The organism is Streptomyces sp. NBC_00490 (assembly GCF_036013645.1).
GTDB classification, from domain to species: Bacteria; Actinomycetota; Actinomycetes; order Streptomycetales; family Streptomycetaceae; genus Streptomyces; species Streptomyces canus_F.
The window spans coordinates 2,900,897-3,014,167 of record NZ_CP107869.1; the positions used below are offsets into that span (position 1 = coordinate 2,900,897).

The window sequence follows — 113,271 nt, forward strand, 5'->3', positions numbered from 1 at the left end:
CGCGAACGAACTGGAGACAGCATGACAGCGCCTGACCCGCGCTTCCGCCGTGCGCTGGCCATCCCGATGGGGATGGCCATGGCGACGGCACTCGCGTTCCTGCCGAACGTCTCGGCATCCGCGGCGGAGGAGTCCCCCGCGGCCGACGCGACCTCGCTCAGCTATGTCGTCAACGTCAGCCCCGGACACGGACCTTCCAAGCATGTGCGGAAGGCGATCTCCGAGGCCGGCGGCACGATCGTCACGTCGTACGACCAGATAGGCGTGATCGTCGTCCACTCGGCGAACCCCGACTTCGCCAAGGTCGTGCGCACGGTGCGCGGGGTGGAGTCGGCCGGCAACACCCGTAACGCGCCGCTGCCCGCGCAGTCGACGACCGACGTGGGGACGCCGAAGGTGCTCAGCGCCGCGGAGGTCGCGGACGCCGGGGCGGTCGCCGGACAGGACCCGCTCGAGCCCCTGCAGTGGGACCTGCCCGCCATCAAGGCGGACAAGGCGCACGAGAAGTCGCTCGGCAGCAGCAAGGTGACCGTCGCCGTCATCGACACCGGTGTCGACGACACGCACCCGGACATCGCGCCGAACTTCGACCGTGCCGCGTCGGTCAACTGTGTGACGGGCAAGCCGGACACGACCGACGGGGCGTGGCGGCCGACCACGGGGGAAAGCCCGCACGGCACGCATGTGGCCGGTGAGATCGCGGCCGCCAAGAACGGCGTCGGCATGACGGGTGTCGCGCCCGGTGTGAAGGTGTCCGGCATCAAGGTGTCCACGACGGCCGGTTACTTCTACACGGAGGCCGTGGTCTGCGGCTTCGTGTGGGCGGCCGAGCACGGCGTCGATGTGACGAACAACAGCTATTACACCGATCCGTGGTACTTCAACTGCAAGAACGACCCGGACCAGAGGGCGCTCGTCGACGCCGTCTCCCGGGCCTCGCGGTACGCGGAGAAGAAGGGCGCCGTCAATGTCGCGGCGGCCGGCAACGAGAACTACGACCTCGCGGCCGACGAGATCACCGACCCGGTCTCCCCGAACGACGGCACGCCCTCGGACCGGGTGATCGACCCGTCGCAGTGCCTCGACATCCCGACGCAGCTGCCGGGTGTCGTGACGGTCGCGGCGACCGGGGCGAAGGGCATCAAGTCGTCCTTCTCCAACCATGGTCTGGGTGTCATCGACATCGCCGCGCCCGGCGGCGACTCGACCCGCTTCCAGACGCCGGCCCCGCCGGCCACCAGCGGCCTGATCCTGGGCACGCTGCCGGGCGGCGGCTGGGGCTACATGGCCGGTACGTCGATGGCCTCGCCGCATGTCGCGGGCGTGGCCGCGCTCATCAAGTCGACGCACCCGAAGGCCTCCCCGGCCCTGGTGAAGGCCCTGCTGTACGCGGAGGCCGACGCGACGCCGTGCACCGACCCGTACGACATCGACCGCGACGGGAAGGTCGACGCGGTGTGTGAGGGGCCGAAGAACTACAACGGCTTCTACGGGTGGGGTACCGCGGACGCGCTGGACGCGGTGACGAAGTAGCGAAGTGACGCTCACGCGCGCGTGACGTGAAGGGCCGGGCGGGTACCGTCCGGCCCTTTGCCGTGGTGCGGCAAGATCTGCGGCATGTACATGTATGAGGATCCCGCGACCTGGACGCCCGAACGAGTCCGGCCCAGGGGACAGTTGACCCTCCGTTTCGTTCTGACGGTTCTGTACACGCCCGTGCAGATCGTGCTGTGGATCGTGGCTCTCGCGGTCTTCCTGGCCGTCGGCCTCGTCACGGAGATCATCACCGTGTTCAGCAGTTCGTACGAGCAGGGTCTCTTCAAGACCATGGACCGGGTGCTCGACCCGTTGTCGAAGTGGCCCGCCTGGTGCGTGAGCTGGCCGGAGCTGCGGCACGAGGGCGACAGCGCGTACTACAGGGCCCGCGTCGAGAAGAAGGTCGGCCGCTGGACCGCGAAGGCGTCCGGCCCGCGCAAGCCCGGCACGCCGCGGCCTCCGGTCGAGTGCGCTGTCCCGGTGCGCGACTACCGGGGTGTGGGCGGCTGGTACGTCGCCCAGGTCGCCGCCGCGCAGGGGTGGGAGCTGCGTCCGACGGATGTGCGCAAGGAGGTGCGTCTTTGGTGGTCGGCCGCCTCCACGGCTGAAGGCATGGGCCGATGACACGGGTTGATTGAATCAATACTGCATAGTGAAGTCATGACCGGAGTCACGTCCAAGGGCGTTCTGCAAGCGCGGCTTCCCGTACGGGAGCTGGCCCTTGCCTGCGTCGAGACGTGTGCGCGGGCCGCCGCCGAGCTGGGGGCACGGCGGGCCGGGCTCGGCGAGGTGCCCGCCGTGCGGGTGGACGACGGGGCCGTCGCCACGGCGTTCGTCAGCGAGCGGCATCTGTTGATCAATGGCCGGGCTCCGGTCAACTTCGCGCCCCTGTCCAGGTTCTGGCGCACGGCCGACGGCTGGGTGCGGACGCACGCCAACTATCCGCATCACCGGGAACGGTTGCTCGCGGTGATGGGGCCGCCGGACTCCCTCGAGGCGGCCTTCGCCGAGCGTTCCGCCCTGGAGATCGAGGAGGCCGTGTACGCGGCCGGGGGCCTGGCCGTCGCGCTGCGGACACCGCAGGAGTGGGCCGCGCATCCCCAGGCTGTGGCGGTGGCCGAGCGGCCGCTGGCCGAGCGCGCCCGGCTCGACTCCGCACGCGCACGTGCGTTCACACCGCTCGACGGGGCTCCCCTGCTGCCCGCCGCCGGACTGCGGGTCCTGGATCTGACCCGGGTGATCGCGGGCCCGGTCGCCACCCGCACGCTCGCCCTGCTCGGCGCGGACGTACTGCGCCTGGACGCGCCCCTGCTGCCCGAACTCCCCGACCAGCATGCCGACACGGGCTTCGGGAAGCGGTCGGCGACGCTGGACCTGGCGGCCGACCGGCGGACCTTCGAGGAGCTGCTCGCGGCGGCGGACGTGGTCGTCACCGGATACCGGCCGGGCACGCTGGACCGGTTCGGGCTGTCACCGCGGGCGCTGGCGGAGCGGCGGCCGGGCATCGTCGTGGCGCAATTGTCGGCCTGGGGCGCGTACGGGCCCTGGCGTGAGCGGCGCGGGTTCGACAGTCTCGTGCAGGTGGCCACCGGGATCGCGGCGGTGGAGGGGTCGGTGGAGCAGCCGGGGGCGCTGCCCGCACAGGCCCTCGACCACGGCACGGGGTACCTGCTGGCGGCGGAGGTGCTGCGGGCGCTGACCGAGCAGTCGCAGGAGGGCGGCAGCCGGTTCGTACGGCTGGCGCTGGCGCGGACGGCGGAGTGGCTGATGAACGGCATCCCGGCCGACTCCCCCGGGGATGCTCCGTACGACGGGCCCGATGCCTGGCTCGCCGAGACGGACAGTGGCATCGGGCGGCTGCGGTACGCCCTGCCGCCGGTCTCCTTCGCCGGCGGGCCGACGGACTGGGCGCGCCCACCGGGGCCGTGGGGGGCGGATCCCGCGCGGTGGGCGTGAGCGGCGGCCGACCAAAAGACGTACCTCTGGGCGGAATGCCGTACCGCCAGATGTTCTCCCGGACTTGCCCCGTTCTGCGACAGCTGGTGAAGATCACGAGGTGACCTTGACAAGACCCACGGCGGGGGCCTCCGACGCGACCGGGCCCTCGCCCCGCTCCGGTACCGGCACGGCTGTCGCCCTCCTCGTGCTGGTGACGCTCGGCGCTCTGATCCCGCTGCTGGGCCCGTCCGCCGCGCTGGACGGCACCGGAGAGGCCGCGGCGCCCGGTATCGGCGGCATCGCGCTGCTGCGGGCGGTGCTGTTCGCGGCGCTGTGCGTCCCCGTGGGCGAGCTCTTCGTGAACCGGCTGGCCCGTACCCTGCCCGGCGCTCCCCCGGCCGCGCCGCGCGGCTGGGCCCCGTACGCGGCCGCCGCCGGTTTCGTCGCCGCGCTGGGGCTCGCCTCGGTGGTGGCGACCGGCAACCTCGTGCCGCACAGCCTCGCCGAGATCGACATCGGCGGCCTGTACGAGTCCCGGGACGGCAAGCTCGCGCTCCTGGAGGTCAACGCGTTCCTCCTGGCGGGCCTGTGCTCCCGCTCGGCCCGCCCCGCCGTCCAGGTCTGGCCGCCGGCCGCGGTCGTCGTGGCGGAAGCCCTGCGTGCGCATCCCACGACCGAGCAGAGCCCGTTGGTCGGGTCGGGGCTGACCCTGGTCCATCTGACCTGTGCGGCGCTGTGGGTGGGCGGGCTGCTGTACGTGCTGCGGACGTTGCGCGTGTGGGGGCCGACGGAAGCGGGCGCGGCTCTGCTGGGCCTCTACGCGCGCGTGGCCGTGGTCCTGCTCGCCGTGATCACCGCCACCGGGGTGTGCAGCACGCTGCGCCGGATGCCGCCGGGCACGGTCCTGCACCAGCTGACGGCGACCGCGTACGGGCGGGTGCTGCTCGCCAAGGTGCTGCTCGTGGCCGTGGTCGCCGCGCTCGCCCTGTGGGCGCGGTTCCGGCTGCGCCGGGCGCCCGACCCGCTGACCGCCTGCTCCCCCGCGCGGGCGGAGGTCGTCGCGCTGGGCGTGGTGGTCGTGGTGTCGGGGCTGCTGACGGCGCTGCCGGTGCCGATCCGCTGGTGAGCCGCTTTTGGGACGGTCAGTTGGCGATGAGCACCTTGAGGGCCGTCCGCTCGTCCATCGCCTTGTAGCCGGCCGGGACGTCCTCCAGGCCGAGGGTCAGGTCGAAGACGGGCGACGGGTCGATGGTGCCGTCCAGGACGTCGGGCAGCAGCTCGGGGATGTACGCGCGGACCGGTGCGACACCGCCGCGCAGCGCGATGTTCCGGTCGAACATGACGCCGAGGTCGATCCCGGTGCCGCTGCCGTGCGGCACGCCCACCCAGCCGACGGTGCCGCCGTCGCGGGCGATGTCGACCGCGGTGCGCATCGACTGCTCGGTGCCGACGGCCTCGACGACGGCGTGCGCGCCCTGGCCGCGGGTGAGTTCACGGACGGCCTCGACCGCCGCGTCCCCGCGCTCGGCGACCACGTCGGTGGCGCCGAAACGGCGGGCGATGTCGGTCCGGGCCCGGTGGCGGCCGAGCGCGATGATCCGTTCGGCGCCCAGCCGCTTGGCGGCGAGCACCGCGCACAGGCCGACGGCCCCGTCACCGACGACGGCGACCGTGGCACCCGCGCGGGCTCCGGCGCCGAGGGCGGCGTGGTGGCCGGTGCCCATGACGTCGGAGAGGCTCAGCAGGGCGGTCAGCAGACGGTCGTCGGAGGCCGCGTCCTTGGGCAGCTGGACGAGGGTGCCGTCGGCGAAGGGCACGCGCACGGCCTCGCCCTGGCCGCCGTCGTAGCCGACGGAGCCCCAGAAGCCGCCGTGCTCGCAGGAGGTGTTCAGGCCCTCGCGGCAGTAGTCGCAGACGCCGTCGGACCACATGAAGGGCGCCACGACGAGGTCGCCGCGGCGGACGGTGCCCACCTCGGAACCGGTCTCCTCGACGACGCCGAGGAACTCGTGCCCGATGCGCTGCCCCGGCTGCCGCGTGGCCGTGCCGCGGTACGCCCACAGGTCGCTGCCGCAGATGCAGGAGCGCAGGACGCGGACCACGGCGTCGGTGGGCAGCTGCACCACGGGGTCGGGCACGTCCTCCACGCGCATGTCGAAGGGGGCGTGGATGGTGGTGGCGCGCATGGCGAGGATCCTTCTCGTCTGTGGTGGTACGTGCGCTCAGGGGGTGGTCGGGCGCACTTCACCGTACGCCGACTCCCGCGGCCGTCGCTCGCCGAGTACCCCGGTGACCAGCAGGGACTGCGCGGCGATGTAGGTGAGCATGATCCACAGGTCCGGCCGGGGCGGCTGGGGCCACTCCGCGACGCCGGTCGCGATGAGACTGTCGGAGAGCACGAAGAGCGCGCCGCCGAGCCCGGCGAGGAGTCCGAGCCGGGTGGCGGCCGTGTACGCCATGGCGGTCAGCAGCAGGCTGTATCCCGCGACGGGGACCCGCAGGTCGGCGGGCAGGTCCGGCCAGAGCAGGGCGACGCTGGCGACGAGGACGACGGCGTAGGCGGGGGCGAGGAAGGCACCGCGCGCGCGTGCCTCGCCGTACGGCCCGAAGAGCGCGAGGTAGCAGACGTGCCCGGCGGCGAAGCAGCCCATGCCGGCGAGGAAGGCGGGCTCGGCGTCGAGGAGGAGCAGGGTGTCGCCGCCCCAGCCGCACAGCAGGGCGGCGATCAGGAGCCGGGGCGCGCCGCGGGACGCCGCGCAGGCGGCGAGCAGCGGCATCAGGAGGGGCTTGGCGACGGTGTGCCCGGCGTCCCAGCCGGCGGCCAGGGAGACGAGGTCGACGACGGCCGTGAGGGCGAAGGCTCCTGCGAGCGGGCGTCTCACGCGGCCACGGTCTCCTCGGCCGGTTCCGCCACCGGCGCCGGCTTCCACCCCGGCCCCCGGAACACCCGCCCCGCGCGCTCGCGCCAACTGTGCGCCGCCTTGATGTCCTTGACGATCGAGACGTACTCATGCGTGGCGACCTTGATCGGGTTGAACGTGTTGATGTTCTTGGTCAACCCGTAGACGGGCCGTTCGGTCTCGGCGACGAACGACCCGAAGAGCCGGTCCCAGACGATGAGGATGCCGCCGAAGTTGCGGTCCAGATAGCCGCCCTGGGAGGCGTGGTGGACCCGGTGGTGGGAGGGCGCGTTGAAGACGAACTCGAACCATCGGGGCATCTTGTCGATGCGCTCCGTGTGGATCCAGAACTGGTAGACGAGGTTCGCCGAGGAACAGAAGGCCAGGGCCGCGGGGTGCACGCCGGCGGCGATCAGGGGCACGTAGAACGGCCATACGGTGAGCGTGGTCCACGGCTGGCGCAGGGCGGTGGTGAGGTTGAACTTCTCGCTGGAGTGATGGACCACGTGACAGGCCCACAGGATGCGGATGACGTGGTGGCCGCGGTGCGACCAGTAGTAGAAGAAGTCCTGCGCGAGCAGCATCAGCGGGACGGTCCACCACAGCACGGGGACGCGCAGGGGCGTGAGTTCGTGGATCGCCGTGTAGATCGCGACGATCGGGATCTTCCAGAGGAAGTCGAAGGCGAGGCTTCCCAGCCCCATGCCGACGCTGGTGGCGGCATCCTTCGTCTCGTATCCGGCGGCATCCTCGTCGGGATGGATGCGGACGCTGATCACCTCGACCACGGTGAGCAGCACGAAGGCGGGTATCGACCACAGCACGACATCGGGCAGGTTCGGCATGTGGGCACCGTAGAACCGCTGGTCGGCCGCGGCTAGACGTTGTTACTGACAAGTATTACAGCGAGTACGCGCTTACTTGTTGGCGATCTCCACCAAAGCCACCACCGGCGGTTTCAGACTCCGGCCGCCCCCAGCAGCGCCCCCGCCGCATACGTCACCCCCATCGCCAGCGCCCCGCCCGCCACGTTCCGCAGCGCCGCGCGGACCGGGTCGGCGGCGCCGAGGCGGGCGCTGCTCCAGCCGGTGAGGACGAGGGCGGCGAGGGAGGAGAGGACGGTGACGGCGAGCCGCCAGCCGGTGGGCGGGAGGACGATGGCGAGGAGCGGGAGCAGGGCGCCGACCGTGAAGGACAGGAAGCTCGCCCACGCGGCGTGCCAGGGGTTGGTGAGCTGGTCGGGGTCGATGCCGAGCTCCACGCGCGCGTGGGCTCTCAGGGCGTCCCGCTCCGTGAGCTGGACGGCCGCCTCACGGGCCACGTCCCGGGACAGGCCCCGGTCCTGGAGGAGGTGGGTGAGCTCCTCCAGTTCGGCCTCGGGCTGCTCGCGCAGCTCCCGTTTCTCGACGGCGAGGGCGGCCTTCTCGGAGTCCCGTTGGGTGGAGACGGAGACGTACTCCCCGGCGGCCATCGACATCGACCCCGCGAGGAGTCCCGCGAGGCCCGCCGTCAGGAGGGCCGAGCGGTCGTCCGTGGCGCCGGCGACGCCGACGACGAGGCCCGCGGTGGACACGATGCCGTCGTTGGCTCCGAGGACGGCCGCCCGCAGCCAGTTCAGCCGCTCGGCGAGCGCGCCGCCGTGGGCCTCGTCATGCGTGGGTTCGGTCACAGACGGGAGGATCGCACCCCGGGGGCCCTCCGGTCCGCACCGACGCTCACCAGACCCGTACCGACGCCCCCTTCGCGAACACCGGGCTCGTGGCGTCCGCCGGCGGCTCGGTGAGCGGCTCGGCGATCTCCTCGACCGTCGGGCCCACCTTCGCCGCGATGGGGTCGAGGAGGTCCAGGTCGAAGCCGTACACGCGCGCGGCGTTGCCGCCGACCATCGCGGCGACCTCCTCGCGGGGCACGCGCGCGTACGCGAACCTCAGGGCCTCCCGCGAGTACGGATACGTCCCCTCGTCGTGCGGATAGTCGCTGCCCCACATGATCTTGTCGATGCCGATCCGGTCGCGCAGCGGCACCTCGTGCGGGCGCATGAAGCTGGCGCCGACGAAGCAGTTGTCGCGCCAGACCTCGGAGGGCGCGTTGCCCATGCGGGCGGCCAGGCCCGCGCCGAACTTGGACTCCGCCGTGGACGCCCGCGTCGCGGCGGCGACCAGGCGCCCGTGGTAGTAGTCCAGCATCTCCAGCACACCCGGGATCCACCCAGACCCCTGTTCGGTGAGCACGAGCCTCAGCTGCGGGTGACGGCGGAAGGCGCCGCCGAACACCAGGTGCCACAGCGCCCGGTGCGAGAACCAGGTCGTCTCCACCATGAAGACCGCGCGCGCCGCCGGTTCCTCGCCGAGCGGCGGGGAGGCCGAGCCCGCGTGGTGGTTGACGGGGACGCCGAGCTCCGCGCAGACGGCCCAGATGGGGTCGTACGTCGACGAGTAGAGTTCCGGGAGACCGCTGCCCGGCGGTGTGCCCGGCAGCAGCAGGCCGCCCTTGAGGCCCGCCGCGACGGATCGCCGGATCTCCTTCACCGCCTCCTCGACGTCGTTGAGCAGGATCTGGAAGACGCCCGCCCGCCGCCCCGGGGCCGCCGCGCAGAAGTCCGCCAGCCAGCGATTGTGGGCGCGCAGACCGGCCCAGCGGTGCTCGAACTCCCCGGCGTCCGGGGCGGGCGCCATGAGCGAGCCGGACGGGAAGAACGGCGGGATGGTGTTGGGGAACACCACCTCCGCGACGATCCCGTCCTCCTCCAGCTCCGCGAGCCGTCGCTCGGAGTTCCAGTTCTTGTCGGCGGTGTCGGCGAGCAGGTCCTCGTAGGGGTTGACGTACGTCGCCGCCCACGCGTCGAACTCGTCGTGGTACCGCCGCTCCAGATAGGGCTTGTAGTCCAGCAGGTCGGCGCCCGCGTGGCAGTCGGCGGAGATGACCGTGTAGCGATCGGTCACGGCGTCACCCCCAGGGCCGGGAAGTCATGGTCGGTCAGCCAGTGCCGGCCGACCTCGCGCGAGCGCGCCCAGGACGCCTCGACGGCCGCCTGGTCGGCGGACTGGCCGAGTTCGGCGGGGGTGGGGCCGATACGGCGGGCGAGCGGGGTCAGCTTCGCCACGTCGAAGCCGAAGACCTCGGCCGCGGCCAGCCCCAGCATGCGGCGGGTCTCCGCGACCGGGATGTCGTGGAAGGTGCGCCCGAGCCACGCGCGCGTGTCGGGCCAGGTGCCCTCGGGGTGCGGGAAGTCGCTGCCCCAGAGGATGTTGTCGACGCCGATCTCGTAACGCTGGGCGAGTTCGCGGCGCTTGGTGTTGGTCGCGCAGATGAAGACCTGCCGGTCGAGGTACTCGTGGGGCGGACGCCTCACCTGCTGGAAGGGGGAGAGCTTCTTGCCGCCGTGTGCGCCGAGGTAGAGGCGGTCCATGAACCACAGCAGGTTCGGCAGCCACCAGCAGCCCGACTCGGCGACACCGAACTTCAGCCCCGGATGGCGTTCGAAGACGCCCGACCAGAGCAGGAACCACAGCGGTCGCGCGGGCCACCAGGTGACCTCGGAGACGAAGATCCCGAGGTGGTCGCCGTACTCGTGGCGCGGCGCGGCGCCGGAGTGGGTCATCACCGGCATCCCGCATTCGGCGGCCGCCGCCCACACCGGGTCGTAACGGTGGTCGTGGTAGGGCTCCTTGTCGACCCACATGGACGGGATCATCAGCGCGCCGAGCCCGGTCTCCCTGGCCCGGTACACCTCGGCGACGACCTGCTCGGTCGGGGCCGTGACCGGCAACAGGGCCACCCCGCAGTGCCGTTCGGGGTGTTCGGAGACGAAGTCGGCGAGCCAGCGGTTGTGCGCCCGCGCGCCCGCCATGCCGAGTTCCGGATCCTGATCGCCGGAGAGCCCGAGCCCCACCCCGAAGGGCGCGGCGGTCTGGCTGTCGACCGCGTCGGCGTCCGGGAAGACGACCTCGGCGGCCACCCCGTCGCCGTCGAGCTCCTTGAGCCGCTGCGCGGTGTCCCAGCCCCCGCGCAGGCCCTCCTCGTTGTCCTGGAACCACTTGTTCGCGAACGCCTCGTTGCGGATGCCGAGCCGGGTCATCTCCTCGCGGCGCCGGTCGCGCCCGGCGAGGAAGTCGTCGAACTCCCGGTGGAAACGGGAGTCCAGATAGGGCCGGTACTCCTCGGTGGGCAGTCCGGCGTGGCAGTCGGAGGAGATGATCAGGTACGGGTCGTCCTGGTCGGTCATCGCAGCCCCTCAGTCCAGGATGAAGCTCTCTAGGTACGACGGGTCGGCGCGGTCGAGCATCGACTGCGCCCGCGCCCTGATCTGGGCGTCACTGTGCTCGCTCGGCGGCAGCATCCAGAAGCGGTCCGCGCGGATGCCGTCGACGACGGCCTCGGCCACCTCCTCCACCGGCGTGAACTGCACCTGCCGGCCCGCCTCCTTCATCGCGGCCTCCCACTGGTCGAGGCTGCGGTACGGCGTCCGGCGCGGCCGTTCCTTGGCGTACCGGTCGGGCCGGTTGCGGTGCGACTCCCACAGGCCCGTGCGGAGCATGTGCGGGCCGGGGAAGAGGACGGAGGCGCCCACGCGTGCGTGCTCCGCCTTGAGGTGGGCGTACAGGGACTCGGTCATCGTCACGACGGCCGCCTTGGTGACGGCGTACACGGAGGCGGTGGGCAGCGGGGCGATACCCCCGTCGCCGGAGGACGTGTTGACCACGTGACCGGGTCGACCCGACGTGATCATGCGGGGCACGAACGCCTGGATGCCGTGGAAGACACCCCATACGTTGACGGCGAACGCCCACTTCCAGTCGTTCGGCTCGTGCTCCCACATCCGGCCCTCGGCGCCCGAGCCGACCCCGGCGTTGTTGCACAGCACGTGGACGGCCCCGTACGTCTCGTAGGCGAAGTCCGCCAGCTCCAGGACCTGTTCGCGCTCACCGACGTCCACCACGCGCGCGTGCACGTCCGCGCCGTCCGCGCGAAGCCCCGCCACGGCCTTCTCCAGGGCGCCCTCCTCGACGTCCGCGAGAACGACCTTGAGCCCTTCGGCGGCGAACCGCCGGACCATCGCGAGGCCGATGCCGCTCGCCGCGCCGGTGACCACGGCGACCTGTCCTTCCGCGAGGTCCATCACGCACTCCCCTCGGGAGGCGCGTCGAGGACCTGCGCCGGATCGTCGTAGCGCTGATGGATGTACGGCAGCAACGCCCGCGCGTCGACCCGCTCGATCACCTTGCCCCGCTGGTCGCTGGTCTTCTCGCCGATGGTGATCTCGACGAGGCGGCACACCGGGAGGTCGGCGACCGGGTCGTACATCGACTCGCGCAGGACGACGTCGCCGGTGATCCGCTCCAGCTTGCGGACCTTCTCGTTGCGCACACAGCGCACGAGCACGGGGTCGGAGTCGAAGCCCGAGCCGTCCACGGCGGGCAGGAACTTGAAGTAGAAGTCGGTCTTCCGGACCGGCTCCGGCGGCGGCAGTTCGCCGGCGACCGCGCCGCGCACCTCGACGAAGGCGATGCCGTGGCGGGCGAGGAACGCGCGGACGGTCAGGCCGTCACGCTCGACGACCACCTCACCGAGCTTCTTGGGTTCCCCGAACACCTCACGGCCGCCGACCAGGGCCCGTTCGTGGGTCATCGGCATGACGAGGGGATACCAGCCCTCGACGCCGTCATGGGCCGCGGCGACCGCGAACGAGCCCGCGCCGAGCGGATATCCGGGCAGGTCGACCTTGCTGATGTTGACCCGGGCCAGCGGCCGGTCCGTGGGTTTCAGAGGTGGTGGCAGGACCGCCGCGAGCGCGTCCGGGTCGGTCTCCCAGACCGCCACCACTCCGGTGGACCAGATGTCGGGGAGCCTGGAGCTCGCGGTGCGCGCGGCGGTGATCTCCGCCTCGGTCCGTGCGCCGTACCGTACGCGTGCCATGCCGTACCGCCCTTCTTCTGATGGGCCGTCACCTGTAACACAGTTACAGCACTCGTCCCGCAGGGTAAATAGGCATGCACGAGACGGACTTGGGGGCACCATGGCGAGACCGTCGCTCACCCGGGACGAGGTCCTGGACACCGCCGCGAACCTGGTGCGGCAGCACGGCCCCGAGGCGCTGACGATGCGCAAGCTCGCCGCCGAACTGGGCACCGCCGTGACCTCGATCTACTGGCATGTCGGCAACCGGGAGTCGTTGCTGGACGCGCTCGTGCAGCGGACCGTGGCCGACCTGGGCGAGTTCCGGCCGGTCGGGCGCACCCCGGCCGAGCGGGTCGTCTCGCTGGCCCGCATCCTGCGCCGGCGGCTGCGCGCCCATCCGCATCTGATCGCGATGGCACACGAACGCGGCCTGACCGAGCGGATGTTCCTGCCCGCGCGGGAGGCGCTGGTGCGCGAGGTGCACGCGGCCGGGCTGCGCGGCGCCCGGGCGGCGGAGGCGGTGCGGGCGGTGCAGTTCCAGGTCGTGGGCTTCGTCCTCGTCGAACGCAACCGGGAGCGCGCGCCCGTGCAGCATCCCGCGCAGGAGACGACCGGCTACGACGACCCGGAGCTCACCCGCGCCTTCGCGCGGCCGGTGAACGAGGAGCGGCTGTTCGTCACGTCCGTGCGGGCGTTGACGCGATCGCTGCTCGAAGACACATGACGCAAACAAATAAGTGGCGCCGTACAGACGGCTCTTCTACATTCGTGATCGCGGGGGCGGCTCCGCAAGCGTGCTTCCTTCTCCCTTTCCGACGCTGACAGCGCGCTCACTCCCCGCCCCTCGCCTTCTTCCTCTCTTCCTTCCCGCCGGGGGCCTCCGCTTGTCCGTACTGTCGTCCGTGCTGCTCCGCCGCCTTCGTACCGTCTACGTCGACCAGGCCGGGCCACGCCCGGGCGACCCGTCGACGACGCCAGGGCTCGTCGCGCTCGAAGCCGAGCTGCTGGACCGGGGATTCGCACCGACGGCGGAGCTGCGCGCGGCGCTCGCCTGGCTGGGACCCGCCGGCCTCGGGGACGCGGGCCGGCAGCTGGTCGGGCACATCGACGCCGAACTGGGCGCGGACCGCACCCATATGCCGATGTTCCGCAGCTTCCCGGCCTCGGTGCCGGACGACACGTTCCAGCTGTACGTCGACCGGATCTTCACCCTGCTGCTGCAGTGGCCGACCCAGCCGTGTGTGCTGTGCGGCACGGTCGGCAGCGTGCACCCGGTGTCGCCGTGCGCGCATCTGGTGTGCCGGGAGTGCTGGGACGGCGCGGACTACGCGGGCTGCCCGGTCTGTCATCGCCGTATCGACCGGGCCGACCCCTTCCTGAAGCCGGAGCACCCGCGCCACGAGCGCGAACTCGCCGTCGGTCCGCTGAAGTTGCTCGCCCTCGGAGTGGACGCGAAGGCGGACGCGGTCCGGGCCCTGCTGAAACTGCTGGCCCGTCGTACCCCGCTGCCGCCGCAGGACCGGGACGACGTGCGGATCCTGCTGGCGCACGCACCGGCCGACCTCGGCTGGTTCCCGGCGGACATCCCGGTGCGGCAGACGAAGGCGCTGGTCCTCGGCACACTGCTGCGCGACCGGAACACGCGCGTGACGGCGACCGGGCTCCTCGCCACGCATCTGACGACCGCGACGGACGTGCTGCGGTTGCTGTGCGTGTGGTCGGGCGGCGAGGCCGATCTGCTCGCCCCGCCCCGTATGCGCTCCCTGCCGCGCGCGCTGCGCCGAGACCTGCTCGGCACACTCGACGGCCTGGCGGTGCCCTCGCTGGTCGAGGACGTGCTGCGGCACCCGGGCGCCTGGAAGCGCGCCGCCGAGATCCTGCACCCCTACGAACAGCACGCCCGCCATCCCCGGGCCGCGCTCGCGTTCGCCGTCCTGCGCGGCACGGACACGTCCGAGGGCGCGCTCGGCGAGGCGCTGCTGCGGACCGCCGCCGGACACCCGGACGCGGTGCGGGTCGACGGCGTCCGCGTCAGGCCGGCCACCTGGGCGGCAGGCGTCGAACAGGCGCTGCACGAGAAGGACATGACGGCCGCCCTGGAGCTGCTCGCCCAGCGGCCGGGCGAACTGCTGCGCAGGCTCGACCATCTGCTGCGGCTGCGCGAACTCGACGTACTGCCACAGGGGTTCGGGGACGTCCTGCGCCGTGTGCTGCCCAAGGCGGGGCCGGGTCCGCTGCTGGCCGCGCTCGGCCGGATGCGGATCCGTCATCTGCCGGGCGGGCGGCGGGTGTTCTTCCCCCGCGGGCAGGTCACCCACTCCTTCACGATCGACGACACGCGCGTGCCGCTGTCGTCGGAGGTGACGGACGGGGTGTGCGCGCTGCTGGAGGCCGAGGCGCTGCGCCGCCTGGCCGACGGGCCCCGGCTCGACCTGGCCGTGCTGGACTCGGCGCTGACCGGTCTCGCGGTGCCGGCCGCCGAGAGCGCCGCCGCGAAGGCGCTCGTGACGGTGCCGCGCGGCAGCACTCAGCCGCTGCCCGAGGGGGAGGTCCTGCGGCTCTTCCTGCACTGGATGGAGCCCGCCGGCACCCGGGTGGACCTGGACCTGTCGGTGGCGCTGTACGACGAGGAGTGGAAGTTCGCGGGTCTGTGCGACTACACCAACCTCGTGTACGAGGGCCGTTCGGCGGTCCACTCCGGTGATCTGGTCTCGGGGCCCGCGCCGGACGGGGCGACCGAGTACGTCGACCTGGACCTCGGTGCGCTCGCCGACCGCGGGGTGCGGTTCGCGCTGCCCGTCGTCTTCAGCTTCAACGACGTTCCGTTCGAGGCGCTCCTGGACGCCTTCGCCGGCTTCATGGCGCTGCCGTCCGCCGCCCTGGAGGACCGTGACGCGTCCTACGACCCGCGCACGGTCCGTCAGCGGTACGACCTGGCGGGCGACTCGCGCATCCACGTCCCGATGCTGGTCGACCTGGACCACCGCACGTTCCTGTGGACCGATCTGCATCTGCCGGCCGCCGAGGGCTTCCATAGTCTGTACGCGCACGGGGCCGACCTGGGGCGGGTCGCCGAGGACCTGCATCAGTACTTCTCCTGCGGCCGTACGACCCTGTGGGACCTGGCCGTATGGCGGGCGACCGCGCGGGGCGACGAGGTCGCGGTGGTACGGCGCGCGCCGCATCCGCGCGCGGTGGACGAGCTCTGGCACTACCGGCGGCACATCGGGGAACCGGACACGGAGTTCGCGGCACGCGTGCGTGCCCTGGAGCCGCCGGAGAGCCGGCGGCCGTCCGAGGACGCCGACGCCCTCGCGGGTGAAGCGGCCGCGAAGAAGCAGGTGTTCCTCGCGTTGGTCCACGGCGCAGTGGCCCCCGAGGGTGCGGCCGGATCGGTGTACCGGCTGCTGCCGGGGCCCGTCGACGGCTGCGGTCTGGAGGCGCTGACGGCGGGGGACCTGGTCGCGGCGCTGGGGTGAGCGGGCGGGCCCGGCGGACAACTGCCGGGCTTCGGTGCGAGATTGGTGGCCCTACGCGCGCGTGCGTACGGTTCCTCACGCCTGTGTACGAACTCACGGCACCGCCCGCCGCCGCACACCGGCCCCTCTCGGCCGGGTGCGCGCGGCGCTGTCAGTGAGGGCCCGTATCCTCAGGGACCATGCTCGAAGACCAGTCGACCGCAGCGTCCTCCCCCACAACGTGGCCGGCCGCGTATCCGCAGGGGTACGCGGTCGTCGACGTGGAGACCACCGGCCTCGCCCGGGACGACCGGATAATCTCCGCGGCCGTCTACCGGCTGGACGCCCACGGCGAGGTCGAGGACCACTGGTACACGCTGGTCAACCCGGAGCGCGACCCCGGCCCGGTGTGGATCCACGGTCTGACGAGCGATGTGCTTCAGGGCGCGCCCCTCTTCCCGGACATCGTCGAGGAGTTCTCGTCCCGGCTGGACGGCCGGGTGCTCGTCGCGCACAACGCGGTCTTCGACTGGCAGATGATCGCGCGGGAGTACGCGCGCGCGGAGCGCGAGGCTCCGGTGCGCCAGCGGCTGTGCACCATCGCGCTGTCCAAGGAGCTGGCCCTGCCGCTGCCCAACCACAAGCTGGAGTCGCTGGCCGCCCACTTCGGCGTCGTACAGCAGCGCGCGCACCACGCGCTCGACGACGCGCGCGTGCTCGCGGAGGCGTTCCGGCCGAGCCTGAGGGCCGCGGCCGAGGGCGGCGTACGGCTGCCGCTGCACGAGTGCCGGCCGCTGACCGAGTGGACGGACCGGGCCGTGCCCCGGCAGCAGCAGTCGAGCTACGGCAGCTACCGGCCCACCAGTTGGCGCCCCGCCCGCAAAAGGCCCGCATGCCCCTATCCCAACCCGGGCCGTTACGAAGAGGGCAAACCGCTCAAGCAGGGCATGCGGATCGCCTTCTCCGGAGACACCTCCACCGAGCGCGACCTCCTGGAGGACCGCGCGATCGAGGCCGGGCTGCACGTGGCCACCAGCATCTCCCGGCTGACCAGCCTGCTCGTCACCAACGACCCGGACTCGGGCACGTCCAAGGTGGTCAAGGCCCGCCAGTTCGGCACACCGGTCGTCGACGAGGCGGCCTTCGGGCAACTCCTCGGCAATGTGGCACCGGCGTCGCGGGGATGACCGTACGGACGGGTGATTGCGCCGCGACTCGCCCGCCGCCGCCTCGCCCGCGCCGGACCGACGGCCCACCCTGTGGCCCATGGCGACTTGCGAAGTATGCGGAAACAACTACGGCATGACCTTCGAGGTGCACGCACAGGGAGCAGTGCACGTGTTCGACTGCTTCTCCTGTGCGATCCACCGCATGGCCCCGATCTGCGAGCACTGCCGGGTGCAGATCATCGGCCAGGGCGTCGAGGTCGAGGGCCACTGGTTCTGCGGCGCCCACTGCGCCCGCGCGGAGGGAAAGGTGGGCATCGTCGACCGCGTCTGACCACACCCCTGTGCGAACACCCCATGGCCCGAGTTGTACGGTCATGGGGTGTACCGCTTCCTGTTGTCCCGGCAGTGGGTGATCCTCACGCTGGTCGCCCTCGTCCTCATCCCCACGATGATCCGGCTGGGCATCTGGCAGATGCATCGCTACGACGAGCGCAGCGCCCGCAACCAGCTGGTCTCCGACGCGCTGTCCGCCGACCCGGTGCCGGTGGAGCGGATGACGGCCGCCGGGCACACGGTCACCAGCAAGGAGCGGTACCGGTCGGTGACCGCGACGGGTCGCTTCGACACCGATGACGAGCTCGTCGTCCGCCGCCGCACCAACTCCGACGACGAGGTCGGCTACCACGTCCTGACCCCGTTCGTCCTGAAGGACGGCAAGGTGCTCCTGGTCAACCGCGGCTGGGTCCCCACCGGTGCCACCCAGAGCGCGTTCCCGAAGGTCCCGGCACCCCCCGCGGGCGAGGTCACCGTCACCGGGCGGCTGATGCCCGACGAGACGACCGCGGCGAGCGGCATCAAGAACCTCAAGGGTCTGCCGGGCCGCCAGATCATGCTGATCAACAGCGAGCAGGAGGCCCAGCGCCTCGGCAAGCAGGTCCTCGGCGGCTACATCGCCCTGACCACGCCCGAGCCCAAGGGCGACACCCCGGAACTGCTCGGCAGGCCGGGCAAGGAGAACGCCCCGCTGAACTACGCCTACGCCTTCCAGTGGTGGCTGTTCGCCGCGGGCGTCCCGATCGGCTGGATCGTCCTGGTCCGGCGCGAGCTGCGGGACCGCCGGGAGGCGGCGGAGAAGGAGACAGCGGAGCAGGCGGAGCCGGCGGCGGTCTGAGACGGGCGACGCCGGTCCCTGCCCCTCTCTCCTCCTCACACCTCCTGCCGGTCGCGCCAGTAGAGAAACGTGCGCTCCGGCGCCGGCAGCAGCTCCCACGGATGCCTCGTCATATGGCGCCCGATACGCCGGAAGACGGGTGCGGCCTCGTTCGGGCGGTGGGTGCGGACCAGGGCGAAGGCGAGGAGGTTGAGGTCGGCGACGGCCTCGGCATGCGGCGTGGCGGCGGTGCGGAACCAGCCGGCCAGCGCCGTCTCGATCTCCTCGGCGGCCCGGGCCTCGTTCCAGTGGGCGTCGGCCCCGAGCCCCGTCCGCCCCCGCAGGTTCCGGTGCGCGACCAGTTCGACGCGGGCCGCCAGGGGAAGCAGGGCCAGAGGTGATCCGTGCGGTGCGCGGGCGGCCGCGTGCGCGGCGAAGTCCGTCATGGCGGTGACCGTGCCGGGTCCGCTCGGCGACAGATGGTGCAGCAGCCGGTGGTAGGCGCCCCGGTGCCAGGGTGCGCGCTGGACGGCCTGGGTCCACACCGGCACGGCGTCCCGGACCGGGGCGGCGTGCGCGTACATCACGTCCAGCAGGGCCAGCCACGGGGTCGGGTCCTCGGGGCAGGCGTCGGCGGCACGCAGGCACGCCTGTTCGGCCTCCCGGGCGGCGGCCCACCCCTCGGAACCGGCCCGCGCGGACCGTACGCAGGCTCGCAGCACCAGGGCGTCCCCGTCGCCGGGCCGCTCGGCGGTCCAGCGTTCGCAGACCGCGGGCGGCAGCTCGCCCGCCAGTACGGACATCCGGTGCCACCGGCGGTCCCAGTCGCGGCCCGTGTCGCGCAGCAGGTCGACCGGCTGCCACGGGGGGCGGGTGCGGCCGGCGCCCAGGCCGTGCAGCTGAGGGGTGGGGCGCAGCTCCGTCAGGGTCGTGTGCAGCGCGTCGTCGTCGAGGGCGGGGCGGACCAGCAGGGCGGGGCGGCGTCTGAACATCTCGGTCCCGGAGGTGAGTCGTCGGGGACCGCGGGGCGGTGTGCGCGCCCCGCGGTCCCCCGGCGGTGGAGGTCAGCAGCAGCGGCCCTGCGGGTGGGCCTCCTGGTGCCGGGTGCGCAGCACCTGGTAGTCGCGCCGGGTCGGTACGGGGGCGAGCGGGTGGTGGCGGAGCCGGTGTTCGCAGTAGCGGTCGTACTCCGTCTCCCCGGTGAGCTCCCGCAGGTACCAGCGGACGGCCCGCGCCCAGCGCCGGACGCTCATGACCGCGCTCCGGCCAGCGGTGCCTCACCGGCCTGCTCGGGCATCTCGATGCGGGACTCGACGTAGGGCGCCTCGCTCGTCGGCAGGGTGCCCGGTGCACGGACGGCCCGGACGCACACCACCGCCGCGTTGACGATCACGACCGCGACGAGCAGCAGGAACAGGGCGATCAGTACGCCGTCGACGGTGGAGTTGGTGACCACGGTCCGCATGTCGTCGAGGGACTTGGCGGGCGGCAGCACCTGGCCGGCGTCGATGCCGTCGGCGTACTTGGCGCGCTGGGCGAAGAAGCCGACGCGCGGGTCGTCGGAGAAGATCTTCTGCCAGCCGGCGGTGAAGGTGATCGCGACCACCCAGGCCAGCGGGACGCCGGTGACCCAGGCCCAGCGCAGCCGCCCGGACTTCACCAGGACCGTGGTGCACACCGTCAGGGCCACGGCCGCCAGCAACTGGTTCGCGATGCCGAAGAGCGGGAAGAGCTGGTTGATCCCGCCGAGCGGGTCGGTGGCGCCGCTGTGGAGGAAGTAGCCCCAGGCCGCCACGACGAGTCCGCTGCACAGCCAGATGCCCGGCTTCCAGTTGACCCGGCCGACCGGCTTCCACACGTTGCCGAGCATGTCCTGGAGCATGAAGCGCCCGACCCGGGTGCCCGCGTCGACGGTCGTGAGGATGAACAGCGCCTCGAACATGATCGCGAAGTGGTACCAGAAGGCCTTCATGGCCGTCCCGCCGAAGACCCCGGAGAAGATCTCGGACATGCCGACCGCGAGGGTCGGGGCGCCGCCGGAGCGGGCGATCAGTGTCTGCTCCTCGACCGCCTTGGCGGCCTGTGTGAGCTGGTCGGGCGTGATGGTGAAGCCCAGGCCCGCGACCGCGTGGGACGCCGACTCGGCCGTCGTGCCGAGCAGTCCCGCCGGGGCGTTCATCGCGTAGTACAGCCCCGGTTCCAGGGTCGCCGCGGCGATCAGCGCCATGATCGCGACGAACGACTCCATCAGCATGGCGCCGTAGCCGATCATCCGGATCTGCGACTCCTTCTGGATCAGCTTCGGGGTCGTCCCGGAGGAGACCAGGGCGTGGAAGCCGGACAGGGCACCGCAGGCGATGGTGATGAAGAGGAAGGGGAACAGCGAACCGGCGAAGACCGGGCCCGCCCCCGAGGAGGCGAAGTCGGTAACCGCGTCCGCGCGCAGCACCGGGGCGGCGACCACGACCCCCACCGCGAGCAGCGCGATCGTGCCGATCTTCATGAAGGTGGAGAGATAGTCGCGGGGGGCGAGCAGCATCCAGACCGGGAGGACGGAGGCGACGAAGCCGTAGCCGATGAGGCAGAGGACGAGGGTCGTCGGGCTCAGGGTGAAGGCCGAGGCCAGTGAGGACTCCTGGACCCAGCTGCCGCCGACGATCGCGAGCAGCAGCAGGACGACACCGATGAGGCTGGTCTCGACGACCCGGCCCGGGCGGATGCGGTGCAGCCAGAAGCCCATGAACAGGGCGATCGGGATGGTCATCGCGACGGAGAAGGTGCCCCACGGGGAGTGCGCGAGGGCGTTGACCACGACCAGGGCGAGCACCCCCAGCAGGATGATCATGATGGCGAAGACCGCGATCAGCGCCGCCGTGCCGCCCGCCCGGCCGATCTCGTCACGGGCCATCTGCCCGAGCGATGTGCCGTCCCGGCGCATGGACAGGAACAGCACGACCATGTCCTGCACCGCGCCCGCGAAGATCACTCCGGCGACGATCCACAGCGTGCCGGGCAGATAGCCCATCTGGGCCGCGAGGACCGGGCCCACGAGCGGTCCGGCGCCGGCGATCGCCGCGAAGTGGTGGCCGAGGAGCACCCGGCGGTCGGTGGGGTGGAAGTCGACGCCGTCCTCCAGGCGCTCGGCCGGGGTGGCCCGGCGGTCGTCCGGTTCCAGGACGCGCCGCACGATGAAGCGGGAGTAGAAGCGGTAGGCGATCGCGTACGAGCCGAGCGCGGCGACGACCAGCCAGACCGCGGAGATCTTCTCCCCGCGGGCCAGCGCGAGGACGCCCCAGGCGACCGCGCCGAGCAGTGCGACGGCGGCCCACAAGAGGATCGACCGAGGTGACATTCGTGACTTTTCAGGCGCCTCGAGGGCAGGCTGAAGGGCGGTTTCGGGCATGGCGGCTCCTCACCGGAAACGGTGGAACGGGAAAGGCGGTAAGAGACTCAGCGGCGATGTCGGTCCGTCAGCGCGTACGCCGCGAGCAGACACAGACCGCACCCCGGCACCCAGGCGAGCTGGTACCAGTAGAAGAACGGCGTCCCCGCGAGCCGCGGCTCGGCACCGGCGTACAGCGGAACCCACAGCAGTCCCGCGGCGGGTGCGAGCAGCAGTACGGCGATCGCGACGCGCCGTAGCCGGTGATGACCGGTCCGTGCCATGACCTGCGCTCCTCTCCCCTTCGCTGTGGGTCTGTGCAAGAGTTGCCCACCCGTCGCAGACGGTTGACAGCGAATGCCCAGAAGATTTTCCGCCGGTTCCCTGTCATCCGAACCGGCCGCACGCGCAACTCTTGCGCGAGGGTCAAGCCACACCTGCGGGCACACCAAGGACGGTGACCATGGCCGACAGCGCCATGACCGCGACGTTCCTCGCCGTGATCGGCGGAGCGTCGCTGCTCGCCGTGACCGCGCGCCGGCTGCACCAAAGCGACCGGCTGCCGTCCCTGGAGGGCTGGGCGCTCGCCGACCGCGGCCTCGGCCCGGTGTGGACCTGGCTGCTGCTGGGCGGCACGATCTTCACCGCGTACACCTTCACGGCCGTACCGGGACTGGCGTACGGCAACGGCGCGGCCGCCTTCTTCGCGGTGCCGTACACGGTGATCGTCTGCCCGATCGCCTTCGTGCTGCTCAGCCGCCTCGGGGAGGTGGCCCGGCGGCACGGCTACATCACCGCCGCCGACTTCGTGCGCGGCCGCTACGGTTCGGCGCCGCTGGCCCTGGTGGTCGCGCTGACCGGGATCCTCGCGACCATGCCGTATCTGGCGCTCCAGCTGCTCGGGATACGGGCGGTGCTGACCGCGGGCGGCGTCTATCCGCGGGGCGCGGCCGGTGATCTGGTGATGGTGGCGCTGTTCGCGGGCCTCGCGGTGGCCACCTACCGGCACGGACTGCGGGCACCCACCGTCATCTCCGCGCTCAAGGCGGTCGCCGTCTTCGTCTCGCTCACCGCCGTCACCTGGCTGGTCCTGGAACGGCTCGGCGGCCCGGGCGCCGTCTTCGACGGAGCCGCCGAACGCCTCGGCGGCCCGGCACTGCTCCTCTCCCCTGAGCAGCAGCCCTCCTACGCCACCCTCGCCCTCGGCTCCGCCCTCGCCCTGCTGATGTACCCGCACGTCCTGACCGCCGCCTTCGCCGCCGACAGCCCGCGCACCCTGCGCAAGGTCGCCGTGGCCCTGCCCGCCTGGACCGGACTGCTCGCCCTCTTCGGGTTCCTCGGCATCGCGGCGCTCGCGGCGGGCGTGCGGGCACCGGAGGGCGGCGCCGAGACCGCCGTACCGATGCTGGTCGACCGGCTGATGCCGGGACCGCTCGCCGGGCTGGTGTTCGGGGCGATCACCGTGGGGGCGCTCGTCCCGGCCGCGGTGATGTCGATCGCGGCGGCCACCAGCTTCGTGCGCAACGTCTACGTCGAGTACGTGCACCCCACCGCCACGCCCAAGCGCCAGGTGCGCATCGCCAAGGCGGTGTCGCTGACGGCGAAGGTCGGCGCGGTCGCGTTCGTGTTCGGACTGCGCGACCAGGACGCCGTCAACCTCCAACTCCTCGGCGGGGTCTGGATCCTGCAGATCTTCCCGGCCGTCGCCGTGGGCCTGTTCACCGGCCGGCTGCATCCACGGGCGCTGCTCGCCGGATGGGGCGCGGGGATGCTGTCCGGCACCTACCTGGTCGTCCGCGAGGGGTTCTCGTCGGTCGGCACCGGCCCCTTCCAGATCTACGCCGGCCTCACCGCCCTCCTGCTGAACCTGACCGTCGCCGCGATCGGCACCGCGGTCCTCGAACGACTCGGCGTCCCGCGCGGCGCCGACCTGACCGATCTGCCGTCGCGTCTGAGCCTCGGCCGGCGCCCGGAGACGGGAGCGAACAACCCGTGAGACAGCACCTGAGACACACCACCTCCGTACCGGTACCGCTCACCCCCGCGGCAGCCGATCCGGCCGAGCGGGAACGCGAGGCGGGCGTGGCCCGGCTCTTCGAGCAGCACTACGCCTCGATGCTGCGGCTCGCCGTGCTGCTCGGCGCCGACGACCCGGAGAACGTGGTCGCCGAGGCCTACTACCAGATCTACCGCAAGTGGCGGCGGCTGCGGGACACCGAGGCGGCGGAGGCCTATCTGCGCTCCACCGTCTGCAATCTGACCCGGATGCGGATACGGCACCTCCAGGTCGCCCGCAGACATGTGGAGAACCCCCCGGCCCCACTGGACGAACTCGTCGCCTCCGCCGAGAGCACCGCGCTCCTCCACGACGACCAACGCGTCCTCATCGACGCCCTCCAGCAACTGCCGCCCCGGCAGCGGGAGGCGCTGGTGCTGCGACACTGGCTCGGTCTGAAGGAGAGCGAGATCGCCTCCGCGATGGGGATCTCCTGCGGCTCCGTCAAGACGCACACGGCACGCGGCCTCGCCGCCCTGACCCAGGCGATGGAGGCCCGGCGATGAAGGACACGACTCCGGACCGCACCGAGCGGGAACTCGAAGAGGCGCTGGCCGCGTTGGCGGGCGGTGTGCACGCGGCCCCCGACGCCTATCGCACGGCACGCGGCGAGTGGCTGCGCCGCGAACGCCGCCGCCGGCTCGTCCTGGCCGTACTCATCGCGGTCGTCTTCGCGCTGGCGACGCTGATCGGCCTGTGGGTGCTGAACCAGGCGCCCACGGATCCGGGGGTCATCTTCTCCGACACACAGGTGTCACTCCCCCGGCCCTCCCCCTGATTGTCGCCGGGGTTCACCGGGAACCCGCACTCCCGTGCCCCGTATCGAGGATTACGCCCTGATCGGCGATGAACAGACAGCGGCCCTGGTCGGCAAGGACGGCAGCGTCGACTGGCTGTGCCTGCCACGCTTCGACTCCGCCGCCTGCTTCGCCAGACTGCTCGGCGACGAGGAGAACGGCCATTGGCGCATCGCACCCAAGGGCGCCGACGGGGAGTGCACCCGCCGCGCCTACCGCCCCGGCACCCTCGTCCTGGACACCGAATGGGAGACGGACGAGGGAGCGATACGCGTCACCGACCTGATGCCACAACGCCACCAAGCTCCCGACCTCGTACGCGTCGTGGAAGGTCTCAGCGGCCGGGTCACCGTGCGCAGCACGCTCAGGCTGCGCTTCGACTACGGCTCGGTCGTGCCGTGGGTACGCAGGTCCGACGGACACCGGGTGGCCGTGGCGGGGCCCGACTCGACGTGGCTGCGCAGCGAGCCCCCGGTCCGCACCTGGGGCGAGCACTTCGGCACGTACTCCGAGTTCACCGTCGAGGAGGGCGAGAAGGTCGCCTTCGTGCTCACCTGGCACCCCTCGCACGAGCCGCGCCCCGCGCTGGTCGACCCGTACGAGGCGCTGGAGTCCAGCGTCGCCGACTGGCAGGCGTGGGCGGCGCGCTGCCGCTACGACGGTCCGCACCGGGACGCCGTGGTCCGTTCCCTGATCACCCTGAAGGCGCTCACCTACCGGCCGACCGGCGGCATCGTGGCCGCGGCCACCACCTCGCTGCCCGAGGAACTGGGCGGGGTACGCAACTGGGACTACCGCTACTGCTGGCTGCGCGACTCCACGCTCGCCCTGAGCGCCCTGGCGTCGTGCGGCTACCTGGAGGAGGCCGAGGCCTGGCGGAACTGGCTGCTGCGCGCGGTCGCCGGCGACCCCGCGGACCTCCAGATCATGTACGGCCTCGCGGGCGAGCGGCGGCTGCCCGAGTACGAGCTGCCCTGGCTGTCCGGTTTCGCCGGCTCCAAGCCCGTCCGGATCGGCAACGAGGCCGTGAAACAGCTCCAACTGGACGTCTACGGCGAGGTCATGGACTCGTTGTCGTTGGCCCGTCGTGCGGGCCTGCCCGCCAAACCGCACATGTGGTCCCTGCAGAGCGTCCTGCTGGACTTCCTCCGGTCCTCCTGGCGCCAGCCGGACGAGGGGCTGTGGGAAGTGCGCGGCGGTCGCCGCGACTTCGTCCACTCGAAGGTCATGGTGTGGGTCGCCGCCGACCGCGCGGTGCGCGCCCTGGAGGCCTACCCGGAGCTGAGCGGCGACGTGGACGCCTGGCGCGCGCTGCGCGACGAGGTGCACGACGAGGTGTGCGAGAAGGGCTACGACGCCGAGCGGAACACGTTCACCCAGTACTACGGCTCGCGCGAGCTCGACGCGTCCCTGCTGCTGATCCCGCGCGTCGGCTTCCTGCCGCCCGACGACCCCCGGGTCGTCGGCACCGTCGACGCGATCCGCGAGGAGCTGGACCACGGCGGTTTCGTACGGCGGTACAGCGTCGAGGGGATGCCCGTGGACGGGCTGCCGGGCGGCGAGGGCGCGTTCCTGGCGTGTTCGTTCTGGCTCGCCGACGCCCTCCACATGACGGGCCGCACGCAGGAGGCACGGGACCTCTTCGAACGGCTGCTGGCGCTGACCAACGACGTGGGGCTGCTGGCCGAGGAGTACGACCCGGTGGGCGGCGTGCAGCTCGGCAACTTCCCGCAGGCGTTCAGCCACATCGGTCTGGTGAACACCGCCCTCGCCCTGTTCGGGGGCGAGGAGGCAGGATAGGAGCCATGGATCTTGGACTGAAGGACCGCGTGTACGTCGTCACCGGGGCCACGCGTGGCCTCGGCAACGCGTCCGCGCGTGAGCTGGTCGCCGACGGGGCGAAGGTCGTTCTCACCGGGCGCGACGAGAAGCGGGCCGCCGACGCGGCCGCCGAGCTGGGACCCGGCGCGGTCGGGGTGGCCGTCGACAACGCCGATCCGGAGGCGCCCGCACGGCTGATCGCGGCCGCCCGGGAGAGCTTCGGCGGCTTCGACGGCATCCTCATCAGCGTCGGCGGCCCCGCGCCGGGCTTCCTCGCGGACAACACGGACGAGCAGTGGGCCGCGGCCTTCGAGTCGGTGTTCCTCGGCGCGGTGCGGCTCGCCCGTGCGGCGGCGGCCGAGCTGGAGGCGGGCGGTGTCATCGGGTTCGTGCTGTCGGGCTCGGTGCACGAGCCGATCCCGGGGCTGACCATCTCGAACGGGCTGCGGCCGGGGCTCGCCGGGTTCGCGAAGTCCCTCGCGGACGAGTTGGGGCCGCGCGGGATCCGGGTCGTGGGGCTGCTGCCGTCCCGTATCGACACCGACCGGGTGCGCGAGCTGGACGGGTTGTCCGCCGATCCGGAGGCCACGCGCGCGGCCAACGAGTCGAGGATTCCGTTGCGCCGGTACGGGACGCCGGAGGAGTTCGGGCGGACGGCGGCGTTCCTGCTGTCGCCGGCCGCCTCCTACCTGACCGGGATCATGGTGCCGGTCGACGGTGGGATGCGGCACGGGTTCTAGACGTCAACTGACCCTTTCCGCACGGTGCTTGACCGCCTTCATGCGGACCTCCGCCGGCAGTGACGCCAGCCCCGCCGAGTTCCGCGCGTGCGTCAGCGACTGCGTCGTCAGATGGCTCAGCGCCGTCCCGGGGTCCACGTGCGGTTCCAGCAGGAGCCGTACGCGGGTCTGCGGGGCGTTGCGCCTGCCGGTCAGCCGGACGTGGGCGTGGGACACGCCGTCCAGCTCGGTCGCGTCGTCGGCCAGTACGCCTTCCAGGGCGCGGCCCCGCAGCAGCGCGCCCTCGCCGTCGCCGGTGTCCACCAGGACCTCGGTCAGCCGGTGCCGGCGCAGGTTCGCGGTCAGCCACCACAGGGCGAGCAGGACGAGGACGGCCAGTACGGCGAGGACGGTCGGCCACCACCAGCCGTGGTGCTCCCAGCGGGTGCGTTCGGCGTCGTCGAGCAGGACGTCGTGGGGGCCGTCGTGGATCCACCAGGACGGCGGGTTCAGCCCAAGGCCCACTGCCAGCACCGCACCGCCGGCCACCAGCAGGACGAGTCCGGCCACCCCGAGCACGACACGGTTGACGATCCGCAGCATCGGACTCACCCCTTCTTTCCCGGCCGCCGTACCCGCACCGACAGCGCGGGCGGCCTGGCCAGACCGAGCCCGCTGATCGCCTCGGCCAGCGTGGCGTCCAGGTCGGCGCGTACGTCGTCCAGTTCACGGAAGTGCGCGATCGCGCCGACGTCGGCCTTGGCGCGGGTCAGGCGTACGCGTACCGACTGGACGCCGGCGACCTCCACCGCCCGGTCGCGCAGGACCAGGGCGGCGGCCTCGCGGTGGAGCCCGGCGCGGACGTCGGCCCCGGTGCGCCGCATCGGCAGGACGCCGCGCAGACCGGGGGTGGCGGCGAGGACGATCAGCCAGACGCCCAGGGCCGCGGCGACGCCGGCGCCGACGAGGACCCAGGTGTCGTCGAGGGGGCGTTCGGCGAGTTGTGCGGCCAGCTCCCGGCGCCAGCGCATGGCGGGCTGCTCGGCGCGGACCGCCGTGATGTCGTAGAGGAAGAATCCGGCGACCACCGCGAGCAGCAGCGCGACGATGCCCGCGGGGACGCGCCGTGCCGACCAGAAACGGCCCTCCGGCGCGCCCTCCGGTACGGGTGGGGGTTCGTACTCCCCGATGTCGGTGTCGGCCGCCTTCTCCAGCACCGGCAGTCGTTGTGTGGTGCCTTCCGTGCCCTGTGAGCCCTGGGGCTCGCTCATCGCGTCCTCCCCTGTGCCGGACCGTGCGCCGGGGTCAGGTGCAGTCGTTCCACGTGGACGACGACCTCCGACACCTCCATTCCCACCAACGCGACTACCCGCTCCCCCACATGACGACGCACCCGCGCACAGCGGGCCCCGATGTCGGCGGGGTAACCGAGTTCGAGGTGGACCCGCACGCGGGCGGTCTCGCGGTGGACGACCACGGTGGCGTGCGGGCGTGCGGACCCCGCGGGGAGGTCGCCGACCGCCTCGCCCGCCGCCTGGGAGGCGATCTTCGCCACGACCCGGTCGGTGATCCGGGTCGCACCGCGCTCTCCGGGCGGGACGACGGTCAGCGGTCTGCGGAGCTCACCGGAGCCGGTGCTCACCAAGGTCACCGCCGGTCACGGCGGCTGTCGCGGGTACGGAAGAAGTCACCGAGCTCCAGGTCGCCCTCCAGAAACCGCCCGACGACGAAACCGACGGCGCCCAGCGCCGCCACCAGGAGGAAGGCACCGAAGCCGCCGAAGTACCCGGCGAAGCCCAGCGCCATGCCGGCGATCAAGCCGACCACGGCCATGCTCATCCTGCGCTCCCCTCAGCTCTCGGCGGACTCACTGGAGCCGGGACTCCGGCTCTTCGTCCTCTTCCTCGGGCAGCTTCACATCGCTCACCGCGATGTTGACCTCGACGACCTCGAGGCCGGTCATCCGCTCCACCGCCGCGATCACGTTCTCCCGTACGGCGTGGGCCACCTCGTTGATGGACACGCCGTAGTCGACGACGATCTCCAGGTCGAGCGCGGTCTGCACCTCGCCGACCTCGACCTTCACGCCCCGGGTCACGGACTTCGCCCCGCCCGGCACCCGGTCTCGTACGGCCCCGAAGGTACGGCTCAGCCCGCTGCCCATAGCGTGCACGCCGACCACGTCCCGGGCGGCCAGTCCGGCGATCTTCTCCACGACCCCGTCGGCGATGGTGGTGCGCCCGCGTGTCGCCGGGTCCCCGCCGCCGCGCTTGGTGGGCTTGCGCGGCTGCACGCCGGTCTCCACCTCGGGAGTCTGCGTCATGTCAGTCATCGCGGTACATCCCTTCGATCGTCTCCTTCGACCACCGTAAGCGGGGTTGCGCCGTCGCGCGCCTGTGATGCGGCAGGCTGGGGGTATGACGGCGGACCGGTGGGCGCAGACAGTGCGGCATCAACTGGGGCTCGGCAGGCTGCTGCCGCTGGGCGGCGCGCACGAGGGCGCGTGGATCGCGGAGGAGGCGGCCGAGGCGGTGCTGCGGCGTGCGGTACGGGAGGTGCGCGGCGTACGGCTGGACCGGGCGCGGATCTCCCTCGCAGACCCGGAGGACGTGCACGACCCCGTCGTACCGCCTCCGCCCAGTGCGCTGCCGCCGGGCCCGCTGCGGGTGACGGCGGAGTTCGCGGCGACGGCGGACGAGCCGCTGCCGATCACGGCGGCCCTGCTGCGCACCGCCCTGGCGACGGCGGCGACGGAGCGGCTGGGGCTGACGGTGACCGAGGTCGACCTGCGGGTGACGTCCCTGCTGGACGAGGCACCGCAAGCCGGTCCCGTACGGCGGCCGGAACCGCCGTCGGCCGAGGCGGCCGGCGATCCCGTGGCCGCCGCGGCGCTGTCGGTGCCCGGTGTCACCGGGCTGACCGCCGCGCTGGGCCGTGCGGTGCACGTCGAGGAGCGGCAGGGCGAGGCGGCCCTGCCGCGGCCCCATGTCCGGGTGGAGGTGGCGGTGGACGCGGAGCACCGGGCGGTGGATGTCGCCCGGGAGGTCCGCCGAGAGGTGGGGAAGGCGCTCCCCGGTCACCCGACGGTGGCGGTGCTGGTCACCGCCGTCGGGTGAGGGTTCACTCGCCCACGCCGGCCAGGTCCCGCAGACGGCGCGTCTGAGCGGCGCGCTCGGCGGCGCGCTGCTCGTCGTAGGTGCGGTCCTGCGCACCGCGCAGCAGGGCCTTGGTCTCGATGACGGCGTCCCTGGGGGCGGCCAGAAGGGCCGCGGCCAGGTCCTGGACCGCGCCGTCGAGTTGGTCGAGCGGTACGGCGATGTTGGCGAGGCCGGTGTTCACCGCTTCCTCGGCCGGCACGAAGCGCCCGGTGGCGCAGATCTCCAGCGCCCGGGCGTAGCCGACCAGCGAGACGAGCGGATGCGTGCCCGTGAGGTCCGGGACCAGGCCCAGGCTGGTCTCGCGCATGGCGAACTGCACGTCGTCGGCGACGACGCGGAAGTCGCAGGCCAGCGCGAGCTGGAAGCCCGCCCCGATGGCATGCCCCTGGACGGCGGCGATGGACACGACGTCACTACGCCGCCACCAGGTGAAGCCCTCCTGGAACTCCGCGATGGCAGCGTCGAGTTCGGCGTCACCACTGCGGGCGAGGTCGATGAACGACGGCTCGCCCTCGATCCCCTCCGGCGTGAACATCTGCCGGTCGAGCCCCGCGGAGAAGGACTTGCCCTCTCCACGCAGCACGACGACACGGACGGAGCCGGGCACGAGCCGACCGGCCTCGGCGAGCGCGCGCCACAGAGCGGGGCTCTGCGCGTTGCGCTTGGCGGGGTTGGTCAGCGTCACCGTGGCGAGCGCGTTGTCGACGGTGAGCCGTACGCCGTCCTTGTCGAGCAGGGGAACGAGTTCCTGGCCCATGGGGCGCCTCCGATGAGTGCGGTCATCCTCCGTGCCACATGGCACGGCTAAGTGACTGCACAGTAACCACCCGGACGATCGGAAGACCGACCGGGTGGCCACCATCGAAAGCCGAGGGGCCGCCCGGAATCAGGACGACGCGGCCTTCTTGCCCCGGGTCGCGCCGCCACGCCCACGGAGCGTGACGCCGGACTCGCTGAGCATCCGGTGGACGAAGCCATACGAGCGGCCGGTTTCCTCGGCCAGCGCTCGGATGCTCGCACCGGAGTCGTACTTCTTCTTCAGGTCTGCCGCGAGCTTGTCGCGCGCGGCGCCGGTTACCCGGCTGCCCTTCTTCAGAGTCTCGGCCACCCGTGCCTCCTCATGGGAAGTGCGCTCTGGTCCCCTCATGATCACCCCTCCGGGGCTTCATGGCCACCCATTCGGCAAGGTCCGTAAGACAAGGTTGTGACGACAGGAGCGCGTCCCCACATACGGAATCCATGATTCCGCGGCGAGCCGTTCGTACCGCCGAACGGGTTCTTTTGTGAAGTGCCTGGTCAGAGACGCGGCGCGGCCGAGCCCTTGTCGATAAAGGGCTCGGCCGCGAATTGGATGTAGGACACACCTCGGTACGAGGAGATCTCACACAGATGATGGATCACCGGTAGGCCGAATGATCCATACCTAGTTGATCAACGAGTTCGATCAAGCGAGGGCGACGAGGTCCGCGTAGTCGGAACCCCACAGATCCTCGACCCCGTCCGGCAGCAGAATGATCCGCTCCGGCTGGAGCGCCTCGACGGCGCCCTCGTCGTGGGTGACCAGGACGACAGCGCCCTTGTAGGTGCGCAGCGCGCCGAGGATCTCCTCGCGGCTGGCCGGGTCGAGGTTGTTGGTGGGCTCGTCCAGAAGCAGCACGTTCGCCGAGGAGACGACCAGGGTGGCGAGGGCCAGACGGGTCTTCTCACCGCCGGAGAGGACCCCGGCGGGCTTGTCCACGTCGTCGCCGGAGAACAGGAAGGAGCCCAGCACCTTGCGGACCTCGACCAGGTCCAGGTCGGGGGCGGAGGAGCGCATGTTCTCCAGGACCGAGCGCTCCGGGTCGAGGGTCTCGTGCTCCTGGGCGTAGTAGCCGATCTTGAGCCCGTGGCCGGGGACGACCGCGCCGGTGTCCGGCTGCTCGGCACCGGCGAGGAGCCGGAGCAGGGTCGTCTTGCCGGCGCCGTTCAGCCCGAGGATGACGACCCTGGAGCCCTTGTCGATGGCCAGGTCGACATCGGTGAAGATCTCGAGCGAGCCGTAGGACTTCGACAGTCCCTCGGCCGTCAGCGGGGTCTTGCCGCAGGGCGCGGGGTCGGGGAAGCGGAGCTTGGCGACCTTGTCGGAGACCCGCACCGCGTCGAGCCCGGCGAGCAGCCGGTCGGCGCGCTTGGCCATGTTCTGCGCGGCGACCGTCTTGGTGGCCTTGGCGCGCATCTTGTCGGCCTGGGAGTGCAGTGCGGCGGCCTTCTTCTCGGCGTTCTGCCGCTCGCGCTTGCGACGCTTCTCGTCCGCCTCGCGCTGCTGCTGGTAGAGCTTCCAGCCCATGTTGTAGACGTCGATCTGGGCGCGGTTGGCGTCCAGGTAGAAGACCTTGTTGACAACCGTCTCGACCAGGTCGACGTCGTGGGAGATCACGATGAAGCCGCCGCGGTAGGTCTTGAGGTAGTCGCGCAGCCAGACGATCGAGTCGGCGTCGAGGTGGTTCGTGGGCTCGTCGAGGAGCAGGGTGTCCGCGTCCGAGAACAGGATCCGCGCCAGCTCGATACGGCGGCGCTGACCGCCGGAGAGCGTGTGCAGCGGCTGGCCGAGCACCCGGTCGGGCAGGTTCAGCGCGGCGGCGATGGTGGCGGCCTCGGCCTCGGCGGAGTACCCGCCCTTGGTGAGGAACTCGGTCTCCTGGCGCTCGTACTGGCGCAGGGCCTTCTCACGGGTGGCGCCGGAGCCGTTGGCGATCCGCTGCTCGTTGTCGCGCATCTTGCGGATCAGTACGTCGAGACCGCGCGCGGAGAGGATCCGGTCACGGGCGAGGACGTCGAGGTCGCCGGTGCGGGGGTCCTGCGGGAGGTAGCCGACCTCGCCGGAGCGGGTGATGGTGCCGCCGGCCGGCTGGCCCTCGCCTGCGAGGCACTTGGTGAGGGTGGTCTTCCCCGCGCCGTTGCGGCCGACCAGACCGATGCGGTCGCCCTTGGCGACACGGAAGGTGGCGGACTCGATGAGTACTCGGGCGCCGGCGCGCAGCTCGATACCGGAGGCGGAGATCACGGACAGACTCCAGGGCAGGTTGTTTGGCGGTTGGGCGGCTGAGGACGTTCCCGCCGTCTAATGCGCGAGGAGAATGGCCATGGGCCAAGTCTAACGGGGCCGTGCAACCACTTTTCTGAGTTCGGGTGTTCGATGGCACACGGTGCGGTGTCCCCCGTTCGGGTGAACGCCCGCGGCCGTGCCCCCGACACCGGGCGAGGATGGCCGCATGCAGTTCGACGACGACGCCCCGCTGGACACCTCCGAGGTCCAGGACGTGCGCGGCAGCCGCATCCCCGGGGGCAGGGCGACCGTGGGCGGCGGCATCGCCGGGCTGATCGCGCTGCTGCTGGGGCTGTTCTTCGGGGTCGGTCCCGACCAGCTCGGGCTCAGCGACGAAGGAGGCGACCGTCCCGTCGCCACGGCTTCCGGCCTCGCCGAGGTCCAGGAGTCCTGCCGCACCGGCCAGGACGCCAACACCAGGGACGACTGCCGCATGGTGGCCGTGGTCAACAGCGTCCAGGACTACTGGGACCAGGAGTTCCAGCGGCGCGGCGGGACGTACACCCGCTCCCCCACCGTCTTCTTCAGCGAGCGGGTCGGCACCGCGTGCGGCGCGGCCACCTCGGCGGTCGGGCCGTTCTACTGCCCCGGTGACCGCAAGGTCTATCTGGACCTGGGCTTCTTCGACGAGCTGCGCTCCACCTTCGGCGCGAGCGGCGGCGCCTTCGCCCAGGCCTATGTCGTCGCGCACGAGTACGGGCATCACGTGCAGGACCTGATGGGCACGCTGAGCCGGTCGCAGGACGGGCGCACCGGCGAGAACAGCAACGCGGTGAAGGTGGAACTGCAGGCCGACTGCTACGCGGGCGTGTGGGCGCACCACGCGACCACGACGAAGGACGAGTCGACGGGGCGGCCGCTGATCACCAGCCTCACCGAGGCGGACATCGCCGACGGTCTGGACGCGGCGGCGGCCGTGGGGGACGACCGGATCCAGGAGCGGTTCCAGGGACGGGTGACGCCGGAGTCGTGGACGCACGGATCGGCGGCGCAGCGGCAGCAGTGGTTCCACCAGGGCTTCGAGACCGGCGACATGGCCCGGTGCAACACCTTCCGCTGAGCCGTCCTGACGGTGTTCCGGCTGGTCGGACCGTGTTGTCAGTGGTTGCTGCGAGACTGGCGGCAGGTTCGGATTCGCGGCATTTGATCACAAGGGAGTGATCGGCATGGCAGGCACGAGCAATGGGCGGCCCAGCGTCTTTCCCACGTTGCTGTACGCGGACGCCAAGGCCGCGGTCAGGCAGCTCACGGAGGCTTTCGGTTTCTCCGAACTGGCGGTCTTCGAGGGCGAGGACGGCAAGGTGGCGCACGCCGAGCTGGCGCAGGGCAACGGCGTGATCATGCTGGGCTCGAAGGGCACCGGCAGCAAGTTCGACACCGCCATGAAGGACGCCGGCACCACCGGGGTGTACGTCGTCGTGGACGACGTCGACGCACACCACCGACGGGCGGTGGAGCAGGGCGCGGAGATCCTGATGCCCCCGACCGACCAGGACTACGGATCGCGCGACTACATGGCCCGCGACCTCGAGGGCAACGTGTGGAGCTTCGGGACGTACGCCCCCGAGATCACGGCCTGACCCGCTGTCAGCTGCTCCCCGTGTGCACCTGGAAGGCCGCCCGGCGGACCGCCTTGGCGAGGGCGGGGTCGGGGTGGGCGGCGGCGAGCGCGACCAGGACCTGCACCGTGCGGGGGTGACCGACGGCGCGCACCTCGTCGAGCAGCATGGGGATCGTGGGTTGCACCGCGGACTCCAGATGCCGCACCAGCAGCGGGGCCTCCCCGTGGTCGGCGACGGCGGCGGCGGTGTCGACCCACAGCCACGTGGCCTCCTCCCGGGTGAGCACCTCGTGGGCGTCCTCCGGGTCGGCACCGTCGTGCACGGCGAGCCACAGCAGGGCGTACGGCCGCAGGGTCGGCTCGTCGACGACCGCGCGCACATCGGGCTCGGCGGGGGCGCCGACGACGCGCAGCGCCTCGAAGGCGAGACCGCGCAGCAGGGCGTCCTCACCGCGGGCGGCGCCGAGGAGTTCGGTGACGGCGCTGCCGACCGGGCGGGCGGCGAGCCAGGCCCGGTACTCGTCGCGGGCCGCCTGGGGGCGGAGCTGGGCGCAGCCGCGGAGCATCTCCTCGGCGACGGCCTCGATGTTGCCGGCGGGGCTCTGCGCGGCGACGCAGATCTGCTCCAGCTTGACCCAGACCGCCCAGCTGCCGAGCGGGGTCAGCGTGGCCTGCCCGTCGCCGTAGGTGAGGGCGCCGACGGAGGCGAGGGCGTGCAGGGCCCAGTCGAGGAGGGGGCCGAGCGGGGTGTCCCGGGGCGGTGTCTGGTCCGGGTCGGGCTGCGGGCCGTAGGGGATCTCGCAGCGTTCGGTGCGCAGTTCGGTGACCCGCTGCTCCAGGAGGTCCAGCAGCTGTTCCACGGGCACGGGCCCGGCGGAGAGCTGGAGGAAGGAGAGCACCTGCGGCATGGCGGAGACGACCTCGGCGACCGTGGCGGCCTCGTGCTCCGCGGGTTCCGGGTGGGCGAGCGACCAGGCGTCGAAGAGGGCGACCCAGCCGCGCAGGACGGCGCTGTCGTCGCGGTCCCAGGCGCGCAGGCGCCAGCCGGGGCGGGCGCTGTCGCCGTGCACCTCGACGAGGCCGGCGAGCCGGGCGGTGTCCCACTCGGCACGCACCTGAGCCGGGCTCAGGCCCAGCGAGGCCGCGGCCTGTTCGGCGCTGGCGTCGGACAGGGTGGCCTTGGCGTCGTGCTGCCCGGCGTCCCGGTCGGGGCCCAGGGCGGCGTCGGCCCAGTGGGCGACGCGGGCGGCGCCGGCCAGGAGGAAGCGCGCCATTCTGGCCAGCTCGGCCCGGGCCGGGGTGCCCTCCGGGGGGCGGGGTGCGGGGCGGCGCGAGGGCCGCTGGGTCATCGCTCGGGGGGCGGCGGCCAGGGGTCGCGGTCGGACGAGTCGAAGCCTGGAGTCGCGCGGGATACGGGACGTCACGGGTGCAGTCTTCCGGTTGACGGTCCGAAAACCCAAACGGAATGTAACGGCGGGCTACGGAGAGGGCCAACGCAGGGGTCCCGGCGGGCGGCCGAGGGCCGGGAACCAGCCAGTGGTACGCCCTTAAACGGAACCGGTGGGCAGGTTCGCCGGGTGCCGTCGGCGGCCGTTACATCAGCGGGGTCAGAAAGCGGCGGAGCGCCTCTTCGTACCCCGCAGGGTCGGCGTTCCACATGGCTCCGTGCGGGGCGTGCGCGACGGTGTGGAGGGCGATCAGGTTGGGGCGGGCGGCGGCGAGGCGGCACGAGTGGTCCCAGGGGGCGATCGTGTCGTCGGGGCCGTGGACGATCAGGGTGGGCACCTTGAGGAGGTCCGGGTCGGCGGCCTCGGCGGCGGCGTCGGCGTGCAGTCCGGTGCGGCCCTGGGCGGCGCGGACGGCGAGCGGCAGCAGGGCGCCGGGGGTGCGGCGGGCGGTGGCGAGGGCGCGCAGGGTGGTCTGCCAGCTGAGCACCGGGGAGTCCAGGATCAGCCCGGAGACGCGGTCGCGGACCCCGGAGTGGGCGGCGGCGCGCAGCGCCATGGTGGCGCCGGTGGACCAGCCGTGCAGGATGACCTTCCTGGCGCCGTGGCGGACGGCGTAGCGGATCGCCGCGTCCAGGTCGCGCCACTCGGTCTCGCCGAGGTGGTTGAGGCCGTCCGGCGGGCGGGGCGCGCCGAGGTCGCCGCGGTAGGCGGGGGCGAGTACCGGGAAGCGGCGGTTCGTGAGGAGCTCCATGCCGTTCAGGGAGAGTTCGCGGGTGGTGCCGAGGCCGTGCACGCAGATGACCCACGTGCTCCGTACGCCGGGGACGAACCAGGCGGGCAGGGTGCCGAGTTCGCCCGGGATCTCGACGTCCTCGTGGTCGAGGCCCAGGGCGGATCCGGGGTCGCCGATGTGGGTGTTGGGGGTGAACCACACCGTGTCGCCGGGTCGCAGGGTGCCGTGGGTGACGCGTTCCAGGCGGCGTACGACGGTGTCGGCGGAGTGGGACGCGGAGTCGAGGACGGGGCCGACGACCGCGTGGGTGGTGTCGCCGGAGAGGCCGTAGGTGCCGGGGCGCAGGGCGGCCAGGTCCCGGGTGAGCGCGACCTGGCCGGCGGCCGTGGCGTGCACGGTGAGCCGGGGTTCGTTGGGCAGCGGACGGCCCGGGGGCGCCTTCAGCGCGGCGTCGCTGGCGAGTCGTCCGGCGGCGACGCTCGCGGCGCCGGCGGCCAGGGCCATGGTGACGGCTGCTGCCGTCGCTTTGACTGTGCGCACCCGTCCAGTGTCCTGGCGGACCCGGTCACGGGCCAGTGGGAGGACGATTCGGAGTGATGCGGGACAGTTCGCCGCCGCCGGGACCGGTCATCGCGAGGACGGCCGGGCGCTCGGCCGTGTCACTCGCGCTGCCCGTACCCCCGTAGCCGCTCCCCCGCCTCGGCCACCTGTTCCGGCGACAGCAGGGTCGGGGCCAGGCCCGGCACGGAGGACGCCGTCAGCCACAGGCGGCACATCCATTCCAGCTGGGCGGTGCGGCCGTAGGCCTGGTCCAGGGTGGTGCCGTAGGTGATCGTGCCGTGGTTCCGCAGGAGGCAGGCGGTGCGGTCGGCGAGGGCGTGGAGCATGTTCTCGGCCAACTCCTCGGTGCCGTATGCCGCATATGAGGCAACTCGGACTGCGCCGCCGAGGGCGCCGGACATGTAGTGGATCGCCGGGAGCTCCGGGACGAGCGTCGAGACGGCCGTCGCGTGGACGGCGTGGGTGTGGACGACGGCGCCGGCGTCGGTGGTGCGGTAGATCGCGAGGTGCATGGGGAGTTCGCTGGTCGGGACAAGTGAGCCCAGGACCCGGCGGCCGTCGAGGTCGACGCCGGTCACGTCGTCCGGTGTCAGCCGGTCGTACGGCACACCCGAGGGTGTGACCAGCACGGTGTCGCCGACGCGCACGGAGACGTTGCCGGAGGTGCCGACGACGAGTCCGTCGGAGACGGTGCGGCGCGCGGTGGCGACCAGTTCCCCCCAGGCGGGCACCTCCTCGGCGCGCACACTCCGCCGCCACGGCTCCGGCACATCCGGTGCGCCCTCTCCGGCGCCCCGTCCGTCCCGCCGGTCGCGTCGCTGCTCAGCCATGCCGCGATCCTGTCAGGTGGGGCCGCCGAACGCGGCCGGGCGGGGGCACTTTAGGACGGAGGCCAGGCGTCCGGAAGGTCGCAAATGCGGACACTTCCCCCTCTGTGACGGCTTGGCCGTAGAGCGCCGGGCAGGCGCGGAGCTTCCAGTAATCTCTGCCTGTTTTGTCGTGCACGTCGCCATTCCGGGGGGAAATATGGCTCGTGATCGCAAACCGTCCCGCCACCGCGGCCGCGTCCTCGCCGCGTCCGTGGCGGCGCTCACCCTCGCGGGGACCGCGCTGGCCGAGTCTCCGGCGTCCGCGGCCGGTAAACCCAAGGGGCACGACGTCTCCTCGCATCAGAAGAACGTCGACTGGCAGAAGGCGAAGTCCAAGGGAGCGAGGTTCGTCTACGTCAAGGCGACCGAGTCCCACTCCTACCGCAACCCGTACTTCGACCAGCAGTACAACGGGGCGCGCGACGCGGGCCTGATCCGCGGGGCCTACCACTTCGCCCTGCCGGACAAGTCGTCGGGCAGGACACAGGCGGCGCACTTCGTACGCAACGGCGGCGGCTGGAGCGCGGACGGCTGGACGCTGCCGCCGGCGCTCGACATCGAGTACAACCCGTACGACAGGAAGCACAAGTGCTACGGCCTCAAGAAGGCGAAGATGGTCAGCTGGATCAAGTCCTTCAGCAACGAGGTGAAGCGACTGACCGGGCGCCGCCCGGTGATCTACACGACCGCCCACTGGTGGAACACCTGCACCGGCGGCAGCGGGGCCTTCGCCTCGAACCACGCGCTGTGGGTGGCCCGCTACAACGCGGCGGACGCCGGGGCGCTGCCGGCCGGGTGGGGGTACTGGACCATCTGGCAGTACGACAACGGCGGCAGCCTGCCGGGTGATCAGAATCTCTTCAACGGGTCCCCGGCACAGCTGAAGAAGTTCGCCCGGGGCGCGTAATCGGGCGGCGGTCGGGCCGCGCTGGAGGATCGGAGGGGAATCCCTCGGTTCCAGACACCGTGCGGCCCGCCTCAGTTCATCTTCCGTTCACCCTGGTTACCTACGTTCGACGAGCCAATGACGCTCGAACGATTGCCTGGGTAAATGGAAAACTTCTCGCTGATCCTCGCGATTGTGGTGGTAACCGCACTTGCGTTCGATTTCACGAACGGTTTTCACGACACCGCCAACGCGATGGCCACCACCATCTCGACCGGTGCACTCAAGCCCAAGGTCGCGGTGGCCATGTCCGCCGTGCTGAACCTTGTGGGCGCCTTCCTTTCCGTGGAGGTCGCCAACACGATCTCCAAGGGTCTCGTCGACGAGAGCGGCATACGTCCCGAGGTCATCTTCGCCGCCCTGGTCGGCGCGATCCTCTGGAACCTGCTGACCTGGCTGGTCGGACTCCCCTCCAGCTCCTCGCACGCCCTCATGGGCGGTCTGATCGGTGCCACCATCGCCTCCGCGGGCATGGGCGCGGTCCACGGTGACGTCCTGGTCACCAAGGTCCTGATCCCGGCAATCGCGGCGCCCATCGTCGCGGGCCTCGCCGCGATGCTCGCGACCCGCCTCTCCTACTCCATGGGCAAGAAGGCCGACGGCAAGGCCGCCGCGAAGGGCTTCCGCGCCGGCCAGATCGCCTCGGCGGGCCTGGTCTCGCTGGCCCACGGCACCAACGACGCGCAGAAGACGATGGGCATCATCACCCTGGCCCTGGTCGCCGGCGGCGCCGTCGCTCCCGACTCCGACCCGCCCACCTGGGTCATCCTCTCCGCGGGTCTCGCCATCGCGCTCGGCACCTACCTCGGCGGCTGGCGCATCATCCGCACGATGGGCAAGGGCCTGACCGACCTCCAGCCGCAGCAGGGCTTCGCCGCCCAGACCAGCGCGGCCACGGTCATCCTCGCCTCCTCGCACCTCGGTTTCTCCCTCTCCACCACGCACTCGGTCTCCGGTTCGGTGATGGGCGCGGGCCTCGGCCGCAAGGGCGGCGTCGTCCGCTGGTCCACGGCGACGCGGATGTTCGTGGCGTGGGGCCTGACCCTGCCGGCCGCGGCCATGGTGGGCGCGCTGGCGGAGTGGGTCACCGGCTTCGGCGACTGGGGCACGGCGGTCGTGGCGGTCTTCCTCATCGCCTCCAGCGCGGCGATCTGGAAGCTCTCGCGCCGCGAGGTCATCGACCACACGAACGTCAACGACAGCGACGAGGAGCCGGCCGGCGTGGTGACGACGGCGATCGCCGCGGTCACCCCTCCCCCGGCGGGCACGGTGACCGAGGACCTCACGGCCACGATCCCGGCCCCGGTCCCGACCGTCGCCCCGGAGCCCGCCGCTCCGCCGGCCGCCGTCTGAGCCCGCCGCACCCAGGAACGAAGGAATCACCGACATGAAGATCGACTGGGAAGCGCTGAGTTCCGTCTTCGGCGTCAGCCTCGTGGTCACCGTGGCCCTCGTGGCCCTGTTCACCCTCGGCATCATGGGCCTGTCCCGCCAGGAGCGGGCCACCGCCCAGGGCGGATCCGCGGCCCTCGCGGTCACCGGCGCCTACGCCTGCTTCGCGGCGTGCGCGGCGGCGGTGACGTACGGGATCTATCTGATCGTCGCCTGACGCGACGAGCGGACACCCCGTGGGGTGCGGGACGGTTCACCGTCCCGCACCCCACGTTTTTGTCGCGCCCGCAACCCCCCGTGTGTGGGCCTCAGCACACTCTCCCGTCCCAGGTCAACGGCAAGTTGACGGCCCTTCCGGGCCCGTGGTGGACTGCCGGGGCCATGTACGACGGCAGAAGAGGAAGCCGGTGGAAGTCCGGCGCGGTCCCGCCACTGTGACCGGGGTAGGTAGCCCCGGGAGCCAGGAACTCTCGTCGTCGGTCTCGTCGAACCAGGGCGTGGACACCCTGAGTGAGGACATATCGCCATGCTCGCCTGCCGTTTGAGATACCGCACCAGGTCGCTGTCCGACGCCACGGCCGGCTGAGCCGATGCGTGCCGATCGCGTCTTCGCGTACGGCGCCGCCGCCGGACTTCTCGGTGACCTGCTGCTCGGTGATCCACGCCGGGGGCATCCGGTCGCCGTGTTCGGGCGGGCCGCGGGTGCCGTGGAGCGGGTGTTGTGGCGGGACCACCGGGGGTGGGGGGCCCTGCACACCGCGGTGTGCGCCGGGGGCTCCGTCGCGCTCGGAGCCGTGGCGCAGAAGGCCGTACGTCCCTCCCCCGCCGCCTCCGTCGCGCTGACCGGTGCCGCCACCTGGGCCGTCGTGGGCGGCACTTCGCTCGTGCGCGAGGCACGCGCCATCGGGCGGGCCCTGGAAGCCGGGGACGTCGAGGCGGCGCGGGAGCGGCTGCCTCATCTGTGCGGGCGGGATCCGCAGGCCCTCGACGCCGACGGGATCGCCCGGGCCGTGGTCGAGTCCGTCGCCGAGAACACCTCCGACGCCGTCGTGGGGGCCCTGGTGTGGGGGGCCGTGGGTGGCGTGCCCGGGCTGCTCGGGTTCCGCGCCGTCAACACCCTTGACGCCATGGTCGGGCACAAGTCGCCGCGGCACCGGCGGTACGGCTGGGCCTCGGCGCGGCTCGACGACGTCGCCGGGTGGCCGGGGGCCCGGCTGACCGCCGTACTGGCCGCTGTCGCCGGGAGCGATCCACGGGGGGCGCTGCGGGCCTGGCGCGCCGACGCGGGCAAGCATCCGAGCCCCAACGCCGGGCCCGTGGAGGCCTCGTTCGCCGGGGCCCTGGGTGTGCGGCTCGGCGGGACCTTGTCGTACGCGGGGCGTGTCGAGCACCGGCCCGTGCTGAATCAGGAGGGGCGTTCCGTGGAGGTCCAGGACATCGAGCGGGCCGTACGGCTGTCCCGTCGCGTCGGTCTGCTCGCGCTCGGCGCCAGTGTCGCCGCGCGGGCCGCTCTCAAGGCGCGTGCGTCATGAGCGGCGGTGGGCTGCTCGTCGCCGGCACCACCTCCGACGCGGGCAAGAGTGTCGTCACCGCCGGGATCTGCCGGTGGCTGGTACGGCAGGGGGTCAAGGTCGCGCCCTTCAAGGCGCAGAACATGTCCCTCAATTCGTTCGTGACCCGCGAGGGTGCCGAGATCGGGCGGGCGCAGGCCATGCAGGCCCAGGCCTGCCGTGTCGAGCCGACCGCGCTCATGAATCCCGTGCTGCTGAAGCCGGGTGGCGAGCAGAGCAGTCAGGTCGTGCTGCTCGGCAAGCCGGTCGGTGAGCTCAGTGCGCGCGGCTACCACGGGGGCCGCCAGCAGCAGTTGCTCGGCACCGTGCTGGACTGCCTCGCCGAACTGCGGGGCACGTATGACGCGGTGATCTGTGAGGGGGCCGGCAGTCCTGCCGAGATCAATCTGCGGCGGACCGACATCGTCAACATGGGCATCGCCAGGAATGCCCGGCTCCCTGTCCTCGTCGTCGGCGACATCGACCGCGGGGGCGTCTTCGCCTCCTTCTTCGGGACCGTCGCGCTGCTCTCGCCGGAGGACCAGGCCCTCGTCGCCGGGTTCCTCGTGAACAAGTTCCGCGGCGATGTCAGCCTCCTGGAGCCCGGGCTCGACATGCTCCACGGCCTCACCAGACGCCATACGTACGGCGTGCTGCCCTTTCAGCACGGGCTCGGCATCGACGAGGAGGACGGGCTCCGGGTCTCCCTGCGAGGGACCGTACGGGAGTCGAACACGGCCCCGCCCGTCGGCGAGGACGTGCTGCGGGTCGCCGTCTGCGCGATCCCGCTCATGTCCAACTTCACCGACGTGGACGCCCTCGCCGCCGAACCGGGCGTCGTCGTACGGTTCGTGGACCGGCCGGAGGAACTGGCCGACGCCGACCTCGTGGTGATCCCCGGGACCCGGGGGACGGTCCGGGCCCTGGAGTGGCTGCGGGAGCGGGGACTGGCGCGGGCCATCGAGCGCAGGGTCGCCGAACAGCGGCCCGTCCTCGGCATCTGCGGCGGCTTCCAGATCCTCGGTGAACACATCGAGGACGAGGTCGAGAGCCGGCGGGGGCATGTCGAAGGGCTCGGCGTACTGCCCGTGCGGGTGCGGTTCGCCCGCGAGAAGACCCTCACCCGGCCGGAAGGCGAAGCCCTCGGCGAGCACGTCGCCGGGTACGAGATCCATCACGGGGTCGCCGACGTCAGTGGCGGCGAACCGTTCCTGGACGGCTGCCGGGTCGGCCAGACCTGGGGCACCCACTGGCACGGCTCGCTGGAGTCGGACGGCTTCCGGCGGGCCTTCCTGCGCGAGGTGGCCGCCGCCGCGGGCCGCCGCTTCGTACCGGCCCCCGACACGTCGTTCGCCGCGCTGCGCGAGGAGCAGCTCGACCGGCTCGGCGACCTCATCGAACAGCACGCGGACACCGACGCGCTGTGGCGGCTCATCGAGTCCGGCGCGCCGCAAGGACTGCCTTTCATTCCACCGGGAGCGCCTGCATGAGCACTGTGTTGTTGTTGTCGACCGCCGACACGGACCTGCTGGCGGCCCGTGCCGCTTCCGGTGCCGACTACCGGATCGGCAACCCGACCCGCGTGGACGTCGCCGAGGAGCTGCCCGCGCTCGTCGAGGGCGCCGACATCGCCGTCGTACGGCTGCTCGGCGGCAAGCGCGCCTGGGAGGACGGGCTGGCCGCGCTGAAGGCCGCCGGGATCCCGACCGTGCTGCTGGGCGGCGAGACCGTTCCGGACGCCGAGTTGATGGCCGAGTCCTCGGTGCCGGCCGGTGTCGTGGCCGAGGCGCTCCGATACCTCGTCGAGGGCGGGCCCGCCAACCTGACCGAGCTGGCCCGGTTCCTGTCCGACACCGTCCTGCTGACCGGCGAGGGGTTCGACGAGCCGCAGAAGATGCCGGAGTACGGCGTCCACGGCGAACGGACCTACGTGGAAGGCCGCCCGACCATCGGCGTGCTCTTCTACCGGGCCCATGAACTCAGCGGCAACACCGCCTTCGTGGACACCCTCTGCGACGCCGTCGAGGCACGCGGCGCCAACGCCCTTCCCGTGTACTGCGGTTCGCTGCGCGGCGCCGACGCGGAGTTCTACGAACTGCTGACCAAGGCCGACGCCCTCGTCGCCACCGTCCTCGCCGCCGGCGGCACCCACGCCTCGCAGGCCTCGGCCGGCGGTGACGAGGAGGCCTGGGACATCGGGGCGCTCGCCGACCTGGACGTGCCGGTGCTGCAAGGACTCTGCCTCACCTCGTCGAAGGCCGCCTGGGACGAGTCCGACGCCGCCCTCTCCCCCATGGACGCGGCGATGCAGGTCGCGATCCCCGAGTTCGACGGGCGGCTGATCACGGTTCCCTTCTCCTTCAAGGAGCAGGGTCCGGACGATGTCCCGGTCTATGTCGCCGACCCCGAGCGGGCCGCGCGCGTCGCCGGGATCGCCGTACGGCACGCCCGGTTGAAGCACAAGCCGAACGCCGAGAAGAAGCTCGCGCTCGTCTTCACCGCGTACCCGACCAAGCACTCCCGCGTCGGCAACGCGGTGGGACTGGACACGCCCGTGTCGGCGGTGCGGGTGCTGGACGCGCTCCGGGACGCCGGTTACGTCGTCGAAGGGCACCCCGACAACGGTGACGAGCTGATCCACCGGCTCATCAACGCCGGTGGCCACGACGTGGAGTGGCTCACCGAGGAGCAGCTGGCCGCCGCGCCCGCGCGCGTGCCGCTGGCCGACTACCGGGCATGGTTCGACAAGCTCGACCCGGAGCTGCGCAGCGGCATGCTGGAGGCCTGGGGCGAACCGCCGGGCAACCTGTACGTCGACGGCGACGACATCGTGCTCGCCTCCCTCCAGTTCGGGAACGTCGTCGTGATGATCCAGCCGCCGCGCGGCTTCGGTGAGAACCCGATCGCGATCTACCACGACCCGGACATGCCGCCGTCGCACCACTACATGGCCGCCTACCGGTGGCTGGACAACAGCTTCGGCGCCGACGCCGTCGTCCACATGGGCAAGCACGGCACGATGGAGTGGCTGCCCGGCAAGGGCCTCGGCCTCAGCGGGGGCTGCGCGCCGGACGCCGTCCTCGGTGAGCTGCCGCTCATCTACCCCTTCATCGTCAACGACCCCGGTGAGGGCACCCAGGCCAAGCGCCGCGGGCACGCCACCGTCGTCGACCACCTGGTCCCGCCCATGGCGCGTGCGGACACCTACGGCGACCTGGCCAAACTGGAGCAGCTCCTCGACGAGTACGCGCTCGTCTCCGACCTGGACCCGACGAAGGCACCGGCCGTGCGGGCGCAGATCTGGACGCTGGTGAAGGCCGCCGAGCTCCACCACGACCTGCATGTCGAGGACCAGCCGGACGACGACGCCTTCGACGAGTTCGTCATGCACATCGACGGCTATCTGTGCGAGATCAAGGACGTGCAGATCCGCGACGGGCTGCACATCCTCGGCGGGGGCCCGGTCGACGAGGCACGGGTCAACCTCGTGCTCGCCGTGCTGCGCGCCTCACAGGTGTGGGGCGGGCAGGCGAACGCGCTGCCGGGACTGCGGGCCTCCTTCGCGGCCCATTTCGGGCTGGTCGAGAAGGAGTTGCTCGCCGAACCCGGGGCGCCGCTGAAGGTGCCGGTGGAGCTCTCCGACCTCGTCAAGGGCCCGTCGCGTACGGCCGCCGACGCGATCGACCTGCTGGAGCAGCTGTGCCGGCGGGTCGCGGAGGGGATGGAGGCGCGGGGCTGGGACGCCGCGCTCGTCCCGGCTCTCGTCCGTGATGTGCTCGGCACCGAACTGCCCGACGCGGTCGCGGTGCTGGAGTTCGCCTGCGACGAGGTCGTACCGCGGCTCGCGAGGACCACCGACGAGATCGGCCACATCCTCAAGGCGCTGAACGGCGGTTACGTCCCCGCCGGACCGTCCGGCTCCCCCACCCGCGGTCTCGTCAACGTGCTCCCGACCGGCCGCAACTTCTACTCGGTCGACCCCAAGGCCATTCCGTCCCGGCTCAGTTGGGAGGTCGGGCAGTCGCTCGCCGACTCGCTGGTGCAGCGGTATCTCCAGGACACCGGCGAGTACCCGAAGTCCGTCGGTCTGACGGTCTGGGGTACCTCCGCGATGCGCACCCAGGGCGACGACATCGCCGAGATCCTCGCGCTGCTGGGCTGCCGTCCGGTGTGGGACGACGCCTCGCGACGGGTGACCGGCTTCGAGATCATCGGCCTGGAGGAGCTGGGCCGTCCCCGTATCGACGTGACGGTCCGCATCTCCGGCTTCTTCCGGGACGCGTTCCCGCACGTCGTCGCGCTGATCGACGACGCCGTGCGCAAGGTCGCCGAGCTGGCCGAGCCCGCCGACCGGAACTTCGTCAAGGCCCACGCCGACGAGGACACCGCCGAGCACGGTGACCGGCGGCGCGCGACGGCCCGTATCTTCGGCTCCAAGCCGGGTGCGTACGGCGCGGGTCTGCTGCCGCTGATCGACGCGCGCAACTGGCGCTCGGACGCGGACCTCGCCGAGGTGTACGCCGTCTGGGGCGGTTACGCCTACGGGCGCGGGCTCGAGGGACGGGCGGCGCGCGGGGACATGGAGACCGCGTTCAAGCGGATCAACATCGCCGCGAAGAACGTGGACACCCGCGAGCACGACCTCGTCGACGCCGACGACTACTTCCAGTACCACGGCGGCATGGTCGCCATGGTCCGCCACCTCACGGGCGCCAACCCCGAGGCGTACGTGGGCGATTCGGCCACCCCCGACCAGGTGAAGACCCGCACCCTCGGCGAGGAGACCCACCGCGTCTTCCGCGCCCGCGTGGTCAACCCGCGCTGGATGGCGGCCATGCGCCGGCACGGCTACAAGGGCGCCTTCGAGATGGCGGCGACCGTCGACTACCTCTTCGGCTACGACGCCACGGCGGGCGTGGTCGACGACTGGATGTACGAGAAGCTCAGCGCCGAGTACGTCTTCGACCCGGAGAACCGGGACTTCATGAAGAAGTCCAACCCGTGGGCGCTGCGCGGCATCACCGAGCGGCTTCTGGAGGCCGCCGACCGTGGCCTGTGGGCCGAGCCGGACGCGGAGACGCTGGAGCGGCTGCGCGCCACCTACCTGGAGCTCGAAGGCGACCTGGAGGGCGACGACCAGTGACCACCCCCTTTCCCTTTACGGCCCTCGTCGGACAGGACGATCTGCGGCTCGCGCTGCTGCTGAACGCCGTGTCGCCGGCGGTCGGCGGTGTGCTGGTGCGTGGTGAGAAGGGCACGGCCAAGTCCACGGCCGTACGGGCGCTTTCGGCGTTGCTGCCGGAGGTGCCGGTCGTCGCCGGGTGCCGTTTCTCCTGCGACCCGGCCAAGCCGGACCCGGCGTGCCCGGACGGGCCGCACGAGGCCGGTAACGGCGTCGAGCGCCCCGCCCGCATGGTCGAACTCCCGGTCGGTGCCTCCGAGGACCGGCTCGTCGGATCGCTCGACATCGAGCGGGCGCTCGCCGAGGGCGTGAAGTCCTTCGAGCCGGGCCTCCTCGCGGACGCGCACCGCGGCATCCTTTACGTCGACGAGGTCAACCTGCTCCACGACCACTTGGTCGACCTGCTGCTGGACGCGGCGGCGATGGGCGCGTCGTACGTCGAACGCGAGGGCGTCTCCGTACGGCACGCCTCGAAGTTCCTGCTCGTCGGCACCATGAACCCCGAAGAGGGCGAGCTGCGACCGCAGTTGCTCGACCGGTTCGGGCTGACCGTCGAGGTCGCGGCCTCGCGGGAGCCGGACCAGCGGGTGGAGGTCGTACGGCGGCGGCTGGCGTACGACGACGATCCGGGCGGGTTCACGGCGCGTTGGGCGGACGAGGAAGCTGCTGTACGGCAACGGATCGTCGGCGCGCGGGAGTTGTTGCCGTCGGTGCGGCTGGGCGACGGTGCGCTGCGGCAGATCGCGGCGACCTGCGCGGCGTTCGAGGTGGACGGCATGCGGGCCGACATCGTGATGGCCCGGACGGCCACCGCGCTGGCGGCCTGGGCGGGGCGGACCGAGGTGCTCGCGGAGGACGTGCGGCAGGCCGCGCTGCTCGCGCTGCCGCATCGGCGCCGCCGCAACCCCTTTGACGCGCCGGGCCTTGACGAGGACAAGCTCGACGAGACGCTGGAGGAGTTCTCCGGTGATGGCGAGGGCGACGAGGATCCCGATCCGGACGGGCCCGGTGGGGGTGGCGGTCAGCCGCCCTCCGAGGGGCCGCAGGACGACGGTTCCTCCGGCGCTCAGCCCGAGGCCGGTGACGGCGGTGAGCCGCAGGCCGGTGGTGCCGGTGCGGGTGAGCAGTCCGCCGTACGGGCTGCCGAGCCCTTTCGTACCAAGGTGCTCAGCGTGCCGGGGCTCGGGGACGGGGTCGCCGGGCGGCGTTCGCGGGCGCGGACCGAGCACGGCCGGACGACCGGTGCGCGACGGCCGCGGGGGGCGCTGACCAAGCTGCACCTGGCGGCGACCATGCAGGCTGCCGCCCCGCATCAACGGGCGCGCGGGCGGTCCGGGCCCGGCCTCGTGGTGCGCCGGGACGATCTGCGGCAGGCGACGCGGGAGGGGCGCGAGGGAAACCTCGTGCTGTTCGTCGTGGACGCCTCCGGTTCGATGGCGGCGCGGCAGCGGATGAGCGCGGTGAAGGGTGCCGTGTTGTCACTGCTGCTGGACGCGTACCAGCGGCGGGACAAGGTGGGGCTGGTGACGTTCCGGGGTTCGGCGGCGGATGTGGCGTTGCCGCCGACGTCGTCCGTGGACGCGGCCGCGGCGCGGCTGGAGACGTTGCCCACCGGTGGGCGGACGCCGCTTGCCGCCGGGCTGCTGAAGGCCCATGACGTGCTGCGGGTCGAGCGGCTGCGGGATCCCGCGCGGCGGGCGCTCGTCGTGGTCGTGACCGACGGTCGGGCCACCGGCGGGCCCGAGCCCGTCGCGCTGGCCTCGCGGGCGGCCCGGCTGTTCGCCGCCGAGGGGGTCGCCTCCGTGGTCGTCGACTGTGAGTCGGGGCCGGTGCGGCTGGGGCTGGCGGGGCAGCTCGCCGGTGAACTGGGCGGTACCGCGGTCACATTGGACGAGCTGCGGGCGGACTCCATCGCCGGGCTCGTGAAGGACGTACAGAGGAGGGCCGCGTAATGCCTCAGGGGCAGCCGAGTGTGGTGCCGGACGACGGTCTGACCACGCGTCAGCGTCGTAACCGGCCTTTGGTGGTCGTGCACACGGGGATCGGCAAGGGGAAGTCGACCGCCGCCTTCGGGCTCGCGCTGCGGGCCTGGAACCAGGGGTGGCCCATCGGGGTGTTCCAGTTCGTCAAGTCGGCGAAGTGGAAGGTCGGCGAGGAGAACGCGCTGCGGGTTCTCGGCGCCAGTGGCGAGGGTGGCTCCGTCGACTGGCACAAGATGGGTGAGGGCTGGTCCTGGGTCCAGCGCGACCAGCAGATGGACAACGAGGAGAAGGCCCGGGAGGGCTGGGAGCAGGTCAAGCGGGACCTGGCCGCCGAGACGTACCAGCTGTACGTGCTCGACGAGTTCGCCTATCCCATGCACTGGGGGTGGGTGGACACCGATGAGGTGATCTCCGTGCTGCGGGACCGGCCGGGCACCCAGCACGTCGTCATCACCGGGCGGAACGCTCCCGAGAAGCTGGTCGACTTCGCCGATCTCGTGACCGACATGTCCAAGGTCAAGCACCCCATGGACGCCGGGCAGAAGGGCCAGCGGGGTATCGAGTGGTGATGTCCTCGTCCGTTTCCGTTCCTCGGCTGGTCATCGCCGCGCCCTCGTCGGGCAGCGGCAAGACCACCGTTGCCACGGGGTTGATGGCCGCGTTCGCCGCGCGGGGGCTTGCCGTGTCTCCGCACAAGGTGGGTCCCGACTACATCGACCCCGGGTATCACGCGCTCGCCACCGGGCGGGTGGGGCGGAATCTCGACGCGTATCTGTGCGGGGCCGAGTTGGTCGGGCCGCTGTTCGCGCACGGGGCGCGCGGGTGTGACATCGCCGTCGTCGAGGGCGTGATGGGGCTGTACGACGGGGCCGCGGGGGAAGGTGAGCTGGCGTCCACGGCGCATGTGGCGAAGCTGCTGCGGGCGCCGGTGGTACTGGTCGTGGACGCGTCGTCGCAGTCGCGGTCGGTGGCGGCGCTGGTGCACGGGTTCGCCTCCTGGGATCCCGAGGTGCGGGTCGGGGGCGTGATCCTCAACAAGGTCGCTTCGGATCGGCACGAGGAGTTGTTGCGGGAGGCGTTGGACTCGGCCGGGGTGCCGGTGCTCGGGGTGTTGCGGCGGGTGGCTCAGGTGGATACGCCGTCGCGGCATCTGGGGTTGGTGCCGGTCGCCGAGCGGCGGGCGGAGGCGGTGGACGCGGTGGCGGCGATGGCCGCACAGGTTTCCGCCGGGTGCGATCTCGAGGCGCTGGTGGGGTTGGCTCGGGGTGCGGGCGTGTTGTCCTGTGCGGCTTGGGATGCGGCTGAGGTCCTGGCTTCTTCGCCCCCGCCGCCCCTTCCCGTCCCGACCCTGGGGGCTGCGCCCCCAGACCCCCGCTTTCGGCCCGAAGGGCCTCGTCCTCAAGCGCCGGACGGGCTGAAGGCACCGGTGGTCGCCGTCGCCGGTGGGTCCGCGTTCACCTTTTCCTACGCCGAGCATGCCGAGTTGCTCGGCGCTGCCGGGGCCGTCGTCGTGCCGTTCGATCCGCTCCGGGACGAGCAACTGCCTGACGGTACCCGTGGGTTGGTCATCGGGGGTGGGTTTCCCGAGGTGTATGCGTCTGAGTTGTCGGCCAACGAGCCGCTGCGTAAAGCCATCGGGGAGCTCGCTCTCAGCGGTGCTCCCGTGGCCGCCGAGTGTGCCGGGCTGCTCTATCTGTGCCGGGAGCTCGACGGGCTGCCGATGTGCGGGGTGCTCGACGCCTCCGCACGGATGAGCGAGCGGCTGACGCTCGGGTACCGGGATGCCGTGGCCGTGAGCGACAGTGCGCTCGCCGTCGCGGGGACCCGGATGCGCGGGCACGAGTTTCACCGGACCGTCGTCGAGCCGGGCTCGGGGGCGGCTCCCGCCTGGGGTGTGCGCGCCCCTCAACGGCGGGTCGAAGGTTTCGTACAACAAGGGGTGCACGCGAGTTATGTGCACACGCACTGGGCCTCGCAGCCCGGTGTCGCCCGTCGGTTCGTGGAGAGGTGCCGGACGTCATGAGCAGCAAGCTGGTCGGGGTCGGGGTAGGGCCCGGTGATCCGGAGCTGGTGACCGTCAAGGGCGTCAACGCTCTGCGGGCCGCCGATGTCGTCGTCGTGCCGGTGATGGACACCGGGGAGCGTGGGCGGGCCGAGGCCACGGTCCTGCACTACGTGGGTCAGGAGAAGGTCGTACGGGTCGTGTTCGCGCTCAACGAGCGGACCGACCGGGCCCGGCGCGAGACCGCCTGGGACGCCGCCGGGGATCGGGTCGCCCAGCTGCTCGCCGAGCACTCCTGTGTCGCCTTCGCCACCATCGGCGATCCGAACGTGTACTCCACCTTCACCTATCTCGCGCAGACCATCGCCGAGCTCGTGCCGGGGACCGTCGTGGAGACCGTGCCGGGCATCACCGCCATGCAGGATCTCGCCGCCCGTTCCGGTGCCGTGCTCACCGAGGGGACCGAGCCGCTGACGCTCGTGCCGGTGACCGCCGGGGCCGCGGCACTCAAGGAGGCCCTCGCCGGGCCCGGGACCGTGGTGGCGTACAAGTTCGGGCGGCAGGCCCAGGAGGTCGCCGAGGCGCTGCGGGAGACCGGGCGGATCGACGACGCCGTATGGGGGTCCGCGCTCGGGCTGCCGGAGGAGTCGGTGCGGCCCGCCTCCGAGCTCGGCGAGGCCGCGCTGCCCTATCTCTCCACTCTCATCGCGCCCGCCCCGCGCGGCGGCGGTCGGGGCGGCAAGCTGTGACACCCCCCGGTCCGCCCGCCAGAGGCTCAGTCGGCGACGCCGACCACCAGCCAGATGAACGCCGCACCCGCGACCGTGCACAGCAGGGTCGAGCGGGCGGGGTGTTCGTGGTGCGCCTCGGGGAGGATCTCGGCCGCCGCCAGGTAGAGGAGCGCGCCGCCGAAGAAGCCCAGATAGGCGCCGAGCAGCTGCTCCGGGATGGTGAGGAACAGGGTGGACGCGGCTCCCGCCACCGGGGCCACCGCGTCCGCGAACAGCATCGCGAGGGCTTTGCGGCGGGCGTTCCCGTACAGGCTCGTGATCGTGTACGTGTTGAAGCCGTCCGCGAAGTCGTGGGCGATCACCGCCAGGGCGACGGCCGTGCCCATGCCGCCGCCGACCTGGAAGGCCGCGCCGATCGCCACGCCGTCCATCGCGCTGTGACCGACCATCGCGGCCGCGGCCGTCAGGCCCACCTCGGGGACCCGGCCGTCGTGCTCCTCACCGCCGTGGGCCGCCTGGCGGACCGCCAGCAGACGTTCCACCAGATGGGCCAACAGGAAGCCGGCCACGAACAGCAGGAGTGCCGCCGGTACGCCGAACACCTCGGTGCCCGCCGCCTCCAGCGCCTCCGGCAGCAGGTCCAGGCCCACCACGCCCAGCATCAGGCCGCCGGCCAGGCCGAGGACGAGGTGACGGCGGTCGGTGACGCGTTGTGCCGTCCAGCCGCCGGCCAACGTCATCAGGAACGCGCCGAGCGCGACGAACACCGCCATGGGCCCTTCGTATCCGATCAGGCCCTGTGCGCGCACATCCAGCTGCCCTGTGAAGCTCCGTGAATCTTCGTTCGAGAGGACCCGAAACCATGGCCGACGCCCCTGCCGGCAAGGTGACCTTCGTCGGTGCCGGCCCCGGCGCCGCCGACCTGCTGACGTTCCGTGCCGCGCGCGCGATCGCCGAGGCCGACGTCGTGATCTGGGCGGCCAGCCTGGTCCAGGCGGAGGTTCTGGAGCACGCGCGGGAGGACGCGGAGATCCTCGACTCGGCGACCATGTCCCTGGAGGACGTCGTCGCCGTGTACGAGCGGGCCGCCGCCGAGGGCCTGCGCGTCGCCCGTATCCACTCCGGCGACCCCGCCCTGTGGGGCGGCACCCAGGAGCAGCTCGACCGGTGCGACCGGATCGGGATCGCCACCGAGGTGATCCCCGGCGTCTCCGCGTTCTCCGCCGTCGCCGCGCTCGCCCGGCGCGAGCTGACCATCCCGGAGGTCGCACAGTCCGTCGTCCTCACCCGGCTCGGCGGCGGCAAGACGCCGATGCCGCCCGGCGAGGAGGTACGGGAGTTCGCCAAGCACGGGACCACCATGGCGATCTTCCTGTCGGCGGCCCGTAGCGGGCAACTCGTGCGGGAGCTGCTCGAGGGCGGCTATCCGACCTCCACCCCCGTCGTCGTCGCCTACCAGGCCACCTGGCCCGAGGAGCTCATCGTGCGGTGCACGATCGAGACGCTGGAGGAGACCGTCAAGGAGCACAAGCTCTGGAAGCACACCCTCTTCCTCGTCGGCCCGGCGCTCGACGCCGAGGGCACCCGCTCGCACCTCTACCACCCCGGCCACTTCCACGGGTACCGCAAGGCCGACCCGGAGGCCCGCCGGGCGTTGCGGCAGCGGGGTGCGAGTACGTGATCACGGTCTTCGGTACGGGCACGGGGACGCCGGTTCCCGCCGAGGTGCTGGCCGGGGCCCGGCTGGTCGTGGGCGGCCGGCGTCATCTGGCGGCCGCGGCCGTCCCCGGGGACGTCGAGCAGGTCGTCCTCGGGCCGCTCGCGCCCGCGCTGGACGTCATCGAGCGGCATCTGGACAAGCAGGACCGGGTGGTCGTGCTGGCCTCCGGCGACCCCGGGTTCTTCGGGATCGTCCGGGTGCTGGCCGAGCGGTTCGGGGCCGAGCGGCTCGATGTCCGTGCCGGGGTCTCCTCCGTCGCCGCCGCGTTCGCGCGCGCCGGGCTGCCGTGGGACGACGCCGTGGTGGTCAGCGCACACGGCAGGGACCTTCGTACGGCCGTCAACGTGTGCCGGGCGCGGCCCAAGGTCGCCGTGCTGACCGGGCCGGGGGCCGGGCCCGCGGAGATCGGGGCCGCGCTCAGGTCCGACGACCGGGTCCTCGTCGTGGCGTCCGCGCTCGGGTCTCCGGAGGAGCGCGTCGAGCGGGTCACGCCCTCCGAGGCCGCCGCCCGGGACTGGGGGACGGCGGTGAGCGTGGTGCTGTGCCTGGACGAGGCGCGGGCGCTCGGTGCCGTGCGGACGGTCGCCGGGGCCACGCCCGGGCCCGCGCAATGGGCCCTGCACGAGGGCGAGTTCACCCATCGCGACTCGATGATCACCAAGTTCGAGGTGCGGGCGCTGGCACTGGCCCGGCTCGGTCCCCGGCTCGGTGAGCTGGTCTGGGACATCGGCGCGGGCTCCGGGTCCGTGGCCGTGGAGTGCGCGCGGTTCGGGGCCGCCGTCGTCGCGGTCGAGAAGACCCGGGACGGCGTGGAGCGGATCCGCGCCAACGCGGCGGCGCACGGTGTCGACGTCCGGGCCGTGCACGGGGCCGCGCCGACCGTGCTGTCCGATCTCGACGACCCGGACGCCGTGTTCATCGGCGGTGGGGGGCGCGAGCTGCCCGCCATCGTCACGGCGTGTGCGCGACGGGCCCGGCGCACGGTCGTGGTCGCGATGGCGGCGCTCGACCGGGTGCCAAGAGTGCGTGAGGCGCTCACCGGGGCCGGGTTCACCTGTGACGGAGTGCTGTTGCAGTCCTCGCGGCTCGCGCCGCTGCCGGGTGAGGTGACCCGGCTGGCGGCCACCAATCCTGTTTTTCTGTTGTGGGGGGTCCGAATCCCCGACCCTGAAGAAGGAGTTGCTCAGTGATCGGCCTCATTTCCGCCACCTCGGCGGGGGCGGCTGCGCGGGACCGGCTGGCCGCGGCGTGGCCGGAGCGGACGCGTGTGTACGAGGGTCCCGTCGGGGATGCCGTACGGGCCGCGTTCGCGGAGTGCGAGCAGCTCGTGTGTTTCCTCGCCACGGGGGCCGTGGTGCGGCTGGTCGCGCCGCTGCTCGGCGACAAGTCGTCGGACCCGGGTGTGGTGTGTGTCGACGAGGGCGGGCGGTTCGCCGTGTCGCTCGTCGGCGGGCATGGCGGCGGCGCCAATGAACTCGCCCGTGAGGTCGGGGAGTTGCTGGGCGCGGAACCGGTGGTGACGACGGCCACGGACGCCGTCGGGCTGCCGGGCCTGGACACGCTCGGGTTCCCGGTGGAGGGCGATGTCGCCGCGGTGTCGCGGGCGCTGCTCGACGGTGAACCGGTGGCTCTCAGGGCGGACTTCGCGTGGCCGCTGCCCGCGCTGAAGGTCACGGAGGAGGGCGAGTACCGCGTCCGTCTCACCGACCGTCTCGTGAAGGCGGCCGAGCGCGAGGTCGTGCTGCGGCCGCCGTCCCTCGTGGTCGGGGTCGGTGCCTCGAAGGGGGCGCCGGTGGACGAGGTGCTGGGCCTGATCGAGGGTGCGCTGCGGGACGCCGGGCTGTCGGCCGCGTCGGTCGCCGAACTGGCCACCGTGGACGCCAAGTCCGAGGAGCCCGGCATCGTCGGGGCGGCTCAGCGGCTCGGCGTGCCCCTGGTGACGTACTCCGCCGGGGAGTTGGCGTCCGTCGAGGTCCCGAACCCCTCCGGCGCGCCCCTCGCCGCCGTGGGCACGCCGTCGGTGGCGGAGGCCGCCGCGCTCGTCCGGGGCGGCGAACTCCTCGTCCCCAAGCGGAAGTCGGAGCGTGCGGACGGGCTGCCGGCCATGGCGACCTGCGCCGTCGTACGGCGTCCCGCGCGCGGCCGGCTCGCGGTCGTCGGGCTCGGCCCCGGCGCCCGTGACCTGCTCACGCCCCGCGCGAAGGCGGAGTTGCGGCGGGCTTCGGTGCTCGTCGGCCTTGACCAGTACGTCGACCAGATCCGCGATCTGCTGCGGCCCGGCACCCGGATCCTGGAGTCGGGGCTCGGGGCCGAGGAGGAGCGGGCGCGGACCGCCGTGGCGGAGGCCCGCCAAGGGCAGGCCGTCGCGCTGATCGGCAGCGGGGACGCGGGCGTGTACGCCATGGCCTCCCCCGCGCTCGCCGAGGCGTCCGACGACATCGACGTGATCGGCGTACCGGGGGTGACCGCCGCCCTCGCCGCGGCGGCCCTTCTCGGCGCGCCCCTGGGCCACGACCACGTGTCCATCAGCCTCTCCGACCTGCACACTCCGTGGGAGGTCATCGAGCGGCGGGTGCGTGCGGCGGCCGAGGCGGACATCGTGGTCACCTTCTACAACCCCCGCTCGCGCGGCCGGGACTGGCAGCTGCCGAAGGCGCTCGCGATCCTCTCCGAGCACCGGGAGCCGACGACGCCGGTCGGTGTCGTACGGAACGCGTCGCGGCCGGACGAGTCCAGTCGTCTCACGTCACTGGGCTCCCTGGATCCGGCGACGGTCGACATGATGACGGTGGTGACCGTGGGCAACACGGCTACCCGTGACATCGCGGGGCGCATGGTGACGCCGCGCGGCTACCGCTGGCAGACGGCAGAGGAGGGCGCCCGGTGATCCGTGAGGTCCATCCGATCGAGGTGGAGTCCTACCGGCGGCTGCGCGCCCGCCTGGACACCTCGCACTTCCCGCCACTGACCCGGTCAGTGGTCGAGAGGGTCATCCACTCCGCCGCCGACCTGGAGTACGCGAGCGATCTCGTCATGGACGAGGGCGAGCTGGAGAAGGCGCACGCGGCCCTGCACGGCGGTGCGCCCGTCGTCGTGGACGTGGAGATGGTCGCGGCCGGCATCACCCGGCGCGAGACCGTCTGCCGGCTGCGGGACGCCGTGGCCGGGGCGGGGCTGACCCGTTCCGCGCACGCCGTCCGGCTCGCCTACGAGCAGGTCGGACCCGGCGCCCTGTGGGTCATCGGCAACGCGCCCACCGCGCTGGAGGAGCTGCTGACCCTGGACGCCGCCCCGGCGCTCGTCATCGGTCTGCCCGTCGGCTTCGTCGGCGCGGTCGAGTCCAAGGCCGCGCTGCGCGAGAGCGGGCTGCCCGCCGTGAGCAACGTGTCCGAGAAGGGCGGCTCGGCGGTCGCCTCGGCCGCGCTCAACGCCCTGCTGTACCACCCCGTTCCGTCTTCCGAGGAGACATCGTGACCACCCCCCAGCCCGCCCTGCTCATCGCCGGCCATGGCACCCGGGACGAGGCCGGCGCCGAGGCGTTCCGCGACTTCGTACGGGAGCTGGGGCGCCGCAACCCCGAACTGCCCGTCGCGGGCGGCTTCATCGAGCTGTCCCCACCGCCGCTGGGCGAGGCCGTCGCCGAGCTGGTGGAGCGGGGTGTACGGCGGTTCGCCGCCGTACCGCTGATGCTGGTGTCCGCCGGGCACGCCAAGGGTGACATCCCGGCGGCGCTGGCCCGCGAGAAGGAGCGGCACACCGGGATCTCGTACGCCTACGGCCGTCCGCTGGGACCGCACCCGGCGCTGCTGTCGGTGCTGGAGCGGCGGCTGGACGAGGCCCTCGGCTCCGCCGAGCGCTCCCCCGGTGACCGTTCGGACGTGACCGTGCTGCTCGTCGGGCGCGGCTCGACCGACCCGGACGCCAACGCCGAGGTGTACAAGGCGGCCCGGCTGCTGTGGGAGGGGCGTGGGTACGCGGGGGTGGAGACGGCGTTCGTGTCGCTGGCCGCGCCGGACGTGCCGAGCGGGCTCGACCGGTGTGTGAAGCTGGGCGCGCGGCGGATCGTCGTACTCCCCTACTTCCTGTTCACCGGCATCCTCCCGGAGCGGGTCCGGCAGCAGACCGAGGGCTGGGCGGCCGCCCACCCGGAGGTCGAGGTGCGCTCGGCGGACGTCATCGGTCCGGAGCCGGAGCTGCTCGACCTGGTGATGGAGCGGTACCGGGAGGCCGTCGCGGGCGATCTGCGGATGAACTGCGACTCGTGCGTGTACCGCATCGCGCTGCCGGGCTTCGAGGACAAGGTCGGTCTGCCGCAGCAGCCGCACTTCCACCCCGACGACGACGGCCACCATCACCACCACGGACACCACCATGGCGCCCCCTCCCATGCGCACTGACGCGGAGGGGGCGGCGGCGCACGACCTCCGCCACCACGGCGACGCGGAGGTCCGCGACGACGGGGCCCGGCTCACCGACCTCGCCGTGAACGTCCGCGCGAACACGCCCCCGGCGTGGCTGCGGGAGCGGATCGCCGAGTCGCTGACCGGCCTGGCCGCCTACCCGGACGGCCGGGACGCGCGGGCTGCGGTCGCGGCACGGCACGGTCTCCCGGCGGAACGCGTCCTGCTGACGGCGGGCGCGGCGGAGGCCTTCGTGCTCCTCGCCCGTGCCCTGGATGTCCGCCGGCCGCTCGTCGTGCACCCGCAGTTCACGGAGCCGGAGGCGGCGCTGCGGGACGCGGGCCACACGGTCGAGCGGCTGCTGCTGAGCCAGGAGGACGGCTTCCGCCTGGACCCGGCGGCCGTCCCGGAAGACGCGGACCTGGTGGTGATCGGCAACCCGACCAACCCCACCTCCGTCCTGCACCCGGCCGACACCCTCGCCCGACTGGCCCGTCCGGGGCGGACCTTGGTGGTGGACGAGGCGTTCATGGACGCGGTGCCGGGCGAGCGCGAGGCGCTGGCGGGCCGCACGGACATCCCCGGTCTGGTCGTCCTGCGCAGCCTGACGAAGACCTGGGGTCTGGCGGGCCTGCGCATCGGCTACGTCCTGGCCGCCCCGGAGACCGTCGCGGAACTGGAGCGCGCCCAGCCCCTGTGGCCGGTGTCCACCCCGGCGCTCGCCGCGGCCCAGGCGTGCGTCGAGCCGCAGGCCCTGGCCGAGGCGGCCCACGCCGCCCACCGCATCGCCGCCGACCGCGCCCATCTCGTCGCGGGGCTACGGGAGTTCGCCCCGGACGGACTGACGGTGGCCGAACCGGCGGAGGGCCCCTTCGTCCTCGTACGGCTGCCTCGTGCGGCAGGCGTACGCCGGCATCTGCGCGACCTCGGTTTCGCGGTGCGGCGCGGGGACACGTTCCCGGGTCTGGACGAGGAGTGGCTGCGGCTGGCGGTGCGGGACCGGCAGACGGTCAACTCGTTCCTCCAGGCGCTGGATCAGGCGATGGTCCTGGCGAAGTACTGACCCGCTCCCGGGTTCCGTCCGGGAAGCGGATGTCGACGGCGCCCTCGTCGTCGACCGCGGCGCTCGCTCCGGTGGTGCGGGCGTCACCCTTGGTCAGGACGACGAGGGTGACCAGGAGCGGGCCGGTGCCTTCGAGGACCGGGGTCGCGGAGTGGCGTCCGTAGGCGTTGGCGTCGAGGGTGCGGACGACCGTCCCCTCGGCGTCGCCCCAGCCGTACAGGGCGACGAGGGCGCTCGTGAGGCCGTCCGTGCGGCGGGCTAGGGCGCGGCCGGGGCCGGTCTGCGCGTGGGGTGCCGCGGTGTCGTCGGCGACGGCCCAACCCCCTTCGCGTACCCGTGAGTTGCCCGGGACCCGGTGGACCCGTACCTCCCACGGTCCGTGGACGACGCTCACCGTCTCGATCCCAGCGGTCTGGCGGGAGGCGGCGCGTCGGCTCTCGACGCCCAGGGGGTGGATGCGTCCCCGTTCGGACGGTGTCCCGTCCGGGCCGAGGAGGGCGATGTGGTTGTCGGGCCCGGTCGGTGTGTCCGGAGCGGTGGCGCTGGAGTAGGCGAGCTTGGCGTAGTGCGGGCTGTCCCCGTCCGTGGCCGGTGGGGGCGGGAGGCGGTCGCTGCCGTGGTTGACGAGCCGGACGATCCCGTCGGCCGCCGTGGAGTGCAGCAGCCAGCCCGGGGCGGGCAGGGCGAGGGTGGAGTCGGCGGTGTCGACGGGGCCGGGTTCCTCGGTGGCCGTCCACACGGGGTGGGTCCCGGGCAGGAGGAGGCCGAGGAAGGCCTTGCTGGCCCAGTACGGGGAGGCGGGGCCCGAGTAGCGCTGGGTGACGGGGAGGAAGGGCCGGTACCAGCCGAGGCTGAGCAGACCGTGTTCGTCGGGCGCGCCCCGCTCGGCGAAGTGCTTCAGGGTGCCGGAGGCCAGCCGCCGGGTGCGGCCGGGCGGCAGCGGGGTGGCGTCCGCGAGGGCGCCGGCCCACAGGGGGGCGGCCGCGGCGAAACGGTAGGTGAGGGAGCGGCCCTGGTGGACGGGGGCGCCGTCGGAACCGAAGAAGTACTGGTGGGCGGCGAGGAACTCCCGCAGTCGGGCCCGGTGCCGGGCGACGGTGCCGACGTCCGCACGGGGGCCGGCGATCCGCGCCCACAGCACCGGGTACAGGTGCAGCGCCCAGGCGTTGTAGTAGTCGAACTTCTTGCCGTCGCCGTCCGTGTACCAGCCCCCGCCCCGGTACCAGTCGTCCAGCCTGGCGAGCCCGGCGTCGATCTCGCCACGACTATGGGGGGCGCCGACGGAGGCGAGGAACTCCTCCGTGATGACCTGGAAGAGCCGCCAGTTGGAGTCATTGGCGACGGCCCCGACGAAGTGGCCCAGCCACTCGGTGACTTGACCTCGTACGGTGTCATCCAGTTGATCCCAGAGCCAGGGCCGCGACTCGTGCAGCGCGATGGCGATCGAGGCCGCCTCGACCATCGGCTGCCCCCGGTCGGTGATGGGCGGCCACCGCTCCTCACCGTACGGATCGGTACCGGCGGCCAGCCCTGCCGCGTACCGCTCGACGAGGGCGGGGTCGACCCGACCCTCGGCACCCGCGATACGGAACGCGGCGAGCAGAAAGGACCGGGCGAACCCTTCGAGCCCGTCGGACCAAGGGCCGGAGTGGCTGGGAGGCCCGGGGAGCCGGTACTGGGCGTAGTTCGGAGAGGCGTAAGGGAGCAGGCCCCCGAGAAGCCGGTCGGCGAGAGCTTCCCAGTGGACGCGGGTCCAGCCGGTGAGGGGCGAGGTCTCCAGGTCCTGGGGTGGAAGGTCGGGAAGATGCGTCGGGTCGTCAGGGGGCGACACATACGGCGCGGTCATACGGGACTGAGCCCTCCGGTTCTGTTCAAGGGGCGGTCGGTCAACGTACCTAGGGGCGCGGGGAACTGCGCGACCAGCCACGACGCACCGGCAGCCTCACGACGGCCGATCCAGCGGTGCGACACTGCCGCGAACGACGATGTGCGTGCCCAGCAGATGGTGGCTCCCGGCCGCACTGTTCGGATCCCGCAGGGCGATCCGCACGGCAGCCCGCCCCAGTTCCTCGGCAGGCGTACGGACAGTGGTCAGCGGCGGATTGAAGTCCTCGGCGAGCGGGATGTCGTTGTAACCCACGACGGAAACGTCATCCGGCACCCTCAGCCCCGCATCCGCTATCGCGCGGAGCGCCCCCGCCGCGACCATGTCGTCACCGGCCACCACCGCGGTGAACTCCCGCGTCTCCTTGAGCAGTTCGGTCATCGCCCGCAACCCGGCCGCCCGCCCGAGCCCGCAGTCGACGACACGCGCGTCCTCAACAGGCAACCCATGCTCGGCAAGCGCCGCACGGTAACCGGCGACACGAGCGTCCAGAGCCGTGTTCCCGGGGAGCCCGCCGAGGAAGACGATCCGCCGATGCCCCGCCGACAGCAGGTACCCCGTGATCGCCCGCGCCCCCGCCTCGTTGTCGAACTCCACGACCAGCGCCGGGATCTCCGGGTCCGGCGCCGGACGCCCGCACAGCACGAGCCGCGCCCCCGACGAGTCCAGCGCCTGCGCGTAGTGAGCCACCCGCGACCGGTACGCGTCGTCCTCGACCACGCCGCCCACCAGGATCACCAGCCGCGCCCCCTCCTCCCGCATGAGCTGCACGAACTCCATCTCCCGCTGCGGATCCCCGCCGGTGGCGCCCACGACGCACAGCCAGCCCCGGTCGGCGGCCTCGGCCTCGACGCCCTCGGCGACCTGGGCGTAGAAGGGGCTGGTGACCTGCCGGACGACGACCGCGGCCATCTTCCGGCCGCCTCCGACCAGTGCCCGGGCGTGCGCGTTGGCGACGTAGTCGAGGTCACGCGCGGCACGCAGCACGCGGGCCCGGGTCGCGGGGGGCACGGGATGGTTCCCGGTGAGCGCGCGCGACGCCGTCGCCGTCGAGACACCCGCCCGCTCGGCGACCTCGCGGATCGTGACCCGTCCCTTGCCTGTCATACCGTTCCCCATCCCCCGCGCCTCGCGCTCCACCGGCGAAGCGTCACGTGTTGGCCGCATAGTCCTTCGCGAACTCCTCGGCCATTCTGTCGCCGCCCCGCGATCGCCACTTCTTCACGGCCGCGTCCCACTCCGACAGCGGGATCCGTCCGGCGACGATCCCGGTGACCGTGTCGTCGAGCATCGCCTTGAGTGTGGTCCCCTGAGCGTTCTTCGTGCGGGACTGGAGTCCGTACGAGGCGTTGCGGACGGCGTGCGGCACCGTCTGCTGCTGCCAGGCGTGCAGGGCCCGTACGGCGTCCGGCATCCCCGGTACGAACAGGACCTGCGGGCCCTCGGCGAGGTACTTCAGCGGCAGGTTGGTGTTGTTCTCGACCTCGCCGAGCTTGGTGGGCTGCGGGGAGCCGTCCTTGCCGCGGGTGAAGTGGGTGCCCTCGACGCCGTAGTGGACGAGCTCCCACTCCTTGCTGCCGAAGGGGGCGGCGAGGTAGTCGAGGATGCGCAGGAGCAGCTCGACGCGTTCCTTCTTCGCCTTCTTCAGGACGGTGTAGCCGAAGGAGCGGCGGGCGGCGACGATGCCGCCGGGGGTGCCGTCGACGCTGTACGGGAGGGCGGCGGCCGGGGTCAACTTGCCCTGCGTCTCGCGGTACTTGGGGAGGTAGGCGCCGAAGCCGTCCTGCATGGAGCCGACGGTGCCGTTGTAGAAGAGGGTCGTCAGGTCGATCTGGGAGATGGAGGTCGCGTCCGGGTGGTACGCGCCGCCCTTGCGCAGTCCGGCCTGGAAGGCGATCGCGGCCTTGAAGCGCTCGTCGGCCCAACCCGGCCGGAAGGCACCGGACTTGGTGACGGCCCACTCCTGGGGCGCGTTGTGCGCGGCGGAGTGCACGGCGTTGCCGAACAGGGACCCCTGGGCGGCGCCGAGTGCGTAGGTACGGCCGCTCGTGGCCTTCTTGGCGACGGCCGCGAAGTCCTGGGAGGTCCAGCCCTCCGTCATGCCGGCGTCGGTGAACATCCCCTGGTTGAGCCAGAGGGTGGAGCCGGGCAGCGGGCGTTCCAGGGGGATGCCGTAGACGCGGCCGCCGATGCGGCCCATGTCCCGCCAGGCGTGGGTGGGGATGTTGGCGAGGTTGGGGTAGTCGGCGACGGCCGCGCCCGACAGGAACGGGGTGAGGTCCTCGGCCCTGCGCTGCACGAACTCGGCCTCGCGGGGCAGGACGAACCCGGAGAACATGTTGATGATGTCCGGCAGGCTGTCGGGGTCGCCCGCCATCACCGTCGCCATCTTCTTCTGGTAGTCGGCCTGGGAGATGATCGTGTACTCGATCTTCACGCCGAGGGCCTTCTCGACCGCCGCCCAGAACCGGTTGGCGGAGGCCGGCTTGGGCGGGGTGCCGAAGGACACCGACATGACCTTGACGGTGGAGCCGTCGCCGGGGGTGCGGGCGACGGACTTCACCAGCTCGGCGGGGTAGGCGGTGTATCCGGCCTGGACACCGGCGTCGGTGGGGGCCAGATCGGGCTTGGGGCCGGTGGCGGGCCGGTAGGACGGCCAGGGGGCGAGCTTCTTGCCGGCGTTGGAGACGTCGCTGTCGCCGGAGCCGGTGGAACAGGCCGTCAGTACGCCCGGGACGGCGACGGCGGCCATGGAGCCGAGCAGGGTGCGACGGGACATGCGGGGCATGGGTGAATCACCTCGTGTCAGCTGGTGGGAGCTTGCGTCAGCTCTTGATGGCGCCGGTGAGCACGCCCTTGGTGAAGTACTTCTGCAGGAAGGGGTAGACCAGCAGGATCGGCACGGTGGCGATCACCAGGACCGCCATCTGCACGGTCTGCGGAGCGGTGACCGTGCCCTCGCCGGTGGTCGCGTCGGTGAGTCCGGAGCCGGCCACCACATAGGTGCGCAGCACCTGCTGGAGCGGCCAGTGATCGCTCTCCAGATACAGCGAGGCGTAGAACCAGGAGTTCCAGTAGGCCACCGCGTAGAACAGTCCCACGACCGCCAGCGCGGCCTTGGACAGCGGCAGTACGACGGAGAACAGCACCCGCCAGTCCCCCGCCCCGTCGAGCCGTGCGGCCTCGTACAGCTCCTCGGGGATGCCCTGGAAGAAGCCGCGCAGGACGACGAGGTTGAAGACGTTCACGAGGACCGGCAGAACGAGCGAGGCGTAACTGTCCAGCAGGCCGAGCTCCTTGACCAGCAGGAAGCTCGGGATCATGCCGGGCGGGAACAGGAACGTGAACAGGACCAGCAACAGAACGGGCCTGCCGCCGAAGACGCCGGGGCGGGAAAGGGCATAGGCGAGGGTGACCGTGCAGGCGAGGCTGAGCAGGGTGCCGATGACGGTGACGCCTGCGCTGACGCCGAGGGCGTGGGTGACGATGCCGCCGTCGAGGATGTCGCGGTAGGCGTCCAGCGAGGGTTCGGTCGGCCAGAGCACCCAGCCGCCGTTGGCCACGACCTCGTCGGTGGAGGCGAGTGAGGTCGAGACGATGACGAGGAACGGGACGCAGACCAGGAGGACGACCGCCACGAGGGCGAGGCCCTTGGCTGCCTGGGTCAGCGGCTTCGGCTTCTCCATCCAGCCGGGCCGTGCGGGGCTGCTCACTTGTAGACCCCCTGTTCGCCGAGGCGGTGGGCGACCTTGTTGGCGGCGTAGACGAGGAGGGCGCCGATGACGCCCTTGAACAGGCCCGCGGCGGCGGCGAATCCGTAGTCGCCGCCGACGATGCCCTGGTAGTAGACGAAGGTGTCGATGATCTCGGCGGCCTCCGGGCCGACCGCGTCGCGCTGGAGCAGCATCTGCTCGAAGCCGACGGAGAGGATCTCGCCGAGCCGCATGATCAGCAGCAGCACGATCACCGGGCGGATGGCGGGCAGCGTGACGTGCCAGAAGCGCCGCCAGGGTCCGGCGCCGTCGATCGCGGCGGCCTCGTACTGCTGTTCGTCGACCTGGGCGAGGGCGGCGAGGAAGATGATCGTGCCCCAGCCGGCGTCCTTCCAGACCACCTGGGCGACGACGAGCGGCTTGAAGGCGTCGGGGTTGCCGATGATGTCGACGGTGTGCAGGCCCATGCCGTCCAGGCCTGAGTTGAGCAGCCCGGTGTCGCCGAGGAGCTGCTGGAAGAGGGCGACGACGATCACCCACGAGATGAAGTGCGGGAGATACGCCACCGACTGCACGAACCGGCGGACGCTGCTCCAGGTGAGGCTGTGCAGGAGCAGGGCCAGGGCGAGCGGCACCGGGAAGAAGAAGACCAGCTGGAGGACGGAGATCCAGAGGGTGTTGAGGACGGAGTCCCAGAAGGCCGCGTCCTCGAACATCCGCTGGAAGTTGCCGACTCCGACCCAGGGGCTGCCCCAGATGCCGTCGAAGGGGACGTACTCCTTGAAGGCGATGACGTTGCCGACGAGGGCGCCGTAGTGGAAGAGCAGGAAGTAGGCGAGGCCGGGCAGCATGAGCAGGACCAGGGATCGTGAGCCCCTGTTCTGAAAACCTTTTCGCCGTCGGGGCGCACCGCCGGATCGACGGCGCGCCTCCTTCACCTCCTCGGTACCTGCACGTTCCCGTAGTACAGCGGCCACGGGTCCCCCTCACGTCTCGAAGTCGGAGCGAGAGGAAGTTAAAACGTTTTCATTGGTCGGTCAACAGCCCTGACAGAGAAAGGCTGTTGACCTTCGGGACCCCGGGATCAGTTCCTGGCGCGGCGGGCGAGGACGAACGCTCCTGCGCCGGCGACGAGCAGGGCGAGGGCTCCGCCCACGATGTACGGGGTGGTCGAGCTGCCGCCGGTCTCGGCCAACCCCGCTTCGGCGGGGGCGCCTTGGGGCTTCACGTCCTTCGCGGGAGTGGTCGCGGGGGCGGGTGCGGCCGGGGCCTCGCAGGTGGCTTTCGCCAGCGTCAGGGTTCCCTCTACCTCGGCCACGTTGAGCTTCAACGGGTTGATGGAGACGGTGAGTTCGAGGGCGGTCGCGGCTGCCGTGTCCGTGGTGGTCTCGGCTTTGGAGAGGTCGAGACGGACCTCGCCGACGCCGGGCACCTCGACGTCGGTCGGGCCGCCGGCGGTGAGCGTGACCTTCTTGCCGAGGACGGTGACCGAGCCCAGCAGGTTGGAGGTGGCGGTCGGGGCCTTGCCGGCCTCGCACGTCGCCTTGGAGGTGACCGTGCCGAGCTCGATGAGCGAGAGCAGGGGCAGGCCGGGGACATGGAGCTTGGCGTGGGCGAGGGTGGTGGAGGCCTCGGCCCTGGTGTCGGTCACGTCCGCCTTCGCCGACGCCACCTGCGCGTCGAGCACACTGAAGGCCTTTCCGCCGTCGACGCCGTCCAACCGGGCGCTCAACGCGGTCTTCTCGGCGCTCTGCGGCGCCCGCACTTCGTTGAGGGAGACCGCGAGCGGGACGTTCACGGTCTTGTTGAGCAGGGACACGTCGAGCCCGGTGCGCAGGACGACGGCGCTCGCGCGCCCTTCGTCACCGGTCGCGTGCGCGGAGCCGGCGCCGGCCAGGACCGCGGGACCTGCGGCCAGGGCCGTGGCCGTCGCGACGGTCGCGAGACGGCGTGCGGGCATGCGGAAATTCTTGCCGTTCAAGGTGGGGACCCCTCAGAGGAGACTTGCTCGGGACCCGGCAAGAATTACGCACTCAGAGTGAACAGTCAGCACTCCGGCGGGACTTCACCCCAACGTGGTGTTTCCGTGAACCTTTTCGAATCGTGCGGCACGGGTGTTCCTCGAAGTCACCCCTGGGTCCCCATGTGTGCGAACGCTCCCGTTGACGCGCCGGTTCGAGAGCCGGGGTGCACAACGACGTGGGGCGATTTTCGGTCACGCTCCGTCAACGACGCGCCCGTTCAGCACGACCCGTCGCGGCGCCGCCAGTACACGTACATCGGCCCGTGGGTCCTCGTCGTACACCACGAGGTCGGCCGTGGCGCCCTCCTCCAGGCCGGGGCGTCCCAGCCACTCGCGGGCCGCCCAGGTCGTCGCCGCGAGGGCCTCGGTCGGGGGGATGCCCGCCTTGGTCAGTTCCGCGACCTCGGCCGCGACGAGGCCGTGCGGCAGGGTGCCGCCGGCGTCGGTGCCGACGTAGACCGGGATACCGGCGTCGTAGGCGCCCCGGACCGTGTCGTAGCGGCGTTCGTGGAGGCGGCGGATGTGGGCCGACCAGCGGGGGAACTTGGACTCGCCGCCCTCGGCCAGTTTCGGGAACGTGGCGATGTTGACCAGGGTCGGCACGATCGCCACACCGCGGTCGGCGAAGAGGGGGATCAGGTCGTCGGTGAGGCCCGTGGCGTGTTCGATGCAGTCGATGCCGGACTCCACGAGGTCGCGGAGGGACGAGGTCGCGAAGCAGTGGGCCGTGACCCTCGCGCCCAGGCGGTGGGCCTCGGCGATCGCCGCCCGCGCCGCGTCGCGCGGCCAGCTGGGGGCCAGGTCGCCGAGGTCGCGGTCGATCCAGTCACCGACCAGCTTGACCCAGCCGTCGCCCCGGCGGGCTTCCTGGGCGACGTACGCGACCAGGTCCTCCGGTTCGATCTCGTGGGCGTAGCCGCGGAGGTAGCGGCGGGTGCGGGCGATGTGGCGGCCGGCGCGGATGATCTTCGGGAGGTCCTCGCGGGTGTCGGTCCAGCGGGTGTCCGAAGGCGAACCGGCGTCGCGGATCAGCAGGGTGCCGGCCTCCCGGTCGGTGAGGGCCTGCTGCTCGGCGACGTCCTGCGGAACGGGACCGTGGGGGCCGAGGCCCACGTGGCAGTGCGCGTCGACCAGACCGGGCAGGGTCCAGCCCACGACGGTACGGACGTCCTGGACGCCGACGGGACGGTCGTAGGAGATCCGGCCGTCGACGACCCACAGTTCGTCGCGGACGTCGTCGGGTCCGACCAGGACCCTGCCCTTCACGTGCAGCACCGGGTGATCGCTCATGCCCAGGAGCTTAATCAGCCACCGTCGCCGACCTGGTCGGACGTCTCCTCCTCGACTTCGGCCATCGCCGGGTCCAGCAGCCGCGACAGGAAGTGGCGCGTGCGTTCGTGGGCCGGATTGGTGATGACCTGGGCCGGGGTGCCGTCCTCCACGATCACTCCGCCGTCCATGAAGACCACCCGGTCGGCGACCTCCTTCGCGAACGTCATCTCGTGGGTGACGACCATCATCGTCATGCCCTCCCGCGCCAGCATCCGCATCACCGCGAGCACGTCCCCCACCAGCTCCGGGTCCAATGCCGAGGTCGGCTCGTCGAAGAGCATCACCTCGGGGCCCATCGACAGCGAGCGGGCGATCGCGACCCGCTGCTGCTGGCCGCCGGAGAGGGAGGCCGGGTAGGCGTTCGCCTTCTCGGACAGGCCCACCCGCTCCAGGTTCTCGGCGGCCACCTTCGCCGCCTGCGCCTTGTCCCGCTTGAGCACCCTGCGCTGGGGCAGCGTGAGGTTCTCGGTCACGGTGAGGTGCGGGAAGAGGTTGAACTGCTGGAAGACCATGCCGATACGGCGGCGTACGGCGTCGATGTCGACATCGGGGTCGGTGAGTTCGGTACCGCCGACGAAGACCCGGCCCTCGGTGGGTTCCTCCAGGAGGTTCACGCACCGCAGCAGCGTGGACTTGCCGGAGCCGGAGGGGCCGATGACACAGACGACGTCACCCTGGCCGATCTCCAGGTCGATGCCCTTGAGGACCTCGTTGTCGCCGAACGACTTGTGCAGTTGGCGGACTTCGATTTCCGGTCGGCTCATTTCACGGCCTCCTGGGCCTTCGCCTCCATACGGCGCACGACGAAGCCGAGCGGGATCGTCACCAGCAGGTAGCACAGACCGGCGACGAGGATCGGCGTGGAGTTGGCGGTCGTACTGGCCAGGTCGCGGCCGTACTTGGACAGTTCGCGCTCCTCCAGGGTGACGCCGAGGAAGAGGACCAGCGAGGAGTCCTTGAAGAGCAGGACGAGTTCGTTGGTCAGCGGCGGGAGGATGATCCGGAACGCCTGCGGGATGATGATCGAGACCATGGCCCGCGCGGGCGAGAAGCCCAGCGAACGGGCCGCCTCCAGCTGCCCCTTGGGCACCGCCTGGATGCCCGCGCGGATCGTCTCGGCCATGTACGCGGCCGCCACCAGACCGAGCGCGAGCGCGACCTTGCCGTAGGTGCCGCCGGGGATCTCGGTCCCCGGGAAGGCCAGCGGTACGGCCACACCGATGAAGATGAAGATCAGCAGCGCGGGCAGGCCGCGGAAGATCTCGATGTACACACCGGCGAACCAGCGGTACGGGCCCACCGACGACAGCCGCATCAGCGCGATGACCATGCCGAGGACGAGTCCGAACACAAAGCCGGACAGCGTGTAGAGCACGGTGTTCTTCAGCGCGAGCGTGATGACGTCGGGGAACATCTGCTCGGCGATGTCCCACTGCGCGAACTGGTTCTTGAGCCGGTCCCAGTCGGCCGACGCCGCGAAGGCGACGACGGCCGCGACGAACACGACGTACTGGGCGCCGCGCGACAGGCGGCGCTTCTGACTCCGGGTCAGGCCCTTCTTGCGAGGCTGGAGTTGTGCGTCGGAGCTCGTCATGAGGCGGACGGGGACGCGGAGGCCGCGGACTCGTCGTAGGGGCCGATCCACTTCTCGTACAGCGTCTTGTACGTGCCGTCGGACTTGGCCTCGGCGAGGGCCTTGTTGATGGCGGCGAGGAGCTTGGTGTTGCCCTTCTTGACCGTGAAGCCGTACTGCTCCCCGGTGTTGATCTGCTCGGCGACCTGGAAGGCGTCGGCGTTGGCCTTGGTCTTCAGCCAGCCCTGGACGACCGGGTAGTCGATGACGACGGCCTTGACCTGGCCGGAGCGCAGACCGTTGAGGACGGCGTCGGAGGACTCGAAGGAGACCGGGTCGAAGCCCTGGCTCTTGGCGTAGTCCTCGCCGGTGGTCTGCGCCTGGGCGCCGATCGCGACCTTCTTGGACTTGGCGTCGGCGAGGGACGTGATGCCGCTGCCCTTGTCGACGAGGAGGGCCTGGGTGGCGTCGAAGTACGGGTCCGAGAAGTCGACGTTCTTCTTGCGCTCGTCGGTGATGGTCATGCCGGCGGCCGCGAGGTCGCACTCGCCGGAGTTGAGGAACGCACCGGTCTTGAAGTTCTCGAACGGTGTGTCGAGGATCTCCTGCTTCACGCCGAGGTCCTTGGCGGCGAGGTCGATCAGCGCCACGTCGAAGCCCTGCACCTTGCCGTCGATCTCGGACTGGAAGGGCGGGTACGGAAGGTGGGTGCAGGTGGTGAGCTGCCCCGCCTTGACGAGCTCGACACCGCCGGCGGCGGTCTTGGTGCCGCTGCCGCCGTCGTCGTCCGAGGAGCAGCCGGCCACGAGCACGAGCCCGGCCGTCGCGGTGATGGCGGCCAGGACGCGGGTCCGACGCCCGAGGATCGTCTTCACGGGGAAGCCTCCTGTGAGGGAACTGTCTGTTCCGGATATCGGGTTCCGATTATAAGGAGAAGTTTGAGACCCTCAAATCAAACCGATGGTTATACAGCCGTCTGACCTAAGAAGTCGGTGGCGGGCCGGGGTGCCCAGGGTGCCGGTTACCCTCGATTCGTTGATCCCGTGAGTGAAGAGAGCACCACTGTGACGCACCCCTTCCTGGACCTGCCCCCGCTCAGCGCGGCGCACTTCGCGACGATCGAGGACCGCGTGGCGCGGCTGCTGAACACCTCGCAGGATGTCGTGATCATGCAGGGGGAGGCGTTGCTGCCGCTGGAGGGGGCGATCCGGGCGACCGCGGGGCCCGGCACCGTGGCGCTGAACGTGATCACCGGGCCGTACGGGCAGACCTTCGGCGACTGGCTGCGGGACTGCGGGGCCACCGTGATCGATCTGGCGGTGCCGTTCCACACGGCGGTGACCGCGGAGCAGATCCGGCAGGCCTTCGCCGAGCATCCGTCGATCGACTTCGTCTCACTGGTGCACGCGGAGGCGGCGACGGGCAACACCAACCCGGTCGCGGAGATCGGGGAGGTGGTGCGGTCGCACGGAGCACTGTTCTACCTGGACGCCGTCGCCTCGATCGGGGCGGAACCCGTGCTGCCGGACGCGTGGGGTGTCGACCTGTGTGTGATCGGGGCGCAGAAGGCGATGGGCGGGCCGGCGGGTGTCTCGGCGGTTTCGGTGAGCTCGCGGGCGTGGGCTCGGATGGCGGCGAATCCGCAGGCGCCTCGGCGGTCGTACCTCTCCCTGCTGGACTGGAAGGAGCGGTGGGTCGACGGCGGGCGCAAGGCGCTGCTGCACGCGCCGGCGCAGCTGGAGATGCTGGCGCTGGAGGCCTGCGTCGAGCGGATCGAGGCGGTCGGGCTCGATGCGGTGATGGCTCGCCACGCGTCCGCGGCCGCGGCGGTGCGGGCGGGGGTCGTGGCGCTGGGGGGCGGGCTCGAGCCGTATGTGTACGAGGCGCGGGACGCGGCGCCGGTGGCCACGACGCTGCGGGCGCCGGCGGGGGTGGTGGCGTCGGAGCTGGTGGCTCGGGCGCTGGGGTCGGATCCGGCGCTGCCGGTGGCTGCGGGTGGGGGTGCGTTGGCCAAGGAGATGATCCGGGTCAACCACTACGGGGCGGACGCGACGCCGGGGGCTGTGCGGGCGAGTCTCGCGGCGCTGGGGGCCGCGTTGGGTGAGCGGGGGCTGGATGTGGATGTGGAGGGGGCGCTGCGGGCTGTGGAGGACAGCTGGCGGTAGGTGCGTGGTTCGGGCGGGGGCCGGTTTTCTCGCCCCCGCCGCCCCTACCCGTCCCATCCTCCAGGGGCGCCGCCCCTTCGACCCCGATCCCTGGGGGCTCCGCCCCCAGACCCCCGTCGGCCCTTTGAGGGGCCTCGTCCTCAAACGCCGGACGGGCTGGAAGGCAAGCTCTCGGTCTCGGGTGCCGGGCGGGTCCGATGGTGCGGGCGGGGCTGAAATGTACGTTTCGGCGTGGTGTGGTGCCGTGCCATGCTCGCCGCATGAGCACCGACACTCCCCACATCCTCCCCGACGGGCGCCCCATCCCCCTCGTCACCGGCGGTGAACTCCCCACGCTGGAGAGCTGGTTGGACTTTCATCGGGCCACGTTGGAGCTGAAGTGTGCGGGGCTGGACGACGAGCAGGTGCGGCGGGCGTCGGCCGAGCCGTCCGGGCTGACGTTGCTCGGGCTGGTGCAGCATCTTGCGGAGGTCGAGCGGAACTGGTTCCAGCGGGTGGTCGCGGGGCTCGATGTGCCGCCCGTGTTCGGTGAGGCGACCGGGTACCGACTCGATCCCGCCCGCACGCTCGAGGACGCGCTCGGTGTCTGGCGGCGGGAGATCGCGCGGGGCCGCGAGATCGTCGCCGGGCGGTCGCTGGACGACACCGGGCGGGTCATGGAGGGGCCCGTTCCCGGGATGGAGGTGAGTCTGCGGTGGGTGTTTATCCACATGATTGAGGAGTACGCCCGGCACAACGGACATGCCGACATCTTGCGGGAACGAATCGACGGGGTAACCGGAACCTAATTCAGGGATAATTCTGGAATTCATTCCAGAGCAGCTTCCCGTATTCTTCTGCCCGCTTTCTCTCGTCCTAAACGCAAAGATTTTGCGAACGCCAACCGGATGAATTCGGGCAGATCTCATGGGGGTTACATGGTTGTGACGCGTTACACATCGCGGGTGATTTGCCCCCTTTGATGTGGTCAAAACCGGCCATACCTCGCACCTTTCACGCGTCCGCCCGCGCCCGCGTGATAACACATGCACCGCCGACCCGTAACCCCATCCGGCGATGCAATTTTGAATTTCCCTGGGTAAATTCAATTCGCATGACTGCCGCACCAGCAGACACGACAGCAGAACTGAAAATCGACCGACCCACCGTCGCGGACGGCGCCGCGTTGTGGCGGATTGCGAGGGACTCCAAGGTCCTCGACCTGAACTCGTCGTACAGCTATCTGCTGTGGTGTCGCGACTTCGCCGCGACGTCGGCCGTCGCGCGGGACGGGAGCGGCGAGCCGGTCGGCTTCGTCACCGGGTACCTGCGGCCGGACCGTCCGCGCACCCTGCTCGTCTGGCAGGTGGCCGTGGACGAGGCGTACCGCGGGCGCGGACTCGCCGCGGCGCTGCTCGACGCCCTGGCCGTGCGGGCCTCGGCGGAGCAGCGGATCACCGCCGTCGAGACCACCATCACGCCCGGCAACACCGCTTCCGAGCGGCTGTTCGGCGCCTTCGCCGAGCGTCATGACGCCGACCTGGAGCGTGAGGTGCTCTTCGACGCGGGCCTGTTCCCCGACGGGCCGCACGAACCCGAAGTCCTGTACCGCATCGGCCCCCTCTCCCTCTGACGACCCGCGACGACCCGAACGCACTCCCCCACGCACCGAGGAGCGATTCTTCGTGACCATCACCCAGCCCGACCTCAGTGTCTTCGAGACCGTCGAGTCCGAAGTGCGCAGCTACTGCCGCGGCTGGCCCACCGTCTTCGACCGCGCGCAGGGCAGCCGCATGGTCGACGAGGACGGCCACGAGTACCTGGACTTCTTCGCGGGCGCCGGTTCCCTGAACTACGGGCACAACAACCCCGTCCTGAAACGGGCGTTGATCGACTACCTGGAGCGGGACGGCGTCACGCACGGGCTCGACATGTCCACCACCGCGAAGCGGGCCTTCCTGCAGACCTTCCAGGACATCGTCCTGCGGCCGCGCGACCTGCCGTACAAGGTCATGTTCCCCGGCCCGACCGGCACCAACGCCGTCGAGTCCGCGCTCAAGCTGGCGCGGAAGGTCAAGGGACGCGAGGCCATCGTCTCGTTCACCAACGCCTTCCACGGGATGTCCCTCGGGTCGCTCGCCGTCACCGGCAACGCCTTCAAGCGGGCCGGCGCCGGCATCCCGCTCGTGCACGGCACACCGATGCCGTTCGACAACTACTTCGACGGCACGGTCGAGGACTTCCTGTGGTTCGAGCGGCTCCTGGAGGACCAGGGCTCCGGACTGAACAAGCCGGCCGCCGTGATCGTCGAGACCGTGCAGGGCGAGGGCGGCATCAACGTGGCCCGCAAGGAGTGGCTGCAGGCGCTCGCCGAGCTGTGCGAGCGGCAGGACATGCTGCTCATCGTCGACGACATCCAGATGGGGTGTGGACGTACGGGGGCCTTCTTCTCGTTCGAGGAGGCCGGCATCACGCCCGACATCGTCACCGTGTCCAAGTCGATCAGCGGCTACGGCCTCCCCATGTCCCTCTGCCTGTTCAAGCCGGAGCTGGACATCTGGGAGCCGGGTGAGCACAACGGCACCTTCCGCGGCAACAACCCCGCCTTCGTCACCGCCACCGCCGCCCTGGAGACGTACTGGGCGGACGGCTCCGCGATGGAGAAGCAGACCCGCAAGCGCGGTGAGCAGATCGAGCAGGCCCTCATCTCCATCACCGAGGAGAACCTCGCCGATGTGAAGGAGTACCGCGGGCGCGGGCTGGTGTGGGGCCTGGAGTTCCACGACAAGGAGCGCGCCGGGCGGGTGGCGCACCGCGCCTTCGAGCTCGGGCTGCTCATCGAGACCTCGGGCCCGGAGAGCGAGGTCGTGAAGCTGCTTCCGGCGCTCACGATCACCCCGGAGGAGCTGGACGAGGGACTGAGCGTCCTGGCCCGCTCCGTACGGGAAACCGTCTGAACCACCCTCTGCACCAACCGTCTACATAGGAGGCATCGCAGCACCGTGATCGTCCGTTCGTTCAAGGACATCGAAGGCACCGACCGCCATGTGAAGGCCGCGTCCGGCACCTGGGAGAGCAAACGCATCGTCCTCGCCAAGGAGCGGGTCGGCTTCTCGCTGCACGAGACGATCCTGTACGCGGGTACGGAGACGTCGATGTGGTACGCGAACCACGTCGAGGCCGTCGTCTGCGTCGAGGGCGAGGCCGAGCTGACCGACCACGAGAGCGGGCTGACCCACTCGATCACGCCCGGGACCATGTACCTCCTGGACGGACACGAGCGGCACACGCTGCGCGTCAAGGAGGACTTCCGCTGCCTGTGCGTGTTCAACCCGCCCGTCACCGGCCGGGAGGACCACGACGAGAACGGCGTCTACCCGCTGCTCACCGAACCCGAATCCGAGGAGGTGTGACCGCACCCATGACCACCACCGTCACCGATCTCTATCCCAGCCGCGGCGCCACCGAGGTGTCGACGCCCCGCAAGGACCCGGTCGTCTGGTCGGCCCCCGGCGCGCCGGGACCGATCGCCACGGGCGAGCTGGAGGCGTTCGAGCGCGACGGCTTCCTCGCCGTCGACCAGATCATCGGCCCCGACGAAGTCCCCGTCTACCAGCGCGAGTTGGAGCGGCTCGTCACCGACCCGGACATCCGCGCGGACGAGCGCTCGATCATCGAGCCGAAGTCCAAGGAGATCCGCTCGGTCTTCGAGGTGCACAAGATCAGCGAGGTGTTCGCGAATCTGGTGCGCGACGAGCGGGTCGTGGGCCGGGCCCGGCAGATCCTCGGCTCGGACGTGTACGTCCACCAGTCGCGGATCAACGTCAAGCCCGGATTCGGTGCCTCCGGCTTCTACTGGCACTCGGACTTCGAGACCTGGCACGCCGAGGACGGGCTGCCGAACATGCGGACGGTGTCCGTCTCCATCGCCCTGACGGAGAACTACGACACCAACGGCGGGCTCATGATCATGCCGGGCTCGCACCGTACGTTCCTCGGCTGCGCGGGGGCCACGCCGAAGGACAACTACAAGGAGTCGCTGCAGATGCAGGACGCGGGCACGCCCTCGGACGAGGCGCTCACCGCGATGGCCGGTGAGTACGGCATCAAGCTGTTCACCGGCAAGGCCGGTTCGGCGACCTGGTTCGACTGCAACTGCATGCACGGGTCCGGCGACAACATCACGCCGTTCCCGCGCAGCAACGTGTTCATCGTGTTCAACAGTGTGGAGAACGCGGCCGTGGAGCCGTTCGCGGCACCGATCCGCCGGCCCGAGTTCATCGGCGCGCGGGACTTCACTCCCGTCCGCTGAGCACCGGGCACTCCGTCCGGCCTTTCGACGCCCCCGCCGTAGCACGTCTTGCGGTCGGGGGCTTCGAAGGTTCCGCGAAGAAGACCGCTCAGAGCCAGGCCAGCCGGGACGCCCGGTCCAGTACGTTCCGGGCGGCATCCTCGTCGCCCGAGGTGCCGCGCGGTACCTCGTCGGGGGTGTGGCGGCCGCCCACCAGCAGGCAGAAGTCGACGGGATCCAGGGTGAGTTCGGCCCGTACGGGATCGTCCTGCGAACCCAGTACCCACTGCTCGCCGCCGGTGACCGAGAACAGCACCGGCGCGGCGTCCCGGCCCAGGGCCAGGCCGAGGATGCGGACGGCCAGACGGACCAGTTGCCACAGGTGCGCCTCGGGCGGCGGCGGGACGGCGAGTCCGAGGGCGCGGCCGATGTCGTCGGTGTGGATCCATGCTTCGAAGGCGCGCACCACGTAGTGGTCGGCGACCGGCAGCCGTACGCCCGTCAACGTCACCGCGCGGGCGGCCGGTTCGGGATCGAGGGCCTCGGGCGCGGTGAGCAGGTCGTCCGCCTGCGCCGCCCAGTCCGCGACGGTCTCCTCGGGCGTACGGCCGTACTCGTGGGCGATGACCTCGGCGGTCCGCGCGTTCCAGGCCTCCCCCCAGTGGGTGTCGGGCGGGATCCGGGAGAGCGGCAGACGGGTGCCCAGGCCGAGCAGCCGCGCCAGGTGCTCGTCGGCGGCGAGGAGATGGGCGAGGGTCGCGTGCACGTCCCAGTCGTGCACGACCGGGGTGGACCAGCGGCCCTCGATCTCGGGCAGCAGCGCCTTGAGGCCGGTTACCGCCGCGGCGTACGGGGCGGCGTGCGGCGCGACCAGGGGTGCGGCGGGGCGGGTGCGCAGGGCGCCGGAGAGGATGCCGGCGGCAGGGCGGTCCGGGCCGTTCGACGCGGGGCCGTCGAGGAGTCGTACCGTCTCGCGCAGCCGCTGCGCCTCCGCCGCGCAGCTCTCGCACTCGGCCAGGTGCAGCGGGACCGTTCTGCGGTCGGCCGGGTCCAGGGCCCCGAAGGCCCAGGCGGCCAGCAGGTCGCGTACGCCGTCGTGTTCGGTGGTCACCGGACGCCCCCCTTTCGCGCGAGGTCTCCTGCCATCATGCGCCTCTTTCCAGCGCTGGATCGGGCGGGTCCGCCAAAGAGTCGGCCAAGGTACGTAACGCCGTGCGCAGCCGTGTCTTGGCCGTCCCTTCGGGGATGCCGAGTTCGACCGCGGCCTGCCGGTAGCTGCGGCCCCCGAAGTAGGCCAGGTGCACCACCTCCCGCTGGGTCTGCGGGAGTTCGGCGAGGGCGGAGTGGAGCAGGAGGGCGCGTTCCCGGTCGACGACCGTCTCGTCGGGGCCGGGACCGGGCTCGGGGATGGCCTGGAGCGCCAGGTCGTCGGCGCCGACTGCCTTGCGGTGCCGGGCCTCGCCTCGCACCCAGTCCACGGCCCGCCGGTGGGCGAGCATGGAGAGCCAGGTGCGCAGGGTGCCGCGGTCCGCGTCGAAGGCGTACGGCCTGCTCCACAGGTGGGTGAAGACCTCCTGCGCCACGTCCTCGGCGGCGCCCGGGCTGCGGGTGACCCGTACGGCGACCCGCCGGACCAGGCCGCCGTACGCCTCGTACGCCTCGGTCAGCGCGGACTCGTCGCCGTACACCAGCCGCCTGTGCAGCTCCTTGTCGACGGGAGGCCGCACGGACGTGTCGCCCGCGTTTTCCACCGGCACCACCACCCCTGGTGCCTTTCCTAGCGTCCTCGCCGGGCCCGCGCCAGCGGTTCACGACAACGGGCCATGGCCAATGGTTCGCGCGCCGTAGGTCAGACGGACAGGGCGTCCAGAAGGCGGTCGACGTCCGCGGTGGTGTTGTAGAGATGGAAGGCGGCGCGCAGATTGCCCGCGCGGTCGGAGACCTCGATGCCCGCCGCGCTCAACGCGGGCTGTCGCGCGCCGAGTCCGGGGACGGAGACGATCGCCGAGCCGGGGGCCGGCACCGGTTCGTGGCCGAGGGCGGCGAGGCCCGCGCGGAAGCGGTCGGCCAGGGAGAGGTCGTGGGCGTGGATGGCGGCCACGTCGAGTTCCTCGATCAGGGAGAGGGAGGCGCGCAGGCCGGCGTAGCTGAACAGGGCGGGGCTGATGTCGAACCGGCGGGCGGAGTGGGCGAGTTCGGCGATCGGACCGTAGCAGCTGTTCCAGGGGATCTCGCCCGCCACCCAGCCGGCCAACAGGGGGGTCAGGGCGCCGAAGTCCTCCGGGACCACCAGGAAGGCGGCGCCGTGCGGACCGAGCAGCCACTTGAAGCCGGTGGAGACGGTGTAGTCGTACTCGGTCGCGTCCATGGCCAGCCATCCGGCGGCCTGGGAGAAGTCGACGTAGGTCCGGGCCCCGTGCGCCCGGGCGGCCTCGCGCAGCGCGGGCAGATCCGCGACACGGCCGTCGGCGGACTGGGCGGCGCTGACCGCGACGAGGGCGGTCTCCGGACGGACCGACTCGGCGAGCCGCTCCAGGGGGACGATGCGGACCTTGAGGTCGCCCCGGGCGTGGAAGGGGTTCACGACGGACGTGAAGTCGTCCTCCGCGGTGAGGACTTCGGCGCCCGCGGGAAGCGAGGCCGCGACCAGTCCGGAGTAGGTGGAGACGGAGGCGCCGGCCGCCACCCGGTGCGCCGGCACCGCGGCCAGCCGGGCGAAGGCCGCGCGGGCCGCCTCCACGTCCTCGAACAGCGGGTCCAGCGGCCTGCCCTCGGCGCGGATCCTCGTGGCCTCCGTCAGGGCGGTCACGGTGCGGGCGGGGAGCATACCGCTGGACGCGGTGTTCAGATAGGTGTTCTTCGGGGCGAACTCGGAACGGACGAGGCTCTCGAAGGTCTCCATGCGTCCACTGTGGAGCCGCTCGAAGCATTAGTCCATTGCGATTTTTTACGTGGTTCCCCTAAGGAACCCTTATGGGTCCCTCCCGACCTGCGCCGTCTCAGTGCTGCGGCACCGCGCATCCGTCGGGGCCGCAGGCCTCCGCGCCGTGGTCCTCGATCAGTGTCAGCGGCGGGCGCTCGCCCCAAGCCTGGGTCAGCGCCTGGGTGAAGACCTCGGCGGGCTGGGCGCCGGAGATGCCGTACTTGCGGTCGAGGACGAAGAACGGCACGCCGTTCGCGCCGAGTTCGGCGGCCTCGCGCTCATCCGCGCGGACGTCGTCGGCATAGGCGGTGGGGTCGGCGAGGACCGCGCGGGCGTCGTCCGCGTCCAGGCCCGCGGCGACGGCCAGCTCCACGAGCCGCTCCTCGCCCTCGGAGAAGACGGACCGCTCCTCGGCGAAGTTGGCCCGGTAGAGCAGCTGGACGAGCTCGTCCTGCCGGCCCCGCGCCTTGGCGAGGTGGAGCAGGCGGTGCATGTCGAAGGTGTTGCCGTGGTCGCGGTCCCGGGTGCGGTACTCCAGGCCCTCCGCGGCGGCCTGCGTGCCGAGGTTCTCCTCGCCGGCCTGGGCCTGCGCCGCGCTCATGCCGTACTTCTTGGTCAGCATGCTGATCACCGGCTGGACGTCGCCCTTGGCGCGGTTCGGGTCCAGCTCGAAGGAGCGGTGGACCACCTCGACCTGGTCACGGTGCGGGAAGGCCTCGAGCGCCTTCTCGAAGCGGGCCTTGCCCACGTAGCACCAGGGGCAGGCGATGTCGCTCCAGATCTCGACGCGCATGTCTTCGGCTCTTTCCAGGTCGCACGGGGTACGGAGACGGCCTCCGATTAATCGGTGAACGTTCAAGGAGTGGGGTTCATTCCCCGGTCAGCGCCAGGGTCATGCGCAGATGGTGGTGCCCCGGTTCGACGGGGTGACGGGTCCAGCCCTGGCGTGCGTAGAAGGCCTGGGCGCGCGCGTTGTCCACATGCACCGCCAGCGCGGCGGTCCGTTTGCCGTCGGCCCGCCACTGCTCGACGCACGCCGCGTGCAGGGCGGTGCCGAGGCCGGAGCGCCACCGGTCGGGGTCGACGTGGAACTGGAAGAGCTCGACCGTCTCCGCCGGGGCTCCCTCGGAGGTACGGAAGGAGGCGAGCGCGACGACGCGCCCGTCGTCCACCAGGCACAGGACATGGCCGTCGGGCCGGGCGATGGCGCCCTGCCAGGCGGCGAGCCAGTCGGTGCCGTCGTCCGGGACGCCGTCGGGGTAGTACGTGGCCCGGGCGCGCGCGTGGAGCGCGGCGACCACCTCCGCCTCGGCGGGTACGGCGGTCCGGATCACCCTGGCTCCCAGGGCCCTGTCATGGATCATGCAACGGAGGACGTGACCTCGGTCGGCCCGGTTCCCAGGCGGGTGTACTGGGCCCGGTAGGCGCTCGGTGTCAGACCGGTGCGGCGCACCAGGTGGGCGCGGAGGGAGTCGGCGGTGCCGAGGCCGCAGGAGCGGGCCACCTGGTCCATGGGGAGGGCGGTCGTCTCCAGGAGTTCCTTGGCGCGCTCGATGCGCTGGTGCAGGAGCCACTGGAGGGGGCTGACGCCGCTCTCCGCGTGGAAGCGGCGGGTGAGGGTGCGCACCGAGACACCGGCGTGACGGGCGAGGTCGGTGAGGGTGAGGGGCCTGTCGAGGTGGCGCATGGCCCAGCCCCGGGTGTCGGCGCAGGCCGTGCCGCGTTCGGGGGGCAGCGGGGTCTGGGTGAACTGGGTCTGGCCGCCCGGCCGTACCGGGGCGACCAGGGAGAGGCGGGCCACCTCGTTGGCGACCGCGGCGCCGTAGTCGGTGCGGATCATGTGCAGGCACATGTCGATGCCGGCCGCGTAGCCGGAGGAGGTGAGGACCTGGCCGTCCTGTACGTACAGGACGTCGCCCTGGAGGTCCAGGGACGGGTAGCGGTCGCGCAGTTCGTCGGCCAGTTGCCAGTACGTGGTGGCGCTGCGGCCGTCCAGGAGGCCCGCCTCGGCCAGCACGAAGGCGCCGCTGCAGATGGAGGTCACGCGCTTGCCGGCCGCCGCCGCCTCGCGCACGGCGTGGATGGTGCGCGGGTCGGGGGCGTAGTGGTGGCCCGTCCCGGCCACCACCACCGTGTCGGCGCCCCCGACCGCGTCCAGGTCCCGGTCGATGTGGAGGGCGAGGCCGCCGGTGGTGGCGACGGGACCCGGGTCCGGGGTGCAGACCACGACCTCGTACCCCTGGCCGCCGTCCACCTCGACCTTCCCGAAGAGCATCTCGGGGATGGCCAGGTTGAACAGCGAGACCGGCGACGGCGCGATGACGACGACACGGTGCGGGGCGCGGGGCATGGCCAGAACCTCCGGAGGTATGGCATTCAGGCCACTACTGTACGTCGGCGGAGATCCGCAGCATGGAGGGCATGTCCGGTAATCACTTGGCCAGGAAACGTCGACTCACCGCTCCTTCCGGGGAGTCGCAGTCCATGAGGACCTCTCCCGCCACCACCCTTGTCGCCGCGCTTCTCGGCTTCGCGCTGATCACCCTCGACGCGTCCGTGGTGAACGTGGCCCTCCCGGCCATCGGCTCGGCGCTCGGTGGCGAGATGGCGGGCCTGCAGTGGGTGGTGGACGCCTACACCCTCGCCTTCGCCGCGCTCATGCTGTCCACCGGCGCCTTCTCGGACCGGGCCGGGGCGAGCCGGGCGTACGCGATCGGCATCCTGCTCTTCACCCTCGCCTCGGCGGCCTGCGGGCTGGCACCGGACCTGGCGGTGCTGATCGGCGCCCGGGCGGTGCAGGGCGTCGCGGCGGCCGTGGTGCTTCCGGCGTCGCTGGCCCTGGTACGGCAGGCGTATCCCGACGCCGCGCGCCGGGCGCGTGCGGTGGCCGCGTGGGCCGCGGGCGGTTCGGTGGCGGTCGCCCTGGGGCCGGTGGCGGGCGGTGCTCTGACGACGGCCTGGGACTGGCGGGGCATCTTCTTCATCAACCTGCCGCTGGGGGCGGTGGCGCTGGCGTTGCTGGTGCGGGCCCCTCGGTCGGAGCGGCGGCCGGCCCCTCTCGACCTGCCCGGGCAGCTGACGGCGATCGTGACCTTGACGGCGCTGACGTTCGCGGTGATCGAGGGCGGGGCGACCGGGCTGGTGGCGCTGGCGGTGGCGGTGGTGTCGGGCGTTCTCTTCGTGCGGGTCGAGGCGCGGCAGCCGCATCCGGTGGTGCCGCCGGGCCTGTTCCGTACCCGGGCCGTCTCCGTGGCGGTCGCGGCGGGGGTGGCGTGCAGTGTGGCCTTCTACGGGGTGGTGTTCGTCTTCTCCCTCTTCTTCCAGCAGGTCCAGGGGCGTTCGGCGCTGTACGCCGGGCTGCTGTTCCTGCCGATGTCGGGGCTGATCGCGGCGTCCAACGTGTCCGCGGGACGGCTGGCGGGGCGCTACGGGCCGAGGGTGCCGATCCTGATCGGCCAGGGCCTGGCGACGGCCGGTCTCCTGCTGCTGCTCGTGTGCGTCGACGAGGGGACCCCCGCGACCCTGGTGGCGGCCTTGCTCATCCCGCTGTCCGTCGGCTGCGCCCTGACGGTGCCGCCCCTGACGTCGCTGATGATGGAGGCGGTGCCGGCGGAGCGGGCCGGGCTGGCGGCCGGCGTCCTCAACTCCGCCCGCCAGACGGCGGGAGGGCTGGGGATCGCCGTGTTCGGGACGCTGGTCTCCCACGGGTTTATCGAGGGGATGCGGCAGAGCCTCGGGATCGGTGCGGCCCTGTTCGCGGTGACCTGGCTGTTCAGCTTCCGTCTCTCAGGTCCTTCGGCCACTCGGGCCTGAACTCCAGGTGGTCGTACGTCACGACGCAGCCCTCCCCCATCGGGGACTGGGTCATGAAGCCGACGAGGGCGGCGTCGCTCTTCTTCTCGTCGTCGAGGGTGAACAGCCGGACGAATATCCAGCGTTCGCCGTCCCGGGAGGCGTGGAAGGCGAAGGCGCGGCCGGTGCGACTCACCCTGAGCCACACCGAACTTCCCTCCACGGTGAAGGAGTTGGCGTCGTCGGAGTGCCCCCGGGTGACCACCGTGCAGATGGTGGCCACGTCCGGGGAGTACTCCAGACAGAGCTTCGCCCAGGCCCGGTCGCCGACATGGACGTAGAGCACACCCGCGTCGAAGGACGCGTTGAACCCCACGGTGACACGGGCGATGAGCTGAAAGTCCCCTTCGGGCGCCCCCAGCAGCCGCGGCGCGTCGGAGGCTGGGTCGAGCCCTTCGGCGGTCGGCGGCACAAACCGGTCCTGCCGCGGCCCGGCCCACCCACTGAGCACACCGTCCTCGTAGGACCAGTGCCCATCGGGGCCGTAAGTGCGGAGGCGGAAGGGCAGTTCGGGAAGCTCGATGTCCATCAGCCAACTATCTCAGGGTGGGTCGAGAAACCTAGGGGCGCGGGGAACTGCGCGACCAGCCACAACGAACCCGCAGCCGCCACACAACCCCGCACCCCTACGGCGCGGCGCTATCGCTCCAGCTGCCCGTTGAACCGACGAGGCAGCCCCAACGGGTTGTCATCCCGCAACTCCACCGGCAGCAGAGCCTCCGGCGTCGTCTGATAGACAACCGGCCGCATCCACCGCTCAATAGCCGTACCACCGACCGACGTCGACGTGGACGTCGTAGCCGGGTACGGACCGCCGTGATGCTGAGCCGCCGCCACGGCAACCCCGGTCGGCCACCCATTGACCAGCACACGCCCCGCCAGCGGCGTCAGCTCCGCCAGGATCTCCGTGCCACGCCCCTTGCCCTCGGTCTCCTCGGTCGACAGATGCACCGTCGCGGTGAGATTGCCCGGCAGCCGCGACAGCACGGCCCGCGCCTGCGCGTCGTCGTCGTAGCGCGCCACGACCGTCACCGGACCGAAGCACTCCTCCAGGAGCAGATCGTGCTCGCCCTCGGCGGCCAGCTTGTCCGCCGGCACCGTCAGGAAGCCCGCGCTGACCGTGTGGTCACCGCCGGAGCCCGGCGTGACCGGCGTCTCCACGTCGGCCAGTCCGGCGCGCTCGGCGACCCCGGCGATGAAGTTGTCCCGCATCCGGTGGTCGAGCAGCACGCCCGCGTCGGTGTCGCTGACGGCGTCCGTGAGGGACTTGACCACGCCGTCACCGGCTGCACCCGACGGCACCAGCACCAGGCCCGGCTTCACACAGAACTGGCCGACGCCCAGCGTCATGGAGCCCGCGAGGCCCGTACCGATGGCCTCGGCGCGCTCGGCGGCCGCGGCCTCGGTGACGACGACGGGGTTCAGGGAGCCCAGCTCGCCGTGGAAGGGGATCGGGACCGGACGGGCGGCGGCCGCGTCGAAGAGGGCCCGCCCGCCACGGATGGACCCGGTGAAGCCGGCCGCGGCGATCAACGGGTGCTTGATCAGCTCGATACCGGCCTCGAAGCCGTGCACGAGACCGAGCACGCTCTCGGGGATGCCGTGCTCGGCGGCGGCCCGGCGCAGGACCGCCGCGACCAGCTCGGACAGGCCCGGGTGGTCGGGGTGCGACTTGACGACGACCGGGTTGCCGGCCGCCAGCGCGCTCGCGGTGTCACCGCCGGCGACGGAGAACGCGAAGGGGAAGTTGGAGGCCGAGTAGACGGCGACGACGCCGAGCGGCACCTTGTAGCGGCGCAGGTCCGGGATCGGCGGGGTCGCGGTGTCGTCGGGGTGGTTGATCACGACGTCGAGGAAGGCGCCCTCGTCGACGATGTCGGCGAAGGCCCGCAGCTGATAGCTGGTGCGGGCGAGTTCGCCGGTGAGCCGGACCGGGCCGAGCGCGGTCTCGGCGTCCGCGGCCTCGACGAGCTGGTCCTTGGCGGCCTGCAGCTTGTCGGCCGCGGTACGCAGGAAAGCGGCGCGGACCGTACGGTCGGCGAGGGCGCCACGGGCGTCGTGCGCAGCCCGGACGGTGGCGTCCACCTCCTGGGCGGTAGCCTCCACGGCAACCTGCTCACGCTGCTTCCCGGTTCGGGGGTCGACACTCCAGACTGGTGCTGCTGCCACCGCGGGTCCCTCCACACAGTTCCTAGGTCATCCACCAGGGTCGTTCGATATACTGAACGCTGTCTCTGATGGTGAATATGCTGTTGGAGACTATTTCCCGTCCAACGAAGGGGTCAAGGGCGATGTCGGCAGGCGAGACGGGCGGCGGGGCGCAGGTCAAGTCCGCGGTACGGACGGTTGAACTGCTCGAATACTTCGCCGGACGCCCCGGCATGCACTCCCTCGCGGCGGTCCAGGAGGCCGTCGGATATCCGAAGTCCAGCCTCTACATGCTGCTGCGCACGCTGGTGGAGCTGGGCTGGGTGGAGACGGACGCGACGGGCACGCGGTACGGCATCGGGGTGCGGGCGCTGCTGGTCGGCACGTCGTACATCGACGGCGACGAGGTGGTCGCGGCGGCGCGTCCGACGCTGGACCGGCTGTCGGACGACACGACCGAGACCATCCACCTGGCGCGTCTGGACGGCACGAACGTGGTCTACCTGGCCACGCGGCAGTCGCAGCACTATCTGCGGCCCTTCACCCGGGTCGGCCGCCGGCTCCCGGCGCACTCCACCTCCCTCGGCAAGGCGCTGCTGAGCACCTACACCGACGAGCAGGTCCGCAAGATGCTCCCGGAGACACTGCCCGCGCTCACCGAGAACACGATCACCGACCGGGAGAAGCTCATCGAGGAGCTGCACCTGGTGCGGGAGCAGGGCTTCGCCGTGGACCGCGAGGAGAACACGCTGGGGCTGCGCTGCTTCGGCGTGGCGATCCCCTACCGGACCCCCGCGCGGGACGCGATCAGCTGCTCGGTGCCGGTGGCCCGGCTCACCCCGGCGCACGAACAGATGGTGAAGGACGCGCTGTTCGACGCACGGGACCGGCTGACACTGGCCACCCGTAGGCTCTGAGGCATGCAGATCACGCTCCGAGAGGTCCACGACAGTGATCTGCCGGTGTTCTTCCGGCAGATGAACGATCCCGAAGCCCTGCACATGGCGGCCTTCACCTCGCAGGACCCGACCGACCGGGACGCCTTCGACGCCCACTGGAAACGGATCCGGGCCTCCGACGCCGTACATCGCACGGTCCTGGTGGACGGGGACGTGGTGGGCAGCGCGTCGGTGTACGGCGAGCCGAACGAGCGCGAGGTGACGTACTGGATCGACCGCGCGTACTGGGGCCGCGGCATCGCCACGGCGGCCCTGCGCGAGCTGGTGACCCAGGTGCCCGAGCGCCCGCTGTACGCCCGCGCCGCCGCCGACAACGCCGGCTCCCGGCGCGTGCTGGAGAAGTGCGGGTTCCGGCTGACGGCCCATGCGCGGGGGTACGCGAACGCGCGCGGCGAGGAGATCGACGAGGTCGTCCTGACGCTGGACGGCTGACGGCGCCGCGTATGAACGTCCCATGAGAAACGCGGACACACGGGAACGATTCGCGGTGCTCCGCTCGTCTACCTGAGCGGGATGAACAAGACGATCAGGCGCGCCTCGGTCTTCGCGCTGCTGCTGGTGTTCGCTCTGCTGCTGCGAGCGACCTGGGTGCAGTTCTACGACGGCCAGGCGCTCGCGGACGACAACGACAACCGGCGGAACGCGATCGAGACGTACTCGTCGCCGCTCGGGAACATCATCGTGGCCGGTGAGTCGATCACCGGTTCCGCGCAGACGAAGGGCAGCGACCTCAGATACAAGCGCACCTACAAGGACGGTGAGCTGTACGCCGCGGTGACGGGTTACGCCTCGCAGGCCTACGCCCCGACCCAGCTGGAAGGCATCTACACCGACCTTCTCAACGGCTCGGACAGCCGGCTGAAGTCCGTCATGGACACGGTGACCAACCAGCGCGCCGAGCCCGGCAACGTGGTCACCACGATCGACCCGGACGTGCAGAAGGCGGCCTATGAGGCGCTCGGCGACAAGCAGGGCGCGGCCGTCGCGATCGATCCGGCGACCGGCAAGATCCTGGCCGTCGTGTCGACCCCGTCGTACGACCCGTCCTCGCTGACCGACGCCAACACGGCCGGTTCGGCCTGGAAGAAGCTCACCACGGACGCCGACAAGCCGCTGACCAACCGCGCGCTGCGGCAGCCGGTGGCGCCGGGTTCGACGTTCAAGCTGGTCGTGGCGGCGGCCGCGCTGGAGGACGGTCTGTACTCGTCGGTGGACGAGAAAACCGAGAGCCCGGACCCGTACCGGCTGCCGGGCACGGTGACCGATCTGGAGAACGAGAACAAGTCCGCGCCCTGCGAGAACGCCTCGATCCGCACCGCGCTCCAGTACTCCTGCAACAACGTGTTCGCGAAGATGGCGTTCAATCTCGGCCAGGACAAGCTGCGGGCGATGGCGGAGAAGTTCGGCTTCAACGACGAGTCGCAGGACGTGCCCGTGCGGGCGTACACCAGCGTCTACCCGTCGGACATGAACGACTCGTCGACGGCCCTCACCGGCATCGGCCAGTTCGATGTCACCGCGACGCCGCTCCAGATGGCCATGGTGTCCGCGGCCATCTCCAACGGCGGCAAGCTGGTCTCGCCGCACATGGTGTCGCAGATCACGGACAACGGCGGCGATGCGCTGGAGAACTACGACGACCAGGCGTCGACGACCGAGGTCGTCAGCTCCGAGACCGCCGAGCAGCTCCAGTCCGCGATGCAGACGGTCGTCAAGGACGGCACCGGCACCAACGCGCAGATCGCCGGGGCGACCGTCGGCGGCAAGACGGGTACCGCACAGCGCGGCGAGAACAACAGCAAGTCGCCGTACGCCTGGTTCACGTCCTATGCCAAGTCAGGGGACAAGGAAGTCGCCGTGGCGGTCCTCGTCGAGCAGTCGGACGCGGCCCGCTCCGAAGTGAGCGGCAACGGCCTGGCGGCCCCGGTGGCCAGGGCGATGATGAAAGCGGCGATCAGCTAGGCGCCCCCAGGGGCGCGGGGAACTGCGCGACCAGCCACGACGAACCCGCGGCTGGTCGCGCAGCGTCCTCACTTCGCGCCGAGGATCTGCTCGATCGGGTCGATCGCGAAGTAGATCAGGAACAGCACCGACGTCCCCCACAGCAGCCAGTGGATCTCCTTCGCCTTGCCGAGAACCATCTTGATCACGACGTAGGCGAGGAACCCCGCCCCGATGCCGTTGGTGATCGAGTACGTGAACGGCATCACGGCGATGGTGAGGAACGCCGGGATGGCGATCTCGTACTTCTCCCAGTCGATGTGCTTGACCTGGGTCATCATCAGGAAGCCGACGGCGACCAGCGCGGGGGCGGCCGCCTGGAGCGGGACGATGGTGAGCAGCGGGCCCAGGAACAGGGCGAGGCCGAAGAGGCCACCGGTGATCAGGTTCGAGAAGCCGGTGCGCGACCCCTCGCCGACACCCGCCGCCGACTCGATGTACGACGTGGCGGAGGACGACGACGCCGCGCCGCCCGCGACCGCGGCGGCGCCGTCGATGAGCAGCACCCGGCCGAGGTTCGGGACCTTGCCCTCCTCGTCGAGGAGGCCCGCCTCCGCGCTGATGCCGACGACCGTGCCCATGGTGTCGAAGAAGTCGGACAGGATCAGCGTGAAGATCAGCAGGACGACGGTGATGACACTGACGTCGGCGGCGCTGAACGCCCCGAAGAGGCTGAAGTGACCGATCAGCCCGAAGTCCGGGGTGTCGACGAGCTTGTCGGGCCACGCGGGCGTGGTCAGGCCCCAGCTCTTGATGTCAGCGGCCGAGTTGATGATCATCGCGATGATCGTCATGGTCACGATGCTGATCAGGATGGCGCCCTTGACCTTGCGGGCGAGCAGTCCGATCGTCAGCAGCACACCGAGACAGAAGACGAGAATCGGCCATCCGGAGAGGGTGCCGGTGCCGCCGAGCTGGACCGGCACGGTGGTGTTCGCGGCGTCGGGGATCCGGCTGACGAAGCCGGCGTCGACGAAGCCGATGAAGGCGATGAACAGGCCGATGCCGACACTGATCGCCTGCTTGAGCGGCTGCGGGATGGCGTGCATGACGGCCTCGCGCAGACCGGTCACCACCAGGACGCAGATCAGCAGGCCCTCGAGGACGACGAGGCCCATCGCGTCGTCCCAGCTCATCAGCGGGGCGATCTGGAAGGCGACGACTGCATTCAATCCGAGGCCTGCGGCGAGCGCGAGGGGCAGGTTTCCGCCGACGCCCATGATGATCGTCATCACCGCGGCCACCAGGGCGGTGGCGGTGGTGAGTTGGACCGGGTCGAGGGTGTCGCCGAACTTGTCCTTGGCGCTGCCCAGGATGATGGGATTCAGGACAAGGATGTAGGCCATCGTGAAGAATGTGGCGAAGCCGCCGCGTATCTCGCGGGCGAAGGTGGATCCCCGCTCGGAGATCCTGAAGTACCGGTCGACGCCGTTCGCCGCTGGTGGCGGGCCGCTCGGCCGGTCGGCCACCTTCTGCGTGTCGGACATGGCTGTTGCTCCTTGTTGCCTGATTGATCTGTGCGCGGATGCTGGCTGGATTGTTCCCGTGTTGAACGCGCTTCAGGTTTTCAACGTGTTACGGAATCGGGGTCCGGTGGGCCAGACTGCGTTCGAAGCCCCGTACGAACCACGAGGTTGATCACTGCTACGCTTCCGGATCTCGTCCGGGTCACCTCCGGATGATCACATGTCATTCACATGACAGGCACTGGGAGGTTTCGCCCGTGGGCACGGTCGTCGACGACGCAGCCTCCGTGGAGTTCCATGCCTTCTTCGAGCGCCACTACGCCGAACTGTCCCGTCTCGCCCATCTGCTGACCGGCGAGTCGGATGCCGCCGACGATCTCGCGGCGGACGCGCTGCTCGCGCTCTGGAACCGCTGGGACCGGGTGCGCGCGGCCGACCATCCGGCAGCGTACGCCCGCGGTGTCGTCGCCAATCTCGCCCGCACCCGCATCCGCAGCGCGGTCCGTGAGCGCCGCCGGATCGCCCTGTTCTGGTCGCAGCGCGAGGAGAAGATCGAAAACCCGGACATAGCGGGTGTCGTGGACGTCCAAGAGGCGCTGCGCAGGCTGCCGTTCCGTAAACGGGCGTGCGTGGTCCTGCGGCACGCGTTCGACCTGTCGGAGAAGGACACCGCTCTCGCCCTCGGTGTTTCCGTGGGTACGGTTAAGTCCCAGACGTCCAAGGGCATGGCGGAACTGCAGCGGCTGCTCGGTGCCCAGGGCGTACCGCAGAGGGTGCACGCGGCGATGGCGCGCGGCGGCGAGACCGGAGGACGGAACCGATGAGGCAGCAGGACGTGCACGACGAGCTGCGCGCCCGGCTGCACGAGGCGGCCGGACAGCACGAGCCCGATCGCGCGCGCATCCTGGCGCGGATCGAGCGCGGCATGGCCGAGGAGGTCCGCCCGGACCACCGGGCGACCCGTCCGCCGGTGTTCGGCTGGGTGCGGGTGGTCAGCGCCACGGCCGCGGTCGCGTGCGTGCTCGGCGTCGGCGGCTACGCGGTGGCCTCGGCCGTGAAGGACGACGCCCCGCAGCAGACCGTGGCGACCACGGCGACCCCCGAGCCGTCGCCGGACGCGACGAGCCGGGCGCCGGTCGAACCGGCCGACCCGTCGCCGGGCGAGGCCCAGGAGACCGGCAAGCCCAGCGGCACCCCCACGCGCCAGCAGCCCTCCGCGACCCCCACCGCCCGGCCCCCGGTCACCGCCGCCGGCGAGGAGGACGGCCCCCTGTGGTCGGACGGCTCGGTCGACCCGCACAGCAACGACTTCTGGGCACAGAGCGACATCACCCTGAAGACCTCCGAGGAACTGACCGCGCTCACCGTGCAGTTGAAGGTCGCGCAGACCGGCGGCGTCACCTCGACCGGTGCCTGGCGCTCGCCGCCCGAGGACGACTTCACGCTGACGACCGAGGAGAAGGACGGCTTCCTCGTCTACACCTGGACGCTCAAGGAGGGCCGCAAGGTCGCCAAGGGCGAGTGGGTGTTCGCGGGGCAGTACGACCATGAGCGCGGCGGCCGCGACGCGGCGGCCGACCGGTACACCGCGACCGGCACCGCGGGCGGCGAACAGCTCGCGGTGAAGGGCGACTTCGCCTCCCACTCGGGCGGCGACGCGTCCTCCGACGGGGATTCGTAAAGAAATTCCGCAGACGCGGCAACCCTTTCCCTCACCCGTGGCGACCAGGAGCCGTAAGGATCCTCTCCCACGCAAGGAACGGGCATGACTGCACGAGCTGAACAGCGCGTCCGCCACCGCCGCCAGGTCTCCAAGCGCCGGGCGGTGATCGCCGGAGCCTCGGCCCTCGGTCTCACGGGTGCGGCGATCGTCACGACGACGATGCTGTCCTCCGCGAGCGCCGCGTCCTCCTGGCCGACCGCCACCGGCAAGCAGGCCGTGAGCAGCACCATCAAGGTCACGGGCACCTACAACGGCGGCTACAAGCAGTTCTACGGCAGCGGCGCCCTCGGCGGCGACAGTCAGGACGAGGGCCAGGACCCGGTCTTCCAGCTGGCGGACGGTGCCGTCCTGAAGAACGTGATCATCGGCACCCCGGCCGCGGACGGCGTCCACTGCCTGGGCAGCTGCACGCTGCAGAACGTGTGGTGGACGGATGTCGGCGAGGACGCGGCGACCTTCAAGGGCAAGTCCTCCTCGTCCGTGTACACGGTCTACGGCGGCGGCGCGAAGAACGGCTCGGACAAGGTCCTGCAGTTCAACGGCGCCGGCAAGCTGGTCGTCTCCAAGTTCCAGGTCGAGAACTCCGGCAAGCTGGTGCGCAGTTGCGGCAACTGCTCCACGCAGTACAAGCGCACGATCATCCTCAACGACGTGGACGTGACCGCGCCGATGAACGCGATCGTGGGCATCAACACGAACTACGGCGACACCGCCGCGCTGCGCAAGGTCCGTATCCACGGCGACAGCGGCAAGAAGATCAAGACCTGTGTCCGCTTCAAGGGCAACAACACGGGCGCCGAACCGGCCCAGATCGGTACCGGTGCCGACGGAACCTTCTGCAAGTTCTCTTCCTCTGACATTTCGTACGAGTGAGTGATCCTTCAAGCATGACGGAGTCATCCCCTTGAGCACGCACAAGAGACACCTCACACGCCGCCGCGTGCTCGGGGCATCCGCGATCGGCGTCGCCGCCACCGGCGCCGCCGTCGCGGGCGGAACCGGACTGCTGTCGTCGGCGTCCGCCGCGGCCTTCGGCTACCGGGACGACGGCAAGAACTACGTCATCGACACCGGTGCCTCGCTCGTGTTCAAGGTCTCCAAGTCGACGGGCGACCTCACCTCCCTCGCCTACAAAGGCAAGGAGTACGAGGGCTACGGCGGCAAGCACTCGCACGTCGAGTCCGGCCTCGGCGCCTCCACGGTGACGATCAAGCAGTGGGCTCGACGATCCTGGTGAAGGCCGCCCACGGCGCGATCACCCAGTGGTACGCGGCCCGCAGCGGCCAGAACAACGTCTACGCCTGGACGAACAAGGCGGACGCCTCCTTCACCGCGACCCGCTACCTCGTCCGCCTCAAGCCCGGGATGTTCCCCAACGAGGGCTCCGACTCCTGGATCGAGGCCTCCGACAAAATCATCGAGGCCGGTGATGTCTGGAAGCGGGGCGACGGCACGACCCACTCCAAGCACTACTCGGGCAAGCGTGTCATCGACTACGACCACGTCGGCTTCACCACCGGCTCGGTCGGTCTGTACCTGGTGCGCTCCCATCACGAGAAGGCCTCGGGCGGCCCCTTCTACCGCTCGCTGCTGCGCCACTCCAACGACCTGGGCGCCGGGCTCTACGAGATCCTGCACTACAACCAGGCCCAGACGGAGCCGGAGCGCTTCGGTCTCCAGGGCCCGTACGTGCTGGCCTTCACCGACGGAGGTACTCCCTCCTCGTCCCTCTTCCACGACAGGCTCGACACCTCCTGGGTGGACGGCCTCGGCATCACCGGCTGGGTCGGCGCGGCCGGCCGCGGCAAGGTGGCGGGCGTCGGGCTGAAGGGGATGGACGCCAGGTACCCCTACACCGTGGGCTTCGCCAACGCGGACGCCCAGTACTGGGCGAAGGCCGCTGCGGGCACGGGCGGTTTCTCCTGCAAGGGGATGCTGCCGGGGACGTACACGCTGACCGTCTACAAGGGCGAACTCGCCGTGCACACCGCGTCGGTGAAGGTCACGGCGGGCGGTACGACGTCCCTGAACAGCCTGACCGTCACGGGCGACCCGTCGACGGCTCCGGCGATCTGGCGGCTCGGCGACTGGGACGGCACGCCCGGGGAGTTCAAGAACGCCGAGCTGATGACGTACGCGCACCCGTCCGACGCCCGCGCGGCGAAGTGGACCGGCAACGTCACGATCGGCGGCGGCGGTGAGGCGGCGTCCTTCCCCGCGTACATGTGGAAGGACGTCAACGACGGCATCCTGGTCCACTTCAAGTTGACCAAGGCACAAGCCGCGTCCGCGCACACTCTCAGGATCGGTGTCACGGACGCCTTCCTCAACGGGCGTCCGCGCGTCACCGTGAACGACTGGGTTTCGGCCGTCCCCTCGGCCCCCGCCCAGCCCAACACCCGCTCTCTCACCACAGGTTCATACCGTGGGAACAACCATTCGTTCACCTTCAACGTCCCTAATAGTGCGTGGCAGACGGACACCTCCCGGTACAACGTCCTGAAGCTCGAGATCGTCAGTGGTTCGACCGGCACGGCCTATCTCAGCCCGGGCACGTCGTTCGACTGCATGGACCTGCTGACCTGAGCCCCCCTCGGTCAGCAGTAGCCGGCCCGAGCCCCCCTCGGCCGGCACAGAGAACGCCCCGCCTGTGACGACAGGCGGGGCGTTCCGTTTCCCGCGTTCAGTTCATCGTCGAACCGATGGCGGTCGAGCCGGTGGTGAGGAAGGTGGTGGCCGGGAGCGAACCGTCCGACTTCCGCGCGCTGTACGCCGTTGTGGCGTCCGTCGACTTGAAGGACGGTGTCGAGACCCCGCCGTCCCAGTTGTTCGCGGCGGACACCGTCGACGAGCCCGGCTTCGACAGGCCGCCCTTGTTGCCCACGGCCAGGTTCCGCGCGAGGCGGGCCTTGCCCGTGGCGAAGTAGAAGCCCGCCTCGGCGTTGGCGTACGCCGTGTTGCGGTTCAGGACGATCGCGCCCGGGTTGGAGTTCTCGGTGAACCCGTTCAGCGTGTTGTCCCAGGCCGCGTTGTTGTTGACGACGTGCGCGACCGTGACACCCCCGCCGCCCAGCTTGTAGCCGTTGCCGTTGCCCTCGAAGGCCGAGTCGTTCCAGCGGTTCTTGCCGTTGCCGAAGGCCCAGGAGTGCTCGATGGTGACGGGGGAGGAGAACTGCCAGAGGTCGAGACCGTCATCCGAGTTGTTGTGGAGACGGGCGCCGGTGATCCTGTTGCCGGTGCCGGAGCCGAACTTGACCGCGATGCCGTCGGCGTTCTGTCCGTGTCCGGCCGGGTCGTAGTTGCCGTGGCTGTCCAGGTTCTGCACGAGGTTGTTCGTCGTGCCGTCGCCGCGCAGCGTGAACCCGGAGTCGCCGTTGTTCGCGGTGACGAGGTTCTTGAAGACGCCGCCCACGGACGAGGTGACGACGAAGCCCTGGGCCGGGGAGTTCTGGAAGGTCAGGTTCTGCACGGTCCAGTAGTCGCCGTAGATCCCGGCCAGCCAGGACCCGTCGGCCAGCTTGGAGCCGTCGATCTTGACCTTCTCGCTGCCGTACGCCTGGAGGGTGATCCGTGCCGAACTCGTGCCGTTCGCGGTCGACTTGAGGGTCGTCGTCGGGTAGTAGGTGCCGGCGCGGAGCTGGATGGTGGTGCCCGCGGCGGCGCTCTTCACGGCTGCTTCGAGCTGTGCGGTGGTGGTCACGGTGACCGTCGACGAAGCGGCCTCGGCGCCGCCGTTCGACAGGCCGAGGTAGACGCCGCCCGCCCCCGCGGCGACGGCCACCGCCGCGGCGACGGAGAGCGTTCGGGTCCTGCGGTGGCGTCCGGTGCTCTGACGCACGGGGCGTTCCTTTCCTAGGCGATGGAGGCGAAACGGGCCGGAGGGGCCGCCCCGGCCCGTTTCTGCATCCAGGTCGCCGCCGCGCCCGCAAAAGTTGCCGCGGAGCGTGAAGATCGATCGAAAGTTTCGGTGTCACCCATCCCCTGCACACCGATTGACGCGTCCGGTCCCACCGATGACACTCCGATCGAACACAAACCCCCACACTCACACAGGATGTGTCATGCGCCCCCGCACCGCTCGCACGCTCCTGCTCCCCCTCCTCGCCCTTCTGCTGGGCCTTCTGTCGGCCCCGCCCAGTACCGCCGACTCCGGAGCTCCACCCGTGAACAAGCCCAAGTACGCCGGATATCTCTTCACCTACTTCACCGGCGAGGGCACCGCCGACGGCGAGCAGATCCGCTATGCCCTCAGCCGTGGCAACGACCCGCTGCACTGGCGTGAGCTGAACGCCGGAAAGCCGGTCCTGACCTCGACGACCGGCGAGAAGGGGCTGCGCGACCCGTTCGTGATCCGCTCCCCCAAGGGCGACAAGTTCTATCTGATCGCCACCGACCTGCGCATGTACAAGAACAGCAGCGGCAGCTGGGACCACGTCCAGCGGCACGGCAGCAAGTCGATCATGGTCTGGGAGTCCACCGATCTGGTCCACTGGACCGACCAGCGCCTGGTGAAGGTCTCCCCCGACGCCGCGGGCAACACCTGGGCGCCGGAGGCCTACTGGGACGACTCCCTCGGCGAGTACGTCGTCTTCTGGGCCTCGAAGCTGTACGCGGACGACGACCCCGACCACACGGGATCGACGTACAACAAGATGCTGTACGCGACCACGAAGGACTTCCGCACCTTCAGCGAGCCGAAGGTCTGGGACGACCCGGGCTACTCGGTCATCGACTCGACCGTGGTGAAGCACAAGGGCACCTACTACCGCTACACCAAGGACGAGCGGGACCCCGGCTCCTCCAGCCCCTGCTCGAAGTTCATCACCGCCGAGAAGTCGACGTCCCTGACCTCGACGACGTACGACTTCGTCGCGGACTGTGTCGGCAGTGGCGCGATGTCGCGCGGCGAGGGGCCGACGGTGTTCAAGTCGAACACCGAGGAGAAGTGGTACCTCTTCATCGACGAGTACGGCGGTCGCGGGTACGTCCCCTTCGAGACGACCGACCTCGACTCGGGCCGGTGGACCCCGTCGACGGACTACCAGCTCCCGGCAAGTCCCCGGCACGGAACGGTACTTCCGGTGACGCGGGCCGAGTACGACCGGCTGCTGGCGGCCTACCCGGCGACCCCCGCCTCGGTCGTGGACGTGACGGCGAAGGACCAGAAGGGGTACGCCATCGTCACGGAGGCCGCCTCGAAGGCCGTGCTGCCGATGCGGCCGGACGCGGACCTCGCGCGCCTGGCACCGAAGATCGCGATCGGCGAAGGCGCCACCGTCAGCCCCCGGTCCGGTACCCGACGCGACTTCCGCAAGCCGCAGACGTACACCGTGACGGCGGCCGACGGCACCAGGCGCACCTGGACGGTGGAGGCGGTACGGACCGGGAGTCCCGTCCTGCCGGGCCTCAACGCCGACCCCGACGTGCACTATCTGAACGGCGAGTACTGGATCTACCCGACGACGGACGGCTTCCAGGGCTGGGGCGGGACCCGCTTCAAGGCGTACTCGTCGAAGGACCTGGTCCACTGGAAGGACCACGGCGTCATCCTGGACCTCGGTCCGGACGTCACCTGGGCGGACAAGTACGCCTGGGCACCGGCCATCGCCGAGCGGAACGGCAGGTACTACTTCTACTTCTGCGCCGAGCAGCAGATCGGCGTCGCGGTCGCGGACTCCCCCGCCGGCCCGTTCAAGGACGCGCTGGGCAAGCCGCTGGTGGCCAAGGGCGGCTCGTTCCAGGGCCAGATGATCGACCCCGCCGTGTACACGGACGACGACGGGACGTCGTATCTCTACTGGGGCAACGGCCACGGATACGTCGTGCCGCTGAACGACGACATGACCTCGTACGACCCGGCGGAGGTCAAGGACATCACCCCGGAGAACTTCCGCGAGGGATCCTTCGTGATCAAGCGGAAGGGCACGTACTACTTCATGTGGTCCGAGGACGACACCCGCAGCGAGAACTACCACGTCGCCTACGCGACGGGACCGTCCCCGCTCGGCCCGTGGACCAAGAAGGGGACGATCCTGTCCAAGCGTCCCGAGTACGGCATCCTCGCCACCGGCCATCACTCCGTGGTGAACACGCCCGGCACCGACGACTGGTACATCGTCTACCACCGGTTCGCCCTGAACGGGCCGGGCACGTCGGGCGGGGACGGCATGCACCGGGAGACGACCGTCGACCGCATGGAGTTCGCGGCCGACGGATCGATTCTGCCGGTGGTGCCGACCCTGGAGGGGATCAGGCCGGTCAGGAAGAACTAGCTGACGAAGTACGTCGGGTTCGGGAGCTTGTACGTCCTGTCGGCGTAGCCGCCGTCCAGGTCGGAGTACTGGTCACCGAAGTTGGCGACGATGTCGTACCCGAGGTCCTGCTCGATGTGCTTGCGGGTGCCGGACTTGTACTGCACGGTCGTGCAGGTCCAGGCGCCCGGCGTGGCGCAGGCGCTGAGGTAGGACGGCGGGTTGGCCTTGTCCTTGAGGAACACGTGGTCGGCGTCGAGGTTCACATCGGCGCCGATCTTCTTCAGGTTCTCGACGGCCGCGGAGCGCTGCGCCTCGGACAGACCCGAGTTGTAGAAGACCTCAACGCCCTTGGACTCGGCGTACCGGACCAGCTCGGGGCTGCCGAAGACGGCCGGGCGGTCGGCCTTGTTCACGTAGTCGGCCCAGGTGGTGGCGTTGTACGTGTAGTTGGTCTTCTTCTCGTAGTCGAGGCTGAGCAGCAGCGTGTCGTCGATGTCGAAGACGACCGCGGGCTTGTCGTGCTTCTTCAGCGCCTTGCGGGCCGACTTGTCGATCTGCTTCCTGGCGGCCGCGTCGAGCTTGGCCAGGTCCTTGGCGTACTGGCTGCTCGTGGACGCCTGGTAGACGCCGTTGGCGTCGAGCGTGGTGCCGTAGTAGGTGTCGATGTCTTTCACCAGGAGCCCGATGTTGTAGGGCTCGTGGGTGCTGTTCGCGGTGGACTGGCCGGCCGTGGCCGCACCGGCGCCGTAGAGGGCGGCGCCGGTGACGGCACACGCTGCGGCGAGCGCCGCGATACGCAGTGGCTTATGCATGACAGACGTTCTACGCGCGTCACCCGGGTGGGCGCGAGACCCGCCGGGCAAAAAACGGGTCAAGCACCCCGGGAGGTCAGTTCATCGTGGCGCCGATGGTCGTCGAGCCCGTGGTGAGGAAGGTCGTGGCCGGCAGGGTGCCGCTGGAGCTGCGGGCGTTGTACGTCGTCGACGCGTTCGTGGAGATGAAGGACGGCGTCGCGATGCCGGAGTCCCAGTTGTTGCCGGACGAGGTGACCGACGAGCCCTTGCTGACCGAGCCGCCGCTGTTGCCGACGGCGAGGTTCTTGCCGAGCTTGGCGGCGCCGGTGGCGAAGTAGTAGCCCCACTTGCTGTTGGCGTAGGCGGTGGTGCGGTTGATGACGATCGCGCCCTTGTTGGAGTTCTCGGTGAACCCGTTGCCGGCGTTGCCCCAGGCCGCCGAGTTGTTGATGACGTGCGCGACGACCTCGCCGTCGCCGCCCAGCTTGTAGCCGTTGCCGTCGCCCGCGAAGGCCGAGTCGGACCAGCGGTTGACGCCGTTGCCCATGGCCCAGGTGTGCTCGACGGTGACGGGCGAGGAGAAGGACCAGAAGTCCAGACCGTCGTCCGAGTTGTTGTAGAGGCGGGCGCCGGTGATCAGGTTGCCGGTGCCGGAGCCGAACTTCACGGCGATGCCGTCGGCGTTCTCGCCGTGGTTGGCGGCGTCGTAGTGGCCGTAGGAGTCGATGTTTTTGACCGTGTTGTTGACGGTCCCGTCGCCGGTGAGCGTGAATCCGGAGTCGCCGCCGTTGATGGTCTTGATGTTGTTCCACACCGTGCCGGTGCAGGACTGGCAGACGACCGCGCTGTCCGGGGAGTTCTGGAAGGTGATGTTGGAGACGTTCCAGTAGTCCGCGGTCAGCTTGAAGATCCAGTCGCCGTCGGGCAGGTTCGAGCCGTCGATCTTGACGGTCTCCGATCCGTACGCGGTGAGCTGGACCGGCGCGGACGAGGTGCCGTTGGCCGTGGACTGAAGGGTGGCCGTCGGGTAGTAGGTGCCGCCGCGGACCTGGATGACCGTGCCGGCGGTGGCACCGGATATGGCGCTGCTCAGCTCGGCCGAGGTGTCCACGACCACGGTCGCGGCCTGGGCCTGGGTGGGGAGGACGGCCACGGCGGTGCCGAGGGCGAGGGCCGTCGTGGCGATCAGAGCGGTACGACGAGACATGGAGTGCGGTCCTTTTCTCGTACGGATGGGGAGGGGGACGGTGGATCAGAGGACGTGGTCGAGCCAGTGGAAGACCTCGTCCTGCATGCGGTCGACGAAGACATGGCCGAGATCGGGCCAGGTCTTCAGACGCAACCGCTCCTCGGCGTGGCACGAGTGCCAGACGGCGCGCAGCGTGTCGTACGCGGCTCGGACGCCGTCGGCGGGGAACAGCGGGTCGAGCCCGCCGTCGAAGAAGAGCATCGGCCTGGGGGCGGCGATGCTCGCCACGTCGGGGAAGTCGAGGAACCGGGAGAGTCCCGGGTGGAGCATGTAGTACGCCGACTGCCCGCGCAGTGCGTTGTTGCCGGGCACCATCATTTCCCTGAGGCCGGTCATCCAGCAGACGGCGGCGGTGGCCGCGATGTCGTGGCTGAGCGCGGCGGTCTGCCAGGCGCGGTAGGCGCCCATGGAGAAGCCGAGGGCGGCGACCCGGCGCACGCGTTTCAGGCCGGCCAGGAAGCCGGCGGCGCGGGCGTCCTCGCGGGCCATGAGTCCGGCGAGGGAGGAGCCGAGGTGGAAGAAGTTGCTCGCCAGGGCCTGCTGCTGGTCGTAGGCGATCGGGCCGCGGTCGCCCCAGCCCGGGGCGTCCAGGCACAGCACGACATATCCGCGCCGGGCCAGTTCGTCGCCCACGAACCGACCGCTGTAGTACCGGTCGGCCCACGCCTGGGCGGCGGGCAGCCGGGTCTCGTCGTACCAGGGCCGGACGAGTTTCTCCTTGCCGATGCCGAACTCGGACCCGTGGTCGTGGAAGAGGAGCACGGCGGGGAAGGGGCCGGGGCCGCGCGGGGTGAGGAGGGCACCCCGCACGCGCTCGTACCGGGTGAGGGAGAGCGTCACCAACTCCCGGGTGTAGAAGTCGGTTCGGGAGGGCACGCCGTACTCCGGCGCGTACGGTGTCTCGTCCTGCCGCTCCACCAGGAGGTGCTTCTCGACCTTGGCCCGGGCCAGGAGCCGCCAGTCGCTGAAGTCCCGGACCGGCGACGTGCCCCAGGCGAGCGGGAAGGTGAGCTCCTTCCTCAACTCCCGGTACAGGCTGTCAGGAGTGGCCATACGGTCTCCCCGTGCCGGCGTGGGTCAGGACGTGGTGCTCGACCGCCGCCGGGGATCTGAGCGGCCGGTAGTCGTAGACGTCGGCCGGGTCCCAGCCGACGTCGTCGGTCAGTCCGAGGCCGCTCGCCACCGCGTCGAGCCGGGCCGGGCGGCCGTTGGACCAGGAGCCGGTGTCGTGGAAGTGCTCGCCCCCGTAGGCGGCCAGGGCGAGAGTCGGGTCGTACCGGAAGACGTTGCGCTCGGAGTAGATCGCCGACTCCACGCCCACGCCCAGCGCGTAGAGAGGTGCCCGGCCCCGGTAGACGTTGTTGACGACATGCACCTGTCCGAAGCGGACGCGGGGGCCGCGCTGCATGATGTCGGTGAAGAGGTTCCGGGCGAAGGTGATCCTGAGGTGCCCCCGGTCGCGGTCGCCGCGTCCGTCGCCCGACCCGATGAGGAGCGCCTTGTCGTGGTCGGTGAACCGGCTGTCGGAGACGGTGACGAAGTCGGAGCCGTCCTCGATGTCCAGCAGTCCGTCGTGCCGTTGGACGTGCTCGCCGTGGAAGCCGAGCGGTGCCTCGCGGTCCGGGAAGCGGCCGTCGGTGAAGGTGCAGTGGTCGACCCAGATGTTCTTGCCGGTGATGACGGTCATCGCGTCGAAGCGGGCGTTCCAGTTGCCCTGGGTGCCGTCGTCGGGCGACCAGCTGGTGAAGTGGTCGACGGGGGCCTCGAGGCGGAGGTTGCGCACGATGATGTTCGTGCCGGTATTGACCGTCAGGAAGACACCGAGCAGCCGGGCGTCCCGGCCGACGCCGACGAGTGTCGTGTTGCTCGGCACGGTCAGCTGGATCTGTGCCTTCTCCTTGTTCGACCCGGTCTGGCGCAGCTGCCGCTGCTGTCTGCAGTAGTCGTGACGGGTGTCGGACCAGGTGGTGCCGTCCTCGCCGAAGCAGGACATGTACTTGGCGAGGTCGTATCCGGGCGCGTAGTCCTGCTCGCCGAGGAGTGAACCGTCGTCCGCCTCATGGCCGTTGATGTCGCCGACGACCCGGATCACCTTGGGCGCGGTGGGATCGCCCGCGTTGGCGAGGGCCTCCTTGAGCCCGGCACGGGTGTGCACCGTCGAGACGCTGCCGCCCGCCCCGCCGGTGGTGCCGGCGCCGGTGGAGGCCCAGCCGACGGGACCGCGCTCGGTGGCGCCGACCGCCTGCGGTGCCCAGCCGAAGGCGAGGCACACGCAGGCGAGGAGAGCCGCGGCGGCCCTGAGTGTCGGGTGCGCCACCGTGCCCCGCAAGGGGCGCGGGGAACTGCGCGGCCGGCCCCCACCGGCCCGCGGCGAACGAACCGCGTGTCCGGCGGAGCGCTCAGGCACGGGGGCACCAGTCGCCGAGATACGTGGCCTTGGTGTGCGACTCGGCTTGTTCGCGGGTCAGTTGAGGCCTGTTCTCCGGAACCGGGATCGCCGCGCCGGGGCCGGAGTTGCGGTACTCCCGGAACCGCATGGTCTGCCAGGGGTACGCCTCCCGCATGTTGGTGTAGGGCGCGACGGGGTCGATACCGGGTCCGATCCGGGTGTCCCGCACGACGAGGGACGGCCAGGCGGTCGTCTCGTACGACGGGACCCAGGGCCGGGCCAGCTTGTACGCCGCGTCCTCGGCGCCCGAGGTGATGCGGGAGCGCAGGGCGAGGATGCCGTGGGGGTTGGCGCGGGCGGTGGACGGGGCGAAGACCATGCCCTTCGGGGTGAAGGTGACGTCCCGCTGGAGGGTGTGGAAGTGGCACTCCTCGAAGACGGCGGTGGCCCGGCCGAAGACGAAGTCGACGTCGCCCTCGATGTAGCAGCGGTGGAAGTACTGACGGTCGAAGGAGGTGAGCGCGGTCGTCTCGACGAAGACGGTGTCCTGGTGGGCGAGCAGCCGGACGTTGTCGAAGTGCGTGCGGTCGCCGTACGTGCAGGAGGCGACCGCCTGGGTCCCGGTGATGTCGGGATGGTCGGCGCGCAGCCAGTCGTTGGCGAGGGTCAGGTCGCGGACGGTGAGGCCGGGGGCGGCCGAGGTGAAGGTGGCGGAGCCCGCGGTGCCGTACGTTCCGGAGCCGTCGGGCTTCTGTGTTCCGTTCGCGTTGTTGTAGACGATCACGGTGTCGCGGGGGTCGCGGGAGGCGCCGCGCAGGGTCAACTCGGCCTTGTCGGCGGGCACGTCGACGACCTCGCGGTATGTCCCCGGGTGGACGACGATCGTCCAGCCCGGACCGTCGACCGCGTCCACGGCCGCCTGGACGGAGCCGCCGGGGCGCACGTGCAGGACCCGGCGGGCACCGGTGGCGGAGGCGGGGGTGGCGACCCCTGCCGCGAACAGGCCCGCACCGGCGGCGAGAAGGGTGCGTCGGCGCATCTCAGCACCCCCGCTTCCACGGCTGCCAGTCACCGAGGTAGGCGGCGCGGGTCGCCGACTCGGCCTGTTCGTAGGTGAGTTGGGGCCGGTTCTCGGCAACCGTGATCACCGCGCCCGGTCCGGTGTTGCGGTACTCGGCGAAACGCTGGTTCTGCCAGGGGAAGCTGTCCGACATGTTGGCGTAGGGCGCCACCGCGTCGATGCCCGCGTCGAGGCGGCTGTCCCGGACGGTGAGGCTCGGGCGGGCGGTGGGGTCGGAGCTGGGCACCCAGGGGCGGGCCAGCTTGTAGTAGGCGTCGGGGGCCTCGCTGCTGATGCGGCTCTTCGTGACCAGGTAGCCGAGCGGGTTGGCGCCCGCCGTGGACGGCGCGAAGACGAAGCCGTACGGGGCGGAGGCCAGGTCGGTGCGGGTCAGGGTGCGGAAGTGGCACTGCTCGAACACGGCGGAGCCCCGGCCGAAGACGAAGTCGACGTCGCCCTCGACGTAGCAGTGCGAGAAGTACTGGCGGGCGAAGACGGCCAGGGCGGTGGAGTCGGCGTACAGGGTGTCCTGGTGGCCCAGGAAGCGGCAGTGGTGGAAGGCCGAGCGGTCGCCCAGCACCTTGATGGCGACGGCCTGGGTGCCGGAGACGCCCGGGTGGTCGGCGCGCAGCCAGTCGTTGGCGAAGGTGATCCAGCGGGCGGTGAAGCCGTCGGGGCGGACCAGGGTGGTGGCGGAGCCGGTGGTGCCGTAGGTGCCGGAGCCGTCGGGCTTGGGGGTGCCGGCCGCGTTGTCGTAGACGATGACGACGTCCCGCGGGTCCTCGCTCGCGCCGATCCAGGTCAGCTCGGTGGCGGTGGCCGCGACGGCGACGGTCTCCCGGTAGACGCCGGGGGCGAGGACCAGGGTGTACCCGGTGGTGGTGACCGTGGTGACGGCGGCCTGGACGGTGGTGAAGTCGCCGCGGCCCCGGGCGTCGACGTAGAGCGTGGTCGGGGTGAGCCGGGCGGCCGGGGAACCGAACCGGCCGAAGGGGCGCCGACCGCCGGCGGAGGCGGGCGCGGACGCGAGGCCGAGCGCGGCGGCCGCACCGGCGCTCGCGGTCAGGAATCCCCTTCTGGACAGGGGTAGTTGGCGGTGGGGCGAGGGCATGGCGATGCTCCTTGGCTGTGCGGCTCTGCGGGGATGTGCGTGGTGTTTCCTCGCCGTGGGGGGCTGGGGCCGGGGCGGCGCACTCGGGGTGGTGCGTGCGGTGCGGGCCGCCCCGGCCGTTCAGGGGCGGGTGTCAGCAGACGCGGCCGGCGCCGGCGCCGCGGCCGACGATGCCGGGGACCTTCTTGACCGGGTCGATCTTCGTGCGCAGGGTCGGCGTCCAGCCGGCGCCGGGCTGGAGGACCTCGGCGGGGATCTCGGCGTTGTGGACGGCGATCAGGTCGGTGAGCTTGCCGTTGACGTAGTTGTCGGCGGCGGTGACCGGGGAGACGTTCCAGCGCTTGAGCACCTTGGCCGCGCTGACCCCCTCCGGCAGCGTGAACGCGTTGTGCTCGGCGACCAGTTGGGACTCCTTGCCGATGCCGAAGCTGTAGGCGTAGTCCTCGTTGGCCACGAAGTGGTTGTTGTAGGAGTCGACCTGTCCGAACCGCACGCGCGGGGCGCGCTCGACGAGGTCGGAGAACTGGTTGTGGTGGAAGGTGACCTTGAGCTTGCCCCGGTCGCCCACCGCCGTGGACTCGCTGTCGCTGTTGCCGATCAGGATCGTCTTGTCGTGCTCGGTGAAGACGTTCCAGGAGGCGGTGACGTAGTTGGAGCCTCGGACGATGTCCAGCTCCCCGTCGTGCTGCTGGTAGAGCATGCCGAAATAGGTCGGCGCGGCGCTGTCGGGGTGGGAGCCGTCGGTGAAGGTGTTGTGGTCCATCCACACGTGGGTGGAGCCGTAGACGACGGCGGTGTCGTACTCGGAGTTCCAGTTGCCCTTGGTGCCGTCGGTCGGGTCCCACTGCGGGAAGCAGTCGATGGGGCTCTCGAAGGCGAGGTTGCGGATGATGACGTTGTCGACGGCCTTGATCTGGAGGCTGGCGCCCTTGATGCCGGCGTTCTTGCCGATGCCGATGATCGTGGTGTTGGAGGGGATGTTGGCCTTGATGGCCTTGTCCTGGTTGGCGGCGGAGGTGCGGCGCAGCCCCTCGGGGCTGTCGTCGGGCTCGGCGCTGAGGTCGGTGTCGAGCCCCCAGGTCTCCGGCGCGTACCTGGCGAGGTAGGCGTCGAAGTCGTACCCGGCGGCGGCGAAGGCGTCGCAGCCCTCCGAGACGGCGTCGATCGTCCCCTTGACCTTGATGATCTTCGGCGCGTCTCCGCCGGCGGCCAGGGCGGCCTTGAAGTCGGCCCAGGTGGAGACGGTGTGGACGTGGGCGGCGTCGGCCGCGGCGCCACCGGTGGTCCCCGTCCCGTAGGAACCCCAGCCGTCCCCGGCCGGGAGGGTCTGCCGAGCGGCGTCACGACCGCTCGCCTGGGCGCCGGGCCCGGTGACGGTCAGCACGAGGGCGGTGCAGCCGACGACGGCGGCGGCACGCGCCACCTTGGCTGCTATGTCATGCCCATGCCATTTCTGTGTGCTCATGGTGCGGCTCTCTCTTCCGGTTCAGGGGGTGGTTACGCGGTGGCTTCGGGCCAGGTGATCCAGGACGTGGGGATCTCCTGGTCGAGCCGTCGCACGTCCTGCGGGCGCAGCACCCGGGTGCGCAGCAGCTCCTGCGCCACGAGCCGCGCCACGGCGATCGCACCGGGCGGGTTGAAGTGCGTGTTGTCCTGCTCGGTCGCGGTCCAGTTGAAGTACGTCTTGGTCTCCTCGACCCCGAGCTTCTGCCACAGGGCCAGGGACAGCGCCTGGATGTCGAGCAGCGCGACCCGCTCCTCCTCGGCGAGGGCGCGCATCGACGCCGGGTAGTCGCCGTGGGTCGGCACGGCGTTGCCGGCCGTGTCGAACTTCCGGCGCTCCACGGAGGTGGCGAGCACGGGCCGCGCACCACGGGCACGGGCGCCGTCGATGTACAGCCGCAGATAGTCCTGGTACGTCGTCCAGGGCTCGGTGTAGCGGGTGGGGTCGGCGGACTTCTCGTCGTTGTGCGCGAACTGGACGAGGAGGAAGTCGCCGGGCCGGATGGCCCCGAGGATCACATCGAGTCGGCCCTCGTCGACAAAGCTCTTGGAACTCCGCCCGTTCACCGCGTGATTGGAAACGGGACGGTCCTTGTGCAGAAAGAAGGGGAGCGCCATGCCCCAGCCGGTTTCGGGGGCCGCGTCGGCGTATTTCTGGGCGGCGGTGGAATCACCGGCGATGTAGAGGGTGCGATTGCGGGCGGATGCCTGAGCGGTGCCGGTGGCGGCACAGGCGAGCGGAACGGCGGCGAGGGCCGCGGAGGTGATCTGTCTGCGGGTAATGGACACGATGTGCCTTTCGTGAAACCCCCTGGGGGCGCGGGGAACTGCGCGACCAGCCACGGCGGACCCGCAGCTCCCCACGAACCGAAAACACCCGAGCTCTTAGCCGTTCTGCGACTTCCACTCGGTCTGGGCCTCGTTCAGCTGGTCCGCCAGCGTGTCGAGGAAGTCCTTCGCGCTCATCTTTCCGAGCAGCACCTTCTGGAAGTTCGGCTCGTTGTCGGCCTTCGAGATGGTGCCCCAGTCGGGCAGGTAGTACGGCAGCTGGACGATGCTGGTGGAACCGTCGGTCAGCGCGGCCGCGGCCAGCTTGGTCGGCTCGGCCTTCGAGATCCACGCGTCCTGCGCCGCGTCGTTGTTCGCGGGCACCTGCCCCGCGGACTCGTTGAACTTCGAGTTCTCCGCCTTCGACAGCGCGAACTCGATGAACTTCCAGGCCGCGTCCTTGTTCTTGGAGGTCTTGAACAGGCCGATGCCGTCAACGGGGTTGGAGACCTGGACCCGCTTTCCGTCGGGCCCGGTCGGCTGCGGAATACCCCGGAACTTGTCGACCCCGAGCGCCTTCACATGGTCCTGGTACGACCCCAGGTTGTGGTTCAGCATTCCGATGGTGCCGGAATCCCACTGGGCGACCATCTTGGTGAAGTCGTTGTTGAGGTCGGCGGCCGGTGTGACCTTCTTGAAGAGGGCCGCGTACTTCTCCAACGCCGCCACGTTCTTCGGGTCGTTGACCGTGGTTTTGTCGCCGTTCCAGAACGACGTGATCCCGGACTGCCCGTACATCGCGTCCAGTGCCTGCGCGATGGATCCGGCGCCGCCGCGGATGGTGTAGCCGAACTCGTTCTTGCCGGCGTTGGTGAGCTTGTCCGCGGCCTTGTAGAACTTGTCCCAGGTGGTCGGCTCGTCCAGGCCCGCCTGCTTGAACAGGTCGGTGCGGTAGTAGAGCACACCGTTGTTCGCGGAGGTGGGGATCGAGTAGAGCCGGCCGTCACCGCCGCCGGCGGCGGTCAGCGACTCGACCATGTCCTCGTTGAGCTTGCCGTTGAGCGAGGACTTGGCGAGCCGGTTGTCCAGCGGCTCCAGGGCGCCTTGGGCGGAGAAGCTCGCGAGCATCGCCGCGCCGACGCCACCGACGTCCGGCAGGCTGTCGGCCTGGATGGCGGTGTCGACCTTGGACTGGTAGTCGGTGGAGGCGATGCCGACGTACTCGACGTCGATCTTCGGGTTCGCCTTCTCGAAGTCGGCGATGACCTCCTTCCAGATGTCGGTGCGGACGCCACCGTTGTTGTCCCAGAAGACGATCTTGCCCGTGCCGGTGCCCTCGTTGCCCTTGTCACCCGTGCTGCTGCCGTCGTCACCGCAGGCGGTGGCGGTCAGCGCGAGGACGGAGCCCAGGGCGACCGCCACGGCGGCTCGCCTGCTTCTGCGGATGCTGATCTTCATTGGTCGGCTCTCTCTTCTGGGTCAATCTCAGCTGGATCGAGATGTGAACTGCTGTGTGGAGCTGTGAAGTTGTGGGGGTCAGTGGTGGGCGTGGGGAGCCCAGTCGTCGCTGCCGCGGAGGTAGTCGGCGACGGTGTGGGCGCGGGCGTCCGCGTCGCTCATCTGCGGCCGGTCCGCGGTGACTTCGGCACCGGGCCCGTAGTTGCGGTACTCGGTGAACCGGGCGTCCCTCCACGAGAAACCGCTCATGTCGGTCCACGGGGAGGCCTTGACCGCGGCCGGCAGCTTGGTGTCGCGGATCAGGACCTGGGCGACGGCCTCCGGTTCCCCTCCCGGATGCCAGGGCCTGCCGAGGTGGAAGCTCCCGGCCGGCGCGTCGCTCACGATCCTGGAGTCGGTGATGAGGAACCCGTAGGGATTCCCGGTCCAGGTCGAAGCCGCCGTGATGTAGCCGTTGTTGGTCGCCGAGCCCCGGCTCAGCGCCTTGATGACCGACCGCTCGATCACCGTCGTCGCCCGTCCGTAGACGAAGTCGACGTCGCCCTCGATGTACGAGTCGCGGACATAGACCCGGCTGACGGTGGTCAGCTTGGGGCTGTCGGTCATCAGGGTGTCCTGGTTGCCCAGGAAGGCGGTGTCCTCGAAGACGATCCGGTCGCCGGTCGTCTTCATCGCCAGCGCCTGCTCGCCGTTCAGCTCGACCGCGGCCTCGTCGAAGTCGTTGCTGAAGGTGAGGTTGCGCGCCGTGACGTCGTTCGCGGCGATGCGCACGGTGGCGCTGCCGGTCGAACCGCCGTACGCGGCGGGCGTGTCGTAGACGATGACGGTGTCGGACCGATCTTGTCCAGTCCCCTGCAGCACGATGTTCGGCTTGCTCGCGGGGATGAGGACCTTGGCGCGGTACGTCCCCGGCGCGACGGCGATCGTCACGGGCACGGTGTTGCCGTCCGGCACGGCGTCCACGGCGGCCTGCACGGTCGCGTAGTCGGCCGGGACGCGCAGGGTGACCCCGCCGATCTGCTTCTGGGGCCCGGAGAACCGCGTCACCAGCGCCGGGACGGCGGCGGCCGGGTCCAGCCGGTAGGCATAGAAGTCCCGGGGGTCGAATGCCGTCCCCCATGCGTCGGTTCGCCCGGTCGTGTGCTTCAGGATGGAGCCGCGTTGCACCAACTCGGCCGTGGCATCGGCCTGGTAGGGGTGCTGGACGCCGTCGTAGTAGCTGTTCTCGATGACCATCCTGGTCCTGCCGCGCGACCAGTTCCCGTACGTCCACGTCGGGTCCCCGTCGGCGACCTGGGCCGAGAGGTAGTTGTTGTAGAGGTGGGCGTAGGCGCAGTTGTCCGCGGAGGGATTGCGCTGCTTCGTCCCCGTGAACCAGTTGTGGTCGAGCGTGATCTCGGTCAGGACGTTCGTCGTCCAGCCGATCCCGAGCGCCTTGTTGTGGCTCGTGAACTGGTTGTAGGAGACGGTGATGTACCGGCTGTCCTTGCGGATGTCGAGCAGCCCGTCGCCCATGTGCGTGAAGCGGTTGTGGTCGATCCAGACGTGGTCGACGGTGTCCATCTGGATCGCGTCGAAGTCGGTGGTCTTGCCGTCCCAGTCGCCCTCGACGTAGGAGTCCCGGATCGTCAGGTTGCGGATGATGACGTTGCTGGTGCCGGGGTTGAGGTGCAGCTCACCGTGGACGATCTCGCCGGTGTCGCCGACGCCGATGATCGTCTTGTCCGAGGCCACGACGATGTCCGAGCCGAACGGCTCGACGGCTATCGCCCCCGACACCCGGATGACATACGGCTCTTCGGCCGCCGCGTACCGGGCGAGCGAGGCCTGGTCGGTGACGGTGACGACCTTGCCGCCCGCCCCGCCGGTGGTGCCGCCGGCGAGGGAGGCGAAGCCGTGCGGCTGGTCGGTCCAGCGCGGGGCGGCCACCGGCGAGGGTCCTGCCGAGGCGTCGGCTTCCCCGCTCGCCCCCAGCACGAGGGCGGCCAGCAGGCCCACGACGGTGGCCAGGACTCTGCCGGGACCGAGTCCCGACAAGCGCTTGCTATGGAGGTGCGTCATTGCGGCTCCCAACAGGCGTACAAGAAGAGGTGTGCTACAGCTGGTCGATCCTGAACTTCGTGAAGGTTGCCGCGCCGGCGTGACCGTGTCCGGTGGGCGCGAGGGCGACGAGACCGAGCAGAGCGCCGACCCAGCGCCACGGTGTGGCCGCGAAGACGGGACCGGACGGACGCGGGCCGTCGCCGATGTCGTAGAAGAAGCGGCACCGCGCCCCCGCGCCGATCTCGATCCGCAGCCGCACCCGTCCCTCGGGGGCGGTCACGGGGTGGGCGGCGTCGCGCTCCCGCTCGGCGACCGCCTCGGCGAACCGGTGCACCACCTGCACGGTTCCGTCCTCGTCGCGCTGGAGCCCGATCCAGCCGAACGCGTCCCCGAGGACCGCGAGCCCGGCCCGCGCCCCCGGCTCCTCGCTGTCCAGGCGCAGCTCCACCTCGACGGCACAGGGCTTGCCGGGCAGCCGCTGGGTGAGGACGTTCGGCAGTCTGCGCAGGTCGTGCGCGTCGGCCGAGCGGACGCAGGTGAGGCGGAGCCCGTCGCCGGAGTGGTGGGTGGCCCAGCCGTCCCGCGGGTTGGCGGTCCAGCTCCACTGGCGGCCGAAGCGTCCGCCGGGGAAGTCGTCGTCGGTGGCGGGCGCGGCGGGCGGCTGCGGCGGCAGGTCGGGCCTGGTGTGTACGGCCACGGGGGCGCCGTCGTCCCCGAGCACCGGCCAGCCTCCCCCACTCTCGGCTTCGCTCGAGCGGGAGGTGCCCCCATCGCCCCAGCGCATCGGCTGGAGGTGGACGACCCTGCCGTAGGCGCCCTTCTGCTGGAAGTGCAGGAACCAGTCCTCGCCGGACGGGGTGCGCACCCAGCCGCCCTGGTGGGGGCCGTTGACGTCGGTGTCCTTCTGCTCCAGGACGACCTTCTCCTCGTACGGCCCGAAGAACTCGCGTGAGCGGAAGGCGCCCTGCCAGCCGGTCTCCACTCCCCCGGCGGGGGCCAGGATCCAGAACCAGCCGTCGTGCCGATAGAGCTTGGGGCCTTCCAGGGTGAACCAGCCCGGTATCCGGTCGCCGTCGACGATCACCTTGCCGTCGTCGAGGAGTTCGGTGCCGTCGGGGTGCATTCGGTGGCCGGTGAGCCGGTTCTTGACGCCGGAGCGGGACTTGGCCCAGGCGTGCACCAGGTAGGCCTCGCCGGTCTCGTCGTCCCACAGGGGGCAGGCGTCGATCAGGCCCTTGCCCGCCTTGAGGAGGTGCGGCCGGGTCCAAGGCCCCCTGATCGCGGGGGCGTTGATCTGGAAGATGCCCTGGTCGGGGTCGCCCCAGAAGATCCAGAACCGGTCGTCGTGGTGGCGCAACGACGGGGCCCAGACACCGCAGTCGTGCCGGGGTGCCTTGAACTCGGCCGCGGGCTCCAGGCGTTGCAGCGCGTGGCCGACCAGGGTCCAGTTGACGAGGTCGCGGGAGTGCAGCAGCGGCAGGCCGGGGGCGCGGCCGAAGCTGGAGGCGGTGAGGTAGAAGTCGTCGCCGACGCGCAGGACGTCCGGGTCGGACCAGTCGGCGTCGAGCACCGGGTTGGTGTACGTCTCGGCGGTCACAGGCTCACCGCCTTGCGGATCAGGGCGGCGGCCCCGCCGCGGTCGAGGCGGCCGTCGGCGACGACCGTGACGACTCGGCGCACAAGGGTGTCGCCGGGGGCGATCGGTACCCGCTCGGTGTGCGCCAACGACGAGCCCACACCGGGGTATTCGCCGGTGCGCACGAACCACGGGTCCCGGCGGGTCCGCTCGGTGGCCCCGGCGAAGACCAGCGTCCAGGTGGAGCCGGCGAGGGCGAGCCAGTCGGCGCGGTGGGCGTGCACTTCGGACTCGCCGTCGGCGCTCGGGGTGAACACGTCCGGCGCCCGGTCCTCCTTGCGGGCCCGCCAGAAGAAGCCGCCGTATGCGGCGCCCGGGCGGCCGTTGGTGGCCGGGCTGCCGATGGACAGCGGGCCGGACGTGACATTGGTGAGCGAGAACGTGAAGTCCAACGCCCAGGCGGCGTCGGTGAGTTCGGTGGCCGCGACGGTACGGCGCTCGCGCAGCAGCTCGGCTCCCGCGGCGATCCAGCGCAGTTCCTCCACGAAGCCGTCCGGGTCGCGGAGCTGGAAGGAGCTGTGGCGCTGGGCGCCGTGGTTGTCGAGCTCGGTGGGGCCCTGGTCGCGGACGTAGGTGCGCCCGCCCCAGAAGTTGAATCCCTCGACGTCGGGAACGGCGACACCGACGCCGAGGTGATGGAGGTGGTCGGCAGGGCTCAGTTCGGTGACCGCCGTGCCGGCCAGGGTGGTGACGGGGTGCAGATAGGGGCGCGGGGAGAGCCGCGCGGGCAGCTCGGGCCGGGTGACATAGCGGCCGACCGGGCGGCCCGCGACGCGCAGGACCGGGGAGTCGGGGGTCGTCATCAGGTACTCACCTCTTTCGGTAGGGCCCAGGTGGCGCCGAGCTCGGAGTAGAGGGCGAGGGTGTCCGCGGAGGCCGCGACGAGCCCGTCGACGCCGGGGACGACCCTGCGGTCCTCGCCGGGGACCCGGTGCCAGGCGCTCTCGGGCAGCGGGGCCGGGTCGGGGGCCGTGCGGATCGCCTCGACGACCTTCATGAAGGCGCCGGTCACGTCCGGCGGGACCAGCAGGTCGGTGCCGTCGGTGAGGTGGTCGACGAGGTTCTCCAGCAGGTCGGTGCGGCCGTGGTCGTACTCCTGCGGGCCGTGGTCCGCGCGCTGGAGCAGGACGCGGTCCTGCTTGTACCAGAAGGTGATCCGGCCGCGCGTGCCGTGCACGAGGACGTACGGGTCGTCCGGGTCCTCGGCGCACAGGGTCGCGGCGACGGTGACCGGGCGGCCCTGTGCCGTGGAGATCCGGACACAGGAGGTGTCGTCGGACTCGATGTCGTTGGCGCGCAGCAGCTCGGTCTCGATGCGGGTGACGTCCTCGGCGCGCGTGGAGCCGTTCAGGGCGAGGCCGGTGGCGACGGCGTGCGCGAGCGGGTTGGTCAGCGCGCCGTCGATCACGTCGACGCCGTTCAGGCGCCGCTTGCCCGCCCAGGGGGCCCGCGTGTAGTAGGACTCCGGGCGCGCCCAGGCGCCGGCGCCCCCGACGCCGACCAGCTCGCCGATGGCCCCCTCGGCGATCAGCTGCCGGATCGCGGGCACCGCGTGCGAGCCCAGCGACTGGAAGCCGATCTGGCAGACGACCCCGGCCGCGGCGACCCCGTCGGCCATGCGCCGGAACTCGGCGTACGACGGGGCCGGAGGCTTCTCCAGCAGGATGTGCACGCCCCGGCGGGCCGCTTCGAGCGCCAGGTCGGTGTGGGTCGGGATCGGCGTGCAGATCACCGCGATCCGGGCGCCCGTGGCGTCCAGGAGGGCA

Annotated in this window: 104 protein-coding genes, 1 pseudogene and 1 riboswitch (1 of these 106 running past the window's edge); of the genes and pseudogenes, 48 read left to right on the forward strand and 57 right to left on the reverse strand. The window is 71.1% G+C overall.

What is annotated here, in order from left to right; translation table 11 throughout:
• Positions 1 to 21: 21 nt before the first annotated feature.
• From OG381_RS13025 to OG381_RS13040, 4 genes are all read left to right on the forward strand, one after another.
• Positions 22 to 1,533, forward strand: a complete 1,512-nt coding sequence (locus OG381_RS13025; RefSeq protein ID WP_327716263.1) for a S8 family peptidase — start codon at positions 22 to 24, stop codon at positions 1,531 to 1,533.
• Between the two features lie 84 nt (positions 1,534 to 1,617).
• The gene (locus tag OG381_RS13030) at positions 1,618 to 2,160 is read left to right on the forward strand and encodes a hypothetical protein (RefSeq protein WP_327716264.1); all 543 of its coding nucleotides are present in this window, start codon (positions 1,618 to 1,620) and stop codon (positions 2,158 to 2,160) included.
• Between the two features lie 36 nt (positions 2,161 to 2,196).
• Positions 2,197 to 3,492: a CoA transferase gene (locus tag OG381_RS13035; RefSeq protein WP_327716265.1), complete on the forward strand. Its 1,296-nt coding sequence runs from the start codon at positions 2,197 to 2,199 to the stop codon at positions 3,490 to 3,492.
• Between the two features lie 100 nt (positions 3,493 to 3,592).
• Complete coding sequence (locus OG381_RS13040) at positions 3,593 to 4,600, forward strand: CopD family protein (protein ID WP_327716266.1); 1,008 nt, start codon at positions 3,593 to 3,595, stop codon at positions 4,598 to 4,600.
• Positions 4,601 to 4,616: 16 nt separating this feature from the next.
• Here OG381_RS13040 and OG381_RS13045 read toward each other — a convergent pair whose 3' ends face one another.
• The 8 genes from OG381_RS13045 to OG381_RS13080 form a co-directional block, all read right to left on the reverse strand.
• Positions 4,617 to 5,660, reverse strand: coding sequence for a zinc-dependent alcohol dehydrogenase family protein (locus OG381_RS13045; protein ID WP_327716267.1), 1,044 nt, complete (start codon positions 5,658 to 5,660; stop codon positions 4,617 to 4,619).
• A 36-nt stretch (positions 5,661 to 5,696) separates the two neighbouring features.
• A complete protein-coding gene (locus OG381_RS13050) occupies positions 5,697 to 6,356 on the reverse strand; it encodes a lysoplasmalogenase (protein ID WP_327716268.1) in 660 nt (219 codons plus the stop codon).
• Entirely contained in the window at positions 6,353 to 7,219 is an 867-nt protein-coding gene (locus tag OG381_RS13055; RefSeq protein ID WP_327716269.1) for a sterol desaturase family protein, read from the reverse strand. Before OG381_RS13055 ends, OG381_RS13050 begins: the two co-directional genes overlap by 4 nt.
• 113 nt (positions 7,220 to 7,332) lie before the next feature.
• Positions 7,333 to 8,043 carry a VIT1/CCC1 transporter family protein gene (locus OG381_RS13060; RefSeq protein WP_327716270.1) on the reverse strand — a complete coding sequence of 237 codons (711 nt, stop codon included), beginning with the start codon at positions 8,041 to 8,043 and terminating at the stop codon, positions 7,333 to 7,335.
• 46 nt (positions 8,044 to 8,089) lie between these two features.
• Complete coding sequence (locus OG381_RS13065; protein ID WP_327716271.1) at positions 8,090 to 9,316, reverse strand: amidohydrolase family protein; 1,227 nt, start codon at positions 9,314 to 9,316, stop codon at positions 8,090 to 8,092.
• Positions 9,313 to 10,599: an amidohydrolase family protein gene (locus OG381_RS13070; protein ID WP_327716272.1), complete on the reverse strand. Its 1,287-nt coding sequence runs from the start codon at positions 10,597 to 10,599 to the stop codon at positions 9,313 to 9,315. The genes OG381_RS13065 and OG381_RS13070 overlap by 4 nt, the downstream gene beginning before the upstream one ends.
• A gap of 9 nt (positions 10,600 to 10,608) precedes the next feature.
• The gene (locus OG381_RS13075; protein WP_327716273.1) at positions 10,609 to 11,493 is read right to left on the reverse strand and encodes an SDR family NAD(P)-dependent oxidoreductase; all 885 of its coding nucleotides are present in this window, start codon (positions 11,491 to 11,493) and stop codon (positions 10,609 to 10,611) included.
• The gene (locus OG381_RS13080; protein ID WP_327716274.1) at positions 11,493 to 12,290 is read right to left on the reverse strand and encodes an acetoacetate decarboxylase family protein; all 798 of its coding nucleotides are present in this window, start codon (positions 12,288 to 12,290) and stop codon (positions 11,493 to 11,495) included. The genes OG381_RS13075 and OG381_RS13080 overlap by 1 nt, the downstream gene beginning before the upstream one ends.
• 100 nt (positions 12,291 to 12,390) lie before the next feature.
• On the opposite strand from OG381_RS13080, the gene OG381_RS13085 reads away from it, so the two are divergent.
• From OG381_RS13085 to OG381_RS13105, 5 genes are all read left to right on the forward strand, one after another.
• Positions 12,391 to 12,996: a TetR/AcrR family transcriptional regulator gene (locus tag OG381_RS13085; protein WP_327716275.1), complete on the forward strand. Its 606-nt coding sequence runs from the start codon at positions 12,391 to 12,393 to the stop codon at positions 12,994 to 12,996.
• A 160-nt stretch (positions 12,997 to 13,156) separates the two neighbouring features.
• Positions 13,157 to 15,751, forward strand: a complete 2,595-nt coding sequence (locus tag OG381_RS13090) for an MXAN_6230/SCO0854 family RING domain-containing protein (protein WP_327716276.1) — start codon at positions 13,157 to 13,159, stop codon at positions 15,749 to 15,751.
• A 179-nt stretch (positions 15,752 to 15,930) separates the two neighbouring features.
• Positions 15,931 to 16,917 (forward strand): DEDDh family exonuclease, encoded by a 987-nt coding sequence (locus OG381_RS13095; RefSeq protein ID WP_327716277.1) that lies wholly within the window; start codon positions 15,931 to 15,933, stop codon positions 16,915 to 16,917.
• 79 nt (positions 16,918 to 16,996) lie between these two features.
• Positions 16,997 to 17,230 (forward strand): hypothetical protein, encoded by a 234-nt coding sequence (locus OG381_RS13100; RefSeq protein WP_079083468.1) that lies wholly within the window; start codon positions 16,997 to 16,999, stop codon positions 17,228 to 17,230.
• Positions 17,231 to 17,278: 48 nt separating this feature from the next.
• Positions 17,279 to 18,070: an SURF1 family cytochrome oxidase biogenesis protein gene (locus OG381_RS13105; RefSeq protein ID WP_327716278.1), complete on the forward strand. Its 792-nt coding sequence runs from the start codon at positions 17,279 to 17,281 to the stop codon at positions 18,068 to 18,070.
• Positions 18,071 to 18,105: 35 nt separating this feature from the next.
• On the opposite strand, the gene OG381_RS13110 is transcribed toward OG381_RS13105, so the two are convergent.
• The 4 genes from OG381_RS13110 to OG381_RS13125 all read right to left on the reverse strand — a co-directional run bounded on the left by OG381_RS13110 (position 18,106) and on the right by OG381_RS13125 (position 21,715).
• Entirely contained in the window at positions 18,106 to 19,041 is a 936-nt protein-coding gene (locus tag OG381_RS13110; RefSeq protein WP_327716279.1) for a hypothetical protein, read from the reverse strand.
• A gap of 72 nt (positions 19,042 to 19,113) precedes the next feature.
• Positions 19,114 to 19,302, reverse strand: coding sequence for a YbdD/YjiX family protein (locus OG381_RS13115; protein ID WP_327716280.1), 189 nt, complete (start codon positions 19,300 to 19,302; stop codon positions 19,114 to 19,116).
• On the reverse strand, positions 19,299 to 21,401 hold the full coding sequence (locus OG381_RS13120; RefSeq protein WP_443061892.1) for a carbon starvation CstA family protein: 2,103 nt from the start codon (positions 21,399 to 21,401) through the stop codon (positions 19,299 to 19,301). The genes OG381_RS13115 and OG381_RS13120 overlap by 4 nt, the downstream gene beginning before the upstream one ends.
• A gap of 98 nt (positions 21,402 to 21,499) precedes the next feature.
• Complete coding sequence (locus OG381_RS13125; protein WP_266829048.1) at positions 21,500 to 21,715, reverse strand: DUF3311 domain-containing protein; 216 nt, start codon at positions 21,713 to 21,715, stop codon at positions 21,500 to 21,502.
• Between the two features lie 179 nt (positions 21,716 to 21,894).
• On the opposite strand from OG381_RS13125, the gene OG381_RS13130 reads away from it, so the two are divergent.
• The 5 genes from OG381_RS13130 to OG381_RS13150 are packed head-to-tail and all read left to right on the forward strand — an operon-like array spanning position 21,895 to position 26,845.
• On the forward strand, positions 21,895 to 23,427 hold the full coding sequence (locus OG381_RS13130) for a sodium:solute symporter family protein (RefSeq protein ID WP_327716282.1): 1,533 nt from the start codon (positions 21,895 to 21,897) through the stop codon (positions 23,425 to 23,427).
• Entirely contained in the window at positions 23,424 to 23,993 is a 570-nt protein-coding gene (locus OG381_RS13135) for an RNA polymerase sigma factor (RefSeq protein ID WP_327716283.1), read from the forward strand. The genes OG381_RS13130 and OG381_RS13135 overlap by 4 nt, the downstream gene beginning before the upstream one ends.
• Entirely contained in the window at positions 23,990 to 24,265 is a 276-nt protein-coding gene (locus OG381_RS13140; RefSeq protein WP_327716284.1) for a hypothetical protein, read from the forward strand. Before OG381_RS13135 ends, OG381_RS13140 begins: the two co-directional genes overlap by 4 nt.
• Before the next feature lie 34 nt (positions 24,266 to 24,299).
• A complete protein-coding gene (locus OG381_RS13145) occupies positions 24,300 to 26,084 on the forward strand; it encodes a glycoside hydrolase family 15 protein (protein WP_327716285.1) in 1,785 nt (594 codons plus the stop codon).
• Positions 26,085 to 26,089: 5 nt separating this feature from the next.
• Positions 26,090 to 26,845, forward strand: a complete 756-nt coding sequence (locus OG381_RS13150) for an SDR family oxidoreductase (protein ID WP_307032520.1) — start codon at positions 26,090 to 26,092, stop codon at positions 26,843 to 26,845.
• A gap of 3 nt (positions 26,846 to 26,848) precedes the next feature.
• Here the strand turns inward: OG381_RS13150 and amaP are convergent, their stop codons facing one another.
• Genes amaP through OG381_RS13175 form a run of 5 tightly spaced genes read right to left on the reverse strand, consistent with a single transcriptional unit; the run spans position 26,849 to position 29,156 of the window.
• A complete protein-coding gene (gene amaP, locus OG381_RS13155; protein ID WP_327716286.1) occupies positions 26,849 to 27,427 on the reverse strand; it encodes an alkaline shock response membrane anchor protein AmaP in 579 nt (192 codons plus the stop codon).
• Between the two features lie 5 nt (positions 27,428 to 27,432).
• Entirely contained in the window at positions 27,433 to 28,095 is a 663-nt protein-coding gene (locus tag OG381_RS13160) for a DUF6286 domain-containing protein (protein ID WP_327716287.1), read from the reverse strand.
• A complete protein-coding gene (locus tag OG381_RS13165) occupies positions 28,092 to 28,475 on the reverse strand; it encodes a hypothetical protein (RefSeq protein ID WP_327716288.1) in 384 nt (127 codons plus the stop codon). Before OG381_RS13165 ends, OG381_RS13160 begins: the two co-directional genes overlap by 4 nt.
• Complete coding sequence (locus tag OG381_RS13170) at positions 28,472 to 28,663, reverse strand: hypothetical protein (RefSeq protein ID WP_327716289.1); 192 nt, start codon at positions 28,661 to 28,663, stop codon at positions 28,472 to 28,474. The genes OG381_RS13165 and OG381_RS13170 overlap by 4 nt, the downstream gene beginning before the upstream one ends.
• Positions 28,664 to 28,691: 28 nt before the next feature.
• Positions 28,692 to 29,156, reverse strand: coding sequence for an Asp23/Gls24 family envelope stress response protein (locus OG381_RS13175; protein WP_046257708.1), 465 nt, complete (start codon positions 29,154 to 29,156; stop codon positions 28,692 to 28,694).
• Positions 29,157 to 29,241: 85 nt separating this feature from the next.
• On the opposite strand from OG381_RS13175, the gene OG381_RS13180 reads away from it, so the two are divergent.
• Positions 29,242 to 29,940, forward strand: coding sequence for a nucleopolyhedrovirus P10 family protein (locus tag OG381_RS13180; RefSeq protein WP_327716290.1), 699 nt, complete (start codon positions 29,242 to 29,244; stop codon positions 29,938 to 29,940).
• Between the two features lie 4 nt (positions 29,941 to 29,944).
• Here the strand turns inward: OG381_RS13180 and OG381_RS13185 are convergent, their stop codons facing one another.
• From OG381_RS13185 to OG381_RS13195, 3 genes are all read right to left on the reverse strand, one after another.
• Positions 29,945 to 30,739 carry an enoyl-CoA hydratase/isomerase family protein gene (locus OG381_RS13185; protein WP_327716291.1) on the reverse strand — a complete coding sequence of 265 codons (795 nt, stop codon included), beginning with the start codon at positions 30,737 to 30,739 and terminating at the stop codon, positions 29,945 to 29,947.
• Positions 30,740 to 30,868: 129 nt separating this feature from the next.
• Positions 30,869 to 31,090 (reverse strand): helix-turn-helix domain-containing protein, encoded by a 222-nt coding sequence (locus OG381_RS13190; RefSeq protein WP_004002281.1) that lies wholly within the window; start codon positions 31,088 to 31,090, stop codon positions 30,869 to 30,871.
• 336 nt (positions 31,091 to 31,426) lie between these two features.
• On the reverse strand, positions 31,427 to 33,025 hold the full coding sequence (locus OG381_RS13195) for an ABC-F family ATP-binding cassette domain-containing protein (RefSeq protein ID WP_307032507.1): 1,599 nt from the start codon (positions 33,023 to 33,025) through the stop codon (positions 31,427 to 31,429).
• Between the two features lie 208 nt (positions 33,026 to 33,233).
• Here OG381_RS13195 and ypfJ point away from each other — a divergent pair, with 208 nt between their 5' ends.
• Both ypfJ and OG381_RS13205 read left to right on the forward strand, forming a co-directional pair.
• A complete protein-coding gene (ypfJ, locus tag OG381_RS13200) occupies positions 33,234 to 34,127 on the forward strand; it encodes a KPN_02809 family neutral zinc metallopeptidase (RefSeq protein WP_327716292.1) in 894 nt (297 codons plus the stop codon).
• A gap of 106 nt (positions 34,128 to 34,233) precedes the next feature.
• Complete coding sequence (locus tag OG381_RS13205; RefSeq protein ID WP_327716293.1) at positions 34,234 to 34,647, forward strand: VOC family protein; 414 nt, start codon at positions 34,234 to 34,236, stop codon at positions 34,645 to 34,647.
• A gap of 7 nt (positions 34,648 to 34,654) precedes the next feature.
• Here the strand turns inward: OG381_RS13205 and OG381_RS13210 are convergent, their stop codons facing one another.
• The 3 genes from OG381_RS13210 to OG381_RS13220 form a co-directional block, all read right to left on the reverse strand.
• Positions 34,655 to 35,977, reverse strand: coding sequence for a hypothetical protein (locus OG381_RS13210; RefSeq protein ID WP_327716294.1), 1,323 nt, complete (start codon positions 35,975 to 35,977; stop codon positions 34,655 to 34,657).
• Between the two features lie 244 nt (positions 35,978 to 36,221).
• On the reverse strand, positions 36,222 to 37,349 hold the full coding sequence (locus OG381_RS13215) for an alpha/beta hydrolase (protein WP_327716295.1): 1,128 nt from the start codon (positions 37,347 to 37,349) through the stop codon (positions 36,222 to 36,224).
• Positions 37,350 to 37,468: 119 nt separating this feature from the next.
• A complete protein-coding gene (locus tag OG381_RS13220) occupies positions 37,469 to 38,200 on the reverse strand; it encodes a class II aldolase/adducin family protein (RefSeq protein WP_327716296.1) in 732 nt (243 codons plus the stop codon).
• A 196-nt stretch (positions 38,201 to 38,396) separates the two neighbouring features.
• Between OG381_RS13220 and OG381_RS13225 the strand changes: the two genes are divergently transcribed.
• The 10 genes from OG381_RS13225 to cobI all read left to right on the forward strand — a co-directional run bounded on the left by OG381_RS13225 (position 38,397) and on the right by cobI (position 52,042).
• Positions 38,397 to 39,146: a lysozyme gene (locus tag OG381_RS13225; protein ID WP_327716297.1), complete on the forward strand. Its 750-nt coding sequence runs from the start codon at positions 38,397 to 38,399 to the stop codon at positions 39,144 to 39,146.
• 144 nt (positions 39,147 to 39,290) lie between these two features.
• The gene (locus OG381_RS13230) at positions 39,291 to 40,538 is read left to right on the forward strand and encodes an inorganic phosphate transporter (protein ID WP_327716298.1); all 1,248 of its coding nucleotides are present in this window, start codon (positions 39,291 to 39,293) and stop codon (positions 40,536 to 40,538) included.
• Between the two features lie 34 nt (positions 40,539 to 40,572).
• On the forward strand, positions 40,573 to 40,794 hold the full coding sequence (locus OG381_RS13235; RefSeq protein ID WP_327716299.1) for a hypothetical protein: 222 nt from the start codon (positions 40,573 to 40,575) through the stop codon (positions 40,792 to 40,794).
• A 132-nt stretch (positions 40,795 to 40,926) separates the two neighbouring features.
• Positions 40,927 to 41,066, forward strand: a riboswitch (cobalamin riboswitch).
• Between the two features lie 101 nt (positions 41,067 to 41,167).
• Positions 41,168 to 42,109: a cobalamin biosynthesis protein gene (locus OG381_RS13240; protein WP_327716300.1), complete on the forward strand. Its 942-nt coding sequence runs from the start codon at positions 41,168 to 41,170 to the stop codon at positions 42,107 to 42,109.
• Positions 42,106 to 43,617 (forward strand): cobyric acid synthase, encoded by a 1,512-nt coding sequence (locus tag OG381_RS13245; RefSeq protein WP_327716301.1) that lies wholly within the window; start codon positions 42,106 to 42,108, stop codon positions 43,615 to 43,617. The genes OG381_RS13240 and OG381_RS13245 overlap by 4 nt, the downstream gene beginning before the upstream one ends.
• Positions 43,614 to 47,270 carry a cobaltochelatase subunit CobN gene (gene cobN / locus OG381_RS13250; protein WP_327716302.1) on the forward strand — a complete coding sequence of 1,219 codons (3,657 nt, stop codon included), beginning with the start codon at positions 43,614 to 43,616 and terminating at the stop codon, positions 47,268 to 47,270. The genes OG381_RS13245 and cobN overlap by 4 nt, the downstream gene beginning before the upstream one ends.
• The gene (locus OG381_RS13255) at positions 47,267 to 49,261 is read left to right on the forward strand and encodes a putative cobaltochelatase (protein WP_327716303.1); all 1,995 of its coding nucleotides are present in this window, start codon (positions 47,267 to 47,269) and stop codon (positions 49,259 to 49,261) included. The genes cobN and OG381_RS13255 overlap by 4 nt, the downstream gene beginning before the upstream one ends.
• Complete coding sequence (cobO, locus tag OG381_RS13260) at positions 49,261 to 49,860, forward strand: cob(I)yrinic acid a,c-diamide adenosyltransferase (protein ID WP_266894205.1); 600 nt, start codon at positions 49,261 to 49,263, stop codon at positions 49,858 to 49,860. The genes OG381_RS13255 and cobO overlap by 1 nt, the downstream gene beginning before the upstream one ends.
• Positions 49,860 to 51,314: a cobyrinate a,c-diamide synthase gene (locus OG381_RS13265; RefSeq protein ID WP_327722452.1), complete on the forward strand. Its 1,455-nt coding sequence runs from the start codon at positions 49,860 to 49,862 to the stop codon at positions 51,312 to 51,314. The genes cobO and OG381_RS13265 overlap by 1 nt, the downstream gene beginning before the upstream one ends.
• Positions 51,311 to 52,042, forward strand: coding sequence for a precorrin-2 C(20)-methyltransferase (gene cobI, locus OG381_RS13270; protein WP_327716304.1), 732 nt, complete (start codon positions 51,311 to 51,313; stop codon positions 52,040 to 52,042). Before OG381_RS13265 ends, cobI begins: the two co-directional genes overlap by 4 nt.
• A 26-nt stretch (positions 52,043 to 52,068) precedes the next feature.
• Here cobI and OG381_RS13275 read toward each other — a convergent pair whose 3' ends face one another.
• Complete coding sequence (locus OG381_RS13275) at positions 52,069 to 52,797, reverse strand: ZIP family metal transporter (protein ID WP_327716305.1); 729 nt, start codon at positions 52,795 to 52,797, stop codon at positions 52,069 to 52,071.
• An 89-nt stretch (positions 52,798 to 52,886) separates the two neighbouring features.
• Here OG381_RS13275 and cobM point away from each other — a divergent pair, with 89 nt between their 5' ends.
• From cobM to cobC, 6 genes are read left to right on the forward strand one after another with little or no spacing between them, the layout of a single operon-like run.
• Complete coding sequence (gene cobM, locus OG381_RS13280) at positions 52,887 to 53,705, forward strand: precorrin-4 C(11)-methyltransferase (RefSeq protein WP_327716306.1); 819 nt, start codon at positions 52,887 to 52,889, stop codon at positions 53,703 to 53,705.
• Entirely contained in the window at positions 53,702 to 54,934 is a 1,233-nt protein-coding gene (gene cbiE, locus OG381_RS13285; RefSeq protein ID WP_327716307.1) for a precorrin-6y C5,15-methyltransferase (decarboxylating) subunit CbiE, read from the forward strand. The genes cobM and cbiE overlap by 4 nt, the downstream gene beginning before the upstream one ends.
• Positions 54,931 to 56,631: a precorrin-3B C(17)-methyltransferase gene (cobJ, locus tag OG381_RS13290; protein WP_327716308.1), complete on the forward strand. Its 1,701-nt coding sequence runs from the start codon at positions 54,931 to 54,933 to the stop codon at positions 56,629 to 56,631. The genes cbiE and cobJ overlap by 4 nt, the downstream gene beginning before the upstream one ends.
• The gene (locus OG381_RS13295) at positions 56,628 to 57,218 is read left to right on the forward strand and encodes a precorrin-8X methylmutase (protein WP_327716309.1); all 591 of its coding nucleotides are present in this window, start codon (positions 56,628 to 56,630) and stop codon (positions 57,216 to 57,218) included. The genes cobJ and OG381_RS13295 overlap by 4 nt, the downstream gene beginning before the upstream one ends.
• Entirely contained in the window at positions 57,215 to 58,141 is a 927-nt protein-coding gene (locus tag OG381_RS13300) for a sirohydrochlorin chelatase (RefSeq protein WP_327716311.1), read from the forward strand. The genes OG381_RS13295 and OG381_RS13300 overlap by 4 nt, the downstream gene beginning before the upstream one ends.
• Positions 58,131 to 59,207 (forward strand): Rv2231c family pyridoxal phosphate-dependent protein CobC, encoded by a 1,077-nt coding sequence (cobC, locus tag OG381_RS13305; protein ID WP_327716312.1) that lies wholly within the window; start codon positions 58,131 to 58,133, stop codon positions 59,205 to 59,207. The genes OG381_RS13300 and cobC overlap by 11 nt, the downstream gene beginning before the upstream one ends.
• Here the strand turns inward: cobC and OG381_RS13310 are convergent.
• From OG381_RS13310 to OG381_RS13355, 10 genes are all read right to left on the reverse strand, one after another.
• Entirely contained in the window at positions 59,155 to 61,053 is a 1,899-nt protein-coding gene (locus OG381_RS13310) for a DUF2264 domain-containing protein (RefSeq protein ID WP_327716313.1), read from the reverse strand. The two genes, cobC and OG381_RS13310, sit on opposite strands and share 53 nt — an antisense overlap.
• 96 nt (positions 61,054 to 61,149) lie before the next feature.
• Positions 61,150 to 62,199, reverse strand: a complete 1,050-nt coding sequence (locus tag OG381_RS13315; protein ID WP_327716314.1) for a LacI family DNA-binding transcriptional regulator — start codon at positions 62,197 to 62,199, stop codon at positions 61,150 to 61,152.
• 43 nt (positions 62,200 to 62,242) lie between these two features.
• Positions 62,243 to 63,880, reverse strand: a complete 1,638-nt coding sequence (locus OG381_RS13320) for a sugar ABC transporter substrate-binding protein (RefSeq protein WP_327716315.1) — start codon at positions 63,878 to 63,880, stop codon at positions 62,243 to 62,245.
• 37 nt (positions 63,881 to 63,917) lie between these two features.
• Entirely contained in the window at positions 63,918 to 64,805 is an 888-nt protein-coding gene (locus tag OG381_RS13325) for a carbohydrate ABC transporter permease (RefSeq protein ID WP_327716316.1), read from the reverse strand.
• The gene (locus tag OG381_RS13330; RefSeq protein ID WP_327716317.1) at positions 64,802 to 65,656 is read right to left on the reverse strand and encodes an ABC transporter permease; all 855 of its coding nucleotides are present in this window, start codon (positions 65,654 to 65,656) and stop codon (positions 64,802 to 64,804) included. Before OG381_RS13330 ends, OG381_RS13325 begins: the two co-directional genes overlap by 4 nt.
• 233 nt (positions 65,657 to 65,889) lie before the next feature.
• Positions 65,890 to 66,786 (reverse strand): SCO1860 family LAETG-anchored protein, encoded by an 897-nt coding sequence (locus tag OG381_RS13335; protein ID WP_327716318.1) that lies wholly within the window; start codon positions 66,784 to 66,786, stop codon positions 65,890 to 65,892.
• A gap of 234 nt (positions 66,787 to 67,020) precedes the next feature.
• Positions 67,021 to 68,118, reverse strand: coding sequence for an amidohydrolase family protein (locus OG381_RS13340; protein WP_327716319.1), 1,098 nt, complete (start codon positions 68,116 to 68,118; stop codon positions 67,021 to 67,023).
• Positions 68,119 to 68,132: 14 nt separating this feature from the next.
• The gene (locus tag OG381_RS13345) at positions 68,133 to 68,924 is read right to left on the reverse strand and encodes an amino acid ABC transporter ATP-binding protein (protein ID WP_327716320.1); all 792 of its coding nucleotides are present in this window, start codon (positions 68,922 to 68,924) and stop codon (positions 68,133 to 68,135) included.
• The gene (locus OG381_RS13350) at positions 68,921 to 69,754 is read right to left on the reverse strand and encodes an amino acid ABC transporter permease (protein WP_327716321.1); all 834 of its coding nucleotides are present in this window, start codon (positions 69,752 to 69,754) and stop codon (positions 68,921 to 68,923) included. Before OG381_RS13350 ends, OG381_RS13345 begins: the two co-directional genes overlap by 4 nt.
• A complete protein-coding gene (locus OG381_RS13355) occupies positions 69,751 to 70,608 on the reverse strand; it encodes an ABC transporter substrate-binding protein (protein WP_327716322.1) in 858 nt (285 codons plus the stop codon). The genes OG381_RS13350 and OG381_RS13355 overlap by 4 nt, the downstream gene beginning before the upstream one ends.
• 189 nt (positions 70,609 to 70,797) lie before the next feature.
• Between OG381_RS13355 and OG381_RS13360 the strand changes: the two genes are divergently transcribed.
• The 6 genes from OG381_RS13360 (at position 70,798) to thpD (ending at position 76,189) form a co-directional block, all read left to right on the forward strand.
• Positions 70,798 to 71,898: a pyridoxal-phosphate-dependent aminotransferase family protein gene (locus tag OG381_RS13360; protein WP_327722453.1), complete on the forward strand. Its 1,101-nt coding sequence runs from the start codon at positions 70,798 to 70,800 to the stop codon at positions 71,896 to 71,898.
• 260 nt (positions 71,899 to 72,158) lie between these two features.
• The gene (locus OG381_RS13365; protein WP_327716323.1) at positions 72,159 to 72,686 is read left to right on the forward strand and encodes a DinB family protein; all 528 of its coding nucleotides are present in this window, start codon (positions 72,159 to 72,161) and stop codon (positions 72,684 to 72,686) included.
• A gap of 305 nt (positions 72,687 to 72,991) precedes the next feature.
• The gene (ectA, locus tag OG381_RS13370; protein WP_327716324.1) at positions 72,992 to 73,510 is read left to right on the forward strand and encodes a diaminobutyrate acetyltransferase; all 519 of its coding nucleotides are present in this window, start codon (positions 72,992 to 72,994) and stop codon (positions 73,508 to 73,510) included.
• Between the two features lie 52 nt (positions 73,511 to 73,562).
• Positions 73,563 to 74,834, forward strand: coding sequence for a diaminobutyrate--2-oxoglutarate transaminase (gene ectB, locus OG381_RS13375; RefSeq protein WP_327716325.1), 1,272 nt, complete (start codon positions 73,563 to 73,565; stop codon positions 74,832 to 74,834).
• A 45-nt stretch (positions 74,835 to 74,879) separates the two neighbouring features.
• Positions 74,880 to 75,290 carry an ectoine synthase gene (locus OG381_RS13380; RefSeq protein WP_327716326.1) on the forward strand — a complete coding sequence of 137 codons (411 nt, stop codon included), beginning with the start codon at positions 74,880 to 74,882 and terminating at the stop codon, positions 75,288 to 75,290.
• Positions 75,291 to 75,298: 8 nt separating this feature from the next.
• On the forward strand, positions 75,299 to 76,189 hold the full coding sequence (thpD, locus tag OG381_RS13385) for an ectoine hydroxylase (protein WP_327716327.1): 891 nt from the start codon (positions 75,299 to 75,301) through the stop codon (positions 76,187 to 76,189).
• Between the two features lie 88 nt (positions 76,190 to 76,277).
• On the opposite strand, the gene OG381_RS13390 is transcribed toward thpD, so the two are convergent.
• The 6 genes from OG381_RS13390 to OG381_RS13415 form a co-directional block, all read right to left on the reverse strand.
• Positions 76,278 to 77,279, reverse strand: a complete 1,002-nt coding sequence (locus OG381_RS13390; protein WP_327716328.1) for a maleylpyruvate isomerase family mycothiol-dependent enzyme — start codon at positions 77,277 to 77,279, stop codon at positions 76,278 to 76,280.
• 34 nt (positions 77,280 to 77,313) lie between these two features.
• The gene (locus OG381_RS13395) at positions 77,314 to 77,931 is read right to left on the reverse strand and encodes an RNA polymerase sigma factor (RefSeq protein WP_327716329.1); all 618 of its coding nucleotides are present in this window, start codon (positions 77,929 to 77,931) and stop codon (positions 77,314 to 77,316) included.
• A gap of 86 nt (positions 77,932 to 78,017) precedes the next feature.
• The gene (locus OG381_RS13400; RefSeq protein WP_327716330.1) at positions 78,018 to 79,070 is read right to left on the reverse strand and encodes an aminotransferase class V-fold PLP-dependent enzyme; all 1,053 of its coding nucleotides are present in this window, start codon (positions 79,068 to 79,070) and stop codon (positions 78,018 to 78,020) included.
• A gap of 97 nt (positions 79,071 to 79,167) precedes the next feature.
• Entirely contained in the window at positions 79,168 to 79,884 is a 717-nt protein-coding gene (locus OG381_RS13405; RefSeq protein ID WP_327716331.1) for a DsbA family oxidoreductase, read from the reverse strand.
• Positions 79,885 to 79,960: 76 nt separating this feature from the next.
• A complete protein-coding gene (locus tag OG381_RS13410) occupies positions 79,961 to 80,455 on the reverse strand; it encodes a GNAT family N-acetyltransferase (RefSeq protein WP_327716332.1) in 495 nt (164 codons plus the stop codon).
• Positions 80,452 to 81,441, reverse strand: coding sequence for a GlxA family transcriptional regulator (locus OG381_RS13415; protein ID WP_327716333.1), 990 nt, complete (start codon positions 81,439 to 81,441; stop codon positions 80,452 to 80,454). The genes OG381_RS13410 and OG381_RS13415 overlap by 4 nt, the downstream gene beginning before the upstream one ends.
• A gap of 134 nt (positions 81,442 to 81,575) precedes the next feature.
• On the opposite strand from OG381_RS13415, the gene OG381_RS13420 reads away from it, so the two are divergent.
• Positions 81,576 to 82,904 (forward strand): MFS transporter, encoded by a 1,329-nt coding sequence (locus OG381_RS13420; RefSeq protein ID WP_327716334.1) that lies wholly within the window; start codon positions 81,576 to 81,578, stop codon positions 82,902 to 82,904.
• Here OG381_RS13420 and OG381_RS13425 read toward each other — a convergent pair.
• Together OG381_RS13425 and OG381_RS13430 are read right to left on the reverse strand one after the other, a co-directional pair.
• Complete coding sequence (locus OG381_RS13425) at positions 82,864 to 83,472, reverse strand: DUF1349 domain-containing protein (RefSeq protein ID WP_327716335.1); 609 nt, start codon at positions 83,470 to 83,472, stop codon at positions 82,864 to 82,866. The two genes, OG381_RS13420 and OG381_RS13425, sit on opposite strands and share 41 nt — an antisense overlap.
• Positions 83,473 to 83,582: 110 nt before the next feature.
• A complete protein-coding gene (locus tag OG381_RS13430) occupies positions 83,583 to 85,112 on the reverse strand; it encodes an aldehyde dehydrogenase (NADP(+)) (RefSeq protein ID WP_327716336.1) in 1,530 nt (509 codons plus the stop codon).
• A 122-nt stretch (positions 85,113 to 85,234) separates the two neighbouring features.
• Between OG381_RS13430 and OG381_RS13435 the strand changes: the two genes are divergently transcribed.
• The 3 genes from OG381_RS13435 (at position 85,235) to OG381_RS13445 (ending at position 88,012) form a co-directional block, all read left to right on the forward strand.
• Complete coding sequence (locus OG381_RS13435) at positions 85,235 to 86,008, forward strand: IclR family transcriptional regulator (RefSeq protein ID WP_327716337.1); 774 nt, start codon at positions 85,235 to 85,237, stop codon at positions 86,006 to 86,008.
• Between the two features lie 3 nt (positions 86,009 to 86,011).
• A complete protein-coding gene (locus OG381_RS13440) occupies positions 86,012 to 86,482 on the forward strand; it encodes a GNAT family N-acetyltransferase (protein ID WP_327716338.1) in 471 nt (156 codons plus the stop codon).
• A gap of 81 nt (positions 86,483 to 86,563) precedes the next feature.
• Positions 86,564 to 88,012 (forward strand): peptidoglycan D,D-transpeptidase FtsI family protein, encoded by a 1,449-nt coding sequence (locus tag OG381_RS13445; RefSeq protein WP_327716339.1) that lies wholly within the window; start codon positions 86,564 to 86,566, stop codon positions 88,010 to 88,012.
• Positions 88,013 to 88,080: 68 nt separating this feature from the next.
• Here OG381_RS13445 and OG381_RS13450 read toward each other — a convergent pair whose 3' ends face one another.
• Positions 88,081 to 89,538, reverse strand: a complete 1,458-nt coding sequence (locus OG381_RS13450; protein WP_327716340.1) for an NCS2 family permease — start codon at positions 89,536 to 89,538, stop codon at positions 88,081 to 88,083.
• A gap of 236 nt (positions 89,539 to 89,774) precedes the next feature.
• Between OG381_RS13450 and OG381_RS13455 the strand changes: the two genes are divergently transcribed.
• From OG381_RS13455 to OG381_RS13470, 4 genes and pseudogenes are all read left to right on the forward strand, one after another.
• Positions 89,775 to 90,341: a SigE family RNA polymerase sigma factor gene (locus tag OG381_RS13455; RefSeq protein WP_327716341.1), complete on the forward strand. Its 567-nt coding sequence runs from the start codon at positions 89,775 to 89,777 to the stop codon at positions 90,339 to 90,341.
• Positions 90,338 to 91,198: a hypothetical protein gene (locus OG381_RS13460; protein WP_327716342.1), complete on the forward strand. Its 861-nt coding sequence runs from the start codon at positions 90,338 to 90,340 to the stop codon at positions 91,196 to 91,198. The genes OG381_RS13455 and OG381_RS13460 overlap by 4 nt, the downstream gene beginning before the upstream one ends.
• Positions 91,199 to 91,282: 84 nt before the next feature.
• Entirely contained in the window at positions 91,283 to 92,113 is an 831-nt protein-coding gene (locus tag OG381_RS13465) for a pectate lyase (protein ID WP_327716343.1), read from the forward strand.
• A 31-nt stretch (positions 92,114 to 92,144) separates the two neighbouring features.
• Positions 92,145 to 93,826, forward strand: a pseudogene (locus tag OG381_RS13470) (rhamnogalacturonan lyase B N-terminal domain-containing protein).
• Positions 93,827 to 93,923: 97 nt separating this feature from the next.
• Here OG381_RS13470 and OG381_RS13475 read toward each other — a convergent pair.
• A complete protein-coding gene (locus OG381_RS13475) occupies positions 93,924 to 95,078 on the reverse strand; it encodes a right-handed parallel beta-helix repeat-containing protein (protein ID WP_327716344.1) in 1,155 nt (384 codons plus the stop codon).
• Between the two features lie 223 nt (positions 95,079 to 95,301).
• On the opposite strand from OG381_RS13475, the gene OG381_RS13480 reads away from it, so the two are divergent.
• A complete protein-coding gene (locus tag OG381_RS13480; RefSeq protein WP_327716345.1) occupies positions 95,302 to 97,512 on the forward strand; it encodes a family 43 glycosylhydrolase in 2,211 nt (736 codons plus the stop codon).
• On the opposite strand, the gene OG381_RS13485 is transcribed toward OG381_RS13480, so the two are convergent.
• The 13 genes from OG381_RS13485 to OG381_RS13545 all read right to left on the reverse strand — a co-directional run.
• Positions 97,509 to 98,306 carry an HAD family acid phosphatase gene (locus OG381_RS13485; protein ID WP_327716346.1) on the reverse strand — a complete coding sequence of 266 codons (798 nt, stop codon included), beginning with the start codon at positions 98,304 to 98,306 and terminating at the stop codon, positions 97,509 to 97,511. The genes OG381_RS13480 and OG381_RS13485 overlap by 4 nt on opposite strands.
• Before the next feature lie 76 nt (positions 98,307 to 98,382).
• Positions 98,383 to 99,495 (reverse strand): right-handed parallel beta-helix repeat-containing protein, encoded by a 1,113-nt coding sequence (locus OG381_RS13490; RefSeq protein WP_327716347.1) that lies wholly within the window; start codon positions 99,493 to 99,495, stop codon positions 98,383 to 98,385.
• A 45-nt stretch (positions 99,496 to 99,540) separates the two neighbouring features.
• A complete protein-coding gene (locus OG381_RS13495) occupies positions 99,541 to 100,590 on the reverse strand; it encodes a dienelactone hydrolase family protein (protein WP_327716348.1) in 1,050 nt (349 codons plus the stop codon).
• Positions 100,577 to 101,854, reverse strand: coding sequence for a pectate lyase family protein (locus OG381_RS13500; protein ID WP_327716349.1), 1,278 nt, complete (start codon positions 101,852 to 101,854; stop codon positions 100,577 to 100,579). The genes OG381_RS13495 and OG381_RS13500 overlap by 14 nt, the downstream gene beginning before the upstream one ends.
• 82 nt (positions 101,855 to 101,936) lie before the next feature.
• Positions 101,937 to 102,965 carry a pectinesterase family protein gene (locus tag OG381_RS13505; RefSeq protein ID WP_327716350.1) on the reverse strand — a complete coding sequence of 343 codons (1,029 nt, stop codon included), beginning with the start codon at positions 102,963 to 102,965 and terminating at the stop codon, positions 101,937 to 101,939.
• 1 nt (position 102,966) lies between these two features.
• Positions 102,967 to 104,097 carry a pectinesterase family protein gene (locus tag OG381_RS13510; protein ID WP_327716351.1) on the reverse strand — a complete coding sequence of 377 codons (1,131 nt, stop codon included), beginning with the start codon at positions 104,095 to 104,097 and terminating at the stop codon, positions 102,967 to 102,969.
• Between the two features lie 133 nt (positions 104,098 to 104,230).
• Positions 104,231 to 105,562 (reverse strand): pectate lyase family protein, encoded by a 1,332-nt coding sequence (locus OG381_RS13515; RefSeq protein WP_327716352.1) that lies wholly within the window; start codon positions 105,560 to 105,562, stop codon positions 104,231 to 104,233.
• Between the two features lie 32 nt (positions 105,563 to 105,594).
• Positions 105,595 to 106,389, reverse strand: coding sequence for a rhamnogalacturonan acetylesterase (locus tag OG381_RS13520; protein WP_327716353.1), 795 nt, complete (start codon positions 106,387 to 106,389; stop codon positions 105,595 to 105,597).
• Positions 106,390 to 106,485: 96 nt separating this feature from the next.
• Positions 106,486 to 107,826, reverse strand: a complete 1,341-nt coding sequence (locus OG381_RS13525) for an ABC transporter substrate-binding protein (protein ID WP_327716354.1) — start codon at positions 107,824 to 107,826, stop codon at positions 106,486 to 106,488.
• 78 nt (positions 107,827 to 107,904) lie between these two features.
• Complete coding sequence (locus OG381_RS13530) at positions 107,905 to 109,887, reverse strand: pectinesterase family protein (protein ID WP_327716355.1); 1,983 nt, start codon at positions 109,885 to 109,887, stop codon at positions 107,905 to 107,907.
• Between the two features lie 34 nt (positions 109,888 to 109,921).
• Positions 109,922 to 111,466: a glycoside hydrolase family 43 protein gene (locus tag OG381_RS13535; protein WP_327716356.1), complete on the reverse strand. Its 1,545-nt coding sequence runs from the start codon at positions 111,464 to 111,466 to the stop codon at positions 109,922 to 109,924.
• Complete coding sequence (locus OG381_RS13540; protein ID WP_327716357.1) at positions 111,463 to 112,308, reverse strand: PmoA family protein; 846 nt, start codon at positions 112,306 to 112,308, stop codon at positions 111,463 to 111,465. Before OG381_RS13540 ends, OG381_RS13535 begins: the two co-directional genes overlap by 4 nt.
• A protein-coding gene (locus OG381_RS13545) for a Gfo/Idh/MocA family protein (protein ID WP_327716358.1) crosses the window boundary here: on the reverse strand, positions 112,308 to 113,271 show its 3' portion. It continues 182 nt past the right edge of the window; only the last 964 of its 1,146 coding nucleotides appear in the window; its start codon lies off the right edge, out of view — the gene reads right to left on this strand; it ends in the stop codon at positions 112,308 to 112,310. The genes OG381_RS13540 and OG381_RS13545 overlap by 1 nt, the downstream gene beginning before the upstream one ends.

What these genes read in the sequence shown, in the direction of transcription:
- OG381_RS13025 (WP_327716263.1), top strand. Translation starts at nt 22, where the DNA reads ATGACAGCGCCTGACCCGCGCTTCCGCCGTGCGCTGGCCATCCCGATG.
- OG381_RS13030 (WP_327716264.1), top strand. Translation starts at nt 1,618, where the DNA reads ATGTACATGTATGAGGATCCCGCGACCTGGACGCCCGAACGAGTCCGG.
- OG381_RS13035 (WP_327716265.1), top strand. Translation starts at nt 2,197, where the DNA reads ATGACCGGAGTCACGTCCAAGGGCGTTCTGCAAGCGCGGCTTCCCGTA.
- OG381_RS13045 (WP_327716267.1), bottom strand. Translation starts at nt 5,660, where the DNA reads ATGCGCGCCACCACCATCCACGCCCCCTTCGACATGCGCGTGGAGGAC.
- OG381_RS13055 (WP_327716269.1), bottom strand. Translation starts at nt 7,219, where the DNA reads ATGCCGAACCTGCCCGATGTCGTGCTGTGGTCGATACCCGCCTTCGTG.
- OG381_RS13070 (WP_327716272.1), bottom strand. Translation starts at nt 10,599, where the DNA reads ATGACCGACCAGGACGACCCGTACCTGATCATCTCCTCCGACTGCCAC.
- OG381_RS13075 (WP_327716273.1), bottom strand. Translation starts at nt 11,493, where the DNA reads ATGGACCTCGCGGAAGGACAGGTCGCCGTGGTCACCGGCGCGGCGAGC.
- OG381_RS13080 (WP_327716274.1), bottom strand. Translation starts at nt 12,290, where the DNA reads ATGGCACGCGTACGGTACGGCGCACGGACCGAGGCGGAGATCACCGCC.
- OG381_RS13085 (WP_327716275.1), top strand. Translation starts at nt 12,391, where the DNA reads ATGGCGAGACCGTCGCTCACCCGGGACGAGGTCCTGGACACCGCCGCG.
- OG381_RS13095 (WP_327716277.1), top strand. Translation starts at nt 15,931, where the DNA reads ATGCTCGAAGACCAGTCGACCGCAGCGTCCTCCCCCACAACGTGGCCG.
- OG381_RS13100 (WP_079083468.1), top strand. Translation starts at nt 16,997, where the DNA reads ATGGCGACTTGCGAAGTATGCGGAAACAACTACGGCATGACCTTCGAG.
- OG381_RS13110 (WP_327716279.1), bottom strand. Translation starts at nt 19,041, where the DNA reads ATGTTCAGACGCCGCCCCGCCCTGCTGGTCCGCCCCGCCCTCGACGAC.
- OG381_RS13115 (WP_327716280.1), bottom strand. Translation starts at nt 19,302, where the DNA reads ATGAGCGTCCGGCGCTGGGCGCGGGCCGTCCGCTGGTACCTGCGGGAG.
- OG381_RS13120 (WP_443061892.1), bottom strand. Translation starts at nt 21,401, where the DNA reads ATGTCACCTCGGTCGATCCTCTTGTGGGCCGCCGTCGCACTGCTCGGC.
- OG381_RS13125 (WP_266829048.1), bottom strand. Translation starts at nt 21,715, where the DNA reads ATGGCACGGACCGGTCATCACCGGCTACGGCGCGTCGCGATCGCCGTA.
- OG381_RS13130 (WP_327716282.1), top strand. Translation starts at nt 21,895, where the DNA reads ATGGCCGACAGCGCCATGACCGCGACGTTCCTCGCCGTGATCGGCGGA.
- OG381_RS13140 (WP_327716284.1), top strand. Translation starts at nt 23,990, where the DNA reads ATGAAGGACACGACTCCGGACCGCACCGAGCGGGAACTCGAAGAGGCG.
- OG381_RS13150 (WP_307032520.1), top strand. Translation starts at nt 26,090, where the DNA reads ATGGATCTTGGACTGAAGGACCGCGTGTACGTCGTCACCGGGGCCACG.
- amaP (WP_327716286.1), bottom strand. Translation starts at nt 27,427, where the DNA reads ATGCTGCGGATCGTCAACCGTGTCGTGCTCGGGGTGGCCGGACTCGTC.
- OG381_RS13160 (WP_327716287.1), bottom strand. Translation starts at nt 28,095, where the DNA reads ATGAGCGAGCCCCAGGGCTCACAGGGCACGGAAGGCACCACACAACGA.
- OG381_RS13170 (WP_327716289.1), bottom strand. Translation starts at nt 28,663, where the DNA reads ATGAGCATGGCCGTGGTCGGCTTGATCGCCGGCATGGCGCTGGGCTTC.
- OG381_RS13175 (WP_046257708.1), bottom strand. Translation starts at nt 29,156, where the DNA reads ATGACTGACATGACGCAGACTCCCGAGGTGGAGACCGGCGTGCAGCCG.
- OG381_RS13180 (WP_327716290.1), top strand. Translation starts at nt 29,242, where the DNA reads ATGACGGCGGACCGGTGGGCGCAGACAGTGCGGCATCAACTGGGGCTC.
- OG381_RS13185 (WP_327716291.1), bottom strand. Translation starts at nt 30,739, where the DNA reads ATGGGCCAGGAACTCGTTCCCCTGCTCGACAAGGACGGCGTACGGCTC.
- ypfJ (WP_327716292.1), top strand. Translation starts at nt 33,234, where the DNA reads ATGCAGTTCGACGACGACGCCCCGCTGGACACCTCCGAGGTCCAGGAC.
- OG381_RS13205 (WP_327716293.1), top strand. Translation starts at nt 34,234, where the DNA reads ATGGCAGGCACGAGCAATGGGCGGCCCAGCGTCTTTCCCACGTTGCTG.
- OG381_RS13210 (WP_327716294.1), bottom strand. Translation starts at nt 35,977, where the DNA reads ATGACCCAGCGGCCCTCGCGCCGCCCCGCACCCCGCCCCCCGGAGGGC.
- OG381_RS13220 (WP_327716296.1), bottom strand. Translation starts at nt 38,200, where the DNA reads ATGGCTGAGCAGCGACGCGACCGGCGGGACGGACGGGGCGCCGGAGAG.
- OG381_RS13225 (WP_327716297.1), top strand. Translation starts at nt 38,397, where the DNA reads ATGGCTCGTGATCGCAAACCGTCCCGCCACCGCGGCCGCGTCCTCGCC.
- OG381_RS13230 (WP_327716298.1), top strand. Translation starts at nt 39,291, where the DNA reads ATGGAAAACTTCTCGCTGATCCTCGCGATTGTGGTGGTAACCGCACTT.
- OG381_RS13235 (WP_327716299.1), top strand. Translation starts at nt 40,573, where the DNA reads ATGAAGATCGACTGGGAAGCGCTGAGTTCCGTCTTCGGCGTCAGCCTC.
- OG381_RS13240 (WP_327716300.1), top strand. Translation starts at nt 41,168, where the DNA reads ATGCGTGCCGATCGCGTCTTCGCGTACGGCGCCGCCGCCGGACTTCTC.
- OG381_RS13245 (WP_327716301.1), top strand. Translation starts at nt 42,106, where the DNA reads ATGAGCGGCGGTGGGCTGCTCGTCGCCGGCACCACCTCCGACGCGGGC.
- cobN (WP_327716302.1), top strand. Translation starts at nt 43,614, where the DNA reads ATGAGCACTGTGTTGTTGTTGTCGACCGCCGACACGGACCTGCTGGCG.
- cobO (WP_266894205.1), top strand. Translation starts at nt 49,261, where the DNA reads ATGCCTCAGGGGCAGCCGAGTGTGGTGCCGGACGACGGTCTGACCACG.
- OG381_RS13265 (WP_327722452.1), top strand. Translation starts at nt 49,860, where the DNA reads ATGTCCTCGTCCGTTTCCGTTCCTCGGCTGGTCATCGCCGCGCCCTCG.
- cobI (WP_327716304.1), top strand. Translation starts at nt 51,311, where the DNA reads ATGAGCAGCAAGCTGGTCGGGGTCGGGGTAGGGCCCGGTGATCCGGAG.
- OG381_RS13275 (WP_327716305.1), bottom strand. Translation starts at nt 52,797, where the DNA reads ATGGCGGTGTTCGTCGCGCTCGGCGCGTTCCTGATGACGTTGGCCGGC.
- cobM (WP_327716306.1), top strand. Translation starts at nt 52,887, where the DNA reads ATGGCCGACGCCCCTGCCGGCAAGGTGACCTTCGTCGGTGCCGGCCCC.
- cobC (WP_327716312.1), top strand. Translation starts at nt 58,131, where the DNA reads ATGCGCACTGACGCGGAGGGGGCGGCGGCGCACGACCTCCGCCACCAC.
- OG381_RS13310 (WP_327716313.1), bottom strand. Translation starts at nt 61,053, where the DNA reads ATGACCGCGCCGTATGTGTCGCCCCCTGACGACCCGACGCATCTTCCC.
- OG381_RS13315 (WP_327716314.1), bottom strand. Translation starts at nt 62,199, where the DNA reads ATGACAGGCAAGGGACGGGTCACGATCCGCGAGGTCGCCGAGCGGGCG.
- OG381_RS13320 (WP_327716315.1), bottom strand. Translation starts at nt 63,880, where the DNA reads ATGCCCCGCATGTCCCGTCGCACCCTGCTCGGCTCCATGGCCGCCGTC.
- OG381_RS13330 (WP_327716317.1), bottom strand. Translation starts at nt 65,656, where the DNA reads ATGCTGCCCGGCCTCGCCTACTTCCTGCTCTTCCACTACGGCGCCCTC.
- OG381_RS13340 (WP_327716319.1), bottom strand. Translation starts at nt 68,118, where the DNA reads ATGAGCGATCACCCGGTGCTGCACGTGAAGGGCAGGGTCCTGGTCGGA.
- OG381_RS13345 (WP_327716320.1), bottom strand. Translation starts at nt 68,924, where the DNA reads ATGAGCCGACCGGAAATCGAAGTCCGCCAACTGCACAAGTCGTTCGGC.
- OG381_RS13350 (WP_327716321.1), bottom strand. Translation starts at nt 69,754, where the DNA reads ATGACGAGCTCCGACGCACAACTCCAGCCTCGCAAGAAGGGCCTGACC.
- OG381_RS13365 (WP_327716323.1), top strand. Translation starts at nt 72,159, where the DNA reads ATGAGCACCGACACTCCCCACATCCTCCCCGACGGGCGCCCCATCCCC.
- ectA (WP_327716324.1), top strand. Translation starts at nt 72,992, where the DNA reads ATGACTGCCGCACCAGCAGACACGACAGCAGAACTGAAAATCGACCGA.
- thpD (WP_327716327.1), top strand. Translation starts at nt 75,299, where the DNA reads ATGACCACCACCGTCACCGATCTCTATCCCAGCCGCGGCGCCACCGAG.
- OG381_RS13400 (WP_327716330.1), bottom strand. Translation starts at nt 79,070, where the DNA reads ATGGAGACCTTCGAGAGCCTCGTCCGTTCCGAGTTCGCCCCGAAGAAC.
- OG381_RS13405 (WP_327716331.1), bottom strand. Translation starts at nt 79,884, where the DNA reads ATGCGCGTCGAGATCTGGAGCGACATCGCCTGCCCCTGGTGCTACGTG.
- OG381_RS13410 (WP_327716332.1), bottom strand. Translation starts at nt 80,455, where the DNA reads ATGATCCATGACAGGGCCCTGGGAGCCAGGGTGATCCGGACCGCCGTA.
- OG381_RS13415 (WP_327716333.1), bottom strand. Translation starts at nt 81,441, where the DNA reads ATGCCCCGCGCCCCGCACCGTGTCGTCGTCATCGCGCCGTCGCCGGTC.
- OG381_RS13420 (WP_327716334.1), top strand. Translation starts at nt 81,576, where the DNA reads ATGAGGACCTCTCCCGCCACCACCCTTGTCGCCGCGCTTCTCGGCTTC.
- OG381_RS13425 (WP_327716335.1), bottom strand. Translation starts at nt 83,472, where the DNA reads ATGGACATCGAGCTTCCCGAACTGCCCTTCCGCCTCCGCACTTACGGC.
- OG381_RS13435 (WP_327716337.1), top strand. Translation starts at nt 85,235, where the DNA reads ATGTCGGCAGGCGAGACGGGCGGCGGGGCGCAGGTCAAGTCCGCGGTA.
- OG381_RS13440 (WP_327716338.1), top strand. Translation starts at nt 86,012, where the DNA reads ATGCAGATCACGCTCCGAGAGGTCCACGACAGTGATCTGCCGGTGTTC.
- OG381_RS13445 (WP_327716339.1), top strand. Translation starts at nt 86,564, where the DNA reads ATGAACAAGACGATCAGGCGCGCCTCGGTCTTCGCGCTGCTGCTGGTG.
- OG381_RS13450 (WP_327716340.1), bottom strand. Translation starts at nt 89,538, where the DNA reads ATGTCCGACACGCAGAAGGTGGCCGACCGGCCGAGCGGCCCGCCACCA.
- OG381_RS13460 (WP_327716342.1), top strand. Translation starts at nt 90,338, where the DNA reads ATGAGGCAGCAGGACGTGCACGACGAGCTGCGCGCCCGGCTGCACGAG.
- OG381_RS13465 (WP_327716343.1), top strand. Translation starts at nt 91,283, where the DNA reads ATGACTGCACGAGCTGAACAGCGCGTCCGCCACCGCCGCCAGGTCTCC.
- OG381_RS13480 (WP_327716345.1), top strand. Translation starts at nt 95,302, where the DNA reads ATGCGCCCCCGCACCGCTCGCACGCTCCTGCTCCCCCTCCTCGCCCTT.
- OG381_RS13485 (WP_327716346.1), bottom strand. Translation starts at nt 98,306, where the DNA reads ATGCATAAGCCACTGCGTATCGCGGCGCTCGCCGCAGCGTGTGCCGTC.
- OG381_RS13490 (WP_327716347.1), bottom strand. Translation starts at nt 99,495, where the DNA reads ATGTCTCGTCGTACCGCTCTGATCGCCACGACGGCCCTCGCCCTCGGC.
- OG381_RS13495 (WP_327716348.1), bottom strand. Translation starts at nt 100,590, where the DNA reads ATGGCCACTCCTGACAGCCTGTACCGGGAGTTGAGGAAGGAGCTCACC.
- OG381_RS13505 (WP_327716350.1), bottom strand. Translation starts at nt 102,965, where the DNA reads ATGCGCCGACGCACCCTTCTCGCCGCCGGTGCGGGCCTGTTCGCGGCA.
- OG381_RS13510 (WP_327716351.1), bottom strand. Translation starts at nt 104,097, where the DNA reads ATGCCCTCGCCCCACCGCCAACTACCCCTGTCCAGAAGGGGATTCCTG.
- OG381_RS13515 (WP_327716352.1), bottom strand. Translation starts at nt 105,562, where the DNA reads ATGAGCACACAGAAATGGCATGGGCATGACATAGCAGCCAAGGTGGCG.
- OG381_RS13525 (WP_327716354.1), bottom strand. Translation starts at nt 107,826, where the DNA reads ATGAAGATCAGCATCCGCAGAAGCAGGCGAGCCGCCGTGGCGGTCGCC.
- OG381_RS13530 (WP_327716355.1), bottom strand. Translation starts at nt 109,887, where the DNA reads ATGACGCACCTCCATAGCAAGCGCTTGTCGGGACTCGGTCCCGGCAGA.
- OG381_RS13540 (WP_327716357.1), bottom strand. Translation starts at nt 112,308, where the DNA reads ATGACGACCCCCGACTCCCCGGTCCTGCGCGTCGCGGGCCGCCCGGTC.